The sequence below is a fragment of the Micromonospora sp. IBSANI012 genome (genome assembly GCF_052814045.1).
Window position 1 is genome coordinate 54,585 of sequence record NZ_CP199933.1, and the last position, 111,679, is coordinate 166,263.

Annotated in this window: 106 protein-coding genes, 2 tRNA genes and 1 riboswitch (2 of these 109 only partly in view); of the genes, 67 read left to right on the top strand and 41 right to left on the bottom strand. The window is 73.3% G+C overall.

The window, feature by feature from the left end:
- The 8 genes from ACTWM8_RS00295 to ACTWM8_RS00330 all read left to right on the top strand — a co-directional run.
- Positions 1 to 237: the end of an HSP90 family protein gene (locus tag ACTWM8_RS00295; RefSeq protein WP_446212029.1), read on the top strand. Its footprint begins 1,551 nt before the window's first position; 237 of the gene's 1,788 nt are visible here — the last part of the coding sequence; its start codon lies off the left edge, out of view; its stop codon occupies positions 235 to 237.
- Between the two features lie 7 nt (positions 238 to 244).
- On the top strand, positions 245 to 3,082 hold the full coding sequence (locus ACTWM8_RS00300; RefSeq protein WP_446212030.1) for a hypothetical protein: 2,838 nt from the start codon (positions 245 to 247) through the stop codon (positions 3,080 to 3,082).
- 226 nt (positions 3,083 to 3,308) lie between these two features.
- Positions 3,309 to 3,935, top strand: a complete 627-nt coding sequence (locus tag ACTWM8_RS00305) for a TetR/AcrR family transcriptional regulator (RefSeq protein ID WP_154940922.1) — start codon at positions 3,309 to 3,311, stop codon at positions 3,933 to 3,935.
- Positions 3,936 to 4,131: 196 nt separating this feature from the next.
- A complete protein-coding gene (locus tag ACTWM8_RS00310) occupies positions 4,132 to 5,499 on the top strand; it encodes an acetyl-CoA carboxylase biotin carboxylase subunit (RefSeq protein WP_446212031.1) in 1,368 nt (455 codons plus the stop codon).
- A gap of 152 nt (positions 5,500 to 5,651) precedes the next feature.
- Positions 5,652 to 6,572: a hydroxymethylglutaryl-CoA lyase gene (locus tag ACTWM8_RS00315; protein WP_446212032.1), complete on the top strand. Its 921-nt coding sequence runs from the start codon at positions 5,652 to 5,654 to the stop codon at positions 6,570 to 6,572.
- A gap of 184 nt (positions 6,573 to 6,756) precedes the next feature.
- A complete protein-coding gene (locus tag ACTWM8_RS00320; protein WP_446212033.1) occupies positions 6,757 to 8,289 on the top strand; it encodes an acyl-CoA carboxylase subunit beta in 1,533 nt (510 codons plus the stop codon).
- A gap of 77 nt (positions 8,290 to 8,366) precedes the next feature.
- Positions 8,367 to 9,521 carry an acyl-CoA dehydrogenase family protein gene (locus ACTWM8_RS00325; RefSeq protein ID WP_446212034.1) on the top strand — a complete coding sequence of 385 codons (1,155 nt, stop codon included), beginning with the start codon at positions 8,367 to 8,369 and terminating at the stop codon, positions 9,519 to 9,521.
- A gap of 116 nt (positions 9,522 to 9,637) precedes the next feature.
- Positions 9,638 to 12,418, top strand: a complete 2,781-nt coding sequence (locus ACTWM8_RS00330; protein WP_446212035.1) for an ATP-binding protein — start codon at positions 9,638 to 9,640, stop codon at positions 12,416 to 12,418.
- A 242-nt stretch (positions 12,419 to 12,660) separates the two neighbouring features.
- Here the strand turns inward: ACTWM8_RS00330 and ACTWM8_RS00335 are convergent, their stop codons facing one another.
- The gene (locus ACTWM8_RS00335; RefSeq protein WP_088959616.1) at positions 12,661 to 13,161 is read right to left on the bottom strand and encodes a MarR family winged helix-turn-helix transcriptional regulator; all 501 of its coding nucleotides are present in this window, start codon (positions 13,159 to 13,161) and stop codon (positions 12,661 to 12,663) included.
- A gap of 102 nt (positions 13,162 to 13,263) precedes the next feature.
- Here ACTWM8_RS00335 and ACTWM8_RS00340 point away from each other — a divergent pair, with 102 nt between their 5' ends.
- Positions 13,264 to 13,842, top strand: a complete 579-nt coding sequence (locus tag ACTWM8_RS00340; protein WP_238450759.1) for a YceI family protein — start codon at positions 13,264 to 13,266, stop codon at positions 13,840 to 13,842.
- Positions 13,843 to 14,085: 243 nt separating this feature from the next.
- Complete coding sequence (locus tag ACTWM8_RS00345) at positions 14,086 to 15,564, top strand: glutamate--cysteine ligase (RefSeq protein ID WP_446212036.1); 1,479 nt, start codon at positions 14,086 to 14,088, stop codon at positions 15,562 to 15,564.
- A gap of 126 nt (positions 15,565 to 15,690) precedes the next feature.
- Here ACTWM8_RS00345 and ACTWM8_RS00350 read toward each other — a convergent pair whose 3' ends face one another.
- Complete coding sequence (locus tag ACTWM8_RS00350) at positions 15,691 to 17,076, bottom strand: hypothetical protein (RefSeq protein ID WP_446212037.1); 1,386 nt, start codon at positions 17,074 to 17,076, stop codon at positions 15,691 to 15,693.
- A 116-nt stretch (positions 17,077 to 17,192) separates the two neighbouring features.
- Between ACTWM8_RS00350 and ACTWM8_RS00355 the strand changes: the two genes are divergently transcribed.
- Together ACTWM8_RS00355 and ACTWM8_RS00360 are read left to right on the top strand one after the other, a co-directional pair.
- On the top strand, positions 17,193 to 17,873 hold the full coding sequence (locus ACTWM8_RS00355) for a PASTA domain-containing protein (protein ID WP_446212038.1): 681 nt from the start codon (positions 17,193 to 17,195) through the stop codon (positions 17,871 to 17,873).
- 103 nt (positions 17,874 to 17,976) lie between these two features.
- A complete protein-coding gene (locus ACTWM8_RS00360; protein ID WP_446212039.1) occupies positions 17,977 to 18,783 on the top strand; it encodes a PASTA domain-containing protein in 807 nt (268 codons plus the stop codon).
- A 129-nt stretch (positions 18,784 to 18,912) separates the two neighbouring features.
- Here ACTWM8_RS00360 and ACTWM8_RS00365 read toward each other — a convergent pair whose 3' ends face one another.
- Both ACTWM8_RS00365 and ACTWM8_RS00370 read right to left on the bottom strand, forming a co-directional pair.
- On the bottom strand, positions 18,913 to 19,410 hold the full coding sequence (locus ACTWM8_RS00365) for a hypothetical protein (protein WP_446212040.1): 498 nt from the start codon (positions 19,408 to 19,410) through the stop codon (positions 18,913 to 18,915).
- 102 nt (positions 19,411 to 19,512) lie between these two features.
- The gene (locus ACTWM8_RS00370) at positions 19,513 to 19,797 is read right to left on the bottom strand and encodes a hypothetical protein (protein ID WP_446212041.1); all 285 of its coding nucleotides are present in this window, start codon (positions 19,795 to 19,797) and stop codon (positions 19,513 to 19,515) included.
- A gap of 625 nt (positions 19,798 to 20,422) precedes the next feature.
- On the opposite strand from ACTWM8_RS00370, the gene ACTWM8_RS00375 reads away from it, so the two are divergent.
- The 3 genes from ACTWM8_RS00375 to ACTWM8_RS00385 all read left to right on the top strand — a co-directional run bounded on the left by ACTWM8_RS00375 (position 20,423) and on the right by ACTWM8_RS00385 (position 22,053).
- Entirely contained in the window at positions 20,423 to 21,304 is an 882-nt protein-coding gene (locus ACTWM8_RS00375; protein WP_210777653.1) for a helix-turn-helix domain-containing protein, read from the top strand.
- Positions 21,274 to 21,495: a DUF397 domain-containing protein gene (locus ACTWM8_RS00380; protein WP_179802493.1), complete on the top strand. Its 222-nt coding sequence runs from the start codon at positions 21,274 to 21,276 to the stop codon at positions 21,493 to 21,495. The genes ACTWM8_RS00375 and ACTWM8_RS00380 overlap by 31 nt, the downstream gene beginning before the upstream one ends.
- Before the next feature lie 150 nt (positions 21,496 to 21,645).
- On the top strand, positions 21,646 to 22,053 hold the full coding sequence (locus tag ACTWM8_RS00385) for a hypothetical protein (RefSeq protein WP_446212042.1): 408 nt from the start codon (positions 21,646 to 21,648) through the stop codon (positions 22,051 to 22,053).
- Here the strand turns inward: ACTWM8_RS00385 and ACTWM8_RS00390 are convergent.
- A complete protein-coding gene (locus tag ACTWM8_RS00390) occupies positions 22,021 to 22,623 on the bottom strand; it encodes a hypothetical protein (RefSeq protein ID WP_446212043.1) in 603 nt (200 codons plus the stop codon). The two genes, ACTWM8_RS00385 and ACTWM8_RS00390, sit on opposite strands and share 33 nt — an antisense overlap.
- A 216-nt stretch (positions 22,624 to 22,839) precedes the next feature.
- On the opposite strand from ACTWM8_RS00390, the gene ACTWM8_RS00395 reads away from it, so the two are divergent.
- Entirely contained in the window at positions 22,840 to 24,714 is a 1,875-nt protein-coding gene (locus tag ACTWM8_RS00395; RefSeq protein ID WP_446212044.1) for a S8 family peptidase, read from the top strand.
- 97 nt (positions 24,715 to 24,811) lie between these two features.
- On the opposite strand, the gene ACTWM8_RS00400 is transcribed toward ACTWM8_RS00395, so the two are convergent.
- The 3 genes from ACTWM8_RS00400 to ACTWM8_RS00410 form a co-directional block, all read right to left on the bottom strand.
- Positions 24,812 to 25,618, bottom strand: coding sequence for a WecB/TagA/CpsF family glycosyltransferase (locus ACTWM8_RS00400; RefSeq protein ID WP_154940884.1), 807 nt, complete (start codon positions 25,616 to 25,618; stop codon positions 24,812 to 24,814).
- Positions 25,615 to 26,688, bottom strand: coding sequence for an NAD-dependent epimerase/dehydratase family protein (locus ACTWM8_RS00405; RefSeq protein ID WP_446212045.1), 1,074 nt, complete (start codon positions 26,686 to 26,688; stop codon positions 25,615 to 25,617). The genes ACTWM8_RS00400 and ACTWM8_RS00405 overlap by 4 nt, the downstream gene beginning before the upstream one ends.
- Before the next feature lie 110 nt (positions 26,689 to 26,798).
- Positions 26,799 to 26,884 (bottom strand) — tRNA-Leu (locus ACTWM8_RS00410).
- A gap of 213 nt (positions 26,885 to 27,097) precedes the next feature.
- Here ACTWM8_RS00410 and ACTWM8_RS00415 point away from each other — a divergent pair.
- The 7 genes from ACTWM8_RS00415 to pknB are packed head-to-tail and all read left to right on the top strand — an operon-like array spanning position 27,098 to position 36,064.
- Positions 27,098 to 27,892, top strand: a complete 795-nt coding sequence (locus ACTWM8_RS00415) for an FhaA domain-containing protein (protein ID WP_088959603.1) — start codon at positions 27,098 to 27,100, stop codon at positions 27,890 to 27,892.
- Between the two features lie 6 nt (positions 27,893 to 27,898).
- Positions 27,899 to 28,384, top strand: a complete 486-nt coding sequence (locus ACTWM8_RS00420) for an FHA domain-containing protein FhaB/FipA (RefSeq protein ID WP_074315675.1) — start codon at positions 27,899 to 27,901, stop codon at positions 28,382 to 28,384.
- A complete protein-coding gene (locus tag ACTWM8_RS00425; RefSeq protein ID WP_446212046.1) occupies positions 28,381 to 29,796 on the top strand; it encodes a PP2C family protein-serine/threonine phosphatase in 1,416 nt (471 codons plus the stop codon). The genes ACTWM8_RS00420 and ACTWM8_RS00425 overlap by 4 nt, the downstream gene beginning before the upstream one ends.
- A 29-nt stretch (positions 29,797 to 29,825) precedes the next feature.
- Entirely contained in the window at positions 29,826 to 31,316 is a 1,491-nt protein-coding gene (locus ACTWM8_RS00430) for an FtsW/RodA/SpoVE family cell cycle protein (protein ID WP_446212047.1), read from the top strand.
- Positions 31,313 to 32,818, top strand: coding sequence for a peptidoglycan D,D-transpeptidase FtsI family protein (locus ACTWM8_RS00435; protein WP_446212048.1), 1,506 nt, complete (start codon positions 31,313 to 31,315; stop codon positions 32,816 to 32,818). The genes ACTWM8_RS00430 and ACTWM8_RS00435 overlap by 4 nt, the downstream gene beginning before the upstream one ends.
- Before the next feature lies 1 nt (position 32,819).
- Positions 32,820 to 34,271, top strand: a complete 1,452-nt coding sequence (locus ACTWM8_RS00440) for a protein kinase domain-containing protein (RefSeq protein ID WP_446212049.1) — start codon at positions 32,820 to 32,822, stop codon at positions 34,269 to 34,271.
- Entirely contained in the window at positions 34,268 to 36,064 is a 1,797-nt protein-coding gene (gene pknB / locus ACTWM8_RS00445; protein ID WP_446212050.1) for a Stk1 family PASTA domain-containing Ser/Thr kinase, read from the top strand. The genes ACTWM8_RS00440 and pknB overlap by 4 nt, the downstream gene beginning before the upstream one ends.
- A gap of 68 nt (positions 36,065 to 36,132) precedes the next feature.
- Here pknB and ACTWM8_RS00450 read toward each other — a convergent pair whose 3' ends face one another.
- Genes ACTWM8_RS00450 through ACTWM8_RS00465 form a run of 4 tightly spaced genes read right to left on the bottom strand, consistent with a single transcriptional unit; the run spans position 36,133 to position 39,767 of the window.
- Entirely contained in the window at positions 36,133 to 36,783 is a 651-nt protein-coding gene (locus ACTWM8_RS00450; protein ID WP_446212051.1) for an aminodeoxychorismate/anthranilate synthase component II, read from the bottom strand.
- Between the two features lie 4 nt (positions 36,784 to 36,787).
- Positions 36,788 to 37,069, bottom strand: a complete 282-nt coding sequence (locus tag ACTWM8_RS00455; RefSeq protein WP_446212052.1) for a hypothetical protein — start codon at positions 37,067 to 37,069, stop codon at positions 36,788 to 36,790.
- 5 nt (positions 37,070 to 37,074) lie between these two features.
- Positions 37,075 to 38,964, bottom strand: coding sequence for a class E sortase (locus tag ACTWM8_RS00460; protein ID WP_446212053.1), 1,890 nt, complete (start codon positions 38,962 to 38,964; stop codon positions 37,075 to 37,077).
- Positions 38,961 to 39,767, bottom strand: coding sequence for a DUF881 domain-containing protein (locus ACTWM8_RS00465; protein ID WP_446212054.1), 807 nt, complete (start codon positions 39,765 to 39,767; stop codon positions 38,961 to 38,963). Before ACTWM8_RS00465 ends, ACTWM8_RS00460 begins: the two co-directional genes overlap by 4 nt.
- 230 nt (positions 39,768 to 39,997) lie before the next feature.
- Between ACTWM8_RS00465 and ACTWM8_RS00470 the strand changes: the two genes are divergently transcribed.
- Both ACTWM8_RS00470 and ACTWM8_RS00475 read left to right on the top strand, forming a co-directional pair.
- Positions 39,998 to 40,261: a cell division protein CrgA gene (locus ACTWM8_RS00470; RefSeq protein ID WP_088959592.1), complete on the top strand. Its 264-nt coding sequence runs from the start codon at positions 39,998 to 40,000 to the stop codon at positions 40,259 to 40,261.
- 297 nt (positions 40,262 to 40,558) lie between these two features.
- Positions 40,559 to 42,757, top strand: coding sequence for a (Fe-S)-binding protein (locus ACTWM8_RS00475; RefSeq protein WP_446212055.1), 2,199 nt, complete (start codon positions 40,559 to 40,561; stop codon positions 42,755 to 42,757).
- A 69-nt stretch (positions 42,758 to 42,826) separates the two neighbouring features.
- On the opposite strand, the gene ACTWM8_RS00480 is transcribed toward ACTWM8_RS00475, so the two are convergent.
- Entirely contained in the window at positions 42,827 to 43,507 is a 681-nt protein-coding gene (locus tag ACTWM8_RS00480) for a GOLPH3/VPS74 family protein (RefSeq protein ID WP_446212056.1), read from the bottom strand.
- A gap of 107 nt (positions 43,508 to 43,614) precedes the next feature.
- Between ACTWM8_RS00480 and ACTWM8_RS00485 the strand changes: the two genes are divergently transcribed.
- From ACTWM8_RS00485 to ACTWM8_RS00500, 4 genes are all read left to right on the top strand, one after another.
- Positions 43,615 to 44,922 carry a hemolysin family protein gene (locus ACTWM8_RS00485; protein WP_446214727.1) on the top strand — a complete coding sequence of 436 codons (1,308 nt, stop codon included), beginning with the start codon at positions 43,615 to 43,617 and terminating at the stop codon, positions 44,920 to 44,922.
- Entirely contained in the window at positions 44,915 to 45,919 is a 1,005-nt protein-coding gene (locus tag ACTWM8_RS00490; RefSeq protein ID WP_446212057.1) for a hemolysin family protein, read from the top strand. Before ACTWM8_RS00485 ends, ACTWM8_RS00490 begins: the two co-directional genes overlap by 8 nt.
- A gap of 163 nt (positions 45,920 to 46,082) precedes the next feature.
- Entirely contained in the window at positions 46,083 to 47,099 is a 1,017-nt protein-coding gene (locus tag ACTWM8_RS00495) for a C40 family peptidase (RefSeq protein ID WP_446212058.1), read from the top strand.
- A 150-nt stretch (positions 47,100 to 47,249) separates the two neighbouring features.
- Positions 47,250 to 47,386: riboswitch (cyclic di-AMP (ydaO/yuaA leader) on the top strand.
- 12 nt (positions 47,387 to 47,398) lie between these two features.
- The gene (locus tag ACTWM8_RS00500; RefSeq protein ID WP_446212059.1) at positions 47,399 to 48,439 is read left to right on the top strand and encodes a C40 family peptidase; all 1,041 of its coding nucleotides are present in this window, start codon (positions 47,399 to 47,401) and stop codon (positions 48,437 to 48,439) included.
- 41 nt (positions 48,440 to 48,480) lie between these two features.
- Here the strand turns inward: ACTWM8_RS00500 and dcd are convergent, their stop codons facing one another.
- The gene (dcd, locus tag ACTWM8_RS00505) at positions 48,481 to 49,059 is read right to left on the bottom strand and encodes a dCTP deaminase (RefSeq protein ID WP_377612446.1); all 579 of its coding nucleotides are present in this window, start codon (positions 49,057 to 49,059) and stop codon (positions 48,481 to 48,483) included.
- Positions 49,060 to 49,137: 78 nt separating this feature from the next.
- Between dcd and ACTWM8_RS00510 the strand changes: the two genes are divergently transcribed.
- Positions 49,138 to 49,704 carry a pyridoxamine 5'-phosphate oxidase family protein gene (locus tag ACTWM8_RS00510; protein ID WP_446212060.1) on the top strand — a complete coding sequence of 189 codons (567 nt, stop codon included), beginning with the start codon at positions 49,138 to 49,140 and terminating at the stop codon, positions 49,702 to 49,704.
- 64 nt (positions 49,705 to 49,768) lie between these two features.
- Here ACTWM8_RS00510 and ACTWM8_RS00515 read toward each other — a convergent pair whose 3' ends face one another.
- On the bottom strand, positions 49,769 to 50,755 hold the full coding sequence (locus tag ACTWM8_RS00515; protein ID WP_446212061.1) for a zinc metalloprotease: 987 nt from the start codon (positions 50,753 to 50,755) through the stop codon (positions 49,769 to 49,771).
- 237 nt (positions 50,756 to 50,992) lie between these two features.
- Here ACTWM8_RS00515 and ACTWM8_RS00520 point away from each other — a divergent pair.
- A tRNA-Gly gene (locus ACTWM8_RS00520) sits at positions 50,993 to 51,066 on the top strand.
- Positions 51,067 to 51,171: 105 nt separating this feature from the next.
- Positions 51,172 to 51,429 (top strand): e9imm peptide, encoded by a 258-nt coding sequence (locus ACTWM8_RS00525; protein WP_446212062.1) that lies wholly within the window; start codon positions 51,172 to 51,174, stop codon positions 51,427 to 51,429.
- 438 nt (positions 51,430 to 51,867) lie between these two features.
- Here the strand turns inward: ACTWM8_RS00525 and ACTWM8_RS00530 are convergent, their stop codons facing one another.
- From ACTWM8_RS00530 to ACTWM8_RS00540, 3 genes are all read right to left on the bottom strand, one after another.
- On the bottom strand, positions 51,868 to 52,299 hold the full coding sequence (locus ACTWM8_RS00530) for a hypothetical protein (protein ID WP_446212063.1): 432 nt from the start codon (positions 52,297 to 52,299) through the stop codon (positions 51,868 to 51,870).
- A gap of 763 nt (positions 52,300 to 53,062) precedes the next feature.
- The gene (locus ACTWM8_RS00535) at positions 53,063 to 54,469 is read right to left on the bottom strand and encodes an MFS transporter (protein WP_446212064.1); all 1,407 of its coding nucleotides are present in this window, start codon (positions 54,467 to 54,469) and stop codon (positions 53,063 to 53,065) included.
- A complete protein-coding gene (locus ACTWM8_RS00540) occupies positions 54,466 to 55,059 on the bottom strand; it encodes an ArsR/SmtB family transcription factor (protein ID WP_446212065.1) in 594 nt (197 codons plus the stop codon). Before ACTWM8_RS00540 ends, ACTWM8_RS00535 begins: the two co-directional genes overlap by 4 nt.
- A gap of 98 nt (positions 55,060 to 55,157) precedes the next feature.
- Between ACTWM8_RS00540 and ACTWM8_RS00545 the strand changes: the two genes are divergently transcribed.
- Positions 55,158 to 55,793 carry a methyltransferase domain-containing protein gene (locus ACTWM8_RS00545; protein ID WP_446212066.1) on the top strand — a complete coding sequence of 212 codons (636 nt, stop codon included), beginning with the start codon at positions 55,158 to 55,160 and terminating at the stop codon, positions 55,791 to 55,793.
- A gap of 378 nt (positions 55,794 to 56,171) precedes the next feature.
- On the opposite strand, the gene ACTWM8_RS00550 is transcribed toward ACTWM8_RS00545, so the two are convergent.
- A complete protein-coding gene (locus ACTWM8_RS00550) occupies positions 56,172 to 56,957 on the bottom strand; it encodes a nucleotidyltransferase domain-containing protein (RefSeq protein WP_446212067.1) in 786 nt (261 codons plus the stop codon).
- A gap of 138 nt (positions 56,958 to 57,095) precedes the next feature.
- Here ACTWM8_RS00550 and ACTWM8_RS00555 point away from each other — a divergent pair, with 138 nt between their 5' ends.
- Together ACTWM8_RS00555 and ACTWM8_RS00560 are read left to right on the top strand one after the other, a co-directional pair.
- A complete protein-coding gene (locus tag ACTWM8_RS00555; RefSeq protein ID WP_446214432.1) occupies positions 57,096 to 57,524 on the top strand; it encodes a VOC family protein in 429 nt (142 codons plus the stop codon).
- A 14-nt stretch (positions 57,525 to 57,538) separates the two neighbouring features.
- Positions 57,539 to 57,925, top strand: coding sequence for a VOC family protein (locus ACTWM8_RS00560; RefSeq protein WP_446212068.1), 387 nt, complete (start codon positions 57,539 to 57,541; stop codon positions 57,923 to 57,925).
- Positions 57,926 to 58,017: 92 nt separating this feature from the next.
- Here the strand turns inward: ACTWM8_RS00560 and ACTWM8_RS00565 are convergent, their stop codons facing one another.
- Both ACTWM8_RS00565 and ACTWM8_RS00570 read right to left on the bottom strand, forming a co-directional pair.
- The gene (locus ACTWM8_RS00565) at positions 58,018 to 58,404 is read right to left on the bottom strand and encodes a VOC family protein (protein ID WP_446212069.1); all 387 of its coding nucleotides are present in this window, start codon (positions 58,402 to 58,404) and stop codon (positions 58,018 to 58,020) included.
- Positions 58,401 to 58,763 (bottom strand): DUF1801 domain-containing protein, encoded by a 363-nt coding sequence (locus ACTWM8_RS00570; RefSeq protein ID WP_446212070.1) that lies wholly within the window; start codon positions 58,761 to 58,763, stop codon positions 58,401 to 58,403. The genes ACTWM8_RS00565 and ACTWM8_RS00570 overlap by 4 nt, the downstream gene beginning before the upstream one ends.
- Positions 58,764 to 58,882: 119 nt before the next feature.
- On the opposite strand from ACTWM8_RS00570, the gene ACTWM8_RS00575 reads away from it, so the two are divergent.
- Complete coding sequence (locus ACTWM8_RS00575) at positions 58,883 to 59,770, top strand: LysR family transcriptional regulator (RefSeq protein ID WP_446212071.1); 888 nt, start codon at positions 58,883 to 58,885, stop codon at positions 59,768 to 59,770.
- Positions 59,771 to 59,787: 17 nt separating this feature from the next.
- Positions 59,788 to 60,354: an NUDIX hydrolase gene (locus tag ACTWM8_RS00580; protein ID WP_446212072.1), complete on the top strand. Its 567-nt coding sequence runs from the start codon at positions 59,788 to 59,790 to the stop codon at positions 60,352 to 60,354.
- A gap of 9 nt (positions 60,355 to 60,363) precedes the next feature.
- Here ACTWM8_RS00580 and ACTWM8_RS00585 read toward each other — a convergent pair whose 3' ends face one another.
- Positions 60,364 to 61,467, bottom strand: a complete 1,104-nt coding sequence (locus ACTWM8_RS00585) for a hypothetical protein (RefSeq protein WP_446212073.1) — start codon at positions 61,465 to 61,467, stop codon at positions 60,364 to 60,366.
- 103 nt (positions 61,468 to 61,570) lie between these two features.
- Positions 61,571 to 61,891 (bottom strand): PadR family transcriptional regulator, encoded by a 321-nt coding sequence (locus ACTWM8_RS00590; RefSeq protein WP_179806071.1) that lies wholly within the window; start codon positions 61,889 to 61,891, stop codon positions 61,571 to 61,573.
- A 93-nt stretch (positions 61,892 to 61,984) separates the two neighbouring features.
- On the opposite strand from ACTWM8_RS00590, the gene ACTWM8_RS00595 reads away from it, so the two are divergent.
- Positions 61,985 to 62,866: an LLM class flavin-dependent oxidoreductase gene (locus ACTWM8_RS00595; protein ID WP_446212074.1), complete on the top strand. Its 882-nt coding sequence runs from the start codon at positions 61,985 to 61,987 to the stop codon at positions 62,864 to 62,866.
- Between the two features lie 197 nt (positions 62,867 to 63,063).
- Here ACTWM8_RS00595 and ACTWM8_RS00600 read toward each other — a convergent pair whose 3' ends face one another.
- Positions 63,064 to 63,495 (bottom strand): ASCH domain-containing protein, encoded by a 432-nt coding sequence (locus ACTWM8_RS00600; RefSeq protein ID WP_446212075.1) that lies wholly within the window; start codon positions 63,493 to 63,495, stop codon positions 63,064 to 63,066.
- Between the two features lie 86 nt (positions 63,496 to 63,581).
- Here ACTWM8_RS00600 and ACTWM8_RS00605 point away from each other — a divergent pair, with 86 nt between their 5' ends.
- Positions 63,582 to 64,127 (top strand): alpha/beta hydrolase, encoded by a 546-nt coding sequence (locus tag ACTWM8_RS00605; RefSeq protein ID WP_446212076.1) that lies wholly within the window; start codon positions 63,582 to 63,584, stop codon positions 64,125 to 64,127.
- Here the strand turns inward: ACTWM8_RS00605 and ACTWM8_RS00610 are convergent.
- Both ACTWM8_RS00610 and ACTWM8_RS00615 read right to left on the bottom strand, forming a co-directional pair.
- Positions 64,106 to 65,137 (bottom strand): questin oxidase family protein, encoded by a 1,032-nt coding sequence (locus ACTWM8_RS00610; RefSeq protein WP_446212077.1) that lies wholly within the window; start codon positions 65,135 to 65,137, stop codon positions 64,106 to 64,108. The two genes, ACTWM8_RS00605 and ACTWM8_RS00610, sit on opposite strands and share 22 nt — an antisense overlap.
- Positions 65,138 to 65,170: 33 nt before the next feature.
- Complete coding sequence (locus tag ACTWM8_RS00615; protein WP_446212078.1) at positions 65,171 to 65,722, bottom strand: phosphoribosyltransferase; 552 nt, start codon at positions 65,720 to 65,722, stop codon at positions 65,171 to 65,173.
- A gap of 185 nt (positions 65,723 to 65,907) precedes the next feature.
- On the opposite strand from ACTWM8_RS00615, the gene ACTWM8_RS00620 reads away from it, so the two are divergent.
- The 4 genes from ACTWM8_RS00620 (at position 65,908) to ACTWM8_RS00635 (ending at position 70,615) form a co-directional block, all read left to right on the top strand.
- Positions 65,908 to 66,540 carry a septal ring lytic transglycosylase RlpA family protein gene (locus tag ACTWM8_RS00620; RefSeq protein WP_446212079.1) on the top strand — a complete coding sequence of 211 codons (633 nt, stop codon included), beginning with the start codon at positions 65,908 to 65,910 and terminating at the stop codon, positions 66,538 to 66,540.
- An 88-nt stretch (positions 66,541 to 66,628) separates the two neighbouring features.
- Positions 66,629 to 67,756, top strand: a complete 1,128-nt coding sequence (locus ACTWM8_RS00625; RefSeq protein WP_358001357.1) for a PP2C family protein-serine/threonine phosphatase — start codon at positions 66,629 to 66,631, stop codon at positions 67,754 to 67,756.
- Between the two features lie 161 nt (positions 67,757 to 67,917).
- On the top strand, positions 67,918 to 69,774 hold the full coding sequence (locus tag ACTWM8_RS00630) for an acyl-CoA dehydrogenase (protein WP_446212080.1): 1,857 nt from the start codon (positions 67,918 to 67,920) through the stop codon (positions 69,772 to 69,774).
- 571 nt (positions 69,775 to 70,345) lie between these two features.
- Complete coding sequence (locus ACTWM8_RS00635; protein WP_067300694.1) at positions 70,346 to 70,615, top strand: DUF6458 family protein; 270 nt, start codon at positions 70,346 to 70,348, stop codon at positions 70,613 to 70,615.
- Between the two features lie 93 nt (positions 70,616 to 70,708).
- Here the strand turns inward: ACTWM8_RS00635 and ACTWM8_RS00640 are convergent, their stop codons facing one another.
- Positions 70,709 to 71,248, bottom strand: a complete 540-nt coding sequence (locus ACTWM8_RS00640; protein ID WP_446212081.1) for a SixA phosphatase family protein — start codon at positions 71,246 to 71,248, stop codon at positions 70,709 to 70,711.
- Between the two features lie 116 nt (positions 71,249 to 71,364).
- On the opposite strand from ACTWM8_RS00640, the gene ACTWM8_RS00645 reads away from it, so the two are divergent.
- Positions 71,365 to 71,655, top strand: coding sequence for a DUF6458 family protein (locus ACTWM8_RS00645; RefSeq protein WP_088959551.1), 291 nt, complete (start codon positions 71,365 to 71,367; stop codon positions 71,653 to 71,655).
- Positions 71,656 to 71,734: 79 nt separating this feature from the next.
- On the opposite strand, the gene trhA is transcribed toward ACTWM8_RS00645, so the two are convergent.
- Positions 71,735 to 72,412, bottom strand: a complete 678-nt coding sequence (trhA, locus tag ACTWM8_RS00650; protein WP_377612493.1) for a PAQR family membrane homeostasis protein TrhA — start codon at positions 72,410 to 72,412, stop codon at positions 71,735 to 71,737.
- Between the two features lie 109 nt (positions 72,413 to 72,521).
- On the opposite strand from trhA, the gene ACTWM8_RS00655 reads away from it, so the two are divergent.
- Genes ACTWM8_RS00655 through ACTWM8_RS00665 form a run of 3 tightly spaced genes read left to right on the top strand, consistent with a single transcriptional unit; the run spans position 72,522 to position 74,720 of the window.
- A complete protein-coding gene (locus tag ACTWM8_RS00655; protein ID WP_446212082.1) occupies positions 72,522 to 73,133 on the top strand; it encodes a 5-oxoprolinase subunit B family protein in 612 nt (203 codons plus the stop codon).
- Positions 73,031 to 73,987 carry a 5-oxoprolinase subunit C family protein gene (locus ACTWM8_RS00660; RefSeq protein WP_446212083.1) on the top strand — a complete coding sequence of 319 codons (957 nt, stop codon included), beginning with the start codon at positions 73,031 to 73,033 and terminating at the stop codon, positions 73,985 to 73,987. Before ACTWM8_RS00655 ends, ACTWM8_RS00660 begins: the two co-directional genes overlap by 103 nt.
- The gene (locus tag ACTWM8_RS00665) at positions 73,971 to 74,720 is read left to right on the top strand and encodes a LamB/YcsF family protein (protein ID WP_446212084.1); all 750 of its coding nucleotides are present in this window, start codon (positions 73,971 to 73,973) and stop codon (positions 74,718 to 74,720) included. The genes ACTWM8_RS00660 and ACTWM8_RS00665 overlap by 17 nt, the downstream gene beginning before the upstream one ends.
- Positions 74,721 to 74,786: 66 nt before the next feature.
- Here ACTWM8_RS00665 and ACTWM8_RS00670 read toward each other — a convergent pair whose 3' ends face one another.
- From ACTWM8_RS00670 to pdhA, 6 genes are all read right to left on the bottom strand, one after another.
- The gene (locus ACTWM8_RS00670) at positions 74,787 to 76,619 is read right to left on the bottom strand and encodes an NHL domain-containing thioredoxin family protein (RefSeq protein WP_446212085.1); all 1,833 of its coding nucleotides are present in this window, start codon (positions 76,617 to 76,619) and stop codon (positions 74,787 to 74,789) included.
- 119 nt (positions 76,620 to 76,738) lie between these two features.
- Positions 76,739 to 79,789: an LppU/SCO3897 family protein gene (locus tag ACTWM8_RS00675; RefSeq protein WP_446212086.1), complete on the bottom strand. Its 3,051-nt coding sequence runs from the start codon at positions 79,787 to 79,789 to the stop codon at positions 76,739 to 76,741.
- A 349-nt stretch (positions 79,790 to 80,138) separates the two neighbouring features.
- The gene (locus ACTWM8_RS00680) at positions 80,139 to 80,276 is read right to left on the bottom strand and encodes a hypothetical protein (protein WP_172894132.1); all 138 of its coding nucleotides are present in this window, start codon (positions 80,274 to 80,276) and stop codon (positions 80,139 to 80,141) included.
- Positions 80,277 to 80,495: 219 nt separating this feature from the next.
- On the bottom strand, positions 80,496 to 81,974 hold the full coding sequence (locus ACTWM8_RS00685) for a dihydrolipoamide acetyltransferase family protein (protein WP_446214433.1): 1,479 nt from the start codon (positions 81,972 to 81,974) through the stop codon (positions 80,496 to 80,498).
- A 5-nt stretch (positions 81,975 to 81,979) separates the two neighbouring features.
- Positions 81,980 to 82,969: an alpha-ketoacid dehydrogenase subunit beta gene (locus tag ACTWM8_RS00690; protein ID WP_088959543.1), complete on the bottom strand. Its 990-nt coding sequence runs from the start codon at positions 82,967 to 82,969 to the stop codon at positions 81,980 to 81,982.
- The gene (gene pdhA / locus ACTWM8_RS00695) at positions 82,969 to 84,147 is read right to left on the bottom strand and encodes a pyruvate dehydrogenase (acetyl-transferring) E1 component subunit alpha (RefSeq protein ID WP_179802546.1); all 1,179 of its coding nucleotides are present in this window, start codon (positions 84,145 to 84,147) and stop codon (positions 82,969 to 82,971) included. Before pdhA ends, ACTWM8_RS00690 begins: the two co-directional genes overlap by 1 nt.
- A 497-nt stretch (positions 84,148 to 84,644) precedes the next feature.
- Between pdhA and ACTWM8_RS00700 the strand changes: the two genes are divergently transcribed.
- Both ACTWM8_RS00700 and ACTWM8_RS00705 read left to right on the top strand, forming a co-directional pair.
- Positions 84,645 to 85,643 carry a hypothetical protein gene (locus ACTWM8_RS00700; RefSeq protein WP_446212087.1) on the top strand — a complete coding sequence of 333 codons (999 nt, stop codon included), beginning with the start codon at positions 84,645 to 84,647 and terminating at the stop codon, positions 85,641 to 85,643.
- A 168-nt stretch (positions 85,644 to 85,811) separates the two neighbouring features.
- On the top strand, positions 85,812 to 86,354 hold the full coding sequence (locus ACTWM8_RS00705) for a phosphatase PAP2 family protein (RefSeq protein ID WP_446212088.1): 543 nt from the start codon (positions 85,812 to 85,814) through the stop codon (positions 86,352 to 86,354).
- Between the two features lie 15 nt (positions 86,355 to 86,369).
- On the opposite strand, the gene ACTWM8_RS00710 is transcribed toward ACTWM8_RS00705, so the two are convergent.
- The 3 genes from ACTWM8_RS00710 to ACTWM8_RS00720 are packed head-to-tail and all read right to left on the bottom strand — an operon-like array spanning position 86,370 to position 91,164.
- Entirely contained in the window at positions 86,370 to 87,596 is a 1,227-nt protein-coding gene (locus tag ACTWM8_RS00710) for a hypothetical protein (protein ID WP_446212089.1), read from the bottom strand.
- 53 nt (positions 87,597 to 87,649) lie between these two features.
- The gene (locus ACTWM8_RS00715) at positions 87,650 to 89,332 is read right to left on the bottom strand and encodes a GTPase (protein WP_446212090.1); all 1,683 of its coding nucleotides are present in this window, start codon (positions 89,330 to 89,332) and stop codon (positions 87,650 to 87,652) included.
- On the bottom strand, positions 89,329 to 91,164 hold the full coding sequence (locus ACTWM8_RS00720; RefSeq protein ID WP_446212091.1) for an ABC transporter: 1,836 nt from the start codon (positions 91,162 to 91,164) through the stop codon (positions 89,329 to 89,331). Before ACTWM8_RS00720 ends, ACTWM8_RS00715 begins: the two co-directional genes overlap by 4 nt.
- Positions 91,165 to 91,372: 208 nt before the next feature.
- Between ACTWM8_RS00720 and dnaK the strand changes: the two genes are divergently transcribed.
- The 5 genes from dnaK to ACTWM8_RS00745 all read left to right on the top strand — a co-directional run bounded on the left by dnaK (position 91,373) and on the right by ACTWM8_RS00745 (position 96,212).
- Positions 91,373 to 93,241, top strand: coding sequence for a molecular chaperone DnaK (gene dnaK, locus ACTWM8_RS00725; RefSeq protein WP_446212092.1), 1,869 nt, complete (start codon positions 91,373 to 91,375; stop codon positions 93,239 to 93,241).
- A 48-nt stretch (positions 93,242 to 93,289) separates the two neighbouring features.
- On the top strand, positions 93,290 to 94,033 hold the full coding sequence (grpE, locus tag ACTWM8_RS00730) for a nucleotide exchange factor GrpE (protein WP_446212093.1): 744 nt from the start codon (positions 93,290 to 93,292) through the stop codon (positions 94,031 to 94,033).
- Between the two features lie 82 nt (positions 94,034 to 94,115).
- On the top strand, positions 94,116 to 95,315 hold the full coding sequence (dnaJ, locus tag ACTWM8_RS00735) for a molecular chaperone DnaJ (protein ID WP_446212094.1): 1,200 nt from the start codon (positions 94,116 to 94,118) through the stop codon (positions 95,313 to 95,315).
- Between the two features lie 29 nt (positions 95,316 to 95,344).
- Complete coding sequence (locus ACTWM8_RS00740) at positions 95,345 to 95,785, top strand: heat shock protein transcriptional repressor HspR (protein WP_088959533.1); 441 nt, start codon at positions 95,345 to 95,347, stop codon at positions 95,783 to 95,785.
- A 217-nt stretch (positions 95,786 to 96,002) separates the two neighbouring features.
- Positions 96,003 to 96,212 carry a hypothetical protein gene (locus ACTWM8_RS00745; RefSeq protein ID WP_446212095.1) on the top strand — a complete coding sequence of 70 codons (210 nt, stop codon included), beginning with the start codon at positions 96,003 to 96,005 and terminating at the stop codon, positions 96,210 to 96,212.
- 104 nt (positions 96,213 to 96,316) lie between these two features.
- Here ACTWM8_RS00745 and ACTWM8_RS00750 read toward each other — a convergent pair whose 3' ends face one another.
- From ACTWM8_RS00750 to ACTWM8_RS00760, 3 genes are all read right to left on the bottom strand, one after another.
- Positions 96,317 to 96,748 (bottom strand): hypothetical protein, encoded by a 432-nt coding sequence (locus ACTWM8_RS00750; protein ID WP_210777139.1) that lies wholly within the window; start codon positions 96,746 to 96,748, stop codon positions 96,317 to 96,319.
- Between the two features lie 172 nt (positions 96,749 to 96,920).
- On the bottom strand, positions 96,921 to 98,126 hold the full coding sequence (locus ACTWM8_RS00755) for a cation:proton antiporter (RefSeq protein WP_446212096.1): 1,206 nt from the start codon (positions 98,124 to 98,126) through the stop codon (positions 96,921 to 96,923).
- Between the two features lie 5 nt (positions 98,127 to 98,131).
- On the bottom strand, positions 98,132 to 98,632 hold the full coding sequence (locus tag ACTWM8_RS00760) for a cation:proton antiporter regulatory subunit (protein ID WP_446212097.1): 501 nt from the start codon (positions 98,630 to 98,632) through the stop codon (positions 98,132 to 98,134).
- A 32-nt stretch (positions 98,633 to 98,664) separates the two neighbouring features.
- Here ACTWM8_RS00760 and ACTWM8_RS00765 point away from each other — a divergent pair, with 32 nt between their 5' ends.
- Complete coding sequence (locus ACTWM8_RS00765; RefSeq protein WP_446212098.1) at positions 98,665 to 99,762, top strand: hypothetical protein; 1,098 nt, start codon at positions 98,665 to 98,667, stop codon at positions 99,760 to 99,762.
- 89 nt (positions 99,763 to 99,851) lie between these two features.
- On the opposite strand, the gene ACTWM8_RS00770 is transcribed toward ACTWM8_RS00765, so the two are convergent.
- The gene (locus ACTWM8_RS00770; RefSeq protein ID WP_446212099.1) at positions 99,852 to 100,988 is read right to left on the bottom strand and encodes an epoxide hydrolase family protein; all 1,137 of its coding nucleotides are present in this window, start codon (positions 100,986 to 100,988) and stop codon (positions 99,852 to 99,854) included.
- A gap of 82 nt (positions 100,989 to 101,070) precedes the next feature.
- Between ACTWM8_RS00770 and ACTWM8_RS00775 the strand changes: the two genes are divergently transcribed.
- The 12 genes from ACTWM8_RS00775 to ACTWM8_RS00830 form a co-directional block, all read left to right on the top strand.
- Entirely contained in the window at positions 101,071 to 101,712 is a 642-nt protein-coding gene (locus ACTWM8_RS00775) for a TetR/AcrR family transcriptional regulator (RefSeq protein WP_446212100.1), read from the top strand.
- Positions 101,713 to 101,797: 85 nt separating this feature from the next.
- Positions 101,798 to 104,389 (top strand): ATP-dependent chaperone ClpB, encoded by a 2,592-nt coding sequence (gene clpB, locus ACTWM8_RS00780; protein ID WP_446212101.1) that lies wholly within the window; start codon positions 101,798 to 101,800, stop codon positions 104,387 to 104,389.
- Between the two features lie 211 nt (positions 104,390 to 104,600).
- Entirely contained in the window at positions 104,601 to 104,981 is a 381-nt protein-coding gene (locus ACTWM8_RS00785; protein ID WP_446212102.1) for a hypothetical protein, read from the top strand.
- 58 nt (positions 104,982 to 105,039) lie between these two features.
- Complete coding sequence (locus ACTWM8_RS00790; protein WP_446212103.1) at positions 105,040 to 106,014, top strand: hypothetical protein; 975 nt, start codon at positions 105,040 to 105,042, stop codon at positions 106,012 to 106,014.
- A 128-nt stretch (positions 106,015 to 106,142) separates the two neighbouring features.
- Positions 106,143 to 106,772 (top strand): DUF4178 domain-containing protein, encoded by a 630-nt coding sequence (locus ACTWM8_RS00795; RefSeq protein WP_446212104.1) that lies wholly within the window; start codon positions 106,143 to 106,145, stop codon positions 106,770 to 106,772.
- A gap of 2 nt (positions 106,773 to 106,774) precedes the next feature.
- Positions 106,775 to 107,269 (top strand): DUF2617 family protein, encoded by a 495-nt coding sequence (locus ACTWM8_RS00800; RefSeq protein ID WP_446212105.1) that lies wholly within the window; start codon positions 106,775 to 106,777, stop codon positions 107,267 to 107,269.
- Positions 107,266 to 107,691, top strand: coding sequence for a DUF4247 domain-containing protein (locus tag ACTWM8_RS00805; RefSeq protein WP_446212106.1), 426 nt, complete (start codon positions 107,266 to 107,268; stop codon positions 107,689 to 107,691). Before ACTWM8_RS00800 ends, ACTWM8_RS00805 begins: the two co-directional genes overlap by 4 nt.
- 37 nt (positions 107,692 to 107,728) lie before the next feature.
- Complete coding sequence (locus tag ACTWM8_RS00810) at positions 107,729 to 108,151, top strand: DUF350 domain-containing protein (protein ID WP_238452078.1); 423 nt, start codon at positions 107,729 to 107,731, stop codon at positions 108,149 to 108,151.
- Positions 108,151 to 108,930: a hypothetical protein gene (locus ACTWM8_RS00815; protein ID WP_446212107.1), complete on the top strand. Its 780-nt coding sequence runs from the start codon at positions 108,151 to 108,153 to the stop codon at positions 108,928 to 108,930. Before ACTWM8_RS00810 ends, ACTWM8_RS00815 begins: the two co-directional genes overlap by 1 nt.
- Positions 108,927 to 110,498 (top strand): polyamine aminopropyltransferase, encoded by a 1,572-nt coding sequence (locus ACTWM8_RS00820; protein WP_446212108.1) that lies wholly within the window; start codon positions 108,927 to 108,929, stop codon positions 110,496 to 110,498. Before ACTWM8_RS00815 ends, ACTWM8_RS00820 begins: the two co-directional genes overlap by 4 nt.
- 88 nt (positions 110,499 to 110,586) lie before the next feature.
- Positions 110,587 to 111,567 carry a hypothetical protein gene (locus ACTWM8_RS00825; protein WP_446212109.1) on the top strand — a complete coding sequence of 327 codons (981 nt, stop codon included), beginning with the start codon at positions 110,587 to 110,589 and terminating at the stop codon, positions 111,565 to 111,567.
- 73 nt (positions 111,568 to 111,640) lie between these two features.
- Positions 111,641 to 111,679: the 5' portion of a hypothetical protein gene (locus tag ACTWM8_RS00830; protein ID WP_446212110.1), read on the top strand. 600 nt of this gene lie beyond the right edge of the window; only the first 39 of its 639 coding nucleotides appear in the window; its start codon is at positions 111,641 to 111,643; its stop codon lies off the right edge, out of view.

Consider the following 111,679-nt stretch of genomic DNA (forward strand, 5'->3'; position numbering starts at 1 on the left):
GACGCGCTGGCCGCCTCCGCCCCGCCGGACCGCCCGCAACTGGTGCTCAACCACCGCAACCCGCTGGTCCGCCGGGTCACCACGCTGACCGACCCGGAGCTGGTCGGGCTCGCCGTCGAGGCGCTTTACGGGCAGGCGCTGCTGCTCGGGCACCACCCCATCCGCGCGGCCGACGCCGCCCTGCTGAACAGTTCCTTCCTCGGCCTGCTCGGCCGGGCCGTACCGGGACGGGAGTGAACCGACCGTGAGCGACGACGACCTGTGGCGGCTGCTGCACGAGGCCCACAACATGCCGTACGGGGCGGGGCAGACCGCCGCGCTGGAACAGCTGATCCGGCGGGCCGACGCGGGTGACGACCGGCACCTCGCCTTCGCCGCCCGGATGCAGGCCACCACCGCGTACGTCTACGGCGGCGAGCCGGCGAAGTCCTTCGTGACCTTCTCCTGGTGCCTCGCCGAGTTCGACCGGGACCCGCAGCCCTACCACCAGCGCTTCGCCCACCAGCTGCTCTGGCACTTCAAGTACATGGTCAGCGCCATGCTGAAGTTCCCCGAGCTGCCGCTGGACCGCACCTACGCGGTGCTGGACGACATGGAGCGGCGCTACCGGGACACCGGGCACTCGCTGCAGGCCGTGTACAAGCACCGCTACCTGGTGGCGTCGCACCTCGGGGCGCACGACGAGGCGGCCGACTGGTACCGCCGGTGGATGACCACCCCCCGGGACGCCCTCTCCGACTGCGCCGGCTGCGACCCGACCACCCAGGTGCACCACCTGTGTGAGGTGGGCCGGCACGACGAGGCGGTGGCCCTGGCCGAGCCGGTGCTCGCCGGCCGGCTCAGCTGCACCGAGCAGCCGCAGGCGATCCTCACCGCGCTGCTGCCGGCGTACCTGCGTACCGGCCGGTCGGAGCCCGCGCGGGACGCGCACCGGGAGGCGTACCGGCGGCTGCGGTCGAACCTCTCCGACCTGTGGGAGATCGCCGACCACGTCGAGTTCTGCACCCTGACCGGGAACGACGCCCGCGCCCTGGAACTTGTCGAGCGGCACCTGGACTGGCTGGACCGGGCGCCCACCCCGGCCGCGGCCATGCACTTCGCCGCCACCGCCGCGGCGGCGCTGCGGCAGGTGCCGGGTGAGCTGACCGTGCACCGCCGGGCGTTCGGCGACCGGCCGGCCGGGGAGGTGCCGGTGGGCACCCTCGCCGCCGAGCTGACCGACGCGGCGACCGCGCTGGCCGCCCGGTTCGACGCGCGCAACGGCACGGCGTACCAGTCGGAGGTGGTCGCCCGGCGGCTCGCCGTGCAGCCCGTCGGGGAGCACCTGCCGCTCTCGGCCAGCCTGCGTCGCCGCCCGACCCGCACCCCGGAGCCGGCGCCGGCCGACGTGGCCGGGGTGGAGCCGGTGCGGGTGCCGGCCGGGGCGAGCGCCGAGGAACTGCTCGCCCTCGCCGACGAGTGCTGGCGCACCCACCGCACCGACGACTGCGCCACCGTCCTCAAGGCGTACGACGAGCGGTTCGGCGGCGCCGAGCTGCCGGCGGCCACCGTGGCGCGCCGGCTGGAGCTGCGCGCGGGCGAGCTGAACGACGACGGTGACCCGGCGGCCTCCATCGAGGCCAACCGAGTGGCGCTGGCCGCCTGGCGGGCGGTGCCCGACCCGGTGCGCGCACAGGTGGTGGCCGGGCGCCTCGGCGCGCTGCTCTGCATGACCGACGAGGGCGCCGAGGAGGGGCTGGCGCTGGCCCGCGGGTCGGCGGAGCAGCTCGACCGGCACGGCGACCAGCGGGAACGGGCCGCGGCGCACGACCGGCTGGCCCTGGCGTACGTGCACCGGCAGCGCTGGGCCGACGCGCTGGACGAGATCGACCGGGCCGCCGCCGAGGCGGACGTCGACCCGTGGCTGGCAGCCCGGGTGGCGTTGCACCGCGCGCACGTCCTTGAGGAGTTGGACCGGGGCGAGGAGATGGGCGAGGCGGCCGAGCGGGCCCGCCAACTCAGCCGCGAGGTGGGTTCGGCCGGCATGCTGGTCGCCGCCTGCCTGGCGTACGCCCGCTGGGCCGACGACCCGGCCGAGGCCGTCGCCGCCTGCGACGAGGCGCTGCGGGTGGCCCCGGCGGACGCCCGGCTGGCGGTCCGGGTGGCCCGGGGCCGGGCGCTGCTCGCCGCCGACCGGGCCGCCGACGCGGTGGACGACCTGGCCGAAGCGGTGACCCTCTGCGTGGAGCAGGGTGCCGAGGGCGACGCCTTCCTGCGGTGGGAGCTGGCCAACGCCTACCGGGTGGCCGGCCGGCTGAGCGAGGCCGCCGAGGTGGCCGAGGAGGCGGTGCTCGGGCTGGACCGGCTCGGCGCCCAGGCCGAGGCGGACCGGTGCCGGCACCTGCTGGCCGGCGTCTACGAGGGCCTGGGCGAGATCGACCCTGCGCTCGCCCTGCTGGAACAGCTCGCGGAGAACCTGGACAGCCCGGACAACCTCCCGCACCGGGCGCAGGTGCTGGAGGAGGCCGGCGGCATCCTCTACGACGCCGACCGGGACGCGCTGGCCGCGCAGCGGTTCGCCGCGTCGGCGTCGGCGTACCGGCTGGCGGAGCTGCCGCTGGACGAGCTGCGGGCCCGGCGGCGGCAGCTGCTGGCGCTCTTCTGGTCCGGTGACCTGCCGGCCGCCGCGGCGCTCGTCGACGTGGTGGACGAGGCCGCGGCGGCGCTCACCGGGCTGCCGGAGGAGCCGCCCGTGGTGACGTACGAGCGGGCCCTCGCGGCCGAGGCGGTGGCCCGGGTGCTGACCGCCGAGGGCCGCACGGTCGCGGCGCTGGACCGGCTGGACGGCGTGGCCGGCCGGCTGCGGTCGATCGAGGCGTTCGGCGAGGCGGCCCAGGTCGAACTGCTCACCGGTGACCTGCTGCTGCGCGGTGACCGGCCGGCCGACGCGGAGCGCCTGCTCCGCGAGGTGCTGGGCGGGCTGCCGCCCGGCTCGCGGCCGGCCAGCCAGGCGGCCTGGCTGCTCGCCCGGGCCCTGGACGAGCTGGGCCGGTCGACCGAGGCGGCGAAGCTGCGGGCCGACCACGGGATCGAGGAGAACTGACGGCGGCCGCCGTCCCGGGCGGCGGTGTCGGCGCTGCCCCGTCCCGGCCGGTCCGGCCAGGCTGACCCGGCCCGGTCCGGCCAGGCTGACCCGGCCCGGTCCGGCCGTGCCGACTCGGACAGGGTGGCCGGCCGGGGAGCGCGCGGTGGGCCGGCGGCGGGGCGGTGAACCGACCGACGGGTAACCGAGCCTCCACCACGGCCGGCGCGCGGTCTAGGCTTGCCCGGTGGCGGTGGAGCAGCAGGCGCGGGGCGGGGCGAACGGCGCGACGGGCGCGGGCCGACGCCGGTCCCGTCGGGACGAGATCCTGGAGATCGCGGTGGGCCTCTTCGCCGCGCGCGGCTACCACGGCGTGTCGATGGACGACATCGGCGCCGCCGCGGGCGTGACCGGGCCGGCGCTGTACCACCACTTCGCCGGCAAGGAGGCGATGCTGGTCGCCGCGCTGATCCCGGTCAGCGAAGGGCTGCTCGCCGGCGGCCGGGACCGGGCGGCCGGCCACCCGGACGACCCGCGCGGCGCGCTGGAGTCGCTGATCGACTTCCACGTCGACTTCGCGCTGGCCAACCCGGCGGTGATCGCGCTGCACCTGCACGAGCTGGACCGGCTCCCCGACGAGCCACGTCGCAAGATCCGCCGACTCCAGCGGCTCTACGTCGAGGAGTGGGTGACCGTGCTGACCGCGCTGCACCCGGGGCTGCCCGACGGCGAGGCGCGGGTGCTGGCCCACGCCGCGTTCGGCCTGATGAACTCCACGCCGTTCCTCGGCGGCGAGGTCGACCGCCGCCGCCGCGCCGAACTGCTCCGCGCCGCCACCCTCGCCGCCCTCCTCGCCCCCACCGACCCCGCCTGACCCCCCGGGCCCCGCGCCCCCGCCGGCCCCGCCCGGCCCGCCCGCTCCGGTGATCAAGAAGTTTGCGTCAGGAATCGGGCTCAAGCCGACGCAAACTTCTTGATCATCACGCCGGTGGGTGCCGGGCGACTCGTGAGTAACCGGCGGCTCGTGGTTACCTGGCACCCGTCCCCACCCCTGGACGTCGGGAGGAAACATGATCGAGTCGCTGCTGGTCGCCAACCGGGGCGAGATCGCCCGCCGGATCATCCGTACCGCCAAGCGGCTCGGTATCCGCGCGATCGCGGTGCACTCGGAGGCCGACGCCGGCCTGCCGTTCGTCACCGAGGCCGACGAGGCGGTCTGCGTCGGCCCGGCCAACCCGGCGCAGAGCTACCGGAACGTCGAGGCGATCCTCGCCGCCGCCAAGTCGACCGGCGCGCAGGCGATCCACCCCGGCTACGGCTTCCTGTCGGAGAACGCGGACTTCGCCCGTACCGTCGAGGCCAGCGGCCTGATCTGGGTCGGGCCCCGCGCCGACGCGATCACCGCGATGGGTGACAAGATCAATGCCCGGAACCTGATGGCGGCGGCCGGTGTTCCGGTCGCGCCCGGCACCACCGACCCGGCGGCCGACCTGGACGCGGCGGTCGCGGCCGCCGCGGAGATCGGCTACCCGGTGATGGTCAAGGCCGCGGCCGGTGGCGGCGGCATGGGCATGGGCGTGGCCACCGACGAGACCGCGCTGCGCACCGAGTACGACAAGGTGCGCTCGTTCGCCGAGCGGATGTTCGGCGACGGCTCGGTGCTGATCGAGCGGTACTTCCCCCGGGTACGGCACGTCGAGGTACAGATCCTGGGCCTGGCCGACGGCCGGGTGGTGGCGCTGGGCGAGCGGGAGTGCTCGGTGCAGCGGCGCAACCAGAAGCTGGTCGAGGAGTCCCCGTCGCCGGCGGTCTCCCCGGAGCTGCGCGAGCGGTTCCTGGCGGCGGCGGTACGGGCCGGCGAGGCGGTCGGCTATCGCAACGCCGGCACGGTGGAGTGCCTGTTGGTCCCGCGTCAGCGGGGCTTCGAGGAGGATGGCTCCGGCTCCGAAGAATTTTTCTTCCTGGAGATGAACACCCGCCTCCAGGTCGAGCACCCGGTGACCGAGCTGGTCTACGGCGTGGACCTGGTGGAGGAGCAGCTGCGGGTGGCGGCCGGCCTGGCGCCGACGTTCGACCCGGACGCGCTCGCCCCGCGGGGGCACGCCATCGAGCTGCGGATCAACGCCGAGGACCCGAAGCGCTTCCTGCCCGGACCCGGCGCGATCAAGACCTGGGTCGAGCCGACCGGTGAGGGCGTCCGCGTCGACTCCGGCTACATCGAGGGCAACACGGTCACCCCGTTCTACGACAGCCTGATGGCCAAGCTGATCGTCAGCGGCGCCACCCGCGCCGAAGCCATCGAGCGCGCCAAGGCGGCCGTCGCCGCCTTCGAGCTGGCCGGCCCGAAGAACAACCTCCCCTTCTTCGCCGAACTCCTGGAGAACGAGGAGTTCCTCTCCGGCGACTACGACACCGGCATCGTCTCCCGCATGCGCTGACCCCCCTCACCCTCGTTGATCATGAAGTTGTCGCCCCGCCCCGTCGGTACGGGCGACAACTTCATGATCGACGGGTGGGGTGCGGACGGGCGGTGCGGAGTGGGAGGGTGGGGGAACCAGCACAGCACTACGTCACAGTGAGGTGACCCCTTATGGCGGAACTGCCGGACTTCGTCTCCATCCGTGAGGTCGGGCCGCGGGACGGCCTCCAGAACGAGGAGCCGATCCCCACCGACGCCAAGGTGCGGCTGCTCGACGCGCTCTCCGGCACCGGCGTCAAGCGGATCGAGGCGGTGTCGTTCGTGCACCCGAAGGCGATCCCGCAGATGGCCGACGCAGACGAGGTGTGGCAGCGCGCCACCCGGGCCGACGGGGTGCGCTACTCGGCCCTGGTGCCCAACACCCGGGGTGCGCAGCGGGCCCTCGCGGCCGGGTTCACCGAGATCGAGGTGGTCGTCTCGGCCAGCGACACGCACAACCGGCGCAACGTGAACCGCTCGACCGAGGAGTCGCTGGACGACATCGCCGAGCTGATCGACCTGCTGCACGGCGCCGGCGCCCGCGCCGAGGTGATCGTGGCGACCAGCTTCGGCTGCCCCTACGAGGGCGACATCGACCCGCAGCGGGTGGCCGGCATCGTCGACCGGGTCGTCCGCGACGGCGCCGACCGGGTCGCGTTCGGCGACACCACCGGCATGGGTACGCCCCGGCGGGTCCGCGAGCTGGTCACCGCCGTACGGGACCGCAACGCGCACATCCCGGTGCTGCTGCACTTCCACAACACCCGGGGCACCGCCCTGGCCAACCTGCTGACCGCGCTGGAGCTGGGCGTCACCGAGTTCGACGCCAGCGTCGGCGGCCTCGGCGGCTGCCCGTACGCCCCGGGAGCCAGCGGCAACCTGGCCACCGAGGAGGCGGTGCACATGCTGCACGACATGGGCATCGACACCGGCATCGACCTGGACGCGCTGATCGAGGCGGCCGAACTGGCCGAGGAGCTGGTCGGCAAGAAGCTCCCGTCCGGCGTGCTGCGCGCCGGCCCCCGCACCCGCCTCACGCCGCTGCCGACCTGACCCGCCCCTTCCTCGCGGTGATCAGGAGGTGTGCGTCCCGCACCTCCTGATCACCATGTTTGAGCGGCGGGTCGGCCGCCGGTGGCGGGTCGCCGGAGGGTGGTCCGATGCGCTAGCCTAACGATCGTTCAGGTAAGTCGGTCCGCTCACGAGGTGGCCCGGCCCAGGCGGCGAGGGAGTCGGCGTGACGCTCGACGGTGAGGCACTGGAGCAGCTGCGCAAGCGCGCCCGGGCCGGCGGTGCGGACAAGTACCACGCGGCGAACGCCGCCAAGGGCAAGCTCTTCGCCCGCGAGCGGGTCGCGCTCCTGGTCGACGAGGGTTCCTTCGTCGAGGACGGTCTCTACGCGAACGCGATGGCCGACGGGCTGCCCGCCGACGGCGTGGTCACCGGCACCGCCACCATCGACGGCCGGCAGGTCTGCCTGATGGCCAACGACTCGACGGTCAAGGCCGGCAGCTGGGGCGCCCGGACAGTCGAGAAGATCATCCGGATCATCGAGCGGGCCTACTCGACCGCCGTGCCGATGGTCTACCTGGTCGACTCGGCCGGCGCCCGGATCACCGACCAGGTCGACCTGTTCCCGGGTCGGCGCGGCGCCGGCAAGATCTTCTGGAACCAGGTCCGCGCCTCGGGTTCCATCCCGCAGGTCTGCGCGCTGTTCGGGCCGAGCGCGGCCGGCGGGGCGTACATCCCGGCGTTCTGCGACGTGGTGGCCATGGTGGACGGCAACGCCAGCATGTACCTCGGCTCGGACCGGATGGTCGAGATGGTCACCGGCGAGAAGACGACGCTGGAGGCGATGGGCGGCGCCAAGGTGCACTGCGCCGAGTCCGGAGTCGGGCACTTCCTCTGCAAGACCGAGGCCGACGCGCTGGACGTGGTGAAGCGCTACCTGTCGTACCTGCCGGCGAACTGGCAGCAGCAGCCGCCGGCCGCCGAGGCGGTCGCGGCGCCGGAGAAGGCCGACCTGGCCGCGCTGGTCCCGGCCAGCGAGCGGCAGGCCTTCGACATGCGCCGGTACGTCAAGGGCCTGCTCGACGAGGGCTCGTTCTTCGAGATCCAGGCGCTCTGGGCCAAGGAGCTGACGATCGGCTTCGGCCGGCTGAACGGCGAGGTCGTCGGTGTGGTCGGCAACAACTCGATGTTCAAGGGCGGGGTGCTCTTCGTCGACTCCGCCGACAAGGCGACCCGGTTCGTGCAGCTCTGCGACGCCTTCAACGTGCCGCTGCTCTTCCTGAGCGACGTACCCGGCTTCATGGTCGGCAGCGCGGTGGAGAAGCAGGGCATCATCCGGCACGGCGCCAAGATGATCACCGCGATCTCCGAGGCGACCGTGCCGAAGATCTGCGTGGTGGTCCGCAAGGCGTACGGCGCGGGTCTCTACGCGATGGCCGGGCCGGGCTTCGAGCCGGACGCGACCATCGCGCTGCCCACCGCGAAGATCGCGGTGATGGGGGCGGAGGCCGCGGTGAACGCCGTCTACGCCAACAAGATCGCCGCGATCGCCGACGAGACCGAGCGGGCCGCCTTCGTCGCCGCGAAGCGCGAGGAGTACGAGCGGGACATCGACGTCGTCCGGCTCGCCAGCGAACTGGTGGTCGACGCCATCGTCGAGCCGCACGAGCTGCGCGCCGAGCTGGTCCGCCGGTTCGCCGCCGCGCGTACCAAGGACCGGCACTTTTCCCGGCGTCGGCACGGCGTCACCCCGGTCTGACCCGGCCCACCTCAGTCCGCAGCACCGTCCCGGCGTCACGAGCGCCCGGCGGCGGCCCGTCCACACAGGAGGATCAGATGGACTTCCGGCTCACCGAGGAACAAGAGGCGCTGCGGTCCAGCGTGCGGGACTTCGCGCGTGAGGTGGTCGCCCCGGTCATCGCCGAGCACTACGAGAAGCACACCTTCCCGTACGAGGTGATCCGCCAGATGGGCAAGATGGGCCTGTTCGGCCTGCCCTTCGGTGAGGAGCACGGCGGCATGGGCGGCGACTACTTCGCGCTCTGCCTCGCCCTGGAGGAGCTGGCCCGGGTCGACTCCAGCGTGGCGATCACCCTGGAGGCGGCGGTCTCCCTCGGCGCGATGCCGATCTACAGATTTGGTACTCCGGAGCAGCAGGCGACCTGGCTGCCGAAGCTGCTCAGTGGCGAGGCGCTGGCCGCCTTCGGGCTGACCGAGCCGGGCACCGGATCCGACGCCGGCGGCACCCAGACCCGCGCGGTGCTGGACGAGGCGACGAACGAGTGGGTGATCAACGGCTCGAAGGCGTTCATCACCAACTCGGGGACCGACATCACCGCGCTGGTCACCGTCACCGCGGTCACCGGCACGAAGCCGGACGGCTCGAAGGAGCTGTCGACCATCATCGTGCCCACGGGGACGCCGGGCTTCACGGTGGCGCCGGGCTACTCCAAGGTCGGCTGGACCGCCTCGGACACCCACGAGCTGACCTTCGACGACTGCCGGGTGCCGGCGGCGAACCTGCTCGGTGAGCGGGGTCGGGGCTTCGCGCAGTTCCTGCGCATCCTCGACGAGGGTCGGATCGCCATCGCCGCGCTCGCCGTCGGCCTCGCCCAGGGCTGCGTCGACGAGTCGATCAAGTACGCGAAGGAGCGGCACGCCTTCGGCCAGCCGATCGGCAACTACCAGGCGATCCAGTTCAAGATCGCCGACATGGAGCTGAAGGCGCACACCGCCCGGCTGGCGTACTACGACGCCGCCGCGCGGATGCTGGCCGGTGAGCCGTTCAAGCGGCAGGCGGCGATCGCCAAGCTGCACGCCAGCACGATCGCGGTGGACAACGCCCGCGAGGCCACCCAGATCCACGGCGGCTACGGCTTCATGAACGAGTACCCGGTCGCCCGGTTCTGGCGGGACTCCAAGATCCTGGAGATCGGCGAGGGCACCTCCGAGGTGCAGCGCATGATCATCGCCCGCGACCTGGGCGTCTGATCCGGCCCCCGGCCCCTGCCGCGCCACCGCACGGCAGGGGTCTGTCGGATTCCGGCGCGTCGGCTGGACGACGCATCCGTGTCGACCGTCGTATCCGGTCCGTACCCTTCGTGCCCATGACACCGGCTCATGATCACCAGTTGGCGCCGGGTGGTCGTACCCCGCTGGCGGAGCTGTTGCGGGGGCATCGGCTCCGGGCCGGTCTCACCCAGGCCGAGCTGGCCCAGCGGGCCGGAATCGGCGTGCGGACCGTCCGTGACCTGGAGCGCGGCCGGTCCAGCCGGCCGCAGCGCACCACCGTGGAGTTGCTCGCCGACGCGCTCGGCCTCACCGACGGGCCGCGCGCCGCCTTCCTCACCACCGCCCGTGGGCGGGTCACCGTCCCGGCCGTCGCCGCAGACCCGGGCCGCGCGCCGGCCGCCGGGTCCGCGCCCCGCGAACCCGATCCCTCGGGTACGCCGATCGCGCTCCCGCCCCCGGTCGACCTGATCGGGCGGGAGCGGGACCTGGCCGACCTCGCCGCGCTGCTGACCACGGACCACTGGCCGCCGGTGGTGACCCTGGTCGGGCTGGCCGGTGTGGGCAAGACGGCGCTGGCCCTGGCGGTGGCGCACGAGGTCGTCGCCGCGTATCCCGGCGGGGTGGCCGGCGTGCTGGTCGGTGAGGGTTCCGACGCCGCCGACGTGCTGGCCGCGATGAGCGCCGTGCTCGGCGCGGCCCGCCTGCCCGACCTGGCCGTCCGGCTGCGCAACCGGCCGGCGTTGCTGCTGGTGGACGCGGCCGAGCGTGCCCCGGACCCGCTGGCCGAGGCGTTGCGGCAGCTCACCGACGCGGTGCCGAGCCTGCGGGTGCTGGTGACCGGGCGGCACCCGGTGGGCGTACCCGGGGAACTGGTCCGCCCGGTGGCGCCGCTGGACGTGCCCCCGGCCGACGTGGTGGACGCCGCCGACCTGGCCCACTACCCGGCGGCAGCGCTCTTCGCCGCGCGCCTCGCCCGGGTCCGCCCCGAGCCGCCCGACCCGCGGGAGCTGCCCGCCCTGGCCGCCCTGGTCCGCCGGCTCGGCGGGCTGCCGCTCGCGATCGAGCTGATGGCGGCCCGAGGTCGGATCCTCGACCTCGACGAACTGCTCGACCGGTACGGCGACCGGGTCCTCGACCTGGCCAGCCCCGACCTGGGCCGACGCGGCTGGGAGGCCGCCGAGCCGGCGGGGTCGGGCCGCGCGCGGGCGGCGGTGGCGGTGACCCTGCGCGAGGCGGTGGCCACCAGCTACCGGCTGCTCGCCGCCTCGGAGCGCGCGGCGGTACGCCGACTCTCCGCGTTCGCCAACCGCTGGTCGGTGGAGCTGGCCGAGGAGCTGCTGGCCGACGAGGCCGACCGGGACGGCGCGGTGGTCGTCGACCCGGTTCCGCTGCTGGACCGGCTGGTGGAGCTGGGGCTGCTCAGCGTCCGGGGGTCCGGTCCGTTCCGGTTCCGGCTGCTCGACGCGGTCCGGGACTTCGCCGTCGAGCGGGCCGCCGGCCTGGGCGAGCTGACCGCGATCCGCCGCCGGCACGCCGTCGTCGTGGCCCGGCTGGTCACCCGGACGGCACCGGACCTGGTCGGGGCGAAACTGCCCGCCGCCGTACGCCAGCTCGACGAGGCGACCAGCGACATCAGCGCCGCCCTGGCGCACGCCGCCACCGATGACCCGCTGACCGCGCTGCGGCTGGCGGCGGCGCTGACCCGCTGGTGGCGGCTGCGGGGGCGGGACGTTTCCGGGCGGCAGTGGCTGCGCCGGCTGCTGGCCGACCCGCGTACCGCCGACGCCGACCCGGTGCTGCGGGCCTGGGCGCTGCTCGGGGTGGCCCGGCTCGCCGCCGAGCACGGCGCGGGGGCGCAGGAGCTGCCGGCGGCCCGCGCGGCGCTCGACGCCTTCGCCGCACAGGGGGAGGTCACCGGCGAACTGGAGGCCCGGACGGTGCTCTGCGCGCTGCTCGTCGGCGCCGGCGAGCACGACGAGGGGCGCGAGCAGGCGCAGGCGGTGCTGGCGCTGGCCACCCGGCACGGCCGGATTCGCGACATGGCGGTCGCCCAGAACAACCTCACCTGGCACGAGATCCGCCTCGGCGACCTGACCGGCGCCCGGCGGCGGCTGGCCATCGTCGACCGACTGGCCGCCCAGTGCGACGAACGGCGGCTGCGGCTGCTGGCCCGGGCCAACCTGGCCGACGTGGCCCGCCTCCAGGGCCGGTACGCCGAGGCGGTGGAGCAGGGGCGCCGGGTCGCCGGTGCGCTGGCGGACCTGGGCGACCCGGGACACCGTCGTCGGGTGCTCGGCACGGTCGGCCTGGCGCTGGCCCAGGACGGTCGGCTGGACGAGGCCGTCGACGTGCTGGCCGAGCTGCGGGCGGAGGCCCGCCCGGTATCGCTCCCGGGTCCGGCGGTGCCGGTCGACGGACCGCTGGCGGCCGCCTCCCCGTCGCGCCGCGACGTGGTCCCGCCCGGATCGGCGCTGCCGGACGGTGTGGTCGTGGCCCGCTCCGGGTCGGTGTCGCCGGTAGCTGTGGTGCCGTCGCCATCCGGGTCGGGTCGGCTCGGCTGGCCGGTGGGGCCTGGGCGCGCGGGCACGGCGGTGGCGACCCCGCAGCCGGAGGAGGGGATCGTCGCCCTGATCGAGGGGACGGTGGCGCTGCATCGGGGCGACCGGGAGCTGGCCGCGGAGTGGTTCGGGGCGGCGGTGGAGGCCGGTGTCGACGGTCAGTACCGGCGGGACGTGGTCGAGGCGTTGGTGGGGCTGGCGGCGAGCACGGGCGACCGGGCCGTGCTGGACCGTCTCGACCGGGCCTGCCGGGAGAGCGGGATCCGCCTGCTGCCGTACGAGCAGGATCTGCTCCGCGGGCTCCGCCCGGTCGGCTGACGCCCGACCCGGCTGCTGCGGCTCTCCCCGTGCGGCCGGGCTGCCCGGGGCGGGGAGGCGCGAGCGAAGAAGCCCCCTGGTGATTCCCCTCGCTCAATCGCTCGCGCCGGCACCCCCCCCAGGTGCTCCCCCCGCGCTCGACGAAGGCTAGCCACCCCTGACGTCCGCTTTGCGGGACTTCACTGGGTTGTCCGGGCCGGCGTGGCCAGTTCTGCCGGTGGTTCTGCCGGTGGACGGACGCGTCAGGCCGCCGGTTCGTTGGCGTGGGCCGGCTCGGTGCTGCCGGCGGTCGCCCCCGGGTGGACGGCGTCCCGCACCCGGCGCAGGCCGTCGAGCATCGCCGCCAGCGCCGCGGGTTCGAGCTGGCCGGTGAACCACTGCTCGATGATCCGCAGGTGACCGGGGAGGGTCTCGTCGAGGCGCTTCAGCCCCGACGGGGTGACCACCGCGTACGAGCTGCGGCGGTCGGACGGGCAGGCCCGGCGACAGAGCAGGCCGTCGCGTTCCATCCGGTCCACCACGCGGGTCACCCCGCTGGTCGACAGTGAGGTCTGCGCCGCCAGGTCGGTCATCCGCAGCTGGTGCCCGGGGGACCGGGCGAGCCGCATCAGCACCTCGAACTCGACGGCGGAGAGGCCGTGCTCCTCGTACTGGTCGGCGAACCGGGCCGACAGCCCGGCGTACGCCTCGACGAGGAGGCCGACGGCGGTGATCCGGGGGTCGTCGAACACGTTCTGATCCACCTGGCCATCCTAACAGTGCTTGACACGGGGAATATTGTTGAAGTTATAGTTGCTGCGTCAGTCGTTGGGCTTCTAAACAATCTCTTCCCTGGAGGACGCACCATGACCAGCACCGAGTCGGTTACCCGCGACTGGGAGGGCCTCACCGTCCCTACCGCCGGCACCTACCTGCTGGATGCGGCTCACAAGCGGGTCGGGTTCGTCGCCCGGCACATGATGGTCAGCAAGGTACGCGGTGAGTTCGCCGACGCCTCGGCGACCATCACCATCGCCGAGGACCCCATGCAGTCCTCGGTCACCGCCACCATCCAGGCCGCCAGCATCAGCACCGCCCAGGCCGATCGGGACGCCCACCTGCGCAGCCCCGAGTTCCTGGACGTCGAGGCCTTCCCGACGCTGGAGTACCGCAGCACCGGTGTGAAGTCCCGGGACGGCAACGAGTTCGTGCTGCTCGGCGAGCTCACCATCAAGGGCGTCACCCGGCCGGTGGAGCTGGACGTCGAGTTCGAGGGCGTCGGCCGCAGCCCGTTCGGCCAGGACATCTTCGGCTTCTCCGCGAGCGCCGAGATCGACCGGGAGGACTTCGGTCTGACCTGGAACGTGGCGCTGGAGACCGGCGGCGTGCTGGTCGGCAAGAAGATCAAGATCGAGATCGAGGGTGAGGCCGTCCGCCAGGCCTGATCCCTGCGGACCCCTCCCGGCGAGGCCCCTGCTCTGCTGAGCAGGGGCCTCGCCTCGTCTGCGGGTGCAAATTGTCACGAATTATTCGTCAGCCGCGCCGGTGCCCGCGGTGGCCGCTGGGTAGTGAGGGCCACAGCGCGTATTCGTTGGGCCACTGGCCCTGGCGAGGTGGCGCTCTTACCGTGGTTGTTCACAACGCGGGCGGGACGACACGGTCCCGCGCGCCTCGCGCCGGGAGGGCACATGGGTAGGGACGTCGAGCAGGGCGCCTTCTCCCGGGAAGACCGGGTCCGCTACCGGCAGAAGGTTCGGCGCAGCCTGGACGTCTTCGCGTTGATGCTGGACGACTTCGGCTTCGACGCGGACCGGCCGATGACCGGCCTGGAGATCGAACTCAACCTGATGGACCCGGCGGGCGAGCCGGCGATGCGCAACGAGGAGATCCTGGCCGCCATCGCCGACCCGCTCTTCCAGACCGAACTCGGCCAGTTCAACCTCGAACTGAACGCCGCGCCCCGGCTGATCGAGGGCAGCGGGTTCGCCGAGTACGAGGCCGACCTGCGCAGCAGCCTGACCCGGGCCGACGAGCGGGCGGCGAAGTCCGACGCCCGGATCGTCCTGGTCGGCATCCTGCCCACGCTCACCGAGCGGCACCTGGTGGTGGACAACCTCTCCACCAACGAGCGCTACCGGGTGCTCAACGACCAGATCGTCGGTGCCCGGGGCGAGGACATCGAGCTGGACATCCGGGGCGTGGAACGGCTCCAGACGCACACCGACTCGATCGCCCCCGAGGCGGCCTGCACCAGCCTCCAGTTCCACCTCCAGGTCGCGCCGGACAGCTTCGCCGACTACTGGAACGCCTCCCAGGCGATCGCCGGGGTCCAGGTCGCGATCGGCGCGAACTCCCCCTTCCTCTACGGGCGGCAGCTCTGGGCAGAGACCCGGATCGCCCTCTTCGAGCAGGCCACCGACACCCGCCCCGACGAACTCAAGGCCCAGGGCGTACGACCCCGGGTGTGGTTCGGGGAGCGCTGGATCACCTCGATCTTCGACCTCTTCGAGGAGAACGTCCGGTACTTCCCGCCGCTGCTGCCGATCTGCGAGGACGAGGACCCGGTGGAGGTGCTGCACGCCGGCGGGGTGCCCCAGCTCTCGGAGCTGCGGCTGCACAACGGCACGGTCTACCGCTGGAACCGGCCGGTCTACGACATCATGGACGGTCGCCCCCACCTGCGGGTGGAGAACCGGGTGCTGCCGGCCGGCCCGACCGTGGTGGACATGCTGGCTAACGCCGCCTTCTACTTCGGGCTGGCCCGCGGGCTGGCCGAGTCGGACCGGCCGATCTGGAGCCAGCTCACCTTCAGCTCCGCCGAGGAGAACTTCCATGCCGCCGCCCGGCGCGGCATGGACGCCGTCCTGCACTGGCCCCGCCTCGGGGATGTGCCGGTGGCCAAGCTGGTCCTCGACACGCTGCTGCCGACGGCGGCGACCGGGCTGGACCGGTTCGGCGTCGAGCCGGCCGAGCGGGACCGGCTGCTCGGCATCATCGAGCAGCGCTGCCGTACCGGCCGCAACGGCGCGGTCTGGCAGACCGAGGCGGTCTGGGCGGCCGAACGGCACCGGGGCATGGACCGCGAGGCGGCCCTGCACCACATGGCCCGCCGCTACGCCGAACTCCAGCGCAGCAACGAACCCGTCCACACCTGGCCCGTCGACTGACCCACCCCCTCACCGGGCCTCCCTGGCACTGCACTTTCACGGAAAGAGTGGCTATTCCGCATCGGATAGCCACTCTTTCCGTGAAAGTGCCTGGATCTTGGGCCGGGTGTGGGCGCGAGTGAGGGGTCAGCGGGGGCGGCGGGACGGGCGGGTCCGGGGGCCGGTCGCGGGTGGCGCGTCCGAGGTGTCGGCGGTCTCCGGCGTCGGGTCGAGTGCGGTCTCGTCGGTCGAGGTCGTCGACCGCGCCCCGGACTCCCGGACGGGAGGGGTGGCCCGGCCGCGGCGGGCCGGTCGGGTGCGTCCGGTGCCGGTGGTGGGCGAGCCGTCGTCCGGGCGGCTGGTCCCGTCCGGCCGGGGGTCGGCCGGGGCCGGGTCCGTCCCGGCGAGCGGATCGGCGAGCCCTGTCCCGTCCGGCCGGATGGCGGTCGTGGTCGCCGTGCCGACCGTCGGTCGGGTCGCCGCGCCGGAACCCGGGTCGCCCGTCGGGCCGACGGCCCGCCGCGTCGCGCCGGACGGGCCGGGGGTCTCGAAGGGCTCGCCGGCCGACGCGAGGTCGCCGTCGAACCCGCGGTCGTCCAGGTCGCCGGTGCGCTGCCGGGGCACCATCGCCGGGCGAGCGGCCGTGCGCCGTTCTGCGCGCTGGGCGAGCGCGGCCACCAGCACCGAGCCGGCCGCGCCGACGAGCACCGCGTACGGCGCGACGAAGTGCGCCGAGACCTGCGCGGGGGTGACCTCGGCCAGCCGGGGCACGGCGACGAAGTAGGCGACCGCGACGAGCAGCGGACCCGCCGCACCGGACACGGCCGCGCCGAGCCGACGGTCCGCCATCCGGGCGGTACGTCGCGCGGCCAACGCGCCGATCAGCAGCGCCGAACCGGCGGCCAGCAGCACCCCCGGCCAGTAGACGTAGTCCCGCAGCCAGAACCGGGCGCTGTCGGTGCTGATCTGCCAGATCCCGAGCTGGGCGGTGGCCAACCCGCGTCCCGCGAGCACCCCGTCCGCGACCGACACCACGGCGAGCAGCCAGATCCAGCCCACCGTGGCGATCACGTTGGTCGCGACGGCCCGCGTGTGCAGCGCCCAGATCGCGGTCAGCAGCCCAGCCAGCACGCCGACCGCCGCGTACCCGGCGGCCAGGCTCTGTGGCGAGAAGGTGTCGGGCACGGTCGCCGCCCGGGCGGGCACGGCCACCAGCAGTACCGTGATCAGCGCGCCCACCGCGCCGGCCACGGCCAGCGTCATCCGGCGCAGCGTGCCGCCCGGGTCGGCGTCGCCGTCGTGTCCCCGTTCCGCCAGCCGCTGGGCGCAGACGGCCCCGGCGATGGTGGAGACGGCCGCGATCCAGGTCGCCCAGGCGAGGCTGGCGTACCAGGCGGCGCCGGCGGCGGCGGGCTCGGCCGGTGCCCAGTCGATGACGCCCAGCCCGTAGGCGAAGCCTAGTTGTGCCGCACCCACGCCGGCAGCGACGCCGACCGCGGTGGCGACCGATCCTCCCCAGCCCAGTCTGGCCATGCCGGGGAGCGTAGCGTCCCCTGGTCGGCGCGGCGAGCCGTGTGACGGCCCGGACGACGTGCGGTGACGGCTTGGCATCGCCCGGTACGGTCGCTGGTGACGAGGCGGAGAGTGCGATGAGCGACGGACACACCCTTCTGGACACTCCGGCGCCGGGGCGGCGGGGTCGCGCCCCGCTGCTGATCGGCGGTGGGCTGGCCTTCGTCCTGCTGGCCACCGTGGGTGCGACCGCCGGCTGGGTGCTGGCCGGGCCGGACGAGCCCCCCACCGATCCGCCGGCCGCCGCCGCGTCGACCGCCCTGACCTCGGCACCCGCCCCGACCTCGGCCGCCCCGTCACCGGCGGCGCAGCCGGCGACCGTCGCACCGGCGACCGCCCGGCCGGCCCCGCCCGCCCCGTCGAGCAAACCCCCCACCGGGTACGTGACCGTCCCCGACCTGGTCGGCGACGGCTTCGAGGGGGTACGCAGCGACCTGCGGGACCGGAAGCTGGGGTGGCGGCTGATCTTCGGCACCGGGCTGGGCGAGAAGGTCGAGCGCCTGGACCCTGCCCCCGGCACCCGGGTGAGCCACGGCACCACCGTCAAGGTGTACGTAGCCGGGCCGGCACCGGAGGCGGAGGTGCCCGATCTGGACGACTACGACTGCGCCGACGCCGCCGCGACGATCGTCGAGCGCGGCTTCTACCCGCGCTACCGCACGGGCAGGGTCGGCAAGGTCCGCTCCCAGGATCCGGAGCCCGACGTGACCCGGCACTGGAACGACGAGGTCGCCATCTCCTGCGGCGGCATGGAGTAGGGCGCGGGCGGGTCGCCGCGCTGATCCCGGCGGCTGGTGACCCCGACCGTTACCGTGGACCGTCGAGGGCCACGACGCCTGCCCCGGTGGGAGAGGACGTGCGATGAGCGACGACCGCCAGGAGCCCGCCGACGACGCGACCCGCCCGCTGCCCTCCGATGACGACCGGACCCGCCCGCTGCCCCGCGCCGGCGACGGGCAGCCGCCGGGCCACCCCACCCCCGAGCCCTTGGACGCGACCGCCCGGCACGAGCCGCTGGATGCCACTGCCCGGCACGAGCCGCTGGACCGGACCCGACCGCTACCCCCGACCGGCGCCGGAGAGCAGGCCGTGCCGGCCGCGCCGCCCGTCTGGTCCGGGCGGGCCGGGGTGCCACCGCCGCGTCCGGCCGACTACCGGGAGCCGGTCGAGTGGTACGGCGAGGAGCAGCGTGGACGTCGCTGGTGGATGCCGATCCTGCTGGGCATCCTGGCGCTGCTGCTGCTCGCCGCCCTCGGCACGGGGATCTGGCTGGTGCTGCGGGCGGCCGGGGAGCGGGACGAGGAACCCGCCCCACCGGCGCCGACCAGCGCGCCGGTGACCACTGCCGCGACCACCGCCGCCCCGACCACCGAGGCGCCCAGCACGCCGGCCACCACCGCGGCCGCCAAGATCCCGGTGCCGCCCCTGGTGGGGCTGCCGCGGGCGTCGGCCGAGCGGATCCTGGACCGGCTCGACCTGTCGCACCGGGTGCGGACGCGGGAGTCGTCGGAGCAGCCGCCGGGCACCGTGATCGAGACCGACCCGGAGGCGGGTGAGCTGGTCGACGCCGGTGACCGGGTGACGTTGGTGGTGGCCGCCGCGCCGTCGCCGACGGCCTCCCCGACCCGGACGGTCGAGCCGACGCCCGAGGTCACCCCCACCGGCTAGGAGGCTGTCGGGAATCCTCGCGGCGGCTGCGGCGGGCCCAGACGACGACCGACCTCCGCCTTGCCGGATCGCCGCCTGGCCTCCGCCTCGCTCGCCCCGAGGATTCCCGACAGCCTCTTGGCGACCAGCTCACCACATCCGGCGTCGCGTGCCGACCAGTCCCAGCCCGGCCAGCGAGATGGTCAGGCCGAGCAGGCCGGAGTAGAAGAGCGACTGGCTGAGGGCCTGCCGGGCGTCGACCGTGGACGAACCGGCCAGGGCGGCCTCGCTGTCGCCGGTGCCGGGCCGGGATCCGGCGCCGCTGTGGGGACCCTCCGAGGCGTTCGCCTCGGGGCCCGGTGCGGTGTCGCCGTACCGGTGGTCGTCGGGTGCGGCGAGGTCGGCCGGGTAGTCGGAGTCGTCCTCGTAGCCGGGGTACCCGACCACGCCGGGAGGTGGTGAGTTCTGCTCGACCACGGTGATCTCGGGAGCGGGCACCGGCTCGGCCAGCCGGGTCGCCGATTCGGCCGGGTAGCGCACCACCACCACGAGGGTGGTGACGGCGCCGACCAGCGCCAGCAGCCCGAAGGCGTAACCGATACGGGACCTGTGGTGCCGCCGCGCGGCGGGCATATTGACCATGGCCATCCCAGGTTCAGGGTCCGGGACGCGCGGGGTGGTGACTTTCGCCGGGGTGGGCGTACCGAGTCTATGGCGACGGCACGCCCCCCGGCCGGGTAATGGCGGAGGTCAGCCCACCGCCACCGCAGCGCGGCTGATCGTCCGTCGGGTCCGTACGGTGTGCTGGCGCGGCACGGGCGCCGCCTGGAGCTGCCGGAGGCCGGCCTCCTGAACGAAGATCGACCGTCGGTTGATCGCGTCCCCCGCCGCGTTCAACTCGTAACCGTCGAGCCAGAGCCAACCGTCGTAGGTGGGCCAGTCGAGCACCCGGATGACCCGGAACGTGATGGGTCGGATGAACTGGACACTCGCCGCGCGAGTCACGTGCAGTACGTCACCGGAGCGGGGAAGCACATGGGCTCCTGGGGAGGGTATGGCCGGCGGTGCCGGACCGGAGGTCATGGGGGAAGGTTTCTGGGGCCCGGTGACGGGATCGTGCCGCCGGCCGGTGGATCGGTGGCGGTGGTCGGGCCGTGCCCGCTGGTGGCGGAGCGCCACCCGACCATCACCGTGCTGCTCCCGGTTACCGCTCCCGCCGCCGCAGCCGTCGGGCGTGCAGCGGCGGGGTCATCACCCCGGGGCAGGTCTCGTCGTCGCAGCTGGACCGGGTCGCCCGGCCGTCCCGCCGCCGGTGTCGTCGCCGGACCGGGGAAGCGTGGGGGAACGGTGAGTAACCCGAGCCATACGGACAGAGTGCATCAGTGACGTGCGACATGCAAGTTGCACGTCGACTTTTGCCGATACGCGAGCGCGACACGTGAACGAGGCGCTTGATGACGCCGACCCCGGACCGGCACACTGGACGCCGGTTTCGCCCGACGCGGCCGGTCGACGACCGGCACCATCCCTGCCGCGAACGATCGCCCGCCGTTCGTCGGTCGCGCCTCGGCGGGTGTCGACGCAGGCGCGAGCCACCGGGAGGTAACCGGGTGAGCGCGAGGAACGGGGAACACCACCCGGTGAGCCGCGGGGTGCCGCGGTGAGCGAGCGGCGCAGCCCCACCATCCGGCGTCGCCGGCTGGGCGCCGAACTGCGCCGCCAGCGCGAGGCGGCGGGAATCACCATCGAGACGGTCGCCGAGCAGCTCGAGTGCTCCGCCTCAAAGATCTCCCGGATCGAGACCGGCCACACCTCCGCGACGCCGCGGGACGTCCGCGACATGCTGCGGATCTACGGCGTGGTGGGCGTCGAGAGCGACGAGCTCGTGCAGATCGCTCGGGAGGCCCGGCAGAAGGGTTGGTGGCACCCCTACAGCACCGTGCTGGTCGGGGCGTACGTCGGCCTGGAGGCGGCGGCCAGCTCGATCCGGGCGTACGAACAGCAGGTGGTCCCGGGCCTGCTGGAGACCGAGGAGTACGCCGGGGCAATGATCCGGGCGGCCCGCCCGGACTTCACCGTCGACCAGGTGCAGCAACGGGTGCGTGTCCGTCTGGGCCGTCAGTCGTTGTTGACCCAGGACGATCCGGTCGATTTGTGGGTGGTGCTCGATGAGGCGGTGCTGAGCCGGCCGGTGGGCGGCGACGCGGTGATGCGTGGCCAGCTCCAGCGGCTGGTGGAAGTGGCGGAACTACCGAACGTGACGCTTCAGGTCCTGCCCTTCGAGGTGGGCGCGCACGCCGGCATGGACGGCACCTTCACCATTCTCAGCTTCCCCGAACCGAGTGATCCCGATGTCGTGTACGCGGAGAACGCCACGGGTGGGCTCTTCCTGGAGAAGAGCGACGAACTGCAGAAGTACAGCTTCATCTTCGATCACATTCGAGCAGCGGCCATTCGCCCGGAGGAATCCATAGCTCACATCGCGAAACTGGTAGAGGAGCCGCTGTGGAAATGGCGACCAAGGAGTTCCCCGTGGACCTGAGGCACGCGACGTGGTTCAAGAGCTCCAAGAGCGGGCCGAACTGCGACAACTGCGTCGAGGTGGCGTACGTGACCGGGGCGGTCGGCGTTCGGGATTCGAAGGACAAGACGGGCCCGGCCCTGGTCTTCGCTCCGGGCGACTGGCACGCCTTCGTCGCCCGGACACGGAGCGGCGGGTTCGTCCAGCACTGATCGACGCAACGTGGCGTTGACGGCGGGTCGATCGGGGATCTCCCCGGCCGGCCCGTCGCCACTTGCGTTCCGTCTCGTTGAACCCCTCGATACGGCGCTGGTCGACAACCCGCCGCACGGATCGGAAACCGAGCGAGGCAGGCGAGACGGATGACGACGATCGGTTCAGACAACCTCACCAACGGCCCGGGCAAGTCGGAGCGCTTCGGCGGCAAGTACCGCGGCGCGCGCCGGGACACGGTGCTCACCGAGGTCGTGTCCACCGACACCGAAGGCGGCGGGCGGGACGCCGGGTCGGCCGCGCCGGAGCAGGTCGGGCCGCCGCTGACGCTGCCCTCGCTCGACCCGAACCCGCTGACCGAGCCCTCGTTCCCGCCGGCCGGGTGGCCGCTGGAGCCGAGCGAGTCGCTGGTCGACCACCCGCTGCTGCGCGGCCTGCTGATGGAGCTGCCGCCGAAGGGCAGCGTGCCGCCGCCCGGCTGGCTGGACCGCTGGTTCGAGGCGACCCGGGCGATCCTGGAGCTGCTATACGTGCAGGGGCCGAGCCGCACGCGCTGAGGTCGCCGTCGCCTCCGGTAACGCCCGCTCGGCGAGCCGGTTGTGGCGGAGCGCCAGGCGTACCCCGATCGCGATGACCGCGAGACCGCCCAGGGTGACGGCCGGTCCGGTCAGGCGGGGGTCGGCGGCGAGGTCCAACCCCGCGGCCGACAGCACCGGCGGCAGCGTGGCCAGGGCGGTGACCTGCACCGGCAGGCCGATCAGGGGATGCGCCCCGGCGGCCCGCAGGCCGTGCGGCGCCGGCGTCTCCGGCGCGGTGGCGAACGCGCCGGCGCCGGCCCGGAGCCGGCGCAGCCGCCGCACCGTGCAGAGCGCGACGGCGAGCGCCGGGCCGGCGGCCAGGCCGAGCCCCGCGGCGGCCCGGTCGACCGGCGTCGCGCCGGCACTGGTCAGGCCGACCGCCAGCACCGCCGCCGTCAGGCCGAGGCCGGTCAGGGTCAGCGCGAGCAACCATCCGGTACGCCGGCGGAGTGCGCGGGCGCGGTCCAGCCGGGGCAGTCGGTCCGCCACCACACCGGCGGCCAGCCAGACCCCGGCGATCGGCAGCAGCACGATGAGATGGCCATCCATGTGCTCAGCCTTGTCCAGTTCGGCGATCGGCGAATCCGGGGCCGGCCCCGGTTCGCCCCCTACCCCACCCGTAGGGGCATCCCGCCGACGTTATGGACGCTTCGACATGTTTAACTCCCGGACCTCGCCGACCTACCCTCAGGTAGATCGGCAACCATCGATCAACTTCGGACTCGCGGGTGGACGGTCGGCTGCCGGTCGGAGGGAGGTAGGGAGATGGGTCTTTCACACAGGTCCGCACTCGTGGGGGTGGCCACCCTGGCGATGTTGGCAACCGCCACACCCGCCATGGCCGCCGAGCCCGTCGGGGTGATCCGGGAAGCGGGCGGGGCCACCGCCGTGCCGGACAGCTACATCGTCGTCTTCAAGGACAGCGCCGTCGGCCGGAGCCGGGTGGGTGACAACGCCCAACGGCTGGTCGGCAGGCACGGCGGCCAGGTCGCCCGCACCTACACCGCTGCGCTGCGCGGCTTCGAGGTCAAGGTCGGCGCGAGGGCGGCGGCCCGGATCGCCGCCGACCCCGCGGTGGCGTACGTCGAACAGAACCACACGGTCTCCATCTTCGGCACGCAGACCAACCCGCCCTCCTGGGGCCTGGACCGGATCGACCAGCGCAACCTGCCGCTGAACAGCTCGTACACCTACCCGACCACGGCGTCCAACGTGCGCGCCTACATCATCGACACCGGGGTCCTGTTCGGGCACAACGACTTCGGCGGCCGGGCGGCCTCCGGCTTCGACGCGGTGGACGGCGGCTCCGCCGACGACTGCAACGGCCACGGCACGCACGTCTCGGGCACCGTCGGCGGCTCCTCGTACGGCGTGGCCAAGGGCGTGCAGATCGTCGGCGTCCGGGTGCTCAACTGCCAGGGCAGCGGCACCAACGCCCAGGTCGTGGCGGGCATCGACTGGGTGACCGCGAACGCGGTGAAGCCGGCCGTGGCGAACATGAGCCTCGGTGGCTCCGCCAACAGCTCGATCGACACGGCGGTCACCAACTCCATCAACTCCGGAATCACCTACGCGGTCGCCGCCGGCAACGGCGACATCTTCGGCAACCGCCAGAACGCCTGCAACTACTCCCCGGCCCGGGTCGGGTCGGCGATCACCGTCGGCGCCACCCAGAACAACGACGCCGCCGCGAGCTTCTCCAACTACGGCACCTGCGTCGACATCCTGGCCCCGGGCGTCAACATCACCTCCGCCTGGTACACCGGCAGCAGCGCGACGAACACCATCAGCGGCACGTCCATGGCGTCACCGCACGTCGCCGGCGCCGCGGCGCTCGTCCTCTCGGCCAACCCGTCGTGGAGCCCGCAGCAGGTCCGCGACAACCTGGTCAACGCCGCGACCCCGAACGTGGTGACCAACGTGGGCACCGGGACCCCGAACCGGCTGCTCTACGTGGACAACGGCACCACCCCGCCGACCAACGACTTCTCGGTCTCGGTGTCGCCGACCTCCGGCTCCACCGCCCCGGGCGGGTCGGTGACCGCCACCGTGGCCACCGCCACCACCAACGGCTCCGCGCAGTCGGTCAGCCTCTCCGCCAGCGGCCTGCCGGCCGGCGCGACCGCCTCGTTCAACCCGTCCACGGTCACCTCGGGCGGCTCGTCCACCCTCACCATCGCCACCTCGGCGAGCACCCCGCCCGGCACCTACACCGTCACCGTCACGGGCACGGCGGCGTCGGGCACCCGTACGGCGACGTACTCGCTGACGGTGACCGGCTCGGGTGGTGGCGGCTGCTCCGGCAGCAACGGCACCGACGTCGCGATCCCGGACACCGGCGCCACGGTGTCCAGCTCGATCGTGATCTCCGGGTGTGGCCGCAACGCCTCGTCGGCGTCGACCGTCGCGGTGAACATCGTGCACACCTACCGCGGTGACCTGGTCATCGACCTGGTCGCCCCGGACGGCTCCGCGTACCGGCTGAAGAACAGCAGCTTCTTCGACGGTGCCGACAACGTCAACGCCACCTACACCGCGAACCTTTCGTCGGAGGCGGCGAACGGCACCTGGCGACTCCAGGTGCGCGACGTCTACTCGGGCGACACCGGCTACCTCAACACCTGGACCCTGACCCTCTGACGCACTCCCGCCGCGGGGCTCCTTCCGACCGGAAGGGGCCCCGCACCCTGCCTGGCCGGCCCGCCGGCTCCGCAGACCTGCCGGGCGGCTGCGCGGGTCAGACCGAGAAGGTGGCCGGGCGTTCCGTCGCCGGCGCCGGGGGCTGCGCCTTCCACAGGCCGGTCTTCTGCCCGGCGAGGCGGGTCAGGTACGCCGGGTTGAGGATGACGTACCGGCGCCAGAGCCGCTTCGGCTCCAGGCCCAGCCGCCAGAACCACTCCAGCCCGGCCCGCTGCATCCACGCGGGCGGCTGCTTGAGCAGGCCGGCGTGGTAGTCGAAGGCCGCGCCGACCGCCATCAGCGGCATGTCCAGCAGCGGCCGCATCGCGTACGCGAAGACCTCCTGGCGCGGGCAGCCCAGGCCGACCAGGACGAGCCGGGCCCCGCTGGCCCGGATCCGGTCGGCGATCTCCACGTCCTCGCCCGGCTGGACGGCGCGGAACTTCGACGGCTCCACCCCGGCGATCTTGAGCGCGGGGAACATCCGCTCCAGCGCCGGGATCAGCCGGGCCAGCGTCTCCTCGGTGGAACCGTAGAGGTAGACCGGCAGCCCCTCCTCGGCGAAGCGGCGCAGCACGTGCAGGGTCAGCGTCGGGCCGTAGACCCGGTCCGACAGGCCGGCGTGGTGCAGCAGGTTGAGCGCCCAGCGGACCGGCTGGCCGTCGGGGGTGACCACGTCGAAGGAGTTCAGCCGGGCGTTGTGCGCCGGGTCGAGCACCCCGGTCATCACGCCGTGCACGGCCAGCGCGGTCAGCGCCAGCGGGCGGCGCTCGTGCGCGGCGGCCACCACCTGCTCGGTCGCCGAGGCGTAGTCGGTCGCGTCGACCAGGACGCCGAGGACGTTCCGCTTGCCCTTGCCGGTCATGCCTGCGGCACCCACTTGTCGACGTTGGCGTCGTAGATCTCCCGCATGATCATCGGTACGTCGTAGACCTGCTTCCAGTCCGGGTAGTCGGCCTGGAAGGCCTCGTTCGAGCCGATCCACCACTTGTGGTCGCCGATCCGGTTCGCCTCGACGTACTCGGTGACCATCTCCCGGCCGGTGATCTGCTCGGCCAGCGCGAACGCCTCGCGGTTGGAGGTGTTGGAGTGCCGCCCGCCGCCCAGGTTGTAGACGGCCGCCGAGCGGGGGTTGCGGAAGAACGCCTCGAACGCGGAGACCACGTCCGAGCTGTGGATGGCGTCCCGGACCTGTTTGCCCTGGTAGCCGAAGATCTTGTACGTGCGGCGCTCCATGTTCGCCCGCATCACGTACCCGAGGAAGCCGTGCAGCTCCGTCGCGGAGTGCGCCGGGCCGGTCAGCGTGCCGCCCCGGAAGCAGGCGGTCTTCATGCCGAAGTACCGGCCGTACTCCTGCACCATCACGTCGGCGGCGACCTTGGAGGCGCCGAAGACCGAGTGCAGGCAGGCGTCGATCGACATGTCCTCGCGGATGCCCTGCTCGTACGGGTGGCCCGCCTCGATCTCCCACCGGGTCTCCAGCTCCACCAGGGGCAGGCTGTTCGGGCGGTCGCCGTAGACCTTGTTGGTCGAGCAGTGGATCACCGGCGCCTCGATGCAGTGCTCGCGCACGTTCTGCAGCACGTTGAGGGTGCCGCCGGCGTTCACGTCGAAGTCGGTGAAGGGGTCGCGCACCGCCCAGTCGTGCGAGGGCTGCGCGGCGGTGTGGATCACCACGGCGATGTCCCGGCCGTAGCGCGCGAAGAGCTTCGCCAGCGCGTCCCGGTCCCGGATGTCGATGCTGTGGTGCGAGTACGTGGACCCCAGCTCGTCGGCGAGCCGCCGGACGTTCCACGCGGTCGACGCCTCGGCGCCGAAGAACTCCTGCCGCATGTCGTTGTCGATACCGACCACGTCCAGGCCGAGACCGGCGAAGTGCCGGACCGCCTCGGACCCGATCAGACCGCCCGACCCGGTCACCAACGCGACACTCACACGCCACTCCTGGTCAGTAGGAGGCAGGGAAACCCTCGGAGCATAGCGTGACGTCCGGCACGCCCCGATACGAGTCGAGGGCCCCGCAAGCTGCGGAGCCCTCGTCTGTCTGGTGGGGAAGGGGGGAGTTGAACCCCCACGTCCTTTCGGACACACGGACCTGAACCGTGCGCGTCTGCCATTCCGCCACTTCCCCGTGGCTGACCTCGAACACTGTAGCTGGTGCCGATCCCGCTGTCGCCAGCGGGCCTACGTGTCCTCCGTCATCGCCTCGACTGGCTACGCTCCGTGGAGCGGTCACCGCCTCGGCGGACGAAACATTAGCACGCTCGGAGGGCCCCTTCCGAACGGGCCGGCACGCGCCCGCCGAGCGGCGCGCGAGCCGCATGCGCGCCGGCCGGATACCATCATGTCCTCGGGACCCGAGGAGGAGCCGGTGAGCGTGCTGCAACGCTTCGAGAAGCGTCTGGAAGGCCTGGTCGAGGGGGCCTTCGCCAAGGTCTTCAAAGGGGTGGTCCACCCCGTGGAGATCCTCAACGCCATGCAGCGGGAGGCCGAGGCGCACAAGGCCATCCTGGCCGGTGGGCGCACGTTGGTGCCCAACCGCTACGTGATCGATCTCTCGCCGTACGACCACAGTCGGCTGGCGCCGTACGCCGCCGCGCTGGCTCAGGAACTGGCCCAGTCGCAGGCGGAGTTCATCGGCGAGCAGGCGTGGACCGTCTACGGCGACGTGATCGTCGAGATCGAGCGCGGCGAGGGATTGGACACCGGCATGTTCCGGGTCACCGCCGAGGTCTACACCGGTGGCGAGGTCGCCCCGGTCTCCGCGCCCGGTGGCTACGACGCCGGCCCGCCGGCGTACCCCGCGTACGACCAGGGTGGCGGCTACGGCCCGCCGCCGGGACACGGCGGCGGCGCCCGCAACGTCCGGCTGGTCTCCGGCGACGGCCGCACCTACCCGCTCCAGATGGGGTCGACGGTGATCGGTCGCGGCGACCAGGCCAACCTGCGCCTGCCGGACGTCGGGATCTCCCGGCGACACGCCCGGCTGGACTTCGACGGCGGCCAGGTCGTGCTGACCGACCTCGGGTCGACCAACGGCACGATGGTCAACGGCCAGCGCGTCTCCGCGGTCGCCCTCAACCCCGGCGACATGATCCAGCTCGGCACGACCACCCTGACCTTCCGCGTGGACGGCTGACGCGCCTTGCCGGAGCTCGTCATCACCGTCGCCCGGTTCGGGTTCCTCATCCTGCTGTGGATCTTCGTGTTCACGGTGGTCGGCGTGATCCGCCGCGACCTCTTCGCAGGAGCCCGGTCGGGCCGGCTGGTGGCCGCGCCGCGCGCGGTGGGCGCCTCCACCGGGCAGGCGGCGAAGCCGGCGAAGGTGAAGCGGGGCAGGGCCGCGCACCAGCTGGTGGTCACCGCCGGCCAGCTCGCCGGCACCCGGATCACCCTCGGCGAAGCCCAGATCACGATCGGACGGGCCGAGGACTCCACCCTCGTCATCACCGACGACTACGCCTCCGCGCGGCACGCCCGGCTCGTGCCGCGCGACGGGCAGTGGTTCGTCGAGGACCTCGGCTCGACTAACGGCACGTACCTGGATCGCGCTAAGGTCACCGGACCAACCCCCGTCCCCCTCGGCGTGCCGATCCGGATCGGCCGCACTTCTCTCGAATTACGGCCATGACTCTGACCCTGCGCTATGCGGCCCACAGCGACCGCGGTCTGATCCGAGACGGAAACCAGGACTCCGTCTACGCCGGGCCGCGGCTTCTCGCCGTCGCCGACGGCATGGGCGGCATGGCCGCCGGTGACGTCGCCAGCAACATCGTCATCGGTGCCATGGCGCCGCTCGACGAGGACGTCCCAGGGGACGCCCTCGTCGACGCGCTGCGCTCGGCCGTGGGCACCGCCAACCAGCAGCTCCGCGACACCGTGGACGCCAATCCGCAGCTGGAGGGGATGGGCACCACGCTCACCGCGACCCTCTTCTCCGGCAGCAAGCTCGGAATGGTCCACATCGGTGACTCGCGGGCCTATCTCCTGCGCAACGGTGAGTTCGCGCAGATCACCAAGGACGACACCTACGTCCAGATGCTCGTGGACGAGGGCCGGATCAGCGCGGAGGAGGCGAGCAGTCACCCCCAGCGCTCGCTGCTCACCCGCGCCCTGGACGGTCGCGACATCGACCCGGAGTACAGCGTCCGCCAGGTGCTGCCCGGTGACCGCTACCTGATCTGCAGCGACGGGCTCTCCGGCGTGGTCAGCGCGGACACCATCGCCGACACCATGCGGGAGTACACCGACCCGCAGCAGTGCGTCGAGCGGTTGGTGCAGCTCGCGCTGCGCGGCGGCGGCCCGGACAACATCACCGTGATCATCGCGGACGCCACCGACCAGGACATCGTCGAGGCGAGCCCGATCGTCGGCGGTGCCGCGTCCCGGGACCGGGGCATGGCCACCTCTGCCGACGTCTCCACCCCGGCCGCCCGCGCCTCGGCGCTCTCCGCGCCGCGTCCCCCGGTCCCGGAGGACCCGGCCGCCAACCGGGACGACGAGCCCGAGCGGCGCCGGCGGCCGCTGCGTACCGTGGCGATGCTGGTGGCGCTGCTGGTGATCCTGGGCGGCGGTCTCTTCGCCGGCTGGAGCTACACGCAGCGGCAGTACTACGTCGGGGCGACCGAGCAGGGGCAGCTCGCCGTCTTCCGCGGCGTCCCCGGCCAGGTCGCCGGGCTCGACCTGTCCAGCGTGCACTCGACCAGCCAGGCGAAGCTGGACGACCTCACGCTCGCCGCGCAGGAGCAGGTCAAGCAGGGCATCCAGGCCAAGAGCGAGCCGGATGCGGCCCGCCGGCTGGCCGAGCTGACCAGCGACGACCCGGCAAACCCCAACCTGAAGCCGATCTGTCCGCCGAGCCCGACCCTGACGGCGAGCGCCTCGACGCTCGGGCCGACCGCCCGGCCGGCGACACCCACCCCGGCCGCCACCGGCGGTCCGGTCGCCACCGTCACGCCCGCGCCGACCACCACGCCCGACGCCCCGGCCTCCGACCCGGTACCGCCGGTCGTGGATCCGGCGGGCTGCCGGTCGACCGAATGAACGTCGGCTGAGAGCCCGAGGATCGATCCGTGACCGCAGCCGCCACACCGGCAGCCTCGCCCGCCACAACGGGCGAGGCTGCCGGTGTGCGCCTGGCCCGGTCCCGGCGCAACGCGGAACTCTCCCTGCTGCTGCTGGCCTTGGTGCTGGTGGCGGCGTACGGGGCGATCGTCGAGGCGAACATGCTCGACACGGTCACCCCGGACTTCTGGATGCCGGCGGCGGCGCTGGGCGTGGTCTTCCTCGGCATGCACCTGGTCATCCGGTGGCTGGCACCCTTCGCCGATCCGGCCCTGCTGCCGGCGGTCGCCCTGCTCAACGGGATCGGGGTCGGCTTCCTGCGCCGGCTCGACCTGAGCAAGGCGGCGCCGGTCGAGCGGGAGACGCTGGCCGTCTTCGCCGGCACCGGTGGTCGCCAGCTGGCCTGGACGCTCGCCGCGGTGGTCCTCGCCGCCGGGCTGCTCGCCCTGATGCGCGACCACCGCTCGGTCTCCCGGTACGCGTACACCCTGGGTCTGGCCGGCATCGTGCTGGTGATGATCCCGGCGGTGCTGCCCGGCCGGTTCTCCGAGATCAACGGTGCCAAGCTCTGGATCCGGGTCGGCGGCTTCTCCATCCAGCCCGGTGAGTTCGCGAAGCTGGCCCTGCTGGTCTTCTTCGCCTACTACCTGGTCCGCAAGCGCGAGGTGCTCTCGCTGGCCAGCCGCCGGATCCTCGGCATCGACTTCCCCCGCGGCCGGGACCTCGGCCCGGTGGTCGTGGTGTGGCTGATCAGCCTCCTGGTCCTGGTCTTCGAGAAGGACCTCGGCACCTCGCTGCTGTACTTCGGCATGTTCGTGGTGACGCTCTACATCGCCACCGAACGGGTCAGTTGGCTGCTGATCGGTCTGGTCCTCTTCTTCGGCGGCGCCTACCTCGCGTACGTCCTGGGTGGCACCGTCGGCGGCCCGTTCGCCAACTTCTACACGCGGGCGGAGATCTGGCTGGACCCGTTCGCGGAGCCGTACGACCGGGGTTACCAGCTGGTGCAGGGCCTGCTCGGCCTGGGCAGCGGCGGTCTCTTCGGCACCGGCCCGGGTGCCGGCGAGCCGCTGGAGATCCCCGAGGTGCAGAACGACTTCATCTTCGCCGGCATCGGCGAGGAGATCGGCCTGTTCGGGCTCACCGCGCTGCTGGTGACCTACCTGCTGATCGTCGAGCGGGGGCTGCGGGCCGGGCTCGCCGTCCGGGACTCGTTCGGCAAGCTGGTGGCCGGCGGTCTCGCCTTCACCCTCGGGCTCCAGGTCTTCGTGATCGTCGGCGGGATCAGCAAGCTCATCCCGCTGACCGGTCAGACCACGCCGTTCCTCTCCGCCGGTGGTTCCTCGCTGATGGCCAACTGGCTGCTCATCGCGGTGCTGCTGCGGATCTCCGACGCGGCCCGCCGCCCGGTGACCCAGGGCTCCGGCCCGGCGGCCCGGCCCGCTGGCGGCCCGCCGGAGCAGCTGCACGGTGCTCCCACGGAGGTGATCCGCCCGTGAACGCACCCCTGCGCCGCGTCGGTGTCGTCGTCATGATCCTGTTCGGTCTGCTCTTCGCGAATCTGAACTGGATCCAGGCCTACAAGGCGGACGAATACCGCAACAGCGACTACAACGGCCGGGTCCAGGTGGCCGAGTACGAGCGCCGGCGCGGCAACATCGAGGCCGGCGGCACCGCCTTCGCCACCAGCAGGGAGACCAGCGGCAAGCTGAAGTTCCTGCGCACCTACCCCGGCGGGGCGAAGTACGCGCACGTGCTCGGCTACAAGCCGGTCAACCTCGCGGACACCGGCATCGAGCGGGTGGAGAACGAATTCCTGGCCGGCACCAGCGACGCGCTGCTCGCCAACCGGATCAAGGACATGTTCACCGGCGACGAGACCGGTGGCGGCAACGTGCTGCTCACCGTCTCCAAGCGCGCCCAGGACACCGCGTACGAGCAGCTGCGCAACAACAACAACGGGGTGAAGAAGGGCGCGGCGATCGCCATCGACCCGCGTACCGGGGCGGTGCAGGCGCTCGTCTCGATGCCCAGCTTCGACCCGAACCCGCTGGCCGACCACGACACGAACCAGGCCTCCGCCGCGTTCAACCGGCTGGAGCAGGACCCGGACGGCCCGCTGAAGAACCGGGCGCTGTCGGAGACACTGCCCCCCGGCTCCACCTTCAAGATCGTCGTCGCCGCCGCGGCGCTGGAGAACGGGATCGGTAAGAACACCCAGATCCCGGCCGGGGCCAGCTGGACCCCGCCCACCTCGGGCTCCCCGATCCGCAACGCCGCCCAGTCGATCTGCCCCGAGCCACAGGTCAGCCTGATCGAGGCGGTCCGGGAGTCGTGCAACACCGGCTTCGCCCAGCTCGGCGTGAAGCTGGGCGCGGACACCGTCAAGGAGAAGGCCCGCCAGTTCGGCTTCGAGCAGGACGACCTCACCGTCGGCCAACTCGGCGAGGACGGCCTCACCGTCGCGCCGAGCCGGACCGGCGCGATGGAGGCCCCCGGCGGCGGCACCGACCCGGCCGCGCTGGCCCAGTCCTCCATCGGGCAGCGCGACGTCAAGATGACCCCGTTGCAGGGCGCACTGATCGCCGGCACGGTCGCCAACGGCGGCAGCCAGATGCGGCCCTACCTGGTCAAGCAGTTGCTCGCGCCGGACCGCACCACCAGCTACTACACCGCCAAGCCCCGCGAGCTGCGCCAGCCGGTCGACGGCACGGTCGCCGCCGACCTGCGGGAGATGATGGTCGCCGTGGTCGAGGACGGCACCGGCAACAAGGCGCAGATCGACGGCTACACGGTCGGCGGCAAGACCGGCACCGCCCAGTCCGGTCCGCAGACGCCCGACCACGGCTGGTTCATCGGGTTCGCCCTCGACAAGAACGGCACCCCGGTCTCCGCGGTCTGCGTGGTGCTGGAGGAGGCGGGCAGCGGCGGCAGCGCCGAGGCGGCCCGGATCGGTGGCCGCATCATGCAGGCGGCCATCGCCGACTCCGGGGGCCGCTGACATGCTTCACCCCGGCGTCCAGCTCGGCAACCGCTACCGCCTCGACGAGCGGATCGCCAGCGGTGGCATGGGCGACGTCTGGCGCGGCACCGACCAGGTGCTGGGCCGTACGGTCGCGGTGAAGAGCCTGCTCCCGGCGCTGCTGGACGATCCCGGTTTCGCCGAGCGGTTCCGGGGCGAGGCGCGGACCATGGCCACCATCAACCACCCGGGCGTGGTCGACGTCTACGACTTCGGCAGCGACCAGCAGATCGCCTTCCTGATCATGGAGTACGTCGAGGGCGACGCGCTGTCGGCGACGCTGAGCCGGGTCGGCCGGCTCACCCCGGCCCGGACGATGGCCCTGGTCGCCCAGGCGGCCGACGCGCTGCACGCCGCACACGAGAAGGGCATCGTGCACCGGGACGTGAAGCCGGGCAACCTGCTGGTCCGGCCGAACGGGACGCTGGTGCTGACCGACTTCGGCATCGCCCGCTCCGACCTGGTCGGGCAGCTCACCGCCGCCGGCTCGGTGCTCGGCACCGCCTCGTACATCTCCCCGGAGCAGGCCACCGGCGCGGTCGCCACCCCCGCCTCCGACGTGTACGCGCTCGGCGTGGTGGCGTACCAGTGCCTCGCCGGTCGGCGTCCGTTCGACGGGGACAACCCGCTCGAGATCGCGATGAAGCACGTCCAGGAGACGCCCCGGCCGCTGCCCGGCGACATCCCGCCGCAGGTCCGGGCGATCGTGGAGCGGGCCCTGGCGAAGGATCCCGCGGCCCGCTGGCCCAGCGCCGCCGCGCTGGCCTCGGTGGCCCGGCAGGCGAAGCTCGCGCTGTCCCAGCAGGCCCGCGCCGGTGCACACGCCGGCCCGGTCTCGGGGGCGCCCGCCTCCCCGGCCGCCCCGGTGGCCCGCGCCCAGGTGCCGGCCGCCGGCCAGCAGCACCGGCCGCCCGCGCTGGCCCAGCAGCACCGCCCGCCGGCCGCCGGACAGGCCCGCCCGCCGGCCGCCGGACAGGCCCGCCCGCCGGTCGCCGCGCGGCAGCCGCAGCCGCCCGCCGCGGCGCAGCGCCCGCCGGCCCCCGCCGTGCCGCAGTCCCGGCCGCCGGTCGCGCAGCCCGCGCCGCCGCGCGGGGTCGTGTCACCGGGTCCCACCCGGTCCGACCGCCCCGTCGGGTACGCCCGGCAGCCGGTCCCGGCTGCTGTTCCGCCGCGTCGTTCCAGGTCAGGGATGGTGACCGTGGCCATCCTGCTGGCCGTACTGGTCCTGGTCTGCTCCGGCGTGATTTCCTACAGGGCGCGGCAGGGCGCGCTGACCGGTGACCCCGGCGCAGCCGGCCCGCTGAGCGTGACGTCCGGCGCGGTGAGCGCGTACGGACGCGACGATCTGGCCCAGAAGCCGTACCGTCGGGTGGAACGGCTTCGACCGGGTGGCGGCGAGACGACGACGAGCGAAGGACGACGAACGCGATGACAGCGCAGGCCCGCCTGCTCGGTGGCAGGTACCAGGTCGGCGAGCTGCTCGGCTACGGCGGCATGGCGGAGGTCCACCGCGGTCGTGACCTTCGGCTGGGCCGGGACGTCGCGATCAAGATGCTCCGCACCGACCTGGCCCGGGACGCCACCTTCCAGATGCGGTTCCGTCGGGAGGCGCAGAACGCCGCCTCGCTGAACCACCCGGCGATCGTCGCCGTCTACGACACCGGCGAGGAGACCGCGCCGACCGGCGAGACGCTCCCGTTCATCGTGATGGAGTTCGTCAACGGCCGCACGCTGAAGGAGGTCCTCGGGGTCGAGAGCCGGCTCCAGCCGCGCCGGGCGCTGGAGATCTGCGCCGACATGTGCGCGGCGCTGGAGTTCAGCCACCGGCACGGCATCATCCACCGGGACATCAAGCCGGGCAACGTGATGCTCACTCAGACCGGCCAGGTCAAGGTGATGGACTTCGGCATCGCCCGGGCGCTGGCCAGCGGCGCGACCACGATGACCCAGACCAGCGCGGTCATCGGCACCGCGCAGTACCTCTCCCCCGAGCAGGCGCGCGGCGAGGCCGTGGACGCCCGCTCCGACGTCTACGCCGCCGGTTGCGTGCTCTTCGAGCTGGTCTGCGGGCACCCGCCGTTCGTCGGGGACAGCCCGGTGAGCGTGGCCTACCAGCACGTACGGGAGGCCCCGCCGACGCCGAGCGACATCAACCCGGACGTCAACCCGGCGGTCGACGCGATCGTGCTCAAGGCGCTGTCGAAGAACCCGCTGAACCGCTACCAGAGTGCCGGCGAGATGCGGGCCGACCTGCTTCGGGCCGCCGCTGGCCGGCCGGTGCTGGCCACCCCGGTCATGCCGCAGGACGAGACGGCGCACCTCGCCCCGGCCGCAGGCGGGTATCCGACGCAGGTCGTCGGCGGGCAGACCCGGCAGCAGGCCGCGGCGCGGGTCGGCGACCCGGGTCGGCGTAAGAGTTCGGCCTGGGTGATCGCCGCGTTCGCCGCGGTCGGCGTGCTGGCGGTGATCGCCCTGGTGGCGGCGCTGCTGCTCAACAACGGCGGCCCCGAGAAGGTCCAGGTGCCGAACCTGGCGGGCAAGGACCAGGCCACCGCCTTCACCGAGATCCGCAACGCGGGCCTGGTGCCGGGGCTGGGTGACGATTTCTTCAGCCCCACCTGCAAGAAGGGCACGGTCGCCGAGCAGACCCCGCCCGCCGGCAGCAGCCTGGAGGAGAACCGCCAGGTGACCGTCCGGCTGTGCGGCGGTCCGGCCACCAAGGCGGTCCCGGCCGGACTGGTGGGCGGTACCTACGAGAGCGTCAAGCAGCAGTTGGAGTCCGAGGGCTTCGTGGTCAAGCCTCAGGAAAAGGACAGCGCACGCGAGAAGGGCCTGGTCCTCGAGGTGAACCCGCCGTCCGGGACGAAGGTCGCCGAGAACGCCACGATCACGGTCACCATCTCGAAGGGCAACGTGGGCGACGTCCCGCGGGTCATCGGCCTCACCGAGGACGAGGCCCGGGCCGAGCTGACCAACGCCGGCTACAAGGTGCGGGTGCGCGACGGCGACGAGGTGCCCGCGGCACAGGCCGGCCGGGTCACCGACCAGAGCCCGAATCCGGGAACCAAGCTGGCCAAGGGCAAGGAGGTCACCATCGAGGTGTCCATCCCCGAGCCCACCCAGGAGCCGACCCCGCCCACCGCGACTCCGAGCAGCCCCACCCCGACCACCGGCACCGGTGGCGGCATCTTCCCTCCGCCCCCGAACGGTGCCCCCGCCCGGTGAGCTGGACCCAGCAATGACGGAAGGCCCGGTCCGCGAGGACCGGGCCTTCTGCCTGTCGTGGCTGGCTGTCAGGTATTCGCGAAGGCGGCCCGTCGCCGCGCGTCCACCTCGGCCGCCAGCTCCGGAGCGCGGTCCAGCGCCTCCGGGTGGCCGCAGGCGGCCAGCCAGTTCGCCAGCATCAGGTGACCGCCCTCGGTCAGCACCGACTCCGGGTGGAACTGGACGCCCTCGATCGGCAGCGTCCGGTGCCGCATCGCCATCACGACGCCGGATCCGGTCCAGCCGGTGACCTCCAGCTCGTCCGGCAGCGTCTCCGGGAGCACGGCGAGCGAGTGGTAGCGGGTGGCGGTGAACGGGTCCGGCAGCCCGGCCAGCACGCCGACCGAGTGGTGGCGTACCTCCGAGGTCTTGCCGTGCAGCAGCTCCGGGGCGCGGGTCACGGTGGCGCCGAACGCCTCACCGATGGCCTGGTGGCCGAGGCAGACGCCGAAGATGGGCAGCTTGCCGGCGTACTCCTTGATCACGTCCAGGCAGATGCCGGCGCGGTCCGGGCTGCCCGGGCCGGGCGAGAGCAGCACGCCGGACGCGTCGAGCCGGCCGACCTCGGCGACGTCGATCTCGTCGTTGCGGCGGACCTCGCAGTCGACGCCGAGCTGGCCGAGGTACTGCACCAGGTTGAAGACGAACGAGTCGTAGTTGTCGATGACCAGGACACGCATGGGCTCACTCGTCCGGGGAGGGGGGCGGGGTGTTGTTCTGGTCGGTGTCGTACTGGATGTCGTGTTCGTCGCCGGCCGGTTCGTCCCCGACGGGGCCGGGCTCGTTCCCCGGCACTCCCGAGTCCTCCTGGGTGACCTGCACGTCGTCGAAGGGGGTCACCAGGGGTTCGGCCCAGGGGAAGACCACGTACCAGAGCAGGGCGACGGTTGCGGCGGCGAGCAGCAGCGAACCGGTGATCTTGCCGGCCAGGCCGAAGGGCAGTTTGCGCCAGATCCAGGAGTACATCGTCGTCAGCCTCCCAGCGCCGCCGGGCGGCCCTCGGACTTGGGAATACTGGCCGCGGCGTCCAGCTCGGCGTGGATGATCAGGCGCTGGTAGTTGTCGAACTTCGGGTTGCAGGTGGTCAGGGTGAGCAGCTTCTTCGGCTTCTCTCCCGGCCCCAGCCTGATCGGCGCCGGCGCGACGACCTCCACCTGGTCGGGGCGGACGATCCGACTCTTGATCACCTTGTAGACGTACCAGTCGGTCTTGGTCTCGACGACGATCGCGTCGCCGTCGTCGAGCTCGTCCAGCCGCCAGAAGGTGGCCCGGTTGCGGTGCCCGGCGACGGAGAAGTTGCCCACCTGGCCTGGCAGCGCGCTCTTCGGGTAGTGGCCCGGGGCGTACCGGATGTCCTTCTGCGTGACGCCCTCCACCACGACCCAGTTCTTGTCGAGCTTGGGGATGTAGAGGCCGGCGATCGGCTTGCCCTCCACCGGGGGCTTGGGCTTGGCCGTCGGACCGGCGGACGGCGCGACGGTGGGGTCGCCGCTCGGGCCCCACTCCTGCGCCAGTTGGCTGCTCAGGTCGCCCTGGTGGGCGTCGACGATGGCCGACTTGCCCCAGATCTCGTACCCGGCGAAGAGCAGCACCACCAGACCGAAGGTGATCAGCACCTCGCCGGTGACCCGGACGCCGGAGCGCAACCGGGACGCGAGGGAGGGCCGGGTCAGCTCCGAGTAGACGCTCTTGTAGCCCTCGTCGGTCTGGTGCGGGCGGAGCTGGACCACCCGCTCGCCGCGCCGGGGCTGCGGCGGCTCGGCGGGCTTCTCCTCGGCCGGCCCGTCGCGCTCGGGCAGTGGGGGCACCGCGCCCATCAGCGCCGTCGAGTCCAACGCCGGCTGGGCGGGCGCGGGCCGGCCGGTCACCGCCGGGATGATCGCGGTGGCCGCCGGATCGGCGAACCGGTCCGGTGCGCCACCGGTCCGGTAGGCGCCGGTCGGTCCGCTGTCCGGGCCGCCAGCGGCACCCCAGGCGTCCGTTCGACCGCCGGCAGCGGCCACGCCCGCCGGTCCGCCCTCGGAAGCGGCCGCGCGGGGCAGGCCACCATCCGGCGCGGCTGCGCGGGGGAGTCCGCCTTCCGGGGCGGCCGCGCGGGGCAGTCCCCCCTCGGGAGCGGCCGCGCGGGGCAGTCCGCCTTCGGGGGCGGCCGCGCGGGGTAGGCCGGGCCCGCCTGGGCCGCCCTCCGGCGCGGGTACGCCGGGACGGGCCCCGTCGGACGGGTGCGGGTGCCCCGGGCCGGCGAGGTCGCCAGCGACGGGCTGCCTGGCGCGTCGGGCCTCGGGTGCGCTCGCCGGACGGTCCGCGGAACGGGCGGGGACGATCGGGAGGAAGGCGGTCGGCGCCTCGGTGGCGGGCTGCGGCCGTACCCCGGATCTGGGCTGGTGGTCGGCGGCGGGCGCCGGGGCGGGCGCGGCCGGGCGCTCCGACGGTGCGGGTGACCGGTGGATCGCCGGCGCGGCCGGCTGCACAGCGGCCGGGGCCGACGGTGGCTGAGCGGCGGGAGCGGCCGGGCGGACCGGGGCGTTGCCGGGCCACGCGGGCGGCGCGGGGCGGGTCGGGCCGTCGGTCGGGCGGGACGGCGCCGCGCCACCGGAGTACGGGTGGGCCGCCGGGCGGTCGGGTGTCGGGTTGACGGGCGGCCGGGCGCGCCCCGGGTCGGCGGTCGCGTCGGGAGCGGCCGGTCGGGGGGCCGGGCCGGGCGGGGTCGGAGGCCGGTTCGCGGACGAGCGCGGCGGCAGCACCGGGTCGGGCCAGCTGGTGCGGCGGGCCGGCGGGGTCGAGCCCTCGACCGCGGGGATGACCGCGGTCTCGTCGTCGCTCCGGTCGCGGTGGCGCGGGTCCCTGCCGTCGGGACTCATCGAGGCACCGTCGCCGATCGCAGAGCGGTGGAGTCCTCGAAGGCCGGCACGGTCACGGAGGAGACGGTCTCCTTGTAGCCCAGCTGGTAGTGCTCGACCGCCTGCTTGAACAACCCGACTCCCTCAGAGCCGGCGAGGGCCTGCTGGAGGGCAGCGGGATCGCCGATTGCTACGATCTTGAACGGTGGGGAGTACACCCGGCCGTGCAGCAGCAGGGTGTTACCGACGCAGCGTACCGCGCTGGTGGACAGCACGCGGACGTTCATGATTGACATGGCCTCCGCGCCGCCGGCCCAGAGCGCGTTCACCACCGCCTGCACGTCGCCCTGGTGGACGACGAGGTCGTCGTTGGTCGCGCCCTTGGGCAAAGTCTGGTCGTTGCGGCGGGGCGCGTCGTTCAGCTCGACGGTCACCCCCGGCCCGGACAGCGCGGTGAACCCGGCGGCCTCCAGGCTGCGCCCGGCCCGGTCGCGCTGCTCCTTCACGGGGGCGTCGGTGTCGGCCAGCGCGGCGGTCTGGCTCTCGACCTCGGCGCGCAGCCGGGCGGCCCGCAACTCGCTGGCCGCCACCTGCTCGCGCCGGTCCTCGATCAACTGGGTCAGCTGGGGTCGCCGGTCCTCCCGCAGGGCGGTGCCGCCGGCGGTGGTGGCGGTGGTGGTGAAGAGCAGCCCGGCCGCGGCGGCGATCAGCGGCACCCCGATCGACCAGCCCGGTCGCCGCTGCCGCGGACGCCGTGGCAGGAGCGCGGCGACCGCGCGCCGCATGGCCTTCTGCCAGGACGCCGCGCCGGATGTGTACTCCACCGAGCGTTCCCTCCGCCTCGTCTGGTTGGTGCCCGCCACGACGCCGACGGGCGCGGGTGCGCCGGGGCGTTTCCCTCTTTCCGGTCACTCCGCGCACCGGCCTGACCCCATTCGTGGCTTGGACGGGCCGTCCGGACTACGCTAGCTGTCGAACATTATTGGCCATGGACCGTCGCCCCCGCGCCCGGTTGTCAGGCCGGACGAGGTCGTCACCCCCTCTGGAGAGCGTCGTGCCCAAGTCTCAGGTCCGCAAGAAGAAGGTGTACACCCCGCCGACGGACGTGCGTCCGACGAGCACGGCGGCGACGCGCAAGCCTAGCCCGGTGTGGCTGCCGGCGACCGCGGTCGCGCTGATCGTCGGCGGCATCGGCTGGCTGGTGGTCTACTACCTCTCCGAGCAGGAGTACCCGGTCGCCACCTGGGGCTACTGGAACCTGGCCGTCGGCTTCGGCGCGATGGTCGCCTCGCTGATCCTGCTCTCCCGCTGGCGCTGAGCGACGGCGGCGCCTCCGGCGCCGCCGTCGGACGACCACGTCACCTTCGCGGAACCCTGCCCGGCGCTCCGGCGCCGGGCAACCTATGGTGTGCGCAGGGCGGCGTGGCCGGGTGCGAGAAGACTCACGTTACTGCTGGGTAACCTTGCGCGTAGGCTGCTCTGCATGACCGAGCGGAGCGAGGTCATCGACCGGCCCGGTCGAGGGAGTGGTGGCGGCGCGACGCCGGTAACGCCCTGACACCGGCCACCCGGTCGCCGAGCCGCTCGACAGGCAGCAGACCGGGAGGCCAACTCGATGGGCAGCGTCCAGATCGTCACCACGATCCTCGCGGCCGCCATCACCGCCGTGGCGGTGTGGCTTGCGGTGCGCGCGGTCATGAAGATGACGGCCGTCATCCGGCTCGGGCAACCCGCCCCGGAGCGGTTCACCGACAAGGGCGCCCGCACCAGGACCATGCTGGTGGAGACCGCCGGCCACACCCGCATGCTGAAGTGGAGCGTGGTGGGTGCCGCGCACTGGTTCGTGATGGTCGGCTTCATCGTGCTGTCGCTGCTGGTGCTCGAGGCGTACTTCGAGGTGGTCACCCCGACCGGCGGGCTGCCGATCATCGGGCACTGGACGGTCTTCGGCCTGGCCACCGAGGTCATCGGCGTGCTGGGCCTGGTCGGCATCCTGGTGCTGATGGCGATCCGGCTGCGCAACCGGCCCACCCGGCCGGGCGGTCGCTCCCGGTTCACCGGCTCGACGATGTGGCAGGGCTACTTCGTCGAGTGGATCGTGCTGCTGGTCCTGATCTTCGGGTTCGTGATCCGGGGCTTCAAGGTCGCCACCGACCACTTCGAGTACCCGGTCTGGGCCACCCCGCTCAGCCACGCGGTCGGAGCGGTGCTGCCCGACTGGCAGGACGGCGCCAGCGTCGCCGCGCTCATCAAGATCGCTATCTCGATGACCTGGCTGATCGTCATCTCGCTGAACGTGACCATGGGTGTCGCCTGGCACCGCTTCCTGGCGTTCCCCAACATCTTCTTCAAGCGCGAGCCGGCCAAGCCCGCCGGCTCCGGCCTCGGCGCCCTGCGGCCGATGATGAGCGAGGGCAAGCCGCTCGACTTCGAGGAGGCCGACCCGGAGAAGGACCAGTTCGGCGTCGCCCAGGTCGAGCAGTTCACCTGGAAGGGCCTGCTGGACTTCAGCACCTGCACCGAGTGCGGCCGCTGCCAGTCGCAGTGCCCGGCCTGGAACACCGGCAAGCCGCTGTCGCCGAAGCTGCTGGTCCTGAGCCTGCGCGACCACGCGTACGCCAAGGCGCCGTACCTGCTGGCCGGTGGCGGCAAGGACCTCACCGGCGAGGAGAAGGCCACCGCCGCGCAGCTCGCCCACGTCGACGTGCTGGCCCTGGCCGAGGCCGACAAGCCGCTGATCGGCACCGCCGAGGAGGGCGGGGTCATCGACCCCGACGTGCTCTGGTCGTGCACCACCTGCGGCGCCTGCGTCGAGCAGTGCCCGGTCGACATCGAGCACGTCGACCACATCGTCGACATGCGCCGCTACCAGGTGCTGATCGAGTCGAGCTTCCCGTCCGAGGCCGGCGTCATGCTCCGCAACCTGGAGAACAAGGGCAACCCGTGGGGCGCCCCGCAGAACACCCGCGAGGACTGGACCAAGGGCCTCGACTTCGAGGTGCCGCGGGTCGGCGAGGTGGACGACTTCGAGTACCTGTTCTGGGTCGGCTGCGCCGGCGCGTTCGAGGACCGGGCCAAGAAGACCACCCGCGCGGTCGCCACGCTGCTCAACGAGGCCGGCGTCAAGTTCGCCATCCTCGGCGAGGGCGAGACCTGCTCGGGCGACCCGGCCCGCCGGATCGGCAACGAGTTCGTCTTCCAGATGCTCGCCCAGCAGAACGTCGAGACCCTGAACGAGGCGTTCGAGGGTCGGGAGAAGGCCAAGCGCAAGATCGTGGCCACCTGCCCGCACTGCTTCAACACGCTGGGCAACGAGTACGGCCAGCTCGGCGGCGAGTTCGAGGTCGTGCACCACACCCAGCTCCTGGCGCACCTGGTCTCGACCGGCAAGCTGACCCCGGTGCAGCCGGTGGACGGCGGGGTCACCTACCACGACCCCTGCTACCTGGGCCGGCACAACCGGGTCTTCGCCGCGCCGCGTGAGGTGCTGGGCGACGCGATCGCCGGCGAGCTCACCGAGATGCCGCGCAACAGCGAGCGCTCCTTCTGCTGCGGCGCCGGCGGCGCCCGGATGTGGATGGAGGAGAAGATCGGCAAGCGGATCAACGTGGACCGGGTCGAGGAGGCCATGGCCACCGGCGCGCGGACGGTCGCGGTCGGCTGCCCGTTCTGCTCGACGATGCTCAACGACGGGGTCAACGGCAAGGGCGCCGGCGAGCAGGTCGAGGTCATCGACGTGGCCAGCGTGCTGCTCCGCTCGGTCAAGCCCGAGCAGCCGCAGGGCGACAAGGAGACCGAGCCGGTCGCCGGCTGAGGCGTACCCCCGGACCACCGGACACCCGACGGCGGTGGCACCCACGAGGTGCCACCGCCGTCGTCGTGCTCAGGAGACGGTGGTGGTGACGATCGCGGCCGTGGTGGCCGCCGTGGTGGCCACCAGGACGGCGGCCTGGGTCTCCTCGATCGCCTTCTTCGTCGCCGCGGACGCCCAGTCCCCGGCGGCGATCTCCGCCACCCGGGCCGTCAGTCGCTCCTTCGGCACCTCCCCGAAGAGCGTGCGGTCCAGCCCCACCGCGCGGGCGAGACCGATCAGCGCGGCCGTCCGGGCGTCGACCGGGCCGTCGGCGGCCAGCGCGTCGAGCATCCGCCGCCGGGCGGCCGTCTCCGCCGCCGGCTCCGCGCCGGTCGGCGACGGATAGCGGGTACGCGGGAAGACCAGCAGCACCCGGTCGGACTCGCGGCGCAGCACCCCGCCGTCGACCAGGCCCGCCAGCACGCGGTCGGGCAGGCCCTTGGCCAACCGGCTCATCCAGTCCTTGGGCTTGCGACGCTTCTCGTCGGCGGCGAGGGCGGCGAGGGCGTCGTCCAGCACCGGGTGGCCCGTCGGGGTCGGGTCGGTCACCGAAAGCCGGTCGTCGGCCACCGCCACCCGGCCGGCCAGGGCCAGGTCGAGCAGCACCGCCCCGACCAGGCCGTAGTCGAGGCGCGGCCGGCCGAGCCGGTTGGTGCCGGCGTCGTCGTGGGCGAGCAGGACCAGTTCGTCGGCGAGGCTGAGGGTCGGCATGCGTCCACGTTAACCACGGGCCACCAGGGCCACCTCGGGTGAACTCGTGCGCCGCGAGCGGCCGTGGAACAATCGCGCTCATCGACGGCCTGTTGCTCGGCACGCTGTTGCCCCTGGTCGGCTTCGTCCTGCTGACCGCCGGCAACGCGTTCTTCGTCGCGGCCGAATTCGCCCTGGTCACCGTCGATCGGGCGGAGATCGACCGGCGCGCCGACGCCGGGGACGGCGCGGCGGCCACGGTACGCCGGGCGCTGCGCGGGCTCTCCTTCCAGCTCTCCGGGGCGCAGCTCGGCATCACGCTCACCGCGCTGCTCACCGGCTATCTCGCCGAGCCGGCGCTGGCGCGGCTCTTCGCGCCGGTGCTGCGGCCGGTGGGCGGGACAGAACGGTTCGGCCCGCTGCTCGCCCTGGCGCTGGCCACCCTGCTCTCGATGCTCTTCGGCGAGCTGGTGCCGAAGAACCTCGCGCTGGCCCGGCCGATGCCCGCCGCCCTGGCCACCGCCGGCCCGATGCACCGCTTCTCCCGGACCTTCGGCTGGCTGATCCGGGCGCTGAACGGGTCGGCGAACCGGCTGGTCCGGGCGCTGGGCGTGGAGCCGCAGGAGGAGCTGGCCAGCGCCCGCTCCCCGGAGGAGCTGGGGCTGCTGGCGGCCATCTCGGCCCGGGCCGGCGCGCTGCCGCCGGACATCGCCATGCTGCTGCGCCGCACCATCCGCTTCGGCGACAAGCGCGCCGCCGAGGCGATGACCCCCCGGGTCGACGTGGTGGCGCTGCGGGCCACCGCCACCGTGGCCGAGCTGCTGGAGGCGTCCCGGCAGACCGGACGGACCCGCTTCCCGGTGTACGAGGAGACCCTCGACCTGGTTACCGGGGTCGCCGGCGTACCGGACGCGCTCGGGGTGCCGCTGGACCGCCGCGCCTCCACCACCGTCGCGGCGGTGGCCCGCGAACCGGTGTACGTGCCGGAGAGCCTGGACCTCGACGGCGTGCTGGCCGCGCTGAAGGACGCCGGCGCCGACCTGGCCATCGTGGTCGACGAGTACGGCGGCACCGACGGCGTGGTCACCATCGAGGATCTGGTCGAGGAGCTGGTCGGCGAGATCGCCGACGAGTTCGACCCGGACGCGGTGGACGACGCCGGCGCGGCCGAGCTGACCGTGCCGGGCGGCGAACGGACCGTCCTGCTCGACGGGGTGCTCCGCGAGGACGAGCTGGCCGAGCAGACCGGCTTCCGGCTGCCCGAGGGCCCGTACGAGACGCTGGCCGGGTTCCTGATGGCGCGGCTGGGCCACATCCCGGTGCCCGGCGAGACGGTCGAGGAGTCCGGGTACGAGTTCACCGTGGTCGAGGTGGAGCGGCACCGGATCGAGCAGGTCCGCATCGTGCGGCCGGAGGAGCCGGACGGCGATGACTGAGCTGCTGGTCGCCCTGGCGTTGCTGCTCGGCAACGCGTTCTTCGTGGGCAGCGAGTTCGCGCTGATCGCGTCGCGCCGTACCGTGGTCGAGCCGCTCGCGGCGACCTCCCGGCGGGCCCGCTGGGCGCTGTCGGCGATGAACCAGATCCCGCTGATGATCGCCGGGGCGCAGCTCGGCATCACGGTCTGCTCGCTGGGGCTCGGGGCGATCGCCGAGCCCGCCCTGGCACACCTGATGGAACCGGCGTTCCACGCACTGGGGCTGCCGAGCTCGGCGGTCCACCCGCTGTCGTTCCTGATCGCCCTCGCGGTGGTGGTCTTCCTGCACACCGTGGTCGGCGAGATGGTGCCGAAGAACATCACCCTGGCCGGGCCGGAGCCGTCCGCGCTCTGGCTCGGGCCGGTCATGCTGGCGTTCTGCGTGGCGACCAAGCCGCTGCTGGTCGCGATGAAGTGGGCGGCCCGTCGGGTGCTGTGGCTGTGGCGGGTGGAGGCGACCGAGGCGGTGAAGACGGTGTTCACCGCCGAGGAACTCGCCGGGCTGGTGTCGCAGGCGCGCACCGAGGGTCTGCTGGACGCGGAGGAGCACGCCCGCATCACCGGGGCGCTGGCCCTGCACCGGCGGACCGCCGCGGACGCCCTGCAACCCTGGTCGACGGTGACCACGGTGGCCGAGGACGTCTCACCGGCGTCGCTGGAGGTGCTGGCCACCCGGACGGGCCGGTCCCGCTTCCCGGTGGTGCAGCGGTCGACCCGCCGGGTGCTCGGCTTCGTGCACGTCAAGGACGTCCTCGGGTACGCCGGGGCGTCCCGCCGGGCCCCGGTGCCCGCCGACGTCTACCGGCCGCTGGCGGTGGTGCCGCCGGACCGTACGCTGGCCGATCTGCTGCTGGCGATGCGGCGCGAGCGGCGGCACATGGTGCTGGTGAGCGACGGTCGCCGGCCCCTCGGCGTGGTGACATTGGACGACGTATTGACCGCCGTCGTTGGAAAATGAGCGAACACCCTTTGTGTGCAAGCGGTTGCACAGGCGTGATGCTCTAATGACCCACCTTGAATTCGTACGGACGGTTCCCTAATGTGGGGCACCGACCGCTGTGGGTCGTCTGCCTCCGTCTTCCCCTCAGCGAGGCGCCCGGCGGTCGGTCGCTAAGGAGTCGGTGCCGGTGGCAACCATGCCCCCTCATCGTCACGCCCAGGGTCGTCCGCCCACTCACCCCGGCGGCCTGCGTCGGGTCGCCCGCCGCCTGCTCACATTGGTCGCCGCCGTGGTCGTCGGCGCCGGGATGTTCGCCGTGCCGGCGCACGCCGCGCCCACGCCGGACGAGATCGAGGCGGCGATCGACAAGCAGTGGGAGCAGCTCGAGCCGACCATCGAGCAGTACAACAAGGTCCGCGCGCAGCTCAAGGTCAACCGCAAGAAGTCGGCGGAGCTGGAGAAGAAGATCCAGCCGCTGGCCCTGCAGACCGAGCTGGCAATGAACCGGGTGGGCGACCTCGCCTCCCGGTACTACATGACGGGCCCCTCGCAGGACATCGGCGCGCTGCTGGTCAGCGCCAAGCCGGGCACCCTGACCGAGCAGCTGACCATCCTCGACCGCCTCGCCGCGCAGGAGCGCAAGGAGCTCCAGGTCGTCATCAACGCCCGGCAGAAGTACGACGGCGAGAAGCAGAAGCTCGACGCGCTGATCGCCGCGGAGGTCAAGCAGGAGAAGGAGCTGGCCGCCAAGAAGGCGCAGATCAACTCCGAGATCAAGCGGCTCCAGGCGTCGATGCCGAAGACCGTCGTCAAGGTGGCCGGCTGCCCGACCGTCAAGGGCGTGGTGAGTTCCGCCGCGCAGACCGCCATCCGGGTGGCCTGTCAGCAGGTCGGCGACCCGTACGTCTGGGGTGCCGACGGGCCGGACTCGTTCGACTGCTCCGGCCTCACCCAGTACGCCTACAAGGCCGCCGGCATCTACCTGACCCACCACACCGGCGCCCAGTGGAACGAGGGCAGGGCCATCCCGCGCTCCGAGGCGCGCCCCGGTGACCTGGTCTTCTTCTTCAGCGACCTGCACCACGTGGGTCTCTATCTCGGCAGCGGGCTGATGGTGCACGCGCCACGGACCGGCAAACCGGTCCAGGTCACCAGCATCGACTACATGCCGGTCGCCGGCTTCCGACGACCGAACTGACCCCGAGCCCGCCGCGAAACCCCCGGTCGACCGACCGGGGGTTTCGCGTATCCGGGACCCGGCACGGCATGGCGGGTTGCGGATCGATAACAGTCGTCTCTACTCTGGTCCTTCGTCGGCCGCGACAGGTCCGTCCAACCCGGGCGGCAGTGGCCGGCACCGCCGAGTCGCCTCCGGGCGAGCCGGGGACCCAGGTAAGCCGGGGTGAATCCGCAGCCACTGCGGTAGGGCGCTCCCTTCCCGCCCGAACCCGTCAGCTAACCCGGTAGGCGGTCGCGGAAGAAGGAGCCCGGAGCCCGGTGGCACACCATGCCCCGCGGCCACCGTCGTACCGGTCGACCCAGGTCGCCCGGCTGACGGCTGCGCCGCGCCCACGCTGGTCCCGCTTCACCACTGTCCTCGCCGCCCTCGCCGGTGCCGCCGTCGTACTGACCGGCGCTGCCACGGCGGCCCACGCCGACCCCTCGGTCGCCGAGATCGAGCGGCAGATCGACCAGGACTGGAACAAGCTCGAACCGATCATCGAGCAGCACAACGCCACCCGCCAGGACCTGGCCGCCAAGCGCCGGCAGGTCGACGCGCTGGCCAAGCGCATCGAGCCGCTGCAACTCCAGGTCGACCTCGCGATGAACCAGGTCACCGGGCTCGCCGCCGAGGCGTACAAGGGGGAGAACGTCTCCGCCGTCAACGCCCTGCTCGGCAGCAGGTCCCCCGCCGAACTGGTCGACCAGCTCGAAATGCTCGACCGGTTCGCCCAGCGCCAGCAGCGCGACGTGCGGGCGGTCAAGGAGCTGCGGGACAAGCTGGCCGCGGAGAAGGCGCCGCTGGACGAGATGGTCGCCCAGCTGACCCGTACCGAGGCCCAGCTCGCCGCGAAGAAGAAGCAGATCAACGCCGAGATCGACCGGCTGCAGAAACTGCGGCTCAAGGTGTACGGCAACGGTGGCGGAGGCCCGCTGCGCCCGGCCCCGTGCCCGGCCGGCTACCCCGGCGGCCCGGCCGGCACGGCGGTCAAGTTCGCCTGCGCGCAGATCGGCAAGCCGTACGTCTGGGGGGCCGAGGGCCCCAACTCGTACGACTGCTCCGGGCTGATGCTCGCGGCGTGGGCGAAGGCCGGTGTCTCGCTGCCGCACAACGCCCGTCAGCAGCGCCAGGTGACCGCCCGGGTCAGCCGGGCCGACCTGCGCCCCGGCGACCTGGTCTTCTACTACGCCGACCTGCACCACGTCGGCATGTACGTCGGCGGCGGCTGGGTGGTGCACGCCTCCCAGGCGGGCCAGCCGATCAAGATGAAGCGGGTCGACGACGGGCCGGTCAACAGCTACGGCCGGCCGGGCTGAGCGCGGGCCGGGCTCCCGGGGTTCCGGGGGCCCGGCCGACGTCAGCGGGTGGGCCAGGTGCGCCAGTGCTGCCAGGAGCGGCTCGGGGTCGGCCCGCGCTGGCCCTGGTAGCGCGACCCGTAGACGGCCGAGCCGTACGGGTGCTCGGCCGGGGACGAGAGCCGGAAGATGCAGAGCTGGCCGATCTTCATCCCGGGCCAGAGCGTGATCGGCAGGTTCGCCACGTTCGACAGCTCCAGCGTCACGTGGCCGGAGAAGCCCGGGTCGATGAAGCCGGCGGTCGAGTGGGTGAGCAGGCCGAGCCGGCCCAGGCTGGACTTGCCCTCCAGGCGCCCGGCGAGCGTGTCGCCCAGCGAGATGACCTCCAGCGTGGAGGCGAGCACGAACTCGCCGGGGTGCAGCACGAACGGCTCACCCTCGGGCACCTCGACCATCGAGGTGAGCTCGTCCTGCTGGATCGCCGGATCGATGTGCGTGTACAGGTGGTTGTTGAAGACCCGGAAGAGCTTGTCGAGCCGCACGTCGATGCTGGACGGCTGCACCAGCGTGGGCTCGAAGGGCTCCAGCGCGAGCGTGCCCGCCTTGATCTCGGAGACCAGGTCGCGGTCGGAGAGCAGCATCGGCACACCATATCGAGCGGACCGGGTGACCTGCGTGTCGGACTACGCGTTCGTACACATGTTCGATAGGATGTCCGTATGGCTTCCTGGTCCGAATTCGCCGCTGACGAGCCCCGACTCGCCGACGGGATCCGCCTTCTCATGCAGCAGTACGGGCCGGGCTTCGGCTACCTGGCCACCGTCCGCGCCGACGGTGGGCCCCGGGTGCACCCGGTCTGCCCCATGATCACCGACGAGGGTCTGTTCTGCTTCGTCGTCGACTCGCCCAAGCGGCGCGACCTCGAGCGCGACGGGCGCTACGCGTTGCACTCGTTCCCGCCAGAGGAGACCGACGACGAGGCGTACGTCGCCGGTCGCGCGCAACCGGTCACCGACCCGGCCCGGGTCGCCCGGGTGGCCCGCCTCGGCCGGGCGGCGCCGCAGGTCGACTGGCGACTCTTCGAGTTCAGCGTCGACGTGGCGATGCTGACCCGCCGCGAGCAGGGTGGGCTCGGCCAGCCCGGCGAGGGCCACGTGTCCTCCGCCGTCCAGGTCTGGCTCGATCCGGTCGCCGCCCACCGCGGCGGCGACGCCGCCGGCGTACCCGATCGGCGGCCGGGCCGCCGCGGCCGCCACGGTTTCGACACCCGCCGCCCCGCCGCTTGACCGCCGAGACGCCGATGCCGGCCCCGTCGGAGCGACGGAGCCGGCATCGGCGTCTGCTGGGGTGTTACGCCGCGCGGTACGCGTTCCACGCGGTCAGCATGCGGCTCGCCTGACCAGGGGTGAACTGGTACATGCACGAGTCGTAGGTGTAGTCCATGAAGTTGGTGATCGGGTCCAGGCCGGCCGTGGCGCAGGTGTCCCGCCCGGTCGGGCACTGGAACGCCGGCGAGGCCTCGGCCGGGGTGTCGCTGACGCTGTCACCCGAGCCGGAGCATCCACCCTGGAAGGTGTGGTAGAGGTTCAGCCAGTGGCCGACCTCGTGGGTGCCGGTGTCGCCCTGGTTGTAGTTGGCGGCGGTGCCGCCCGGCAGCGACTCGCTCAGCACGACCACGCCGTCCATGCTGTTCAGCTTCCGCTGCGGGAAGGTCGCCCAGCCGAGCAGGTCGTCGCTCAGCTCGCCCAGGTAGATGTTGAGCGTGTTCTTGCCGCCCTCGCGCAGGGAGGTCTTCATCGACCGCTCCGCCGAGGAGCCCTGCACGATCGGGTACCACGCCGGGTTGGTCACCCGGTTGATCTTCGTCAGCTGGAAGCCGAAGGCCGTGGCCGCGCCGCCGGTGGCACCGGCGTAGGCCTGGTTCAGCACGCTGATCTGCGAGGTGATCATCGAGTCCGGGATGTTGCCGCCAGCGCGGGTGCTGTCGCGCTGGATCACGTGCACGACGACCGGGATGGTGACGCTGGCCAGCGGGGCGGCGGCCTGGGCGCCGGCCCGGAAGCTCGCCCGCTCGCGCAGGGCGGTGGCGAGGTCGGCCTCGCGCTCGCGGACCTGCTTGGCGGTCAGCTCGTTGGGTTCGTGCTTGGCGATCCCGCCCTTCTTGATCCGGGCGTCCGAGTGGACGTCGGCCGGCTCGGCGCAGGCCTCGCTCGGGGCGGCGGAGAAGGCGGAAGCAGCGGGGACGACGCCCACCGCGGCGGTGCTGAGCAGCAGCGCGAGGGTCGTTGACGCGACACCGGCGGCACGCCGGGTCAGCAGGTTGGGACGGAGTCCCATGGGCCCACCTCTTTCTGGCGGCGTGACAGGGGGTATGTCACACCGTGGTCGAGAACGTGGGGGTGACGTTACAACCGATCGACAGATTTGAGAACGGGCATATGTTGCCGCTGTGAAACTTTTAGCTCTACGTGAATGCGTTGCGTCCAAGATCGATCACGGTGGCGGGGAGTGCCGGCGTGCCCGGGGGTACCTGGGTGCACGGCGGCGGTCACCTCAGGTACAGTGGTGCCGCCTGCGGGTGTAGTTCAATGGCAGAACATCAGCTTCCCAAGCTGACAGTGCGGGTTCGATTCCCGTCACCCGCTCCACGATCGAGGCCCTGGCCAGGACGCGAGTCCCAGCCAGGGCCTTCGGTGTTCCAAGGTCAGCGATCACGCCGCGTGCCATTGGCGTGCCATTAGCTCCGGTGGGAGATGAGCGGTCTGCCTACGAAGCTGACCCGGGACGAGGCCATCGTTCTGGTCGAGCGGATCATGAGCCTCGGCTACGCGGACAACGCTGAGCTGAACGTCTTGCTCGATCAGCTCGAACGTGGCCTCGTCTACCCGGACATCTCCGAACTGATCTTCTCGGTCCCCGAGCTGACGGCCACTGAGGTCGTCGACCGGGCCAGCGCCTACGAGCCGATGGAGATTCGGTCCGGGCCATGGGCGGAGCCGTTGACCAGCTAGCGTCACCTGTCGCCGCGCTTCTTGCTCTTCCTCTCGGCTGTCGCATTTTCTGGCATCACCGATGCCTAGGCAGCGGGCGTCCACTGCCGAATTGTTCTCTTGAGTATCAAGGCGGCCCGCAAGCGGGCCGCGCCGGCCCGGCCCCGGCCTGCTGGCGACCTCCGGCCGGCATCGGCCGGGCCGGCCCGCCACGCTGACGGACGACCGGGATCTAGAGACCTCGGGGCTCCGCCCCGAACCCCGACCCTCCTCAGAGATGCCGCCGCGGCTCCCCTCGCCGGGCACCACAAGGGCTACCAGCCTCCCCGGACGGGGACTAGGTCGTTCGTCCGGTAGGGCGCTCCACCTGGTCCCCGTCCGGGGAGGCTGGTTGGTCGGAGACTGCCCGACGAGGAGATCCGCTCTCCGAAGCGCTGGCAGTCGGTGAGGGAGCCGCGCCTATGGGTGGTCCAGGGGAGGGAGGTCCACATGCTCGCCAAACGGCTCGATGGATCCATCCCAACCGTTCCAACCCTGTTGGGTGATCTGCCCGTCAGCGTAGGTGTATGACCAGCGGGCACCGTCCTCGCCCTCGATATGGACGATTCCCGAGCAAACGAACGGCGCAATCGCGACGTAGAAGGCCGTCGCCTGGTCCGACCACTTGGGGTCACCCTCGTCGTCGTAACCGAACTCGATCCAGTCTCCGTCGCGGATGATTGAGGCTCCGGCCGCCTCCGCCATGTCGGCCAGCGTGTCATTCGACGGAGACCCATCCGGCTTGTACCAACCACCCCGTCCAGCCATGGCGGCTTGGACAGCGGCGACCGCAGCGACGTCGTCCGACTCCGGGAGGTTCAAACGGCCTGAAGGCATCACCAGGTATCCCACGGCGCGCACGCTACAACGGTCAATGCCCGCCACGCCACAAGCGTCGGCTGTCTACCTCGGGAGTAGGCCGAGTGGCCGGCGGGACGCATCTGCCAGCTCGCACAGCAATGTCGGATGGTGGCGTGCCAACTACGTGCCAGTAGCCAATGCCCCGAGCGGGCACGAGCGGGCATGAGCTGTGACTCACTCCGATGCAATGAGCAGGCGTTCCAGGCCTTCCCAGGCGGTCATCTTCGTCCTTCCAAACTGGCGGTTTGGTAAGGCAGCCGGTGGCCCCGAGGCGCAGACGACGACAAGATACGGAGATGGATCGGCCAGCTCCCGCGGAGAGCCTGCAAGTCGGCGACGTTGTGCGGCTCGACACGCAGTACGGACCACAGCAAGTGCGGTTGACGGTAGTGCAGCATCGGGTGCGCGGCGTCAAGCTTGTCGGCGTGGGCGAGCAAGGCCAGCAGTGGTCGTTCGGGATGAGGGTACGGACAGATGGCGACCAGGCTCGACGGTAGATAGTTCTCGCGTGCCATTAGCGTGCCATTGGGCCAGGACAGCAGGGTCCAACCGAGGCCACGAGAGACCCGCGAGAGCAGGGCGCCAACCCAGCAGCCAGCCCCACATCGGCAATTCCCAAGCTGACAGTGCGGGTTCGGTTCCCGTCACCCGCTCCACGATCGAGGCCCTGGCCAGGACGCGAGTCCGAGCTAGGCCTTCGACGTTCCTCCGGCCACGAACACGCGGCGGGCCATCCACGGGCCACGCTTCCCGCTCAAGGTCCATTCGGCGCAGCGGCACGGGGTCCTGCCTCGGAAGACGCCCCCTCATCCCGATGAGGTGGTCCAGCTGATGCAGGAGGAGGGTCTGGTCGGTTGCGCGGGTTGGGAGTTGACCCGCTCCGCCGCCCTTCGACAGGCGAGGTGCCAGTCGCCGGCTCGTCGATGGTGGCGATGTGACGCACCGGCGAGGCGAGTAGCCACAGCACGGCGAGGGCACCGCCAAGGCCGGCGACGACCAGTGTCGGTCGCAGGCCGATGGTGGTGCCCAACCAGCCGCCAACCAGCGCTCCGAGCGGTCTGATCCCGTAGTTGACGGCGCTGTACGCGCCCGCCCGCCGTCCACGCGCGTCGTCGGGCGTGACCGAGGTGAGCAGGGCGTTGAGGTTGACGTCCATCAGCATCACACCGACGCTGGATACCAGTTCGATAGCCGCGAGCGCCGCGATTCGGGCCCAGGTTGGGCCGGACACGAACGCTGTCAGCGCCAAAGGTGCGGGGAAGAGAACCACGCCGATCATCGCGGTGCGGCCCAGTCCGATGGTCCGGGAGACCCGAGGTGCCAGTGCCGCACCAGCCAGTCCACCTACCGCCCCGATGCCGAACGCGATGCCGATAGCGCCGGCCGACAGACCAAGCTCACGGCTGGCATACAGCACGAGCAGTGCGTTGGACATGAGGGTGAAGAAGTTGACCGTGCTCGTGCAGCCGAGAGCGGCGCGCATCACCGGATGACGCAGCACCAGCATGAGTCCGTCGCGGACCAGGCCAAGCGTCGATGACCGCGTTGGCGCCGGCCGGGCCTCGGCCACCGGAATCCGGCCGATCAACAGCGCGGAGCCGAGGAAGGACACCACGTCGACGAGGACCGCGACCGGGGCGGTGAGAGCCTGGACCAGGCCGCCGCCGAGAGCCGGCCCGGCCACGAACGAGGCCGCACGGCTCAGGCTCAGCTTGCTGTTCGCCTCCACGTAGGCCGACGGCGGGACCAGAGCGACGAAGAACGCCTGGCGCGCCATGGCGAACAGAACCGCACCAGCCCCGGTGAGCAGGGCGACCAGATAGAGCTGAGTCAGCGTGACCACGTCCAGTAGGTAGGCCACGGGAAGGCTGAACAGCACCGCCGCGCGGACCAGGTCGGCCACGATCAGCAGGCGGCGCTTGCGGGTCCGCTGATCCACCCACGCGCCGACGAACATGCCCAGCAGGTAGGGCAGCCAGATCAGCGCGGTAAGGACGCTGACCTGCGCGGGCGTCGCGGCGAGGACGGTGACAGCGATCAGCGGCAGGGCCAGCTCGCTGATCCGGTCGCCGAACTGGGAGACCGTTTCGCCGATCCAGAAAGTCCGAAACCGACGATTGTCGCGCAGGACCGTCCGGGGTGCCGTGCCTGTGGCGGTCATGACGCCGCCGGGTCGTCGCCGGGCTCAGGCAGCAGATAGCGCAGCATCCGGACGAGCCGCGCATTGTCCGGCAACTGGCCACCCTTACGCCGGACGTACGGCGCGAGCAGTGCCTCGATCGCTTCTTCGAGCTGCCGCAACTCGTCAGCAGTAACGGCGAACCGGGTATCGGCCAACCCCGCCAGGGCTCGCCACTCCGGATCCAGCCGCGGCTCGTCCCGCAGCGACCACTGCACGGGCGCCTCCGCGGATCGGGCGAACATCTCGGCGCGCAGCTGCCGCCCCGCGTTCTGACCCTCTGCATCGTCGGGCATGGTGAACCGGAACCCCCTGGCTGCCGCCTGCCACCACCGCTCTCGCTTACTCGTCGCCCCGTCCCAGTCGGTGACGAGACCGAAGGAAGCGAGGTGCCTCAGGTGCCAGCTGACGACCGATGGCGTGGCACCGACGTGCGGTGCAAGCTTGGTGGCCGTCGCGGGGCCGTGTCGCTGCAGCCGTTCAAGCAAAGCCAGCCGTACCGGATGAGCCAACGCCCGCAGCGCCTGCGGAGAGGTCAGCTCCACATCTCCGTACGGATTCGTGAGAGACATGTCTCGAAAGTAGTCTCTCAGATCGGCGCGGGCAACCCCGCTCCTTCCCCGGCGACGACGTCGCGGCGGGACATCGTGACCGTCCCGGCTCGTCCACAATGATCGGCATGACGGTCCGATACGACGAGGTGCTCGGCCCGCTGCGTGAGGCATACGACTCGCACGCGGCGTGGCGTGACGCGCTCACCAAGGAGCCGTGGAAGCTGGCGGAACGACAGGCGTTCCGTGACCGGCTGGCGCCGGGTGCACGGCTGCTGGAGATCGGCGCCGGCACCGGACAGGACAGCGCCTACTTCCAGCAGGAGGGCTTTGCCGTCGTCGCGTCCGACCTCTCGCCGGTGATGGTCGAGCACTGTCGGGCCAAGGGCATCGAGGCCCATGTCATGGACTTCTTGCACCTGGATTTCCCGGCCGGCTCGTTCGACGCGGTGTTCGCGATGAACTGCCTGCTGCACGTACCCAACCACGATCTGCCCGCGGTCCTCGCGACGATCCGGGCGATCCTGCGCCCCGGCGGGCTGTTCTTCGTCGGCGTGTACGGGGGCAACGAGAGCGCCGAAGGTCCCATCAGCGACGACGAGCACGAGCCGCCGCGCTTCTTCTCGTTTCGCACCGATGAGCAGCTGCTCGGCTTCGCCGCCGCGTCGTTCGACGTCGTGGACTTCCACCCCGTAGACGTCGGCCGCGGCCACCGGTTCCAATCGCTGACGCTGCACCGTCCGGACCTCCGATAAACGGAGCACGGTCCCCGGGCTGGACGGTCGCCGACTCGTGGCTGCGGCGTACCTTCTGCCCGTGGTCACCCCCCAGGAGATTGCGGGTCTCCAGCCGACGCCTCCCGCGGAACTCGGTCAGCTGGCTGATCGGCCCGAGCGCCGGGCGCGACATCGTCGGGCATGACTGGGTGGAGCGAACGGCCACCGATCTCGGCGGTTCGCTGAGCACGGGCCCCGATCACGGCCTGCTGACCTCATTCGCCGCGCTCGGCGGCGAGGGTTTCGATCCCGCCGACGTAGACCCACGGATCGCCGACTTCTACGAGCGCGCCTCCCGGTGGCACCTGGATCTGTGGTCGGAGTGGTCTGCGGTTGCTTGGCCATTCGGCCGGATCATCACGGCCCTGCTTGTCCGAAGCGACGCCAGGCGTCGTCGGCCACCGCGTTGACGCTGTTGCCTGCGGTGACAACGTCTGTGGCGATGAACCGTTCCGCTTCGCCCGCGCGCCAGCGGACCGCTCGGTGCGCGAGATCGGCGTACTCGGGGAACAACTGCGCGAGGTACTCGCCTGCCGCGGCCTTGGAGATGATGTCACCGTGGGCCAGCGTGTAATGCAACCGCGCGGGTCCGAGCACGAGCCAGGGGACGATCTTGCCGTCCATCACCGCGTCGGGGGCCACGCCGGCCAGCGCTGACGGGAAGGTCGCCACGGCCGACTGCCAGTACTCACGCAGGTTGTCGAGGTTGTAGCGGCGCAACCGCTCGGGATCGACTCGTACCCCCAGCTCTGCGACGGCCGGGCCGCGGACCGGGATGCCGTACCGCTGCAAGGTCAACCACAGCACCGGCGTGAGCTCGCCGCAGGGCTTGTCGGTCGTGAACTCGCCGTTGACCAGGAAGGGCACGGCCCGCCGGTCGGTCGGCCAGGACCGCGCCAGCGCGGGCTCGAGGTAGACCCCGTCGAAATGGGGTGACCGAGGCATCTCGGCGTGGATCTTCGCGAGCTGGGCGAGGTCCTCGGCGGTCGCCGGGCGCGATGTCATGATCACCGTGTCGACGTCACTCGCGCCGGGCTGCCAGGCGCCGAGCGCGGCGGACCCCACGACGTACAGGTGTCGCACGTATCCGGGCAGTGCCTGATCGACCGCTCGGAGATACCTGCGCGTCAGCTTCTCGATCACCCGGGTGACCGTAGCAACCGGACGCCGACCCGGCTTCGACCTTGAAGGGCCGTTGACCCAGCAGGCCATCCACGGCCGTGAGTCAATGTCACCACGTGGAAGGCGCCGCCATGCAGAATGGCGGCGGAGGTGATCGATATGGTCGACCGGGAAAGCGTGCCCAGGCTCTGTTCGGTGGTGCTCGACTGCACCGACGCCAGGTCCCTCGCGGAGTTCTACCGAGCTCTGTTGGGCCTCGTCTACCGGCCGGGTGACGAGCCGCCGGAAGCGGGGCAGGCGGATGAGCGTGGCCGCGACTGGCTCGTGCTGAGGAGCCCCGACGGCGGTCCGCAGCTGGCCTTCCAGCAGGTCGACCAGCTGCCGGAAACGACCTGGCCGAAGAACCGGGTGCCGCAGCAGCTGCACCTCGACCTGACCGTGGCGTCGGTCGAGGAGTTGCAGGTGCAGCACGACCGCGTCATGCGCCTCGGTGGTCGGCTGCTGTACGACCGCAGCGACGACCCCGACGAGCCGCTCCGCGTCTACGCCGATCTAGCCGGTCACCCGTTCTGCATCTTTGTCGGCTAGTCGCAGGAGGGCCGATGTCCATGTTCCGCACCCCGCAGGTCGTCCTCTTCAGCGCCGACGTCCCGCGCGCCGTGGCGTTCTACACGGGGCTGGGCTTCACCGAGGCCTTCCGCGTGCCGACCGACGGCGAACCGATCCACGTCGACCTGACGCTCGACGGCTACCGGATCGGTATCGCGTCGGTCAGCTCCACCCGGGACGACCATGGCCTCGACCCGGTGCCCCATGGGCAGCGGGCCGCCGTGATTCTCTGGACCGACGACACCGCCGCCGCCTGGGCCCGGCTCACCGCCGACGGCGCTCCCGCCCTCGCCGCGCCGCACCCCTGGCTCGACCGCCTCCTGATCGCCTGGACCGCCGACCCGGACGGCAACCCGATCCAGATCGTCCAGCACCGCTGAGGCGATGCACCGGCCTGGCCGACGTGCTGGGGACCGGCGCGGTTCGGGCGACCCGCCCGCGCCGGTCACCACCCACCGGCCACCGGTGTTGATCAATCGTGCGGGTACCAGCGCAGCTCGACGACGTTGCCGTCCGGGTCGCGGACGTACAGCGAGGTGGCCGAGCCCCGGGCGCCGAACCGGCCCACCGGCCCCTCCACCACGTCGAAGACGCCGGCGGCGATCACCTCGTGCCAGTCGAGCGGCGCGACCACCAGGCAGAAGTGGTCGACGTTCGAGGAGCCCCGCCGACCGTGGACCAGGTCGATGATCGTTCCGGCGTCGACGCGCACCGAGGGGAAGGGCACCTTGCCGGCCCGCCACTCGTCGACGCGTACCGGGGCCAGGCCGAGCGGTCCGCAGTAGAACGCCAGCGCGCGCTCGACGTCGGCGACGGTGAGCACCAGATGGTCGAAGCCGGTCACCCGTACGGCGCTCACGCCGCCTCCCGGGCGTACGCCTGGCGCAGCCAGTCGCCGAACAGGGCCGGGTCGACCTCGTCGGCGGCCCGCAGCTTCACCGACGCCATCGACCGGGCGCCCGGCAGCAGCCGGCCGGACGGGTCGTCGACCTGCTGACCGTGCCAGAGCCCGAAGGTCAGGTACGACGGGTACGCCTTGACCAGGCAGACCGGGTCCCGTCCCGGCCGGTCCCCGCGCCCCCAGACCGGGTGGCCGTGCCAGATGGCGCCGGATGCGCCGGGCAGCGCCGCCTCGATGACCGGCCGCAGCCTCGCGGCGATCTCCCGCAGTGGCTCGTCGAGCCCGGCGAGGTATTCGGTGACGGTGATCGTACTCATTGCGCACTCCTCGGCGTAGCGACTTCTTTGCTGGCCACCAGCCTGGTCGGAGCGGGGAACGCGACCAAGCCGCGATCTGACTACGATCGTTGAGCCGGATTCAACGATGGGAGCCCGGGTTGCTGGAGCGGCACGAGGTCGAGACCTTCCTGACCCTCGCCGAGGAGCTGCACTTCGGGCGGACCGCCGAGCGGTTGCGGGTCACCACCGGGCGGATCAGCCATGTGGTGAAGAAGCTGGAACGGCGGATCGGTGCGCCGCTCTTCGAGCGCACCAGCCGGGTCGTCCGCCTCACCCCGATCGGCCACCGGCTCGCCGACGACCTGCGACCGCTGGTCGCCGGGATGGAGGACGCCGTACGGCGGGCCGTCGAGGCCGGGCGCGGCGTCACCGGCGAGCTGCGGGTCGCCTTCCTCGGCGAGTGGACCGCGCCGGTGCTGCTCCGCGCGGTCAACCTGTTCCGCGAGCGGCACCCTGACTGCGAGGTGCATGTCCACGAGGCCCAGCTGGCGAACTCCCGGTCCAGCCTGGTGGACGGCTCGATCGACGTGCTCATCGCCGCGTACCCGTTCGACGGCATGGCCAACGGCCCGGCGCTGCTGTCCGAGAGTCGGGTGCTGGCGGTGGCGGCCGGGCATCCGCTGGCCGGCGCGGAGTCCGTTTCCCTGGAGATCCTCGCCGACCACCCGGTGGTGCAGTACCCGGCGGTGACCTCGGCGGAGTTCAAACGCGACCGCACCCCGGACCGCACGCCGTCCGGGCGTCCGGTGCCGAGGGGACCGGTCGGCAACACCTTCTCGGAGATGCTCTCGCTGGTCGCGATGGACCGTGGCGTGCTGCCGGTCGGCGAGCATACCCGGCGGTACTACCCGCGTCCGGACGTCGCCTACGTGCCGATCCACGACGCGCCGCCCATCCGGCGGGGCCCGGTCTGGCTGGAGACCAACACCACCGAGCGGGTACGCGAGTTCGTCCGGGCCGCGGCGGACAGCGCGCGCCGAGGGTGACTGGCAGGATGCCCGGCATGCGGGTGCTGGACGAGATCCGGGCGCTGGTCGAGTCGATCGCGCCGCTCGACGAGATGGAGGCGGCGCACCGGGCGCAGTGCCTCGACTGGCTGGCGGCGACCGACGACGTCTTCCGGCGGGCGAAGCCCCGCACCCCGTCGCCGCACCTCGTCGCGTACTTCCTGCTGCGCGACGCCACCGACGGCGGCGTCCTGCTGGTCGACCACCGCAACGCCGGGCGATGGCTGCCCACCGGCGGCCACGTGGAGCCCGGCGAACATCCGGCGCAGACCGTACGCCGGGAGGTGGTCGAGGAGCTGGGCGTGCCGGCGGTCTTCCCACCGGAGCCCGGTGAACGCCCGCTCTTCCTCACCGTCACGCCGACGGTCGGGCCGCCCGAGGACCGGCACGTCGACGTGAGCCTCTGGTACGTGCTGGCGGGCCGTCGGGACCAGCCGCTCACGCCCGACCCGGGGGAGTTCCGTGCCGTCCGGTGGTGGACACCCGCCGAGGTGGCCGCGGCGGACCCGGCCACCCTCGACCCGCACCTGCCCCGGATGTTGACCAAGCTGGCGGCGGGCTGACCGGAGGGCTCAGCCGCTGGCGAGCGTCGACACCCGGTCGGCGTCCCGCCGGGGCAGGGTGGCCAGGGCGAGCCCGAGCAGCGCGCTCACCGATCCGACCAGGAAGAACAGCGAGAAGGTCGGCTGGCCCAGCCACTCCCAGAGCGGGTGCCACTGGGGGTGCGGCTCGGCCCGGTGGTGGCTGACCAGCGCCGGCACGGACACCAGGACCGGCACCCACCAGAGGAAGAGCGTCACCCCGAAGAGGACCTTCACCACCGCCCGGGCCGGGTGGGGCGTCTCGGTGCGCCGGCTCGCCCAGCCGAAGACCAGCCAGCCGGCCAGCGCGCCGAGCAGCCCGCCGCCGATCGCGGCCGGGAGGACCAGCGGCGGCGTGGTGCGGCGCAGGGCGATCGACAGGTACGGGGACTCGGGCTCCGGCCGCGAGTTGACCGTGACGGTGAGGAGGGTGTCCCCCCGGCTGGCGTCGAGGGTGGTCCAGGTGACCGGCACGAGGGAGCCGCAGAGCTTGTCGGCGCAGTTGTCGAAGGTTTCCGTCGTCATCTGGTCGAGGTGCCAGCCGGCTTCCCGGAGCCGACGCTGGGCGACCGCGACCGTCTGCTCGGGCGGGGCGGGTGGCGGGCCGGCGGCCCACGCGTCGGTGGCGGTCTGCTGGTATTCCCCGCCGTCGCCGAGGAGCACGTTGTCCAGGGCTTGCAGGGTCAGCGGCTGGGTGTAGAACCCGAAGAACGTCGACGGGGTGGTGATCTCGTCCGGTTCGCGGTCGGGCAGCACGGTCCGGAAGACCGCACCGGTCTCGGCGCGGCCCGGCAGCGGTCGAGCGGTCTCCCAGGCGACCCGGGCGGACAGTGCCGCGCTGAAGAGCCCGCAGACGACCGCGGCCAGCACCGCCCAGGCGACGACCGTGCTGCTGCCCGGTCGACCGAGCCGGCAGCGCATCCCGTTCCGGATCAGATCGACGGCCTCCCGCAGCCGTGGCCTGGTCCGTCCGGGCGGTGCGGTGTCGAGCAGCAGGGCGACCAGCTCGTCGCCGCGCTCCCGCCGGTAGGCGCGTGGATAGCAGCGCAGCAGGCGGCGGTAGCGGCGCGCGAGCGGGTCGCCGGTCGATGCCATGGCCTTCCCTCCGGGGGCTCGGTCTCGCCTCGGGTGGTGCGGGGTGCGGTCCCGCCGACTGGCGGGACGGGGATGGTGCCGCGTCGGTCGGGTGGGTGGCGGTTCAGGCGGTGCCGGGGCGGAACGCGCGCAGCCGGGCCTCGGCGGCGGTGGCGAGCTGCCGCAGCCGGCCGGCCTCGGCCCCGAGGGCGGCGTGCCCCTCGGAGGTGAGACGGAAGTAGCGGCGCCGCCGACCATCCACGGTCTCCTCCCGGTCGGGCTCCACCAGGCCTTCGGCGGTGAGCCGGTCCAGCGCGGTGTAGAGGGTGCCGGGGAGCAGGGTCACCCGCTGCTCGGAGAGGACGGCGACGTCCTGGACGATGCCGTAGCCGTGCCGTGGACCGCCGGCGAGCGCGGTGAGGATCAGGAAGGTCGGTTCACGCATCGCCGCCATGCGCCGGATCATATACAGATGATCGATGTATGAACAGACCCGTGTCGGGTGGCCCGGGCCGGGTCGGGCCGTACCCTGGCGATCATGCGGATTGGCATCGTGATCCTTCCCGACCAGCGCTGGTCCGAGTCGCAGCGCCGCTGGCGCCAGGCGGACGAGTGGGGCTTCGACCACGCCTGGACGTACGACCATCTGGGCTGGCGCGACCTGGTCGACGGCCCCTGGTTCGACTCCATGGCCACCCTGACCGCCGCCGCGACGGTGACCTCCCGGATCCGGCTCGGCACCCTGGTCGCCTCGCCGAACTTCCGGCACCCGGCGGCCTTCGCCCGGCAGGTCACCGCCCTCGACGACGTGTCCGCCGGCCGGGTGCTGCTCGGCCTCGGGGCGGGCGGCATCGGGTTCGACTCGGCGGTGCTGGGCGGCGAGACCCTGCCGCCCCGGCAGCGGGTGGACCGCTTCGGCGAGTTCACCGAGCTGCTCGACCTGGTGCTGCGGGAGGACGGCGCCACCTGGCGGGGTGACTGGTTCGCCGCGGTGGACGCCCGCAACAACCCGGGCTGCGTGCAGCAGCCCCGGGTGCCGTTCGTGGTGGCCGCGAACGGTCCCCGGTCGATGCGGCTGGTGGCCCGCTTCGGGCAGGGCTGGGTCACCACCGGCACCGGCGGCGACGACCTGACGAGCTGGTGGGACGGGGTGGGGCAGCTCTGCGCCCGGCTGGACCAGACCCTGGACGCCGCCGGTCGGGATCCGGCCACCATGGACCGCTACCTGTCGCTGGACTCGGCGCCGGCCTTCTCGCTGAGCAGCGCCGACTTCTTCGCCGATCAGGTGGCCCGGGCGGCGGCGCTCGGCTTCACCGACGTCATCACCCACTGGCCCCGGGCCAGCAGCTGGTACGCCGGCGACGAGGCCGTCCTGGTGGACGTCGCCACCCGCCTCCTGCCCGAGCTGCGCACCGCCTGACCCCGGCGGCCATGGTCACCCGTCACCTCCTTTGCTCTGCTGTCGCGGAGGCAACAGCGACCGGCTGTTTCTGTTGCCGTCAGGGCAGCAGAGCAAAGGACGCGCAGCGGTGTCGGCGCGCCCGGCTCCCGACCGGAGGCCGGAGTGATGGGGCGCACGCCGGGGACCGCCGGCTGAGGCCCTGGTCGGCGCGTACCTCAGGTGCTGAGGTCTCCGGTGGCGACGCCGCCGTCGCCCCCGGAGACCAGCCGGAAGCGCAGGCAGGCGATCTCGGTGTCGTCGGTGACCGGGGTGCCGACGCGCGCCCAGTAGGCGGCGTGCCCGGCCCGCCACTCCTCGATCGAGCGGTCGCCCTCGCCCTCGGCGCGGGCGAAGTCCCACGGGACGTCGGCGAAGCGGACCACCTCGACGCCGGTGACCTCGACGACCCCGGCGAGGGCGTCGGCGTCGTCCAGCAGGACGAGCCGTTCGCCGGCGTGCTCCAGCTTCTCGCCCTCGTCGGCGTACTCGGTGAGCAGGGTGGCGGTCGCCGTCTTCACCCCGGCCAGCACCAGGGTGTTGAGGTCGGTCCGCACCCGCCCCGGAGTGCCGAGGGCGAGCGTGCGCAGTCCACCGATCCGAGGCCACATCCTGCCGACGTTACCCAGCACCGATTTCCCGTCGTGGGGAATCGGCGACGGCGGCTACGGTGAGGGCCGGCGGAAGGAGCTCGACCATGGCGGACCGGCGCGCGGTGCTCATCCCCGGCCGGGGCTACGACACCCGTTACCCGCTCTTCGCGTACACCGGCGAGGCGCTGCGGCGGACGGGCTTCGACGTCCACGAGATCACCTGGGCGGCGCCGGAGCGCTTCGCCCCCGACCGGGACGGCCCGGCCGCCGCCGTCGGGTGGGTCGTCGGGCAGGTCGAGCAGGCGCTGGGCGAGCGGACCGACCTGCTGGTCGGCAAGTCGCTCGGTTCGCTGGCCGCCCCGCTCGCCACCGACCGGGGACTCGCCGCCGTCTGGCTGACCCCGCTGCTGCACCGGCCCGAGGTGGTCGCGGCGCTGGCCCGGGCCACCGCGCCGTTCCTGCTGGTCGGCGGCACCGCCGACGCCTCCTGGGACGGTGCCGTGGCGCGCCGGCTCACCCCGCACGTGCTGGAGGTCCCCGACGCCCACCACGGGATGCTGGTGCCGGGTCCGCTGGCCCGCTCGGCAGAGGTGCTGGGCCGGGTCTGCACCGCCGTGGAGGAGTTCGTTCAGATCAGCTGGCCGGCGTAGCCGGCAGCGGCGAGCACCCGCTCGTCGCCGGTCGCCCCGTGCGCGTCGAGCACGGCGTCGGCCAGCTTGACCACGTGCGCGTCGCCGTGCCGGGCGGCCCGGGCGAACACCTCCGCCGGGGTGCCGGGCGTGACGGCCGGGATCGCCGTGCCGCGCGGCGGGGCGTACACCGCGGTCACCGCTGCCGTGGCCGACCACGCCGCGGTGAGGCTCGGCGCCCAGAGCGCCGGATCGAGCGCCGGCAGGGTCCGCAGCACCGCCGTGGGCGCGGTCACCGCGTGCACCAGCATCACCGGGTTCTCGTGCCCGTACCGCAGGTAGTCCAGCGCGGCCCGGTGCACCAGCGCGACCAGCCCCCGCTCCGCGTCGGCGGGCGTCCGCGCCGGGCGCGGCGCCGCCACCGCCCCGTCCCACCCGGGTACGCCCGACAGCCGCGCCAGCCGCTGCCGGATGCCGCCGGTGCGATCGTCGATCCGGGGCACCGAGGCCAGCGCGGTGGCCACGTCGGGACCGTCCGGGCGGGACGCCGCATCGAGGCGCAGGCCCGGCACCGGCTGCCAGCGGGCCGCCCAGTAGCCGAGCGCCTGGCCGAGCTCGGCCACCCGGTCGGGGCTGGAGCCGTCCTCACGCAACGCCCGGACGGCGTGGCCGAGCCGGATGACGCCGTGGGTCGCACCGGCCGCGATGCCGGGCAGCAGCCGTGGCCACCAGGTGCCCAGCACCTCGCGCCAGGGGCGCTCGCGCAGCTCCCGGTCGAAGTGGGCGAGCCAGTCGCCGGCGCGTTTCGGGTCACCGAGGGCCTCCCGCCAGTCCTCGATCGGCCCCTGGCCGCGCGGCAGTTCGTCGAGCCGGCGCAGGTAGTCGTCCAGCCAGCGGTGCACGCTCCGGTCGTGGCCGTGCCGCACCAGCGCCTCGACCGCCATCGGCCCGTGGTTGGAGAGCCAGCCCTCGAACTCGGGGCCGGTGCGGTGCAGCCGTCGGTACGCCTCGTCCAGGATGCCGTGGTCCATGCGCCGATCGTCGGACCTGAAGCGCGCTTCAGGTCAAGCGGGCAGCTGGGCGGCGTCGAGCAGCCCGTGCAGGCGCAGTTCCCGGCTCACCTCGGGCGGGCAGTCCCGCACCACCGCCGAGGCGCCGAGCCAGGTCGCGCCCCGGACGGCGCAGATCTCCCGGATCGCCCGCAGCTGCGCCCCGGTGGCGACCCAGTCGTCCACCGCCAGCACCCGGTCGTCCGGGCCGAGCCGCCGGTCCACCACGGCCAGGTCCACCTGCCGGCCGCGGAAGTCCGGGTCGCTCCGGGACCAGGTCAGTGGCCCGGCCGGCAGTCGCCCGTCGCCCGGCTTGTGTGCCGGCGCGAAGCCCACCCCGAGGGCGGTGGCGGCGAGCGGGCCGAGCATCAGCCCGGTGACGGCCGGGGCCACCACCACGGTCGGCCGGGCGTCCCGGAACGGTGCGGCCAGGGCCGGCCCGAGGTCGGCCAGCACCTGCGGGTCGCGCCACCAGCCGGAGATGTCGCTGACCAGGTGGCTGCTGCCCGGCCCCGGATCGACCCAGCGGAACAGCTCGATCAGACGCCGGCGCAGGTCATCGGCCATCCGTCCATCCTCACCCATCGTCGCCACGCCGCGCGGCGCTGGCCCGTCCGGCCCCCGCGACGTCGGATGATCGGCTACACGTATCCCTGCAATTCCGGCCATACCACCATGATCACGTTGACTTCGGAAGTGCTTCTCTCGTTACGGTCCGACCCGGTTTGTTCAGCTGACGAAAGGACCGGTCCGTGGCTGGTAGGCACTCCCGTCCCCGCATGTTCTCCTCGCCGGCCGGCATCGCCGCCACCGCCGCCGTGGGTGTCGTGCTCGCCGTCGGCGGCACCGTCGGCGCCGTGCAGCTGACCTCGGGCGAGGCGGCGGCCCCCGTCGTCGCCGACACCGTGCCGACTGCGGTCAGCCCCAGCGCCACCAGTTCGCCGAGCGCCACCGCGTCCCCCACCACCAGCCCGTCGCCGACCGTCACGGCCAGCCCGAAGGCCACCCGGTCCGCCCAGGCGGCCTCCCGGGCCAGGACCCGCACCGCCGCGCCGAAGCCGAGCGCGACGACGAAGAAGGCCGCCCCGAAGAGCACCGTGGTGGACAGCGGCTCGTGCGGCGCGTCCTTCTACGACGAGGGCCAGATGACGGCCAACGGCGAGACCTTCAACCCGGACGCGCTGACCGCCGCGCACAAGACGCTACCCTTCAACACCCGGGTCCGGGTCACCAACCCGGACAACGGCAAGTCGGTGACCGTCCGCATCAACGACCGTGGCCCGTTCATCGAGGGGCGCTGCCTCGACCTGTCCCGCGCCGCGTTCGAGACCATCGCTTCGGTGAGCCTGGGTGAGCTGACGGTGAAGTACGAGGTCCTCGGCTGACGGCGATCGGCTCGCCGTGACCGGCCGGCCGGTTGGAACACCCTCAATCGAGGGGTCAGGTTCATTCACCGGTGCACGTCCATCAGGCATGCTGTCCCTCGTACGCACGCATGCCTTCCAGTCGGGCCGCGGCCCGCTGAGTCCCGGATCCCGCGCCGGCGTCGGCGCGGCCCTCGGCCTGCTCACGATCATCTCGGCGGTGGAGCTGGCCGACGGCCGGGAAGCGCACTACGTGGCGCTGATGATGGCTGCCCCCATCCTGGCCGCCGCGTTCGCCTCCTGGCGGGTGGTGCTCGGGATCGGCCTGGTCGCCGCGGTGCTCGGGGCCAGCTTCGCGCTGACCGAGCCCACCCCGTCGCTGGTCACCGCCGTCGACCTCGCCGGGATCGCCTTCGCCAGCGGGATCGCTGCGGCGGTGGCGGCGCTGCGGCAGCGGCAGGGCGAGCAGATCGCCGAGCTGTCGAAGCTGGCGTCGGTCGCCCAGCAGGCGGTGCTGCGACCGCTCGGGCCGCAGGTGGGCACCCTCGCGGTGGCCGCCCGGTACATCTCCTCGACGGCCACCGCCGAGATCGGCGGCGACCTCTACGAGGCCATCGACACCCCGTACGGCGTCCGCATGATCATTGGGGACGTCCGGGGCAAGGGGCTGGACGCGGTCCGGCTGGCGAGCATCGTGCTGGGCTCGTACCGGCACGTCGCGTACGAGCGGGCCGACCTGCGCGCGGTGGTGGCCGACCTGGACCGGGCGGTGGCCCGCAACGTGGGCGACGAGGACTTCGTCACGGCGGCCGTGGTGGAGGAGCGGGGCGGGACGCTGACCATCGTCAACTGCGGCCACCCGTCACCGCTGCTGCTGCGCCGGGGCGCGGTGATCCCGCTGGAGCCGCCGGCGCCCGCCCCGCCGCTGGGGTTCATGCCGGTGGTGCGCCCCCGGGTGGAACGGCTGGAGCCCGGCGACCGGCTGCTGCTCTTCACCGACGGGCTCGGTGAGGCCCGGCGCGACGGTGAGTTCTTCCCGACCGCCGACCGGGCCTGGCGGCTGCTCGGTCACGGCACGGTCGGCGACGGCCTCGCCTCGCTGGAGACCGCGCTGGTGGAGTGGGTGCACGGGCGGCTGGACGACGACATCGCCCTGGTCCTGATGGAGTACACCGGCCCGCGTACCGGGGCGACCGTACCCGTGCCGAGCTGGGAGGTTGGCGCGGCGGAGGCGTGAGCCGCCCCGCCCTGCGCCGCCCTGCCGTACGCCGAACGAGAGCTGAACCGCAGGTGTGTAATCGCCGTCACTTCCCTGATCGGCTTGTCGGTAGCTACCGGTGAGTAATACAGTCGGGGTTACTGATCGGTAACACCTGTCCGGAAGCGGGGCCAGCGAGCATGACCCACTACAAGAGCAACCTTCGGGACCTCGAGTTCAACCTGTTCGAGGTCTTCGGGGCGGACCGGACGTTCGGCCAGGAGCCGTACTCGGACCTGGACGTCGACACCGCCCGCAGCTTCCTCTCCGAGGTCGACCGCCTGGCCCGGGAGGACCTCGCGGCCAGCTACACGGACAGCGACCGCAACCCGCCGGTCTTCGACCCGGCCACGCACACCGCGCCGCTGCCGGAGTCGTTCAAGAAGTCGTACCAGGCGTTCATGGACTCCGAGTTCTGGCGGCTGGACCTCCCCGACTCCCTCGGTGGCACCAACGCCCCGCGGGCGCTCTGGTGGTCCCTCGCCGAGCTGGTGCTCGGCGCGAACGCGCCGATCTGGATGTACGCCTCCGGCCCGTCCTTCGCGCACGTGCTGCACGTCGAGGGCACCGAGCAGCAGAAGAAGTGGGCGCGGCTCTTCATCGACAAGCAGTGGGGCTCCACCATGGTGCTCACCGAGCCGGACGCCGGCTCGGACGTGGGCGCCGGTCGGACCCGCGCGATCCAGCAGCCGGACGGCTCCTGGCACATCGAGGGCGTCAAGCGCTTCATCACCTCGGGTGAGCACGACCTGAGCGACAACATCGTCCACTACGTCCTGGCCCGTCCGGTCGGCGTCGAGGGCGTCGGCGGTCCGGGTACCAAGGGCCTGTCGCTCTTCGTGGTGCCGAAGTACCACTTCGACGAGAGCACCGGCGAGCTGGGCGAGCGCAACGGCGTCTTCGCCACCAACGTCGAGCACAAGATGGGCCTGAAGGTCTCCAACACCTGCGAGGTGACCTTCGGCGAGCACGGCGTGCCGGCCAAGGGTTGGCTGCTGGGTGAGAAGCACGACGGCATCCGGCAGATGTTCATGATCATCGAGTACGCCCGGATGATGGTCGGCACCAAGGCGATCGCCACCCTCTCCACCGGCTACCTGAACGCCCTTGAGTACGCCAAGAACCGGGTGCAGGGCGCCGACCTGATCCAGCAGGCCGACAAGGCCGCCCCGCGGGTGACCATCACCCACCACCCGGACGTGCGCCGCTCGCTGCTGCTGCAGAAGTCGTACGCCGAGGGCCTGCGCGCGCTGGTCTGCTACACCGCCAGCTGGCAGGACAAGGTCGCCATCGCCGAGGCGGCCGGCGACGAGAAGGCCACCAAGCTGGCCAAGCGGGTCAACGACCTGCTCCTTCCGCTGGTCAAGGGCGTCGGCTCGGAGCGCGCGTACGAGCTGCTGGGTCACGAGTCGCTGCAGACCTTCGGCGGCTCCGGCTTCCTCCAGGACTACCCGCTGGAGCAGTACGTCCGCGACGCCAAGATCGACACCCTGTACGAGGGCACCACCGCGATCCAGAGCCTCGACCTGATCTTCCGGAAGATCGTCCGGGACAACGGCAAGGCCCTGATGGCGGTCGCCGGCGAGATCCAGGAGTTCATCGCCACCGAGGGCGGCAACGGTCAGCTCAAGGAGGAGCGGCAGGCGCTGGGCAAGGCGCTCGCCGAGATCCAGACCATGCTCGGCGTGATGACCGGCTGGCTCGGCGAGGCGCAGGGCGGCGACACCCGCAGCCTCTACAAGGTCGGCCTGAGCAGCCGCCGCTTCCTGCTGGCCATCGGCGACCTGGTCGTCGGCTGGCTGCTGCAGAAGCAGGCGGACGTGGCCCTGCGCGCCCTGGCCGGCGAGGTCTCCGCCGCCGACAAGGCGTTCTACACCGGCAAGGTGGCCGCCGCCCGGTTCTTCGCCCGCGAGGTGCTGCCCCGCATCGGCGCCGACCGGCGGATCATCGAGGGCGTCGACCTGGAGATCATGGACCTCCCGGAGGAGGCGTTCTGATCCCCTCCGGGGTGATCAGCCCGGTTCGATCCTGACGGCGGCCGGCGAGCATCTGCTCGCCGGCCGCCGCCGTCGGTGCGGCACCGACCCGGGCCCGGGTCCTGGGTGCTCTGCCGTCGGTGTCGCACCCAGCTGGGCCCGAGTCGTGGGTGCTTTGCCGGCGTGTCGCCGTGCCCGCCGCCGCCTGCCGCGCCTTGCGGCATGTCGCGGTATCCGGCCCGTCGAACACCGCGACTCCGCCGCAAACCCGGGAGCCGCCCCAACGCCGCGCCGGACCCCCACCAGCCCGCGCCGACCCTCACCCGGCTGCCCGAGCCCCTCACCGGGCACCCGACCCGACACGCGCCCCACCGGGCCCAGCACCACCACGCAGGCCCGCGCATTTTCAGAGAAGGAGTGGCTATCCGAGTCGGGATAGCCACGCTTTCTCTGAATGTGCGCTCAGGGGGTGGCGGGGCGGAGGGCGGGATTCGCGGGGGCGGGACTGGTAGGCGGGCCGGTTGACGGGTAACCGTCGCGGACCACGTCAGGGGCACGCCCAGAGGCCACCGCACGGGGGAGTGCAGCGCACATGGGCATTGGTAGCGGAATCTTTCTCATCGCGCTGGGCGCGATCATGACCTTCGCCATCCGGGCCAACGTCTGGTGGATCGACCTGCGCGCGGTCGGCTGGGTGTTCATCCTGGCCGGGCTGGCCGTGCTGCTCACCACGCTCTGGTTCTGGCAGGACCGGCGCAAGCGGGCACGCACGCTGATCGTGGAGGAGAACCGCCTCTCCCATCCGACCGCGATGATGCCGCCGCCGCCCGACCCGCCGCCGCCCACCGCGCCACCGTCCTGACCCGCCCACCGCGCCACCGTCCTGACCCGCCGCCCGCGCTGCCGTCCACGCGCTGCCTGCCCCGGAGGTGCGGTCCGGGAAAGACGTACCGGCTCAGCCGCGGGCGGTGTGGCGGTTCACGATCGCCGCGCCGCCCGGTGCCAGGTCCGCCCACGGCGTCGCGGCCCGGTGCACCACCAGGTCGGTGGTGCGCAACCCCTCGGGATCCGCCCGTTCCGGGTCGAGCAGCGAAGACAGCAGCGAGATGCCGGGATTGTGGGCGATCAGCAGGACCGTCCGGGCCTTCGGCTCGGCCGCCCGGACCAGGGCGAGCAGGTCCTGCGGCTGCGCCTCGTACGCGGTCGGCTCGTAGCGCACCACGGGTGCCGACCCCGCCGGTCCCCCTTCCGGCGGGGATCCCGTCATGCCCATCGCCACGTCGTGCCAGGTCTGCCGGGTGCGCCGGGACGACGAACAGAGCACCACCTCGGGCAGCAGGCCGTGCCGGGCCAGCCAGGCTCCGGCGGCGGCCGAGTCGGCGTGCCCGCGTGCGGTCAGCCGACGTTCGACGTCCGGGGCGTCCCCGGCGGGTAGTTCGGCCTTGGCGTGCCGGAGCAGCACCAGGGTCCGTTCCTCGGCGTGGGCGTCCGTCATGCGCCCAGCTTGCCTGATTGGCGATCGGAGCGCCTGGGTAAGTCGATGTGTGCCGCACGCTCACCGATGGCCGCGGCGGTCGGATACGCCAATGGACATGCCAAGGAGGCGACATCATGGGCATCGGTGCCAGCATCTTCCTCATCGCGCTGGGCGCGATCTTCGCGTTCGCCATCGACGCGAACCTGGGATGGCTCAACCTGAACGTCGTCGGCTGGGTGTTGATGCTCGCCGGCGTCGCCGGGCTGCTCACCACCCTCTACTTCTGGAACACCCGCCGCCGCACCGTGGTGGCCACCCCGGTGCGCGAGGACCGCGTGGTGGCCGACCGGGTCGTGCCGGTGCAGGACGACCGGGTGGTGCGGGAGGAGTACCGCGAGGTGCGCCGCCCCGGTTACCCGACCTGATCCCCGCGCAGACGTCGGGGCCCCGCATCGGTGCGGGGCCCCGCACCATGTCCGGCCGGGCCGGCGGTGGGCTTCTGCCTCAGGCGAAGAGCGCGAAGTAGATGGCGATGTGGTGGCAGAGCGCCGCGAGCAGGGTGCAGGCGTGGAAGAACTCGTGGTGGCCGAAGACGGTGGGCCACGGGTTGGGCCGGCGCAGGGCGTAGAAGACCGCGCCGACACTGTAGATCGCGCCGCCGACGGCGAGCAGGACCAGCGCGGTCACCCCGCCCTGGTGCAGGATCTGCGGCAGCATCGCCACCGAGACCCAGCCGAGCGCCAGGTAGAGCGGCGCGGACACCCAGCGGGGCGCGTGCGGCCAGACCAGCTTCAGCGCCACGCCGGCCAGCGCCCCGCCCCAGACCACGCTGAGCATGATGGTGGCCATCCGGCGGTCGAGCAGCAGCGCGCAGAACGGCGTGTAGGTGCCGGCGATGAACACGAAGATCATCGAATGGTCCAGCCGGCGCATGATCTGGTAGCCCCGCTCGGACCACACCCGCCGGTGGTAGAGGGCGCTGGTGCCGAAGAGCCCGCAGACGGTGAGGCTGTAGATCAGGCAGCTCACCAGGGGTGCCCAGCCCGGGCGGGTGGCCGCGATCGCGCACAGGACGATGCCGCAGACGAGCGCGACGAAGAAGGCGTAGGTGTGCAGCCAGCCGCGCATCCGGGGCTTCCCGATGTCGACCGGCTTGAGCCGGAGCGGTGCGGAGGTGGTCACGGATACAGGTTACGGCACCGTAGGTTACCTGCGGGTAGTGCGTCTGGTCACCCGCCGCGGCGCGCGTGCGCGGGCCCTGCCCGTCGGATCGATCGGGGAGGATGGCGGGATGCGGATCCGACCCGTCGGCCGACACGCCCTCATGCTCGACTGCGACGACCCCGACCAGGTGGAGGCGTGGCGCGCCGAGCTGTGGCACCGCCGCGACGCCGGTGAGCTGACCGCCGTCGAGATCGTCCCGGCCGCGGCTACCGTCCTGCTCGACGGCGTACCGGACCCGGCGGCCGTCGCCGCGCGGATCGCCGGGTGGACCCCCCGGCCGGTCGCCGTTCCGGCCGCCGCCGCCCAGGTCGAGGTTCCCACCGTGTACGACGGGGAGGACCTGCCCGTCGTCGCCGGGCACTGGGGCGTGACCGTGCCCGAGGTGGTGCGACGACTGCGGGAGACCGCGTTCCGGGTGGCGTTCTGCGGCTTCGCGCCCGGGTTCGCGTACCTGACCGGGCTGCCGCCGGAGTGGGTGGTGCCCCGGCTGCCCAGCCCGCGTACCCGGGTGCCGGCCGGGTCGGTGGCGCTCGCCGGGCCGTACGCGGGGATCTACCCGACCGCCTCGCCGGGCGGGTGGCTGCTGGTCGGGCGCACCGGGCTGACCCTGTTCGACGTGCGCGCCGACCCGCCGGCCCGGCTCACCCCCGGCACCCGGGTCCGGCTGGTGGCCGCGTGACCGACCTGATCGAGGTACGCCGGGCCGGCCCGCTCACCACCGTCCAGGACCTCGGCCGACGTGGGTACGCGCATCTCGGCGTACCCCGGTCGGGGGCGCTCGACCCGGCGGCGCTGGCGCTGGCCAACCGCCTGGTGGGGAACCCGGTCTCCGCCGCCGGCCTGGAGATCACCCTGACCGGCTGCGAGCTGCGGCCGACCCGGGCCGTCATGGTCGCGGTGACCGGGGCCGACGCCGACGTCCGGGTGGGCCCGCGACCGGGTGACGTGGGCCGGGCGCTCGCGGTGCCGGCCGGCGCGGTGCTGCGGATCGGGCCGGCCCGCGACGGGCTGCGCAACTGGCTGGCGGTCAGCGGCGGGATCGCGGTCGAACCGGTGCTCGGCAGCCGCGCCACCGACACCCTCTCCGGCCTCGGTCCGCCCCCGGTACGCGACGGTGACCGCCTCCCGCTCGGCCCGTGGCCCGGGCCGCCGCCACCGGTGGACGTGACCGTCGGTCGGCCCCCGAGCGGCGAGCTGCGGCTGACCCTGCGCCCCGGGCCGCGGGCCGACTGGTTCACCCCGGACGCGCTCGACCGGCTGTTCGACACCCCGTACACGGTCAGCCCGGTGGGCGACCGGGTCGGCGCGCGACTGACCGGCGCGCCGCTGCCCCGCGCGGTGGCCGGTGAACTGCCCAGTGAGGGGATCGTGCTCGGGGCGGTGCAGGTGCCGGCCGACGGCCAGCCGCTGGTCTTCCTGGCCGACCACCCCACCACCGGCGGGTACCCCGTCATCGGGGTGGTGGACGACGTGACCGCGCTCGCGCAGGCCCGGCCAGGGACTACGGTGAGGTTCCATGGACCTCAACGCTGACCTCGGCGAGGGATTCGGCATCTGGCGGCTCGGCGACGACGACGCGCTGCTGGACCTGGTCACCTCGGCCAACGTCGCCTGCGGCTTCCACGGCGGTGACCCGTCGACCATGCGGCGGGTCTGCGCCGCGGCCGCCGATCGCGGCGTGGCCATCGGCGCCCAGGTCGGCTACCGCGACCTCGCCGGCTTCGGCCGCCGGCACATCGAGTACGCCTTCACCGACCTGCGCGACGAGGTCACCTACCAGCTCGGCGCCCTGGACGCGTTCTGCCGGCTGTTCCGCACCCGGGTCCGCTACCTCAAGCCGCACGGCGCGCTCTACCACGCGGCGGCCGTCGACGAGTCGCAGGCCGCCGCCCTGGTCGCCGCCGTCAGCGGGTACGACGACCAGCTGCCGATCCTCTGCGCCCCCGGCTCGAAGCTCGCCCAGCTCGCCGTCGGGGCGGGCCTGCGGATGGTCGCCGAGGGCTTCGCCGACCGGGGCTACCTGCCCAACGGCTCGCTGGTGCCCCGCACCGCGCTCGGCGCGCTGGTCACCGACCCGGAGGAGGTGGCCGCCCGGGCCGTACGGATGGCCACCGAGCGCACCGTCGTCGCGGTCGACGGCACCGTCATCCCGTGCGCGGTCGGCTCGATCTGCCTGCACGGTGACACCCCGGGCGCGGTCGCCTCGGCGGCCCTGGTGCGGGCCGCGCTGCTCGACGCGGGCGTCACCTTGAAGCCGTTCGTCTGACGTCCCGCTCCGGGGTCACCGAATCATGCCGCCGAGGCCACGGCCCGGGGCGGCCTGGTGCCTCGTTCAGGCGTCCAGGCCGCGCAGCACCAGCGGCAGGCGCGTCGCGCCACCCTCGACCACCCGCACCGGTACGCCCCAGTCCTGCCGGGTCAGGTGGCAGGCGGCGTGCTCGACGTCCTTGTCGCAGGTGGCCGCCTGGGCGGTCACCTGGAGCACCCCGCCGGCCACCGCCCCGTCGATCACCAGCCGACGGGACAGGTCGGTGGTGGTGCCGGCCCCCTCGACCAGCAGCTCCGCCGGGGAGGCGGAGACCACCAGCCGGGTCGACGGGCCGTACGTCTCGTCCAGCTTCTGCCCGGGCGCGGGCGTGAAGATCACGTCGAGGGTCAGCTCGCCGGCCGCCACGTCCGTCGGCTTACGCTCCACCTGGTGCCGGGGGCCGTTCACGGTGCTCGCCCCGGCCGCCGTGAGCGTGCCCGGCGCCAGTCGGGTCAGCCGGTGCGCGGACGACTCGACCACCAGCACGTCACCGTCGGCGGTGAGCACGATGCCGCTCGGCTCGGCCAGGCCGTCGGCCACCGTGGCGACCTGGTCGGTCTCCGGGTCGAAGCGGCGCACCGCGCCGTTGTAGGTGTCGGCGATCAGCACCGAACCGTCCGGCAGCGCGCACACCCCGAGCGGGTGCTGCAGCAGCGCCCGGTCGGCCGGACCGTCCACGTGGCCGAAGTCGAAGAGGCCCTGCCCCACTGCGGTGGCCATCATGCCGTTCTCGACGTAGCGGAGCGCGCTGGTCTCGCTGTCGGCCACCCAGAGCCGGGTGCCGTCGGCCGAGACGGAGAGCCCGGAGGGCTGCGCCATCCACACGTCCGGCAGCGGACCGTCGCGCAGCGCCTCCACGGTGGTGCCGGCGTACATGCCGGCGGTGCGGCGGATCGGGTCGAACCACCAGAGCTGGTGGATGCCGGCCATCGCGATGACGACCTTGTCGTCGTACCAGGCCAGGTCCCAGGGGGAGGAGAGGTCGACCGAGAGCGCGTCGTGCGCGTGGTCGTCGACCGAGGAACGCCACTGCCGGCCGGTGCCGGCGACCGTCACCACCTCGCCGGTCGCGAGCCGTACGCCGCGCAGCAGGTGGTTGACGGTGTCCGCGACCACCAGGTCGTAGCCGGCCACCTCGGCGACGTGCGCGGGGAGCAGGCAGAGCCCCTGCGGCTCGGAAAAGCTGGCCGCGTCGGCCGGCCCGTCGGCCCGACCCCGCTCGCCGGAGCCGATCCGCCGGACCAGGCTCTCACCGTCGGGGGCCAGCTCGGCCAGGGAGTGCCGGGCCGAATCCGAGACCAGCAGGTTGCCACCGTCGAGCACCACGGCCTTGCCGGGGAAGCGCAGCGTGGTCTCCGGCTCCGCCGGCGGGACGTACGGGCCGTCGCCCCGGTGCAGGGTGCCCTTCGCCGTGTGGGTGGCGACCAGGTCGTCGACCAGGCGGGTCAGCCCCTCGGCGTGGCCCTCGCCGGCCATGGTGGCCACCACGTACCCCTCGGGGTCGACCACGGCCAGGGTCGGCCAGGCCTTCGCCGCGTACTGGCCCCACATGTCCAGCTCGGGGTCGTCCAGCACCGGGTGGTGCACCCCGTACCGCTCGACGGCGGCGGCCAGCGCGTCCGGGTCCTTCTCGTGCTCGAACTTCGGCGAGTGCACGCCGATCACGACGAGCACGTCGGCGTACTTCTCCTCCAGCGGGCGCAGCTCGTCGAGCACGTGCAGGCAGTTGATGCAGCAGAAGGTCCAGAAGTCCAGCAGGACGATCCGGCCGCGCAGGTCGGCGAGCTTCAGCTCCCGCCCACCGGTGTTCAGCCAGCCCCGACCGTGCAGCTCAGGAGCCCGTACGCGTGCGCTCATGACTCCAGTCTGCCGGATGCCGGGCCGCCGCCACGGCGTGACCCCGCGCGTGGTCGATCACGCCACAGCGGATACGACGGCGGGGCCACGGATCACCGTGGCCCCGCCGCCGGAACGTGCTACTTGGCGGCCGGCTTGAGGCAGAGCACCCGGTCGGCGCCGCTGCCCGGCAGCACCACGTGCGGCTGGGTCGGGTCGGCGCACTTCTCCTTCGCGTCGACCTTGGAGACCACGGTGAACGCGTTCGGCTCGCCGCAGTCCACCTCGGTCGCGCCGTTGCCGGACTGCTTCACACAGGAGCCCACCTTGAACGGCTCCTCCTCCCCGCCGATCTTGCCCAGCAGGCTGAGCAGGCCGAGCGGGATGGCGAGGATCAGCACCGCCACGATCAGCACCATGGCCAGCACCCGGCCGTTGCGGACCTTCGGCGCCGGCTGCTCGACCTTCGGCTCCGCGTCCGGCTTGAACGCGTTGAAGCGTCCCTGCTCGGGCTCCGGATCCTGGTGCCAGGCGCCCGGACCGGGCTGGTTGGCCGGCGGGAAGGGTTGCCCGGCGGGCGGGAACTGCTGACCCGCGGGCGGGAACTGCGGCCCGGCCGGCGGGAACTGCGGCCCCGCCTGGGGGAACGGCGCCGTGCCACCGCCGTGGGCCGGGTCGTGGGCCGGGTGGCCGTAACCGGGGACCGCACCGGCGGCCGGACCGCCGCCGGCCGGGCCGGCGCCGAACGGCTCGGCCGGGCGGTCGCCGGGGCCGTGCGGGCGGGTCCCGTTCATCGGCCGGTTGTTGCTGGCCGGGTCCGCGAAGGCCGGGATGGCGCCCGGGAACGCCGGCGGCGCGGCGGGCGAGGTGGGCGGCGCGGACGAGGGAGCCTCGGAGCCGAAGCCGGGCGGGCCGGACGGCCGCTCCGGCTCGTCGAAGCGCCGCCGGTCCTGGTCCTCGTAGCGCTGCTGGTCCTCGAAGCGCTGCTGGCCGTCGAAGGACTGCTGGCCGTCGAAGGACTGCTGCTCGGCGAAGCGGGGCGGGGAGTCGTGCTCGGCCTGCTGGCCGTCGTACTCCTCGACCGGCTCGTCCACCGGCTCCGGGCGGGCCGGCCGGCCGTACACCCGGGGCTGCGGGGCACCCGTGGCGCCCGGCCGCACGGCCTGGTCGGTCGGGGGCATCACCCGGCTGGCCAGCGGCACCGACGCGCTCGCCGACGCCCGCCCGGCAGCGGACTCGTCGGCAACCGGCACAGCGGCGCGCCCGGCCCCGTCGGCCTCCGGCGAGGTACGCGGCCCGGGCACCACCGGCCCGGCCGGCGACTGCGACTCCTCGCCGGAACCCCAGCCCGCCCGTTCCGGCTCGTACGCCGACGGCGCGTCCGCACGCCCGGCCGGCTCGAAGGAGGACTGGTCGGCGGCGCCACCGAACTGGGCCGGCGGGACGTAGTCGGCCGGCGGCGTGGCGGCCAGGCTGGCGCCCGGCACCCGCTGCTCCTGCGGCGGCAGGGGCACCGCGTTGGCCGGCGAGATGCCGGGTGCCGGCGCCGGCTGGTAGATCGGTGCCTCGTCGGCGCGCTGGGGCTCCCAGGCGTCGCCGGCCTGTCGCTGCGCGGGTGCGGCCTCGGCGCGTCCCCAGGCCTCCTCGGCCGCCCACGGCTCGGCGTCCGGCACGGCCGGACGGTCGGCACCGGCCCGCTGCGACGGGTTGTCGGCGTCCGCCCCCCAGGCCGGCGGGCTGCCCGGGACCGCGACGGAGGCGGTCGCCCGGGCGGGCTGCTCCGGGGGCGTCCAGCCGCCCGACTCGGGTCGGTCGTCCTGTCCGGGCACGGCGGCCGCGCCCCAGGAACCGGCGCCACGGGCCGGCTCGTCCGCGGCACCGCCCCAACCGTCGGCGGCCTGCTGCTCGGCGCGGGCCTCCCAGTGGGTGGGCGCCGGTGCGCCGGCGGCGTCCCACGACTGCGGCGACCGCTCGTCCGCCTGCGGGGCGTTGTTCCACCCGCCGGCGCCGGTGGCGTTGTCCGGGGCGGCGGTGTTCCAGCCACCGGAGCGGGCGGCGTCGTCCTGGCCGGTGTTCCACCCGCCCGAGCGGGCCGGGTCGTCCTGCGGCGAGTGGGCGGCGTTCCAGCCGCCGGAGCGCGCCGGGTCGTCCTCCGTGGACCATCCGTCGGCCGCCGGGTTGTCGTGCTGCGGCACCTGCGCGGCGCCGCGCGCGCCGGTGTCGGGCTGCGCCCACGCGGGCACGGCCTGTTCCGGCTGCTGCTGCGGCGGCACGGGTACCGAGGCGCGGCCGGCGGATCGGGGCGCATCGTCCTGGGTGGACGGCACGTTCCACCCGCCGGAGCGGACCGCGTCGTCCTGCGGCGGCTGGGTCTCGCCACCCCAGCCGTCGGCCTGCTCCTGGGGCGCGGCTGCGCCGTTCCAGCCGGTGGACTGCTCGTGCTGCCCGGCGCCGACGTGCCGACCGCCCGAAGTGGACGCCTCGTGGGACGCGGCCCCGCCGGCGTTCCAGCCGCCGTTGCCCGCGGCGTCCTGGTCCTGGCCCGGCGTGCCGGCGTTCCAGCCGCCGGAGCGGGCCGGGTCGTCCTGGGCCGGAGTGTTCCAGCCGCCGGAGTGGGCCGGCTCGTCGTGCGGCGGCGCGGCGGCCCAGCCGTTGGCGGCCTGGTCCTGCTGCCCGGCGTTCCAGCCGCCGGAGGCGGCCGGGTCGGCGGAGGCGGGCCAGGCGTCGTTCGGCTGGGGCACCCGGGCGGCGCCACGGGCGCCGGAGTCGGGCTGCGACCACGCGGGGGCGGCCTGCTCGGGCTGCGCCCAGGCGGGCTGTGCCGGCTCGCCCGGCCCGGCGGGCTGGCCGGGTACGGAGGCGGCGGCCCAGGCGGCGGCGGGCTGGTCGGACTGGGCGGCCCAGGCGGGCTGCGGCGCGGCCCACTGGCCGGGCTGCGCCGGCTCGCCCTGCTGCGGCACCTGCGCGGCGCCCCACGCCGGGGGCTGCTCCTGCGCGGCGGCCCAGGCCGGGGCGGCCTGATCCGGTCGGCCGGCCGGTGGTGGTGGCGCCCAGCCCAGGTCCGGGGCGGCGGGGTTGCCGTACCCGGTGTCCTGCTGCGTCTGTCGGTCGCCGTACGGCGCCGGTCCACCGGCGCCCGGCGGCACCTGGTCCGGCTCCTGGCCGGGGCGGTGCTGGCCCTCGGACGTCATGGGTGCGCCTCCTCCATCACATGTCGGCCGCCGATGCCGTCCGGGACCGGGCGGCGGGCTCGCCGGTGTCGCCGGCGGATCGGCCGTGCGGGCTCCCCGCACCGTATCCGGTGACCGCGCGGGGCGTCCGGGGAGCACCGGGCCGTCACTCCGCGTCGCCGGGCGGTGGCGATCGGCTCTCATCCGGCTCGATCGGTGCCCGGGTCGGCGGGTGGCGACCGTGCCCCACCGTACCGGGCGTCCGGTCGAGGTGGAATCCCGGTCTCAGCGGCGCGGAAACGCCGATGACCCGCCCGGGTGCCCCGGGCGGGTCATCGATCTGGAGGAGGTGAGGAAAGTCTGTGCCGCGTCAGCTCATGTGGCGCTGGGCGATCGCGAGGATCTCCTCGCGCACCGCGGGCGAGTTGGCGGAACGAAGCGCGTGCTCGATCGCGCGGGCGCGGCGGGTGGCGTCGCGGCGGGTGCGGATGCGCTCGATCATGCTCATGGTGTCTCTCCTCCGACTATTCGGTTGTCAGCCCCTTGATGTCTCTATTTAAGCGCAAGACGCCGCCAACTTCCATCGATTGTTAGGTGAGCTGAGACACCTGCCTACGATTCGTAGGCCACAAGGGGCTACTGGCGAACTTTTCTTCATGCAATGGCAACGGCCGGTGTGCCGGGCGTTCACCCTGGGCACACCGGCCGTGGCTGGTGTCGTGGACGGTCAGGTCCAGGCGAGCAGCGCCGCCTCGGGGTCGGCCAGGAAGTCCCCGATGTCGCGGAGGAACTTCGAGCCGAGCTCACCGTCGATGATCCGGTGGTCGAACGACAGGCCCAGCGTGGTGACCTGGCGCGGCTTCACCTTGCCCTTGTGCACCCACGGCATCTCGCGGACCGCGCCGAAGGCCAGGATCGCCGACTCGCCCGGGGGCAGGATCGGCGTACCGGTGTCCACGCCGAAGACCCCCACGTTGGTGATCGTCAGCGTGCCGCCCGACATGTCGGCCGGCGAGGTCTTCCCCGCCTTGGCTGTCTGCACCAGGTCGGTCATCGCGTCCGCCAGCTCGCGCAGCGACAGCCGGCCGGCGTCCTTGATGTTCGGCACGATCAGGCCGCGCTCGGTGGCCGCCGCGATGCCCAGGTTGACGTAGTCCTTGACGATGATCTCGTCGCCGGCCCAGGTCGAGTTGACCATCGGGTGACGCTTGACCGCCAGCAGCACCGCCTTGGCGACCAGCAGCAACGGCGAGACCCGCACGTCGCGCCACTCCCGCCGCTCGCGCAGCCGGTCCAGCGCCTTCATCGCCCGGGTCACGTCGACGGTGAGGAACTCCGTCACGTGCGGGGCGGTGAACGCCGAGCGGGACATGTTCTCGGCGGTGAGCTTGCGTACCCCCTTGACCGGGATGCGCTGCTCGCGGTCCGCGCCGAAGCTCGCGGCCGCCGTGGCCGGGGCCGCCGCCGTCAGCGGCTCGGCCGCCGCCGGGGTCCCGCTCGCCGCCCGCTGTACGTCCTCCCGGGTGATCGAGCCCAGCGGGCCCGAGCCGGTCAGCGTGGCGAGATCGACGCCGAGGTCCTTGGCGAGCTTGCGCACCGGCGGCTTGGCCAGCACCAGCCCGCCGGCCCGCCCGTTGCCGTCCACGCCCGGCGCCGGCGACACCGGCGCGGCCGGAGCGACCGGAGCGGGCGCCACCGGAGCCGGCGCGGGCTGGACCGGAGCGGCCGAGGCCTGGGCCGGCACCGCGTCCTTGCGCGGGCGGCGCTTGGCCGCCGTGGTGCGCGGGCCGTAGCCGACCAGTACGGCGGTACGCCCACCCGGGGCGGGACCGCCGATCAGGCCCGGCTCGACCGCGCCCTCGGTCGGGGCCACCTCGACGGCGGCCAGCGAGGCCGCCGACGGGGTGGGCAGCGCGGAGGCCGGCGCACCGGTCGTCGACTCCTCGATCGGCCCGGCGCCCGGGTCGGTGTCGATCGCGATGATCGGCGTGCCGACCTCGACCGTGGTGCCCTCCGGGTGGAAGATCGCCTGCACCTGGCCGGCCCACTTCGCCGGGATCTCGACGGCCGCCTTGGCCGTCTCCACCTCGACGATCGGCTGGTTCAGCTCGATGACGTCGCCCACCTTGACCAGCCAGGCGAGGATCTCGCCCTCGGTCAGGCCCTCGCCCAGGTCGGGGAGGTTGAACTCCTTGATCCGTGACATGCCGCTCACCAGCCGAAGGTGCGGTCGACGGCGTCGAGCACCCGGTCGAGGTCGGGCAGGTACTCCTCCTCCACCCGGCTGGCCGGGTAGGGGGTGTCGAAGCCGGTGACGCGCAGCACCGGGGACTCCAGGGAGTAGAAGCACTCCTCGGTGATCCGGGCGGCGATCTCCGAGCCCAGGCCCAGGTTGCCCGGGGCCTCGTGCACGACCACGCAGCGGCCGGTGCGCCTGACCGACTCGTACGCGGCGGTCAGGTCCAGCGGGGAGAGCGTGCGCAGGTCGATGACCTCCAGCTGCCGGCCGTCCTCGGCGGCGGCGGTGGCCGCGTCCAGGCAGGTCCGCACCATCGGGCCGTACGCCAGCACGGTGGCGTCGGTGCCGGCCCGCGCCACCCGGGCGGAGTGCAGCGGGTACGCGTCCGCGAGCGGGGCGTCCAGGTCGACCGGGCCCTTCTCCCAGTAGCGCCGCTTGGGCTCCAGGAAGACGATCGGGTCGTCCGAGGCGATCGCCTGCTGGATCATCGAGTACGCGTCCTGCGGGTTGGCGCAGGTGACGACCTTCAGACCGGCGGTGTGGGCGAAGTACGCCTCGGGCGACTCGGAGTGGTGCTCGACCGCGCCGATGCCGCCGCCGTAGGGGATCCGGATGACCATCGGGATCCGGACCTTGCCCTGCGAGCGGTAGTGCATCTTCGCCACCTGCGACACGATCTGGTCGTACGCGGGGTAGACGAAGCCGTCGAACTGGATCTCGCAGACCGGGCGGAAGCCGCGGATGGCGAGGCCGACCGCGGTGCCGATGATGCCGGACTCGGCCAGCGGGGTGTCGATCACCCGCTGGTCGCCGAAGTCCTTCTGGAGCCCGTCGGTGATCCGGAAGACGCCGCCGAGCTTGCCGACGTCCTCGCCCATGATGACGACCTTGGGGTCGTTCTCCAGGGCCTTGCGCAGACCGGTGTTGAGGGCCTTGCCGAGGGTGAGCGTCTCCGTGGCCATCAGTGGGCGCTCCCCTCGAACGACTCCATGTACTTGCTGAACTGCGCCCGCTGCTCGTCGAGCTCCGGGGACCCGGTGGGGTAGACGTGGTCGAACATCGACACCGGCTCGGGGTTGGGCATGGCGAGCACCCGCTCGCGCAGGTGCACCGACTCGGTGCGGGCCTGCTCGTCGACCGAGGCGAAGAAGTCCGCGTCGGCGATCTGCTGATTGGTCAGGAACGCCTTCATCCGGGCGATCGGGTCCTTGGCCTGCCAGGCCTCGACCTCGCTGGCGATCCGGTAGCGGGTCGGGTCGTCGGAGGTGGTGTGCGCCCCCATCCGGTAGGTGTACGCCTCGATCAGGCTGGGGCCCTGGCCGAGCCGGGCGTTGTCCAGCGCGTGCCGGGTCACCGCGTACGAGGCGAGCACGTCGTTGCCGTCCACCCGGACGCCGGGGAAGCCGAAGCCACCCGCGCGCTGGTAGAGCGGGACGCGGGTCTGCCGCTCCAGCGGCTCCGAGATGGCGTACTGGTTGTTCTGGCAGAAGAAGACCAGCGGCGCGTTGAAGACGCTGGCCCAGACGAATGCCTCGTTGACGTCGCCCTGGCTGGTGGCGCCGTCGCCGAAGTAGGCGATCACCGCCTCGCCGTCGTCGGTGCCGGTCTTGCCGTCCATGGCGACACCCATGGCGTACCCGGTCGCGTGCAGGGTCTGCGCCCCGATCACGATCGTGTACATGTTGAACTTGAACTCGTTCGGGTCCCAGCCGCCCTGGTCGACGCCGCGGAACAGGCCGAGCGGCATGATCGGGTCGATGCCCCGGCAGTAGAGGACGCCGTGCTCCCGGTAGGTCGGGAAGGCCATGTCCTGGGTACGCAGCGCGCGCCCCGAACCGACCTGTGCGGCCTCCTGGCCGAGCAGGCTGGCCCAGAGGCCCAGCTCGCCCTGGCGCTGCAGCGCGGTGGCCTCGGCGTCGAGCTTGCGGACCAGCACGAGGTCGCGGTAGAGCCCGCGGTACTCCTCGTCGGTGAAGTCGACGCGGTACTCGGTCCCGTCCGGGCCGATCGCGCTGTCGATCCGCTCACCGGTGGGGGTGAGCAGCTGTACGAGTTCCGGCTCGCCCGCCGCGGCGGTGCGCTTGGACCGGGGTGCGGCCCGCCGGCCGCGGCTGGTGACCCCGGGGTCGCCCTTTGCCATCCGTCTCTCCCTGTCGTGTCTGGGTCGGCGCCGGGGGTGACCCGTCCGCGCAACTCGTACGCCGGCCCGGCCGGTGCCGGGCTGGTTCCTGGCGGCCGCGCCTAGCCCCGGTGAGGGTTGCCGCGCGGCGGTGAGCCGGATTCGGGAAGGAACCCGGTTCGGGAGCGCCGGCGCCGAACCGCGCCTGCCGCGGGGTGCGCGGAGGCCGGCTGCGTTGCCGTCGTGCCTGAATGATTGCAGAGGAGGTGAGCGGTTCCACAGTATGGCCTCCCCCACCGATCCCGTTCCGTCGTCTTCGCGACGCATCGACGTATTTGTCCCTTGGAAGATTCATGGCGACGGACATTTTGTGTGTCGACACGCTGTGGTCCCTGGTGAACTGAGCGTCACTGGTTCAAGCTGACCTGGGTGCCGGTAGGGCGTTTCAAGCCGTATGTCCGTTTAGGAATCCCGCCGGTGCCCGGTTACCCAAAAATCGACGACGAGGGAGTTGTGCGGTGTCCGAGTCAGGTGACGGTCCTCCCGCCCCCATGCTCGGCGGGCACCGCGTCGGTGGCGGCTACCGGCGGATGATCGGCGCGCACCGCGCCCCCGGACCGGCCGGCCCCGGCCGCGGCTACCTCTTCACGGTGGCCCTGCTCGCCGGCACGGCGTCCATGCCGATCCTCGCCGCCTTCAGCACCGGCTCCGCCACCGTCGGCAGCAGCGCGCTCCCCGACGGCAGCACCCCGTTCCTGCCCACCCCCTCCGACGGCCCGGTGGTGGTCCCGCTGCCCGCCACCGGCCAGCCCGCGCCGCCGGCCGCCGGGCCCGGAGACCCGCCGGCCGCCGTCCCCGCCGCCGGGCCCGGCGCGGTCAGGCTGATCCCGCTGGGGCCGCCGCTGCCCGCGCTGCCCGCGGCCGCGCCGGCACCACCGGCCCCGGCCGTTCCCGGCTCGGCCCAGCGCCCGCTGCCGCCGCCCCCGCCCCCACGGCCCACCCCGCCCGCACCGGGCCGGACCGCCGCACCGACCCCCGCACCTCGCCCCACGCCGGCCGGCTCGCCGACCCCCGGGCCCACCCCGACCGCAGATCCGAGCAGCACCTTCTCCGAGCCGCCGCCGGACCCGACGCCCACCGTCAGCCCCGAGCCCAGCGCCACCGGTTCGCCGACCAGCTCGCCCGACCCCGAGCCGTCGCCCGACCCCGAGTCGTCGCCCGACCCGGAGCCGACCGGGACCGTGACCCCGACGGCCGCGCCGACCGTGGCCCCCCGTACCCCGCCGCCGCCCCCTTCGCCGGCCGCCGGGCCGCGCCCCGCCGCCGCCACCACCACCGGCGGCCCGCGTCGGCGTCCGGCCGCCCGCCCGCCGGTCCGACCGCCGTCGCCCACCGACCGTCCGCCGAAGTTCCCGGTCGCCACCCCGAGCCCGGCCCCGCAGCGCCCGGCGGCGCCCGCGCCGACCAGCCACGACGCCCCCTACCCGGACGGTACGGTGACGGGCGACGCCAGCTGACCGGGCCGTTCGCCCGCCGCCGGCGCAACCGGCCCGCGGCGGGGCCGGACGGGACGGATCGGGGACGGGGAGCTGAGCGGGATCGACGGGGGCGGTGACGACGGTGGGCTCCGCCGGGTCGTCGTACCGCCCGGAGCCCTGACCCGGCTGGCCCGGCTGGTGACCGAGGTGACCGCCCCCGCCGTGCTGGTGACCCTGCTGACCGTCGCGGTCGGCTGGCACGGCGCCGGCGGCGCGCACGGGCTCGGCTGGGCGCTGCTCGCCTCGGCCTTCGCCAGCGGCATCCCGTTCGCGTACATCCTCGGCGGGGTGCGGCGCGGCCGCCTGACCGACCACCACGTGGGCGTCCGCGACCAGCGGCGCGTACCCCTGCTCTTCGGGCTGGCCTCGGCCACCGCCGGCCTGGCGCTGCTCGCGGCGCTCGGCGCCCCCCGGCCGGTGCTCGCCCTGGTCGCCGCCGGGGTGGTCGGCCTGGTGGTGGCGGTGACCGTCAGCCACTGGTGGAAGATGTCGATCCACACCGCGGTGGCCGCCGGCGCGGTGGTCGTGCTGGCGCTGACCTTCGGCCCCCGGATGCTCGCCGCGGCGCCGCTGCCGGCCCTGGCCGGCTGGTCCCGGGTACGGCTGCGCGACCACACCGTCGCGCAGGTGGTCGTCGGGGGTGTGGTCGGCGGTCTGGTCGCCGGCCTGGTCTACGCCGCGCTGCGCTGAGCGCGGCGTGACCGGTCAGGGGGTGTCGTCGCCGAGGCGCTGGCGGTTGGCCTCGATCCAGGCGTCCAGCGCGGCCGGGTCGTCCGGGTCCACCCCGTCCGCCATCAGCTGCGCCACCGCGGCGGTGGCCGGGCTGCGCCGCTCACCCGTGCTGTAGAGCCGGGCGAACTCCGGCACCAGCTCCTCGATCGCCTCGTCGGTCCGGGTGACGGCCTGCTCCGGCAGGCCGCGCCGATGTCCCGCGAACGCCGTCCAGGCGCGCAGCACCCGGGGCAGCATCGCCGCGTCGTCCATGTCCAGCACGGCCCGGCGGTGCACCCAGTCCAGCAGGAACAGCCCCGCCACCGCCGGGCTCCAGCGCAGCGGGTCGGCGTCCGGGAAGCTCGCCGCGTGGTCGAAGAGCAGGCCCAGACAGAAGTGCAGCGAGGCCAGCTCCGCGTCGCCGTCCAGGGCGTGCAGGCCGGCTCGGGCCGCCTCCGGCGACGCCAGGAAGGTCCGCACCAGCTCGGTGCGCTCCTCCCCGCTGAGCGGCTCGGCGTCCCAGGTCAGCGTGTCCGCCGGCGCGCCGGGCAGCACCGCCAGCCGGGCGCCGACCAGGGCCCGGTCGGTGGCGAGCGAACCCTCGCCGGGCAGGTCGCCGAGGTCGTCGGTGACCGTCAGGTGCCGGCTCACCTCGCCGTGCATCCGGGCCGGGTCCTCCTCGCGGAACCAGGTCAGGTCGTCGGTGGCGCACATCTGCCGGACCTGTTCGAGGATCCGCTCGGCGGGGCCGCCCACGAAGACGTCCTTGGTGATGCCGATGTTGTGGTCGACGAGCGCCACCAGCGCGTGCTCGGGACCGCCCGTCGCGTCGTCGTAGGCGAAGGTGGCGAGGTAGGAGGTCTGGTCGCCGTACACGTCGCCGTACGACCAGGCGCCGGTGAGGTGCACCCGGCCGAGCTGGCCGGACCAGGCCGGGGCCTGGGTGCCGGGGCGGACCTTCGCGGCGCCCTCCGCGTCCGGCACCAGCGCGGCGAAGACCGACCGGATGGTGGTCGCGGCGGCGGTCCGGCGGCGCGAGGTGGCGGCCAGGAAGCCGGAGACGAACTCCCGTACCGCCCGCTCCCGGTCGGTCTCGGCGATCGCGTAGACGCTGCCCAGCAGGGCGGCGCCGAGCATCTCGGCGTCGAGGGCGGTGTCCAGCCTCGTCACGTCGCGGGCGGCGTGTAGCACCGCGTCGTAGGGGGTCTGTGGCGTGGCCATGGTCCGACCCTACGCCGCGACGGCCGCCAGGACACCCGTGCCGAGGGCGGGCTCTACCGGGCCGCGTCGCGCAGCGCGTCCCTGGCCTGCCCGTATCGGTCGAGGACGGCCCGTACCGGGCTGAGGACGTACGTGTCGCCGACCCCGGCCACTGCGGCGGTGAGGCGCTTCTCGGCCCGCTGCCGGGCTCGCCGGGCCGCCCAGCGGATCACCGGCCGGGTCACCGCGGCCACCAGCAGCCCGGCGAGCAGGCCGCCGAGCAGCAGCAGGGTCGGCAGCGGCACCTCACCCACCCGCGGGTACTCCAGGGCGGGCAGCCCGAGCGCGCGCAGCGCGTAGCCGAGCAGCAGCCAGCCGAGCCCGGCCAGCGCGGCGAGGGTGACCAGCCACTGGATGCCACCGACGAGCCGCCACCAGAGCGGCCGCCGGTCCATGCCCAGGTCGGTGCCGGCGATCGCCCGGTCCAGCGCGTCCGGCAGGTCGTCGAGGCGGGACCGGGCGGCCGTGGTGACCGCGTCCGGCCAGGGCGCGGGCAGGCCGGCGCCGGAGCGGTCGGCGACCGCGCGGATGGCCAGCCCGAGGGCGGAACGCTGGGCGGCGGTCGGGTCGGGCACCGAGGTCGCGGCGACCAGGCTCTCCTCCGGCTGGTCGGCCCCGGCGGCCGGGCCGGGCAGGTGCAGCCGGCGCAGCGGATCCGGTCGCAGCCGGCGCAAGCCCCGCACGACCGGCCACCCGGTCGTGCCGCCGGCCCGGTGCCGGTACGCCCCCTGGACCGCGTCGGCCACCGCCGACACCCCGGCCGCGCCGGCCAGGGCCCGGTCCAGCGAGCGGACCGTGTCTTCGTCCGGGGCGTCGCGGGGGACGTCCGTGACCACCAGCTCACCCAGCCCCGCCACGACGGCGTCCACGTCGCCGGAGAGCCGACGCAGCGACGCCTGACGCTCGGCGACCGCCCGTTCCAGCGCCTCCCGTAGCCCCGTCAGGCCGCCCGGGTGGACCGCCGTGGTGGCCAGCAGCGGCACGCCGTCCAGCCCGTCGGCGTCGAGCAGCCGGCGCAGGTCGTCGAGGACCCGGGGCAGCTCGGTCGCCGACAGCCGGTCGGCCTGGTTGAGCACGACCAGGGTCACGTCCCGGTGCCGGTGGAACTCGCGCAGGTAGCTGGTGTGGATCACCCGGTCGGCGTACTTCTGCGGGTCGACCACCCAGACCACCAGGTCGACCAGGCCGAGCAGCCGGTCCACCTCCAGCCGGTGGGACCGCTGCACCGAGTCGAAGTCGGGCAGGTCGAGCAGGACCAGCCCGTGCAGGTTGGTCTCGTCGTCGGCGTCCAGCGCGCTCTCCCGGACGAACCGGTGCCGGGGCAGCACGCCGACCCAGTCGAGCAGCCGGCTGGCGCCGTCGAGCGGGCCCCAGACGCAGGCGTGCGCCACGCCGGTGGTCGGGCGGCGCACGCCGACCGGGGAGAGATCCAGCTGGGCCAGCGCGTTGAACAGGCTGGACTTGCCGCTGCCGGTGGCGCCGGCGAGCGCCACCACGGTGTGGTCGCGGGAGAGCGCCAGCCGGGTGCCGGCCCGCTCGACCAGGGTGTGCGCGGTGACCAGGCGGGAGTCCGGCAGCTGGCCGTCCACGGCGTCGAGGAAGCGGCGTACCGCGTCGAGGCGGGCCACCAGGTCGTCGGCGTCCACCCGCTGCTCACCCCGGAACGCCTCGCGCATCCGGCCGACGATGCCCGTCATCGGCGGTCACCGCCCGGGGCGGGCAGGCCGTCGCCGTCGGCCAGGCCGCTGTGGTGCCGGGCCACCTCGACCCGGGACGCTGCCCGGCGCAGCTCGGCCCCGGCGTCCGCGCCGGGCCGGGCCTCGTCGGTGCGCGTCAGGTAGCGCGCCGCCTCCTCGTCCAGCAGCGCCCGGACCCGGTCCAGCAGGTCGGCTCGGGCCTTGGTGGCGAGGTTACGCACGGCCTGGTCGCCGAAGATCGCCTGGAGCACGGCCTGCGCGGCGACGGTGGTGCCGGCCCCGGTCGCCACCTCCAGGCCGGTCGGGATGAACGCGGTCGAGGCGAAGACGGCGATCATGACGGCGAGGCCGGTGGCGTTGACCGCGTATGCGGCGGTGCGGGCCACGAAGCGCCGGTCGCCCCCCTCGGCCTTGACCAGCTCCAGCACGCCGCGCTGCCAGTCCCGGACCAGGCGCTCGGCCCGCTCGGAGAGGTCGTCGGAGGGGTGGGCCAGCCCCGGTTCGAGCAGCGCCGCCCCGGCCGGGTGCGCCTTCCAGGCGGTGTACGCGTGCTCGGCCGCCTCCGACGAGACCCCGCGCAGCAGGGTGACCAGTTGGGACTCGATGGCGTTGCGCAGCTCGGTGGCGGGCGTGGCGGGGCGTCCGGTCATCGCGGCGACCACCCGGTCGCGCAGCCGGCCGATCCGCGCCTCCAGCGTCCGGAAGAACTCGCCGGTGCCGACGAACTCCTGCCACCGGGCCAGCACCTCGCCGCGGAGCAGCCGGCCGTCCTTGAGCCCCTCCTCCACGGTGCGCTGCGCACCCCGGTACGCGGCCCGGACCCGCTCGTCGAGCGCGTCGGCGGCGGCGACCTGCTCGTCGGCCGCCTCGGCCAGCGCCTCGACGGTCGGGTGCAGCGAGGCGAGCGCGCCGTCCAGCGTCTGTCGCACCACGGCGCCCCGGGCCTCGGCGTCGGCGGCCAGCCGGGAGAACCAGGCGCTCAGCGGCGCGGTGACCTTGTTCGGCAGCAGGCCCTGGCCGTCGACCCAGGTCTCGGGCAGGACGAACAGCGGCGCGGCGCCGAGATCCTGCGCGGCGAGCATCTCCGACAGGTGGGCGGCGATCTCGTCGGCGGCCTCCGGCGGCACCCGGTCGAGCACCATGGCGATGGCCGCGCCCCGGGCCCGGGCGCTGCGCAGCAGCTCCCAGGGGACGGCGTCGGCGTACCGGGCGGCGGTGGTGACGAAGAGCCAGAGGTCGGCGGCGGCCAGCAGTTGGCCGGCGAGGGCCCGGTTGGCGTCGACCACCGAGTCGATGTCGGGGGCGTCGAGGAAGGCCAGCCCGGCGGGGAGCGCGGGCGCGGTGACCAGGTGCAGGGAGCGCGGGTCCTCGCTCGGCTGGGTGGTGCGGGTGAGGCCGGGCAGCAGCTCGCCCTGGCGGAACCAGGCGGAGTCGGCCGGGTTGCAGACCAGCACCGGGGAGCGGGTCGTCGGGCGGAGCACCCCGGCGGCGCTCACCCGGGCCTGCACCAGGCTGTTGACCAGTGTCGACTTGCCGGCGCCGGTGGAGCCGCCGACCACCACCAGCAGCGGCGCGTCGAGCCGGGCCAGCCGGGGCAGCAGGTAGTCGTCGAGCTGGTCGGCCAGGGCCGAGGCGGTACGCCGGGCCGGCTCGGCCGACGGCAGGGTCAGCGGGAAGCGGGCGGCGTCGATCGCGGCCCGCAGCCCGGTCAGCGCGGCCGGGAGGCCGTCGGCGGTGGTGCCGGGGGCAGCCTCGGCGGCGTCCGGCGACCCGGCGCGGGCGGCGACGGGGGGCGCGCCGGACCGGGTGGCGGGATCGCCTTTGGTCGTCACCGCTAAAGCGTGCCCGACCGATGCAAGGGAAGACAACTGGACGGTAATAACGGTCGGGTTGCGTCGGGTCGGCTCAACCCCGACTTGCGGATTGCCGGCGGCGTGGCACTATTGAGTCAAGTTCACTCAACTTGTGGTGCGGTCGCCGCGGGCGGCCCGCCGGGCAGGCCCGTGACCTGCCTCAACGTTACGAAGCGAGGAAGCGAAGATGGCACGTGCGGTCGGTATCGACCTCGGCACGACGAACTCCTGCGTCAGCGTTCTCGAGGGCGGTGAGCCCACCGTCATCGCCAACGCTGAAGGCTCGCGGACGACCCCGTCGATCGTCGCGTTCGCCCGCAACGGCGAGGTGCTCGTCGGTGAGGTCGCGAAGCGCCAGGCGGTGACCAACCCCGACCGGACCATCCGGTCGGTCAAGCGGGAGATCGGCACCAACTGGTCCGTCGACATCGACGGCAAGAAGTACACCCCGCAGGAGATCTCGGCGCGGACGCTGATGAAGCTCAAGCGGGACGCCGAGGCGTACCTGGGCGAGCAGATCACCGACGCGGTGATCACCGTCCCCGCCTACTTCAACGACGGTCAGCGCCAGGCCACCAAGGAGGCCGGTGAGATCGCCGGCTTCAACGTGCTGCGGATCGTCAACGAGCCGACCGCGGCCGCCCTGGCGTACGGGCTGGACAAGGGCTCCAAGGAGCAGACCGTCCTGGTCTTCGACCTCGGTGGCGGCACCTTCGACGTGTCGCTGCTGGAGCTGGCCGAGGGCGTCATCGAGGTCAAGTCGACCAGCGGTGACAACCACCTCGGTGGCGACGACTGGGATCAGCGCATCATCGACCACCTGGTGAAGACCTTCCGTGGCGAGCACGGCATCGACCTGGGCCAGGACAAGATGGCCCTGCAGCGGCTCCGTGAGGCCGCCGAGAAGGCCAAGATCGAGCTCTCCGCCGCCACCACCACCAACATCAACCTGCCGTACATCACCGCCGGCTCCGCCGGCCCGCTGCACCTCGACGTGACGCTCAGCCGCGCCGAGTTCCAGCGGATGACGCAGGACCTGCTGGACCGCTGCAAGGGCCCGTTCGAGCAGGCGGTGAAGGACGCCGGGATCAAGATCTCCGACGTCGAGCACGTGATCCTGGTCGGCGGCTCGACCCGGATGCCCGCCGTGACCGACCTGGTCAAGCAGCTCACCGGCCGTGAACCCAACAAGGGCGTCAACCCGGACGAGGTCGTCGCCGTCGGCGCCGCCCTGCAGGCCGGCGTGCTCAAGGGCGAGGTCAAGGACGTCCTGCTGCTCGACGTGACGCCGCTGAGCCTGGGCATCGAGACCAAGGGCGGCATCTTCACCAAGCTGATCGAGCGCAACACCACCATCCCGACCAAGCGCTCCGAGGTCTTCACCACGGCGGACGACAACCAGCCGTCGGTGCTGATCCAGGTATTCCAGGGTGAGCGGGAGATCGCGGCCTACAACAAGAAGCTCGGCACCTTCGAGCTGACCGGCCTCCCGCCGGCGCCGCGCGGCGTGCCGCAGATCGAGGTCGCGTTCGACATCGACGCCAACGGCATCGTCAACGTGCACGCCAAGGACCTGGGCACCGGCAAGGAGCAGAAGATGACGATCACCGGCGGCTCCTCGCTGCCGAAGGACGACATCGAGCGGATGCGCCGGGACGCCGAGGAGCACGCGGAGGAGGACAAGCGCCGCCGCGACGACGCCGAGACCCGCAACGTGGCCGAGGCGCTCCAGTGGCAGACCGAGAAATTCCTCGCCGAGAGCGGCGACAAGCTGCCCAGCGAGAACCGTGACCAGATCAACGAGGCCCTCGGCGAGCTGCGCGGTGCGCTCGGCGGCCAGGACATCGAGAAGATCAAGGCGGCGCACGAGCGGCTGGCGCAGGTCTCCCAGCAGGCCGGTTCGCTGCTCTACTCGCAGCAGGCCGAGCAGGCCGAGCAGGGTGAGCAGCCGGGCGCGGCCGGCCCGGGCGCGGGTGCCGGTGCTGCCGGCGGCCCGCAGGCCGGTGGCGCCGACGACGTGGTCGACGCGGAGATCGTGGACGAGGACAAGAAGTGACGGTCCGTCCCCGATCCGGACTCACGGTAGAGAAAACGAGGTAGTCGCATGACGGAGAAGCCACGAGCCGCCGACCCGGGAGCCACCGGGTCGGTGCCGGGTGGCTCCGCGCCCGCCGAGCAGGCCGCCGGCGACGGGCCGCGGGTCGTCATCCGCAACAACCGCAAGATCGGCAAGACCGAGGAGGCGCCCGCCGCCGCCGACGCCGGGGCGGACGTCCCGGCCGAGGGCCTGGTGGAGGAGGCCGAGGTCGTGGTCGACGAGATCGAGGTCGAGGTCGATGGTCCGGTCCCGGCCGGTCCGCCCGTGGTGGACGCCCCCGCGCAGCCGGTCGACGGCGTCGCGGTGGCCCCGCTCGGCGCCGAGCTGGAGGCCCTCCGGGCCGAGCTCGACGAGCGGACCCGGGACCTGCAGCGGGTGTCGGCGGAGTACGCCAACTACCGCAAGCGGGTGGACCGCGACCGCGGTCTGGTCCAGGAGCAGGCGACCGGCTCGGTGCTCGCCGCGCTGCTGCCGATCCTGGACGACCTGGACCGGGCCCGCGAGCACGGCGACCTGGTCGGGCCGTTCGGCACGGTGGCCGAGCAGCTCACCACCGCGCTGGGCAAGTTCGGGCTGACCCCGTTCGGGGAGCAGGGCGACCCGTTCGACCCGACCCGGCACGAGGCGGTCGCGCACCAGACCTCGGCCGACGTGGACGAGCCGACCTGCGTCCAGGTGATGCGTCGGGGCTACCAGCTCGGGGAGCGGCTGCTGCGGCCCGCACTGGTCGCGGTCGCCGACCCGGAATAGTGCGCAACCATCCGGTCGCCCCGCCCGCCGTACGACGGCGGGTGGGGCGACCGGGCCACATCAGGCGGAAGGGGGTGGACCGGTGAGTTCCAAGGACTGGATCGAGAAGGACTACTACGCCGCGCTCGGCGTGCAGAAGTCCGCCTCCTCGGACGAGATCAAGAAGGCGTACCGGAAGCTGGCCCGGGAGTCGCACCCGGACCACAACCCGGGTGACCCGAAGGCCGAGGAGCGGTTCAAGACCGTCTCCGAGGCGTACGCGGTGCTCGGCGACGAGGCCAAGCGCCGCGAGTACGACGAGATGCGCTCGCTGTTCGGCTCGGGCGCGTTCCGGCGCGGCGCCCGCGGTGCCGGGCAGCCCGGCGGGGTGCCGTTCGACGTCTCCGACCTCTTCGGCGGCGGTGGCGCCGGTGGCGCCGGTGGCGCCGACACCCGGTTCGGCGGGGGTGGCTTCACCGACCTGTTCAGCTCGATCTTCTCCGGCGGTGGCGGGGCCGGTGGCCCGGCGCGTCCCCGCGGCCCGGCCCGCGGCCGGGACGTGGAGACCGAGGTGGCGCTCGACTTCGACGACGCGGTACGCGGGGTGACCGTCCCGCTGACGCTGCGCGCGCCGGGGGTCTGCGACACCTGCCACGGCGACGGCGCGAAGCCGGGCACCCGGCCGAAGGCCTGCCCGGTCTGCCACGGCGCCGGGGTGACCACCCGCAACCAGGGGTCGTTCAGCTTCTCCGAGCCGTGCCGCACCTGCCAGGGCGTGGGCACCGTCGTCGAGGAGAAGTGCCCGGAGTGCCAGGGCACCGGCGGGGTGACCAAGACCCGCACGCTGAACGTCCGCTTCCCCGCCGGGGTGGCCGACGGCCAGCGGATCAGGCTGGCCGGGCGCGGCGAGCCGGGTGAGCGGGGCGGCCCGGCCGGTGACCTCTTCGTGCAGGTCAAGGTCCGCCCGGACGAGCTGTTCGGGCGTACCGGGGACGACCTCACCCTGACCGTGCCGATCACCTTCGCCGAGGCGGTGCTCGGCACCGACCTGCGGGTGCCCACCCTCGACGGCGCGGTGACCCTGCGGGTGCCGCCGGGTACGCCGTCCGGGCGGGTGCTGCGGGCCCGGGGCAAGGGTGTGGTGCGGCGCGACGGTCGGGCCGGTGACCTGCTGGTCACGCTGGACGTGGTGGTGCCGGCGGTGGTGTCGGACGAGGCGCGGGCGACGCTGGAGTCGTTCGCCGAGCAGACTCCGCCGGCGGCTCGGGAACATCTCGACGCGCGGGTGCGTCGGGTCGGTTGACCGGTGGATCGGGTGCGGAGGTGAGCGGGATGTCGGGCGATTTCGTCGGTTCGGGTGACCCTGCCTACGAGGCCAAGGTGCTGATGATCTCGGTCGCGGCGCGGATGGCGGGGATGCACCCCCAGACCCTGCGCCAGTACGACCGGCTGGGCCTGGTGCAGGCCGGCCGGGCGGCCGGCGGTGGGCGCCGCTACAGCGTGCGTGACGTGGTGCTGCTGCGCGAGGTGCAGCGGCTCAGCCAGGACGACGGCATCAACCTGGCCGGCGTGAAGCGGATCATCGGCCTGGAGCGGCTGCTGGAGCAGGCGCAGCAGCGGGTGGCCCGGCTGGAGGCCGAGCTGGACGCCGCGTACCGGCGGATCGCCGAGCTGGAGTCGCTGGGCGGTTTCCCGCGCGGCGACCTGGTGCCCACCAACCGCACCTCGACGGCGCTGGTCGTCTGGCGTCCCCGCCGTACCCCGGATCGCTGAACCTCCGGCCCCGCCCGGCCCGATGGCCGGGCGCGGCCATCCCCGCCCCGGTCCGGGTCCCTCGCGCGACCCGGACGCCGACTCGCGGGCCCGCTGACCGGCGCCGGGCGTTCCAGCGGCGCCAGTTCGCGTTTCTCCGGCGACGGTCGGACCGGTTGGGTTAGCCTCAGAACCAGGTCCAACCAACTCAATCCGGACTCCGATGGCAGGGGGAGCCATGACGGAATCGGCGAAGAAGGTTGCCCAGCAGACGGAGAGCCGGCTCGACAAGGTGGCCGAGAACGTTCGGCAGGGGTTCGAACGGGTGACCAAGGGTCGCTTCAGCGACGAGATCAAGAACGGCCGGTTCAGCGACCAGGTCGACCACGGCATCGACCAGGGGCGCGTCGAAGCGAGACGCCGGAAGCAGGGTGGATCGGAACGCTGACGATCCGCCGACGTGCGGGCCGGGACCCACGGGGGGTCCCGGCCCGTTCGCCTCATCGAGGAAGAGTTGGCACGGGCCGGCCCGCGGCGCGCCGGCCGCGGGCGTCAGCCGATCCGGCGGTTCTCCCGGACCAGGCCGCCCTCGCACCAGTCGTGGTAGACGAAGAGGTCCTGCCGGGCCAGCAGCACCCGGCTGTTGTGCGCCCAGTTGCGCATCAGCTCGTCGCCCTCCCGCTCGGCCTGCTCGACCAGCTTGCGGAAGCGGCGCTTCGGGTGGGCGCGGAAGTTCGTCCGGATGCCGTCCGCCGCGTAGATGTAGAGGCAGTGCAGGGCGAACCGGCGGGCCGGGCAGGCCGGGTCCATCGCCAGGTCGAAGAGGGTGAGCACCAGGTGGTCGCCGGCGACCAGCAGGTCCCAGTCGGGCGGCATCGAGGCCAGCGGCACCGAGTCGGGGTGGTAGGCCCACGCCCGCAACTCCGTCGGCGACGGGTCGACGGGGTTGGCGAAGCCGTGGAACGTCGGATCCTGCACGCTCACCGGCAACCTTCCGCTTACGCCCGCGGGGCGTACCGGCCACCCGCGGACCCCTGGCTCGTTGGGGCAGAACGGTAACCGGCGCCGGCGGGCTGGCGGAAGAGCTTGTCGGGAGCAATTCGACAACGGGCGGACCGGCCGGGTCAGCCGTACGGACGACCCGGCCGGGGCACGCTCAGTCGGTGGTCGGCACCGGTTCGGGCCGGCGGATCGTGGCCCGCCGCCGCAGCCAGACCTTGAACCAGCCCATGTCGGGCAGCCGGGCCAGCATCGGGCCGGTCACCACCGTGATCAGCACGTACGCCGTGGCGAGCGCCGCCAGCCTGGGCTCGACGGTGCCGGCGGCGACGGCCAGCCCGGCGATGACGATGGAGAACTCACCGCGCGGCATCAGCGCGAAGCCGGCCCGCCAGCGACCGGGCTCGGCGATGCCCGCCCGGCGGGCCGCCAGGTAGCCGGTGAGCAGCTTCGTCCCCATGGTCACCACGGCCAGGGCCAGCGCCGGCAGCAGCACCGGCGGCATGTCCCGGGGGTCGGTGACCAGGCCGAAGAAGACGAAGAAGACCGCCGCGAAGAGGTCCCGCAGCGGGGAGAGCAGCTCGGTCGCGTGGTGCGCCACCGGCCCGGAGAGCGCGATGCCGACCAGGAACGCGCCCACCGCCGCCGACACCTGGAGCTTGGCCGCGACGCCGGCGACCAGCAGGGTCAGCCCGAGTACGCCGAGCAGCAGCGCCTCCGGGTCCTTCGCGGACAGCGCCGCGGAGATGAGGTGGCCGTACCGGATGGCCACCACCAGGACGACGACCACGGTGAGCACCGCGACGCCGAGGGCGATGCCGCCCTTGACCAGCCCGACACCGGCCAGCAGCGCGGTGACCAGCGGCAGGTAGAGCGCCATGGCCAGGTCCTCGATGACCAGCACGGAGAGGATCACCGGGGTCTCCCGGTTACCGACCCGGCCCAGGTCGCCGAGGACCTTGGCGATCACGCCGGAGGACGAGATCCAGGTGATGCCGCCGAGCACCACGGCGGCCACCCAGCCCCAGCCGAGCAGCAGCGCGAACGCGAAGCCGGGCAGCGCGTTGAGCAGCGCGTCGATCAGCCCGGCCGGCGCGGCGGAGCGCAGGTTGCCGACCAGCTCGTTGGCGCTGTACTCCAGGCCGAGCATGACCAGCAGCAGGATGACGCCGATCTCCGCGCCGACGGCGAAGAACTCCTCGCTGGCGTTGAGCGGCAGCAGGCCGCCGTGGCCGAAGCCCAGGCCGGCGAGGAGGTAGAGGGGGATCGGGGAGACCCCGAACCGCCGGCTGAGCCGGCCCAGGAGTCCGAGGAGCAGCAGCAGCGCGCCGACCTCGACGAGCAGTGTGGTGGTTTCGTGCATCCGCCTCAGCCGTCCGGGTCACTGTCGGCGAGGATGGCGGTCACTCCGTCGAGACCCTGGCGGGTACCGACCACGACCACCACGTCACCGGCCGCGAAGCGGAAGGTGGGATCGGGTGAGACGTTCACCTCGCCATGGCGGAGCACCGCCACGATCGAGGCGCCGGTGCGGGTGCGTGCCTTGGTGTCGCCCAGCCGCCTGTTGACGTACTTCGAGCCCGCCGGGATGGCGATCTGCTCGGTGAGCAGCCCGGCCGCCTGCTCGCGCAGGCCGGAGAGCTGGCCGAGCATCAGCGACGCGCCGAGGATGTCGGCGAGCGCCTCCGCCTCGTCGTCGGTGAGCGGGATGTCCGCCTGGCAGGCGTCGGGATCGTCCGGGTCGTACAGGACGAGGTCACGGCGGCCGTTGCGGTGGGAGACCACCCCGAGCCGGCGACCGGATTCCGTGACCAGGTCGTGACGCACGCCGATTCCTGGTAGGGCAGTCTGTTCGACACGTACTCGCACCCGGGCAAGGCTACCCTGCCGAGGAGGCGCCCATGATCGATCGAGTGCTCCGCCCGGTGGTCGCCCTGCTGGCCGTCCCGGCGCTGGTGGCGTGCTCGGCGATCGGGGACATCCGCCGCGATCCGCCGTCCCGGTCCGCCGCGCCGCCGCCGACGGCCGCGCCCGTGCCGGCACCGCCGCCGTCCGCCGGCTTCGACGAGGTACGCGCCGGCCGGGTCGCCGTCGCCCAGCGGTACGACGACCCGTTCGTGGAGTTCTCCGACGCCGTGCACGGCTGGGCGCTCTTCGCCAGCTGCGACGGCCGCCCGCCGGACCGGAACTGCCCGGCGCTGCTCTTCTCCACCCTGGACGGTGGCCGCTCCTGGCTGACGGTGCGCCACCCGCGCCCGGTCGCCGACAACCAGCAGCTCTACACCGCGCCCGGACTGGTGACGCTGCTGGCCGAGCCGCACGGCTGGTACACCTCGACCGACGGCGGCGCGAGCTTCGTGCGGACCGACGGGGAGCCGGCGGCCTGGCGGGCCGCGCAGGGGCGGTTCCAGGTGATCGAGGGGGCGGACCGGGTGGGCGAGTGGGACGGCCGGGCGCTGCGCCCGCTCGCCGTCCAGCCACCGGTGCCGGCGCTGACCGGTGTCGGCCTCGCCGACCAGCTACTGGTGGCGGCGGGTGAGGACGACGACGGGCCGTGCGCGGCGGTCTCGACGGACCGCGGTCGGAGCTGGCAGCGGACCCCGGTGCCGACGCCCGACGGCGCGGTGTCCGCGCTCCGGGTGGTGGTCGCCCCGGACAGTCAGGTCTGGCTGCTGGGCGAGCGCCCGGACCGGATGGACTTCCCGGCGCTCTGGCGGTGGCAGGGGCGGTGGGAGTCCGTCCCGGCGCAGTCCTACCCCTCCCGGATCGTGTCGGTCGCCCCGATCGGCGCCGGGCGGGTCGCGGTGACCGGCCCGTACGGGGCCGGCGCGGTGATCGACGGCCGGTACATCCCGGTCGCCTGGCCGGTCGGCCCGGAGCACTACCTGACCGTCCTCGGCGACGGCACCGTCTTCGCCCGCGGGTCGACGGACGTGGTGCTGGGCACCGGATTCGGCACGGACCGGCGCTGGGTGCGGGTGACCGTCGAGGGCGACTGACGGGCGAGCGTTCCGCACCGGGTCGGCCCGACGAGCGGACGACGCGGCCCCGCCGGGGATCCCCGACCGGGCGCACGCCTGCCGCCGGCTCAGCGGAGCGCGGCGAAGAACTCCCGGAGGTCGGCGACCAGCACGTCGGTCGCCTCGTGCGCGGCGTAGTGCCCGCCCACGTCGCCGCGCCCCTCGACCTCGGCCTGGTACGCCGTCCAGCGCACGATGTTCCCGTGGTCCCGCTCGGCGAAGCGGCGGATCGACTGGAAGTCGCCGGGGAACATCGCCAACCCGGTCGGGCTCGTCGTCGGCCCGGTCGGGTGCTCGGTGGTGTGCGCGTCCTCCCAGTAGAACCGCATCGACGAGGCCGCCGTGCCGGTGAGCCAGTAGATCGTCACGTTGGCGAGCACGAAGTCGGGGTCCAGGCTCCGGTCGAAGAGCTGACCGTTCCAGGCGAGCAGGCCGACCGGCGAATCGGCCAGCGCGAACGCCAGGGTCTGCGGCTGCTGGCTCTGCACCTGGTTGAAGGAGAACTTGTTCTCGAAGAACCACGTCAGGTGCGCGAGCGCCGCCTGGTCGGTCTCGGAGAGCCCCTGGAACTCGCTCGGGTCCCCGGAGGGGAACGAGAAGAGCTGGGTGACGTGGACGCCGAGCACGTGCTCGGGGTCGATACGGCCGATCTCCGGCGAGATCATCGAGCCGGCGTCGTTGCCGACCGCGCCGTAGCGGTCGTAACCGAGCCGGGCCATCAGCTCCGCCCACGCCCGGGCGGTGCGGTACCGGTTCCAGCCGGCGCTGCGGGTCGGCCCGGAGAAGCCGAAGCCCGGCAGCGACGGGATGACCAGGTGGAACGCCGGCGCCGTGGGGTCGGTGGGCTCGGTGAGCGGGCCGATCACGTCCAGGTACTCCACCACCGAGCCGGGCCAGCCGTGGGTGAGCACGAGCGGGGTGGCGTCGGGGCGGGACGACCGGACGTGCAGGAAGTGGATGTCCTCGCCGTCGATCTCGGTGACGAACTGCGGGTGGGCGTTCAGCCGCGCCTCCACCGCCCGCCAGTCGAACTTCTCCAGCCAGTACGTCACCAGCTCGCGGACCCGGTCGGTGGCCGTGCCGTACGCGTCGCCGACGCCCGGGAGCTCCCCGGGCCAGACGGCCCGGCGGAGCCGGTCGGCGAGGTCGTCGAGGGCGGTCTGCGGGATGTCGACGCGGAACGGGCGGATGGCGATGTCGGACATGCGCTGCTCCTCAGAACGGAATGTTTCGTTCCGCTTCAACATAGCAGAGCGGAACGATCCGTTCCACTGCTATCCTCGGCTCATGCCGAACCCGACCGACACCGCACCGCTCCCCGGGAGGCGCGCGCAGGCGGCGCGCAACGACGCGGTGATCCTGGAGGCCGCCCGCGCGGTCTTCCTCGCCGACCCGAAGGCCCCGATCGCCGCGGTCGCCGAGCGCGCCGGCGTGGGGATCAGCGCCCTCTACCGGCGGTACGCCGGCAAGGAGGACCTGCTGCGCAAGCTCTGCCACGACGGCCTGCGGCGGTTCATCGAGGCGGCCGAGGAGGCGGCCGGCGACCCGGACGACTGGTCCGCCTTTGCCGGCTTCCTGGAGCGCGTCGTCGATGCCGACGTGCACTCGCTGACCGTCCACCTGGCCGGTACCTTCACCCCGACGCCCGAGATGGGTCGGGACGCGGCGCGGGCCAACGAGCTGACCGCCGCGCTGGTGGAACGGGCGCAGGGTGCCGGGCGGCTCCGGCCCGACCTGGTGGTGCAGGACGTCGGGCTGCTGCTGGAGGGATGTGCGGCGATCCGCGTACCCGATCCGGAGCGGACCCGGCAGTTGCGCCGGCGGCACCTCGCGGTGCTGCTCGCCGGCCTCGCCGTGACCGACCCCCCGCTGCCGGGGCCGCCGCCCGCCGCCGGGGAGTTCGACTGGCGCTGGCGGCGATCCCAGTGACCCGGGTCACACACCTGGAGTTGAGCGGAATAGGCTCAACTCTGGTTTCGTCCTTACTGGTGGACACGCCGATCCAGGGGAGCCCATGAACACGGAACGCCTCACCACCAAGAGCCGCGAGACCATCACCGGTGCCGTCGCGCTGGCGAACCAGCGCGGTCACGCCACCGTGGAGCCCTGGCACCTGCTGCTGGCCCTGCTGGACACCGACGGCTCGACCGCCGCCGGCCTGCTGCGCGCCGTCGGGGCCGACCCCGCCGAGCTGCGCCGGGTCGCCCAGCGCTCGGTCGACGCGCTGCCCGCCGCCCGGGGCTCCAGCATCGCCGAGCCCACCCTGGCCCGCGAGTTCGTCAACGCCATCGGCGCCGCCGAGCAGATCGCCCGGCCGCTCGGCGACGAGTACACCTCGACCGAGCACCTGCTCGCCGGCCTGGCCCGGGTCGGTGGCGCGGTCTCCGGCGCGCTGAAGGGCGTCGGGGCCACCGAGGAGAACCTGGTGGCCGCCTTCCCGACCGTCCGGGGCGGCGACCGGCGGGTCACCACCGCCGACCCCGAGCAGACCTACCAGGCCCTCGCCAAGTACGGCGTCGACCTGACCGCCAGCGCCCGGGACGGCAAGATCGACCCGGTGATCGGCCGGGACTCGGAGATCCGCCGGGTGATCCAGGTGCTGTCCCGCCGGACCAAGAACAACCCGGTCCTCATCGGCGAGCCGGGCGTCGGCAAGACGGCCATCGTCGAGGGGCTGGCCCAGCGGATCGTCGCCGGCGACGTGCCCGAGTCGCTGCGCGACAAGAAGCTGGTCTCGCTCGACCTCGGCGCGATGGTCGCCGGCGCGCAGTACCGGGGCCAGTTCGAGGAGCGGCTGAAGTCCGTCCTCGAGGAGATCAAGAATTCGAACGGCCAGGTCATCACCTTCCTCGACGAGCTGCATACCGTCGTCGGCGCCGGCAAGGGCGAGGGCTCGATGGACGCCGGCAACATGCTCAAGCCGATGCTGGCCCGCGGCGAGCTGCGGATGGTCGGCGCGACCACGCTGGACGAGTACCGCGAGCACATCGAGAAGGATCCGGCGCTGGAGCGCCGCTTCCAGCCGGTGCTGGTCGGCGAGCCGACCATCGAGGACACCATCGGCATCCTGCGCGGCCTCAAGGAGCGCTACGAGGTGCACCACGGCGTACGGATCACCGACGCCGCGCTGGTCGCCGCCGCCGCCCTCTCCGACCGCTACATCACCGACCGGTTCCTGCCGGACAAGGCGATCGACCTGGTCGACGAGTCGGCCTCCCGGCTCCGCATGGAGATCGACTCCCGCCCGGTGGAGGTCGACGAGATCGAGCGGGCCGTACGCCGGCTGGAGATCGAGGAGATGGCGCTGGCCAAGGAGCCCGACGCCGCCTCCGCCGAGCGGCTGGAGCGGCTGCGCAAGGAGCTGGCCGACAAGCGCGAGCAGCTCACCGCGCTCTCGGAGCGCTGGCAGACGGAGAAGAGCCACATCACCAAGCTCTCCACCGCCAAGGAGGAGCTGGAGCGGCTCGGCGGCGAGGCCGAGCGGGCCGAACGCGACGGTGAGCTGGAACGCGCCGCCGAGCTGCGCTACGGCCGTATCCCGGCGCTCAAGACCGAGCTGAAGCAGGCCGAGGAGGAACTGGCCCGGCTCCAGGCCGACGGCGCCATGCTCAAGGAGGAGGTCGGCGCGGACGACATCGCCGCGGTGGTCGCCTCCTGGACCGGCATCCCCGCCGGCCGGCTGCTGGAGGGGGAGACCGCCAAGCTGCTCCGGATGGAGGAGTCGCTGGCCTCCCGGGTGGTCGGCCAGGCCGAGGCGGTGGGCGCGGTCTCCGACGCCGTCCGCCGGGCCCGGGCCGGCGTCGCCGACCCGGACCGCCCGACCGGCAGCTTCCTCTTCCTCGGCCCGACCGGTGTCGGCAAGACCGAGCTGGCCAAGGCGCTCGCCGAGTTCCTCTTCGACGACGAGCGGGCCATGGTCCGCATCGACATGAGCGAGTACGGCGAGAAGCACTCCGTCGCCCGCCTGGTCGGCGCCCCGCCCGGGTACATCGGCTACGAGGAGGGCGGCCAGCTCACCGAGGCGGTGCGTCGCCGGCCGTACTCGGTGATCCTGCTCGACGAGGTGGAGAAGGCCCACCCGGACGTCTTCGACATCCTGCTCCAGGTGCTCGACGACGGCCGGCTCACCGACGGCCAGGGCCGCACGGTGGACTTCCGCAACGCGATCCTGATCCTCACCTCCAACCTCGGGTCGTCGGTGATCAGCGACCTGACGCTGGCCGAGGAGCAGCGCCGCGAGGGGGTCCTCGCCGTGGTCCGCTCGCACTTCAAGCCGGAGTTCCTCAACCGCCTCGACGACATCGTGGTCTTCGCCGCGCTGCGCGGCGACGACCTGCGCTCCATCGTCGACATCCAGCTCAACCGGATGCGAAACCGTCTCGCCGACCGTCGGTTGGCACTGGACATCACCGACGCCGCCCGTGGGTGGCTCGCCGAGCACGGCTACGACCCGATCTACGGCGCGCGTCCGCTGCGCCGCCTGGTCCAGACCGCCATCGGCGACCAGCTCGCCAAGGCCCTGCTGGCCGGGCAGATCCGCGACGGTGACACCGTCCGGGTCGACCTCGCCGATACCAAGGACGCCCTCACGGTCACCTCGGCCTGACCCACCCGCACCACCCCACGACGGGCCCGCCTCCCCGGCGGGCCCGTCCGCGCACCCTCCCGGCCCCCCGCACTCGCCCCGGCCCCGCACCCGCCCCGGGCCCGCACCCGCCCCGGTGATCAAGAGGTTTGCGTCGGCGGAACCGTGCCTGCTGACGCAAACCTCTTGATCAGGAGGGTGGGGGGTGGCGGGACGGGGAAAGGATGGGGGCATGTTCGGGATCGGGAAGAGCAGGGACCGGGAGCTGGACGCGGCCGTCAAGGAGCTCGCCGGGGCGGACACGCTCGCGTTCGGCGGAGTGGGCATCGCGGGCACGCTGCTGCCGGTGACGGAGGCGTACCGGCGGGTCGAGGAGGCGCTCCACGCGCACCCGGACGAGGCGCGGGAAAAGGTCGACTGGCTGCTCCGGCACGGCTCGCCGGCCGGGAAGGCGTACGCGGCGACCCTGCTGGAGCGGGTCGACCCGGCGGCGGCCCGGAAGGCCTGGGCGTCACTGCGCGACGACAAGGGCGAGTTCACCACCTTCACCGGCTGCGTGATGGGCAACGCCAGCCTGCGCGGGTACGCCACCGAAAGGCTGGCCGGAAGGTAGGCCGGAGTCCGGCCGAACGGGGCTGCGGCGACCGGCCGGCGCCCCGTAGCTTCCCCGCATGACTCAGGACGCTGGCGCGCCGGCCCGCCCACCGCGCCCCACCGCCGTCACCGTCGCCTCCTGGATGCAGATAGCCGCCGCCGTCGTGCTGCTGGCCCTGCTCGGCCTGGTGCTCTGGCAGGCGATCGAGTGGAACGGCGAGATCGACCGCGCGGCGCGGCTGGTGCCCGACGCCGATCCGGACGAGGTCTCCGGCGAACGGGTCGGCAACATCGTCATGTCCTGTGTGCTCGGGGTGCCCGCGCTGCTGCTCGCCGCCGGGCTCCTCGCCACCGCGCGCGGCGTACGCCGGGGCAGCAACGTCGCCCGGATCCTGGTCTTCGTGGTCGGCGGCCTGCAACTGCTGGCCGCCTGCGCGCAGGGCGGATTCGCGGTCCTGTTCATCCCCTTCCTCTTCGCCCTCGGCGGCCCCGAGGAGGACTGGGACTCCGACATCCCGGCCGAGTTCATGCCGGAGGAGTCGGGGTTCATGCGGGAGCTCTACGGCGACGGGTCCGACCCGGCGGGCGACGTCCTCTTCGCCGCGGGCAGCCTGGGGACGATGCTGGTCGTCGGCCTGACCCTCACCGCGGTGGTGCTGCTGGCGCTGCCGTCGGTGCACCGCTGGTTCGTGCCCCGCGCCGCCGAGCAGGCCCGCCGGGCACCGCTAGACCCCCCCTACCCGCCCGCCTTCCTGCTGCCGCCCGGCTACATGCTCTGCCCCGACCCGCGCGCGCACGGCCTGCCGCCGCAGCCGACGCCGGTCGCGCCCATGCCGCCCGCGTCCCAGCCCATGCCGCCCGCGTCCCAGCCCATGCCGCCCGCGTCCCAGCCCATGCCGGCCGCGCCGGCACAGCCCGCCACGCAGCCGATGCCGCCCCAGCCCATGCCGGCCGCGCCGGCCCAGCCCGCTCCCACCACCCCGCCGCAGCCCGCACCGGAGGCACCGGAGGGACCGCAGGCACCGGACGCCGGACCGACGCCGGGCAGCTGACCTGGGCGGTGCGGTCCACCCCCTCCACACCGGACGCTGAGTGACTGGTCACTCACTCAAGCCCGACGTGTTTCCCCAGGTGCGCGGGGTTGTTACCGTCTCCGCCGACGCGTGGGGAGGCGGTCGGGGTGGACGGTTCGGTGGCGTACCTGGTGGCGGCGGTGGGGTGTCTGGTCGGGGTCGCCGGGGTGGTGATCGCCGTGGTCGCCCTCGCCCGGCAGCGGAAGAGGACCGGGCCGGCGGCACCGGGCGACCCGTTCCGGGACACCGACGCGGACGCGCTCCGGGGTGACCCGCGCAAGCTCAAGCCCGGCGACATCGTCGAGATCCGGCAGGTGTCGTACGCGATTCGTGGCTCGGTGCACCTGGTCGAGGGTGCCTGGAGCTGGGCCGAGCACCTGCTGGACGACGCCGGTGGGGCCAAGCGGTGGCTCTCCGTCGAGGAGGACCCGGACCTGGAGCTGGTGCTCTGGAAGGCCGAACCGGGCGCCACCGTCACGCCGGGCGCGCCCACGCTGGACTTCGCCGGCCGCCGCTACTCCTGGGAGGAGTCCGGGCAGGCCCGCTACTCGGCCACCGGCACCACCGGCCTCGACCCGACGGGCACCGTCCGCTACCACGACTACCGGGCGCAGGGCGGGGCCCGGCTGGCCTTCGAGGCGTACGGGGAGGCCGGCTGGGAGGTGGCGCTGGGCGAGCCGCTGCACCGCTCCGAGGTGATGGTCTACCCGCAGGCCGGCCCGGGACAGGTGGCCTGAGCGTGCTGGTCAGCATCGACACCCCGTACGTCGACACCAGCGCCGCCGACCTCGGCCTGGCCCTCGGCGACCCCGAGCTGCCGGCCCTGGCCGTCCGCGAGGTCGACCTGCCCGGCGGCGTCCGGCTGCGGCTGCGCCTGCTCGGCGCCTCCCACCAGGTAGTCCTCGGTGGGCTCACCGAGACGGTGGCCTGCCTGCCGGGGCGGCCGCCGCACCTGCCCGGCACGCTGCACGACGAGCCCAACGGTTACCGGTTCACCGCCACGGTGCTCCGCCCGCCCGGCGGTGAGCTGCGCGCCCGCGTCGCCGCGCTCCGCGCCGAGCTGGCCGACGACCCGTACGCGCTGGTCGGGGTCTTCCCCGGCGACCCGGACGCGGTCACCGCGCTGGCCGTCCGGCCCGATCCGCCGGACGGGTCGGTCGGCTGGCGCACCTGGCACGCGTATCCCCAGACCAACGAGCTGGTCCTGACCGAGACGGTGGTGGCACTGCGATGACGTACCGGCGCTGGTTCGTGATGGGAGTGGCCTTCGCGGTCATCGGCGCACTGGTCGCCGCCTTCGCGATCTTCTACGGCAACTTCTCGCCCCGCGGTTACGTCGAGGACCGCTACACCCGGGCGACCAGCCGGGACATCGGCGGCGAGGCGGTCGCGTACACCTCGGACAAGACCCCGAGCCAGGTGGCGCAGGACGTGACCGACGCCTGGCAGCCGGCCGACCAGTACGTCGACGGCAGCGGCGTCTACCTGCGCTACGACGACGACTCGGTGGTCATCCTGCCGATCGCCACCGGCTCGGTGATCCTCCTCGAACGCCTCGGCACCGCCTACCCGCGCTACCACTCCACGGTGGGCAGCCACTGGGGCTGGGGCCGGGGCAGCACCGTCCGGGGTGGCGGCCCCGGCGCCGGCAAGTAGCCCCGACCTCCTCCACCCCTCACCCTGGAGTTCCCCCGTGCAGAACCTGGTCACCGATCTGCTGGTCACGCTCGCCTACGGCGTGGTCGGCGTCGTCCTGATGGCCGTCGGCTACGTCCTGGTCGACGTGGCGACCCCCGGCAAGCTCCACGAGCTGATCTGGACCGAGCGCAACCGCAACGCCGCGCTGCTGCTCGCCTCGAACCTCGCCGGCGTGGGCGTCATCGTGGTCGCCGCCATCGCCGCCAGCGCCGACGACTTCGTCCTCGGCCTGGTCGGCGCCGCCGCGTACGGCCTCCTCGGCCTGGTCATCATGGCCGGGGCGTTCCTGCTGCTCGACGCGGCGACCCCGGGCCGGCTCGGCGAGCTGCTGGTCGATCCGGAGCCGCACCCCGCGGTCTGGGTCTCCGCCGTCGTCCACCTCGCCACGGGCGCGATCATCGCCGCCGCGATCAGCTGATGGCCGCCGCGAAGCCTCCGGCCAAGCCGAACCGGACCACCGCCTGGGCGGTCTGGCTGACCATCGGCCTGGTCGTCCTCGGCTGCGTCGTCGCGGGGGCGCTGAACAACGACGGGGACGCCGACGTGCCCTCGCCGACCGCCCAGGAACGCGGCGACACCGTGCCGATCCTCCAGCGCTCCACGGCCAGCCAGGGAGTCTGCTACGGCTGGGTGCTGAGGGACCACCTCGACTACGGCGACCCCCTCAGCGTCGGCTCCAACCTCGGCGACGGGGTGTCCGTCGAGGACAATCCGGGCTGCCCGCGCTGGCTGCAGGTGACGGCCAGGATCTACTACCCGGCGGAGAGCAGCGAGAGCAACGACAGCGCCTACGTCGACGTGACCGGCTCCGCCGACGTCTCCTCCGCCCAGCTGCTGCGGATCGAGAACGGGCTGGCGCGGCTCGGGCTCACCGACGAGGTCTTCATCGACGACCCGGGCTGGGCGACGACCCGGGCCGCGGTGATGCTGCCGCTGCTCGCGGTCGAGGCGGGACTGGTGGAGCCGGCCGCCACCCCGGCCGCCGCCGGGGCCGCCCCGTCGCCGCTGCCCGCCGGGGGCAGCGACCTGTGGCGCGACCGGTGGGGCTACCTGCTCGCCGCCGCCGGGCTGCTGCTGGTCACCGCACTGCTGGTCACCGTCGGGCTGGTGCAGCGCCGCCGGCAGCGCCGGGGAGTCGTGCCCGCGCAGCGCGCCGGGGCGGAAACGGTGGCGACGCGTACCCCGGAAAAAGCGTGACCACCTACGCGCCGGCCGCCCCGACGCGCTGGCGGGCGGCCCGGGCCGGGGTCCTGCTCGCGGTCTTCGTCTGCGCGGCCTGCGGCCTGGTCTACGAGCTGGCCCTGGTCGCGCTCGGCAGCTACCTGATCGGCGACGCGGTCGGGCAGGCCTCGATCGTGCTCGGCGTGATGGTCTTCGCGATGGGCGTCGGCGCGCTCGCCGCGAAGCCGTTGCAGTCCCGGGCCGCCGCCGCGTTCGCCGTGGTCGAGCTGACCCTGGCGCTGCTCGGCGGGCTCTCGGTGCTCGGCCTCTACGCCGCCTTCGCCTGGCTGGACCTCTACGGCCCGGCGCTGGTCGGCACCGCGTTCGTGCTCGGCCTGCTGATCGGCGCGGAGATCCCGCTGCTGATGGTCATGCTGCAACGCATCCGCGAACAGTCCGCCGGCAGCGCCGTGGCCGACCTGTTCGCCGCCGACTACGTCGGGGCGCTGCTCGGCGGGCTGGCCTTCCCGTTCCTGCTGATGCCGGTCTTCGGCCAGCTCAAGGGCGCGCTGGTGGTCGGCGCGGTGAACGCGGTGGCCGGCCTCGCGCTGGTCTGCACGGTGTTCCGGGCGGAGCTGAGCCGCCGGGCGCGGGTCGCGCTCGCCGCCGGCTCCGTCGTGGTCGCCCTCTGCCTCGCCTACGCCTGGATCAGCGCCGCCGACTTCGAGCTGACCGCCCGGCAGCAGCTCTACCGGGACCCGGTGGTGCACGCCGAGCGCAGCCGCTACCAGGAGATCGTGCTCACCCGGTCGGTGCGGGAGGTCGGGCACGCCGACACCGACCTGCGCCTCTACCTCAACGGCGACCTCCAGTTCAGCTCGGTCGACGAGTACCGCTACCACGAGGCACTGGTGCATCCCGCCATGCGCGGCCCGCGCGGCGAGGTGCTGGTGCTCGGGGCCGGCGACGGGCTCGCCGTCCGGGAGATCCTGCGCTACCCGGACGTCCGCCGGGTGACCGTGGTCGACCTCGATCCGGCGGTGGTGGCGCTGGCCCGCGCCGAGCCGCAGCTGCGCCGGCTCAACGGTGACGCGTTCGCCGACCCCCGGGTCCGGGTGGTCAACACCGACGCGTTCGGCTGGCTGCGTACCGCCACGGAACGGTTCGACGTGGTGGTGGCCGACCTGCCCGATCCGGACGAGACCGCCACCGCGAAGCTCTACACCGTCGAGTTCTACGCGCTGATCCGGTCGGCGCTCGCCGAGGGCGGCCGGCTGGTGGTGCAGTCCGGGTCGCCGTACTTCGCGCCCCGGTCGTACTGGTCGATCGAGGCGTCGGTACGCGAGGCCGGCTTCGCCACCGTGCCGTACCACGTGGACGTGCCCTCGTTCGGCGACTGGGGCTTCCTGCTCGCCACCGCCGGGGTGACCCCGCCGGCTCTTGAGCTGCCGGCGGACGCGCCACCGCTGCGTTTCCTCGACCCGTCGGTGCTGCGCGCGGCGGCCGCCTTCCCGGCCGACCGGGCCCGCCTCGACGTCCCCGCGTCCACGTTGCTCCAGCCCAGGGTGCTGGAGTACGCCCGCACGGAGTGGCGCGGCTACTGACCCCCGTCGCCGGCCGCCGCCTATTTGGTACGCGCGCGGCCGGGCCGGAGTGGATACGGTGTGGGCGCGATCTAGGGGAAGGAGAATCGTGGTCGATTCCCAGCACACACCGGCCCGCGTCCGGCCGGCCGTGGTGACGATTTCCAGCTATCTGCTGATTCTGTTCGCGCTCATCCAGGTGATCAACCTGATCATCGCGCTCGCCACCATCGGCACCATCCGCGAGGTGATGGACGAGGCCTACCGCGGTACCTCCGCCAACGGGGTGCAGGGGGTGGCGGACTTCGCCATCGCGTTCAGCCTGGGCGGCGCCATCGTGGGGCTGCTGCTGGCCATCGTGCTCGCCGTGCTCGGCCTGTTCAATAACCGGGGCGTGAACGGCACCCGGATCACCACCTGGGTGCTCGGCGGCCTGATGTTCTGCTGCTGCGGCCTCGGCACGGCCAGCAACGCCGCCGGCGGCCTCGCCGGCAGTGGCGCGCCGACCGACGGTGACGTCCCGAGCGCCGAGGAGGTGCAGCGCCGGCTGCAGGAGGCCCTGCCGTCCTGGTACGGCCCGGTCACCACGCTGCTCGCGGTGATCGCCCTGCTCGCCCTGCTGACCGCGCTGATCCTGCTCGCGCTCCCCAAGGCGAACGAGTTCTTCCGCAAGCCGCAGCAGGTCTGGGAGCCGCCGGTCCCCGGCGCCGCCTACCCCGGCCAGCCGAGCTACCCGGCGGCCCCCGGCTACCCGGCCACCCCGGGCTACCCGCAGGCGGGCTACCCGCCCGCGCAGCCGGGCCAGCCCTCGGCCCCCGGCCAGCCCGGCTACCCGCCGGCCCCCGGCTACCCGCCGGCCCCCGGTTACCCGCCGGCCCCCGGCTACCCGGCCGCGCCGGACCAGCCGCCGGCCGCCTCGCCGTGGCAGCCGCCGTCGGCTCCGTCCTCCGCGCCGCCCTCGGCGCCGTCGTCGGACGCGCCCGCCGCGCCGCCGGCCGGCCAGCCGGAACAGGGTGGACCGGCGCAGGGGCAGGACCGGCCGGGCGGGGATGTCCCGCCGTCCGATCCGACCCGCCCGACCGGCAGCTGACGGGCGAGTACGAGCGACGCCGACGATTCCCTCCGAGTAGGTTGCAAGCCGACGCCTACCGGAGGGAATCGTCGTGTCGTACCCGGATCAGGCCCCGGCGCGTCGGCCCGCC

Coding starts and splice junctions, on each gene's coding strand:
- ACTWM8_RS00310 (WP_446212031.1), top strand. CDS start 4,132: ATGATCGAGTCGCTGCTGGTCGCCAACCGGGGCGAGATCGCCCGCCGG.
- ACTWM8_RS00315 (WP_446212032.1), top strand. CDS start 5,652: ATGGCGGAACTGCCGGACTTCGTCTCCATCCGTGAGGTCGGGCCGCGG.
- ACTWM8_RS00325 (WP_446212034.1), top strand. CDS start 8,367: ATGGACTTCCGGCTCACCGAGGAACAAGAGGCGCTGCGGTCCAGCGTG.
- ACTWM8_RS00330 (WP_446212035.1), top strand. CDS start 9,638: ATGACACCGGCTCATGATCACCAGTTGGCGCCGGGTGGTCGTACCCCG.
- ACTWM8_RS00340 (WP_238450759.1), top strand. CDS start 13,264: ATGACCAGCACCGAGTCGGTTACCCGCGACTGGGAGGGCCTCACCGTC.
- ACTWM8_RS00345 (WP_446212036.1), top strand. CDS start 14,086: ATGGGTAGGGACGTCGAGCAGGGCGCCTTCTCCCGGGAAGACCGGGTC.
- ACTWM8_RS00350 (WP_446212037.1), bottom strand. CDS start 17,076: ATGGCCAGACTGGGCTGGGGAGGATCGGTCGCCACCGCGGTCGGCGTC.
- ACTWM8_RS00355 (WP_446212038.1), top strand. CDS start 17,193: ATGAGCGACGGACACACCCTTCTGGACACTCCGGCGCCGGGGCGGCGG.
- ACTWM8_RS00360 (WP_446212039.1), top strand. CDS start 17,977: ATGAGCGACGACCGCCAGGAGCCCGCCGACGACGCGACCCGCCCGCTG.
- ACTWM8_RS00365 (WP_446212040.1), bottom strand. CDS start 19,410: ATGGCCATGGTCAATATGCCCGCCGCGCGGCGGCACCACAGGTCCCGT.
- ACTWM8_RS00380 (WP_179802493.1), top strand. CDS start 21,274: ATGGCGACCAAGGAGTTCCCCGTGGACCTGAGGCACGCGACGTGGTTC.
- ACTWM8_RS00385 (WP_446212042.1), top strand. CDS start 21,646: ATGACGACGATCGGTTCAGACAACCTCACCAACGGCCCGGGCAAGTCG.
- ACTWM8_RS00390 (WP_446212043.1), bottom strand. CDS start 22,623: ATGGATGGCCATCTCATCGTGCTGCTGCCGATCGCCGGGGTCTGGCTG.
- ACTWM8_RS00395 (WP_446212044.1), top strand. CDS start 22,840: ATGGGTCTTTCACACAGGTCCGCACTCGTGGGGGTGGCCACCCTGGCG.
- ACTWM8_RS00400 (WP_154940884.1), bottom strand. CDS start 25,618: ATGACCGGCAAGGGCAAGCGGAACGTCCTCGGCGTCCTGGTCGACGCG.
- ACTWM8_RS00415 (WP_088959603.1), top strand. CDS start 27,098: ATGTCCTCGGGACCCGAGGAGGAGCCGGTGAGCGTGCTGCAACGCTTC.
- ACTWM8_RS00425 (WP_446212046.1), top strand. CDS start 28,381: ATGACTCTGACCCTGCGCTATGCGGCCCACAGCGACCGCGGTCTGATC.
- ACTWM8_RS00440 (WP_446212049.1), top strand. CDS start 32,820: ATGCTTCACCCCGGCGTCCAGCTCGGCAACCGCTACCGCCTCGACGAG.
- pknB (WP_446212050.1), top strand. CDS start 34,268: ATGACAGCGCAGGCCCGCCTGCTCGGTGGCAGGTACCAGGTCGGCGAG.
- ACTWM8_RS00450 (WP_446212051.1), bottom strand. CDS start 36,783: ATGCGTGTCCTGGTCATCGACAACTACGACTCGTTCGTCTTCAACCTG.
- ACTWM8_RS00455 (WP_446212052.1), bottom strand. CDS start 37,069: ATGTACTCCTGGATCTGGCGCAAACTGCCCTTCGGCCTGGCCGGCAAG.
- ACTWM8_RS00460 (WP_446212053.1), bottom strand. CDS start 38,964: ATGAGTCCCGACGGCAGGGACCCGCGCCACCGCGACCGGAGCGACGAC.
- ACTWM8_RS00475 (WP_446212055.1), top strand. CDS start 40,559: ATGGGCAGCGTCCAGATCGTCACCACGATCCTCGCGGCCGCCATCACC.
- ACTWM8_RS00480 (WP_446212056.1), bottom strand. CDS start 43,507: ATGCCGACCCTCAGCCTCGCCGACGAACTGGTCCTGCTCGCCCACGAC.
- ACTWM8_RS00490 (WP_446212057.1), top strand. CDS start 44,915: ATGACTGAGCTGCTGGTCGCCCTGGCGTTGCTGCTCGGCAACGCGTTC.
- dcd (WP_377612446.1), bottom strand. CDS start 49,059: ATGCTGCTCTCCGACCGCGACCTGGTCTCCGAGATCAAGGCGGGCACG.
- ACTWM8_RS00510 (WP_446212060.1), top strand. CDS start 49,138: ATGGCTTCCTGGTCCGAATTCGCCGCTGACGAGCCCCGACTCGCCGAC.
- ACTWM8_RS00515 (WP_446212061.1), bottom strand. CDS start 50,755: ATGGGACTCCGTCCCAACCTGCTGACCCGGCGTGCCGCCGGTGTCGCG.
- ACTWM8_RS00525 (WP_446212062.1), top strand. CDS start 51,172: ATGAGCGGTCTGCCTACGAAGCTGACCCGGGACGAGGCCATCGTTCTG.
- ACTWM8_RS00535 (WP_446212064.1), bottom strand. CDS start 54,469: ATGACCGCCACAGGCACGGCACCCCGGACGGTCCTGCGCGACAATCGT.
- ACTWM8_RS00540 (WP_446212065.1), bottom strand. CDS start 55,059: ATGTCTCTCACGAATCCGTACGGAGATGTGGAGCTGACCTCTCCGCAG.
- ACTWM8_RS00545 (WP_446212066.1), top strand. CDS start 55,158: ATGATCGGCATGACGGTCCGATACGACGAGGTGCTCGGCCCGCTGCGT.
- ACTWM8_RS00555 (WP_446214432.1), top strand. CDS start 57,096: ATGGTCGACCGGGAAAGCGTGCCCAGGCTCTGTTCGGTGGTGCTCGAC.
- ACTWM8_RS00560 (WP_446212068.1), top strand. CDS start 57,539: ATGTCCATGTTCCGCACCCCGCAGGTCGTCCTCTTCAGCGCCGACGTC.
- ACTWM8_RS00570 (WP_446212070.1), bottom strand. CDS start 58,763: ATGAGTACGATCACCGTCACCGAATACCTCGCCGGGCTCGACGAGCCA.
- ACTWM8_RS00580 (WP_446212072.1), top strand. CDS start 59,788: ATGCGGGTGCTGGACGAGATCCGGGCGCTGGTCGAGTCGATCGCGCCG.
- ACTWM8_RS00585 (WP_446212073.1), bottom strand. CDS start 61,467: ATGGCATCGACCGGCGACCCGCTCGCGCGCCGCTACCGCCGCCTGCTG.
- ACTWM8_RS00590 (WP_179806071.1), bottom strand. CDS start 61,891: ATGCGTGAACCGACCTTCCTGATCCTCACCGCGCTCGCCGGCGGTCCA.
- ACTWM8_RS00595 (WP_446212074.1), top strand. CDS start 61,985: ATGCGGATTGGCATCGTGATCCTTCCCGACCAGCGCTGGTCCGAGTCG.
- ACTWM8_RS00600 (WP_446212075.1), bottom strand. CDS start 63,495: ATGTGGCCTCGGATCGGTGGACTGCGCACGCTCGCCCTCGGCACTCCG.
- ACTWM8_RS00605 (WP_446212076.1), top strand. CDS start 63,582: ATGGCGGACCGGCGCGCGGTGCTCATCCCCGGCCGGGGCTACGACACC.
- ACTWM8_RS00610 (WP_446212077.1), bottom strand. CDS start 65,137: ATGGACCACGGCATCCTGGACGAGGCGTACCGACGGCTGCACCGCACC.
- ACTWM8_RS00615 (WP_446212078.1), bottom strand. CDS start 65,722: ATGGCCGATGACCTGCGCCGGCGTCTGATCGAGCTGTTCCGCTGGGTC.
- ACTWM8_RS00625 (WP_358001357.1), top strand. CDS start 66,629: ATGCTGTCCCTCGTACGCACGCATGCCTTCCAGTCGGGCCGCGGCCCG.
- ACTWM8_RS00630 (WP_446212080.1), top strand. CDS start 67,918: ATGACCCACTACAAGAGCAACCTTCGGGACCTCGAGTTCAACCTGTTC.
- ACTWM8_RS00635 (WP_067300694.1), top strand. CDS start 70,346: ATGGGCATTGGTAGCGGAATCTTTCTCATCGCGCTGGGCGCGATCATG.
- ACTWM8_RS00640 (WP_446212081.1), bottom strand. CDS start 71,248: ATGACGGACGCCCACGCCGAGGAACGGACCCTGGTGCTGCTCCGGCAC.
- ACTWM8_RS00645 (WP_088959551.1), top strand. CDS start 71,365: ATGGGCATCGGTGCCAGCATCTTCCTCATCGCGCTGGGCGCGATCTTC.
- ACTWM8_RS00655 (WP_446212082.1), top strand. CDS start 72,522: ATGCGGATCCGACCCGTCGGCCGACACGCCCTCATGCTCGACTGCGAC.
- ACTWM8_RS00665 (WP_446212084.1), top strand. CDS start 73,971: ATGGACCTCAACGCTGACCTCGGCGAGGGATTCGGCATCTGGCGGCTC.
- ACTWM8_RS00670 (WP_446212085.1), bottom strand. CDS start 76,619: ATGAGCGCACGCGTACGGGCTCCTGAGCTGCACGGTCGGGGCTGGCTG.
- ACTWM8_RS00675 (WP_446212086.1), bottom strand. CDS start 79,789: ATGACGTCCGAGGGCCAGCACCGCCCCGGCCAGGAGCCGGACCAGGTG.
- ACTWM8_RS00680 (WP_172894132.1), bottom strand. CDS start 80,276: ATGAGCATGATCGAGCGCATCCGCACCCGCCGCGACGCCACCCGCCGC.
- ACTWM8_RS00685 (WP_446214433.1), bottom strand. CDS start 81,974: ATGTCACGGATCAAGGAGTTCAACCTCCCCGACCTGGGCGAGGGCCTG.
- ACTWM8_RS00690 (WP_088959543.1), bottom strand. CDS start 82,969: ATGGCCACGGAGACGCTCACCCTCGGCAAGGCCCTCAACACCGGTCTG.
- pdhA (WP_179802546.1), bottom strand. CDS start 84,147: ATGGCAAAGGGCGACCCCGGGGTCACCAGCCGCGGCCGGCGGGCCGCA.
- ACTWM8_RS00710 (WP_446212089.1), bottom strand. CDS start 87,596: ATGGCCACGCCACAGACCCCCTACGACGCGGTGCTACACGCCGCCCGC.
- ACTWM8_RS00715 (WP_446212090.1), bottom strand. CDS start 89,332: ATGACGGGCATCGTCGGCCGGATGCGCGAGGCGTTCCGGGGTGAGCAG.
- dnaK (WP_446212092.1), top strand. CDS start 91,373: ATGGCACGTGCGGTCGGTATCGACCTCGGCACGACGAACTCCTGCGTC.
- grpE (WP_446212093.1), top strand. CDS start 93,290: ATGACGGAGAAGCCACGAGCCGCCGACCCGGGAGCCACCGGGTCGGTG.
- ACTWM8_RS00740 (WP_088959533.1), top strand. CDS start 95,345: ATGTCGGGCGATTTCGTCGGTTCGGGTGACCCTGCCTACGAGGCCAAG.
- ACTWM8_RS00745 (WP_446212095.1), top strand. CDS start 96,003: ATGACGGAATCGGCGAAGAAGGTTGCCCAGCAGACGGAGAGCCGGCTC.
- ACTWM8_RS00755 (WP_446212096.1), bottom strand. CDS start 98,126: ATGCACGAAACCACCACACTGCTCGTCGAGGTCGGCGCGCTGCTGCTG.
- ACTWM8_RS00765 (WP_446212098.1), top strand. CDS start 98,665: ATGATCGATCGAGTGCTCCGCCCGGTGGTCGCCCTGCTGGCCGTCCCG.
- ACTWM8_RS00770 (WP_446212099.1), bottom strand. CDS start 100,988: ATGTCCGACATCGCCATCCGCCCGTTCCGCGTCGACATCCCGCAGACC.
- ACTWM8_RS00775 (WP_446212100.1), top strand. CDS start 101,071: ATGCCGAACCCGACCGACACCGCACCGCTCCCCGGGAGGCGCGCGCAG.
- clpB (WP_446212101.1), top strand. CDS start 101,798: ATGAACACGGAACGCCTCACCACCAAGAGCCGCGAGACCATCACCGGT.
- ACTWM8_RS00785 (WP_446212102.1), top strand. CDS start 104,601: ATGTTCGGGATCGGGAAGAGCAGGGACCGGGAGCTGGACGCGGCCGTC.
- ACTWM8_RS00790 (WP_446212103.1), top strand. CDS start 105,040: ATGACTCAGGACGCTGGCGCGCCGGCCCGCCCACCGCGCCCCACCGCC.
- ACTWM8_RS00805 (WP_446212106.1), top strand. CDS start 107,266: ATGACGTACCGGCGCTGGTTCGTGATGGGAGTGGCCTTCGCGGTCATC.
- ACTWM8_RS00815 (WP_446212107.1), top strand. CDS start 108,151: ATGGCCGCCGCGAAGCCTCCGGCCAAGCCGAACCGGACCACCGCCTGG.